Raw genomic sequence first — 113,401 nt, 5'->3', positions numbered from 1 at the left:
CGCGGCGCTGAGCTCGCCCTTCCTCAGCAGGCGCGCCGTGTGGGCCGCCGCGTCGAGGGCACCCGCCTGTTCGGAAACGAACACGGAGCTGTGCCCCCGCATGCCGTGGCGAATGGAGATCTGCCCGCTGTTCACCGCGTAGAACCAGGCGAACGACTGGTAGGCGCTGACGCGCTCGGGGCCGGTCCCCCACAGCTTCTGCATCTCCCGCTGGCCGAACTCGAAGCCACCGCACCCGCCGGCCGTGAGGACGCCCAAGCCGTACTCGTCGAGGTCCGCCGGCACCAGACCGGCGTCCGTCAACGCCCAGTCGGCGGCCGCCAGGGCGTACTGCGTCATGCGGTCGGTCTGCGGCATCAGGCGCTTGGGCAGGTGTGCGTCGGCGTCGAATGCGAGTACCTCGCCGCCGACGCGCACCGGGTAGGCAGACGCGTCGAACCGCTGGATGACACCGATGCCGCTCTTCCCCGCGAGCGTCGCCGCCCAGTACTCCTCGGTGCCGATGCCGTTGGGGGCGATGACCCCGAGACCGGTCACTACGGTGCCGGTGGCTACGGTGCCGGTCGCCACCGCTGCTGCCGCTGCTGCCGCTGCCTTCACCGCGCCGCCGCCTTTGTCGGCCTGCCGAGCACGGCGGCACTCTGGAATCCGCCGAACCCGCTGCCGACACTGAGTACGGTGTCCACCCGCTGCTCCCGCGCCACGTTGGGCACGTAGTCCAGGTCGCACTCCGGGTCGGGCTCGTCGTAGTTCGCAGTGGGCGGGATCACTCCGTACTCGATGGCCAGCGCGCAGGCGGCCAGCTCCAGTGAGCCGATCGCGCCGAGCGAGTGGCCGATCATCGATTTGATGGAGCTGACGGGCACCTCGTAGGCGCGCTCCCCCAGGCTCCGTTTGAAGGCGGCCGTCTCATGCCGGTCGTTCTGCCGGGTGCCGGAGCCATGGGCATTGATGTAGTCCAGGTCCTCACCGGTGCAGCGCGCCTGCCGCATGGCGGCCGCGATGGCCTCGGCCATCTCCCGGCCGTCGGGCTTCAGGCCGGTCATGTGGTACGCGTTCGACCTCGTCGCGAAGCCGCGGATCTCGGCGTACACGCGGGCCTGACGGCGGTACGCCGACGACAGCTCCTCCAGGACGAACACGGCCGCTCCCTCGCCCAGGACGAAACCGTCGCGGTTGCGGTCGAAGGGACGGGACGCGTGCGCCGGATCGTCGTTGTTGGCGGAGGTCGCCTTGATGGCGTCGAAGCAAGCCACCGTGATCGGCGAGATGGGAGCGTCGGTCGCACCGCAGAGGACCACGTCCGCCCGCCCGGAGCGGATGAGATCGGCGCCGTACCCCACGGCGTCGAGCCCAGAGGTGCAGCCGGTGGACACCACGGTGACCGGGCCCTCGGCCCCTGCCTCCCAGGCGACGTCACGGCCGATGGAGGCCGGTATGAAGTAGTCGAACAGCCGCTCCACGGCAACGGTGTGGTCGACCAGCCAGTGGGAACCGCCGGCGCTGACCCGCTCGTACTCCCGGTCGAGGCTGGTGGTGCAGCCGACGGCGGTGCCGATGCTGACGCCGGTCCGTGCGGGGTCCAGCCGGGCCGGGGCGAGTCCGCTGCTCGCCAGCGCCTCGCGGGTGGCGGCGATCGCCAGCTGGGTCGCTCTGTCGTACGTCGTCGCCTGCGCGGGTGACAGTCCTTCGGCCGGCGGGTCGAAGTCGACCTCCGCGGCGATGCGCGACCGGAAGGGGGCGGGGTCGATCAGCGTCATCGTCCTCGTCGCGGTGCGCCCGGCGGTCAGCAGCTGCCAGAACGCGTCCGTTCCCACTCCTTGAGGGGCTCGCACCCCGATGCCTGTGATCACCACCCGCTTCTGAGCCTGATCGTCCATGTCAGCCACCGACGCGTGGGGGCGCGGAGGCCGGGTGGGGCACGGGTTCGGTGTCGACGTGGCCCAGCTCGGGCCTGGGGGCGAGCGGGGCGATGTGGAAGACGGCCCTCGTGGTGACGGTCCCACGGTTCTCGATACGGTTGCGTTGCCCGCGAGTGATGAGCAGTGCCTCGTCCCGTTCCAGAGGCACCTCCTCGCCGTTGACGCGGACGACGGCCGAACCCTCGATGACGTACAGGTACTTGTCCGAGAAGGGGTGGTAGTGCTCCGCGACGGCTTCCCCGGGGGCCAGTTCGATGTGCCCCATGAAACCGGAGGTCGCGCCGACCGACGCGGGCGTCAACAACGCCCGGGTGCTGCCTCCTTGCCGGCGGCTCGGCGCCACACTCGACACGGCGACCCTGGCGGCCGCTGCCTCAGCCATGACTCGTCCTTTCTCTGGTGGTCGGATCCGACCTCGTGGCCACGGTCACGGCCGGTCGGCCTCCCAGGTGTAGAAGACGTCGGCCCGGGAGTCCTTCAGCTCCTTCCAGTCGGCGCAGTACGGTGTGAGGTACTGGCCCACGCGCTCGTTGACCTGCTGGAACAGCGGACTGCTGCGCGCCTGGTAGAGGCGCTCCATGATGTCGTCGTCGGCTTCGATCAGGTGCATGTAGAGGTCGTGGAACCGGAACAGGACGCGCCGTCTGACACCGATCTCGCCCGGCAGCGCGGTCTTGTCGTGCTCGGCGAAGGCCGCTGCCACGCGCGGGGCGTCCTCCGGGTTCATCCTCAGGACCATCAGGGCCCGGTATGCCATGGTCACGCTCCGTCGGGTGGGGGGCCGGAGTGGCAGGAGTGGACGACGTCGCAGGACAGCTGCTTGGGCCGGGAGACGGACCGGCAGTACGCGAAGTGCTCCTTCAGCCGCGGGTCCGCGTGCATGGCCCGGAAGTCAGCTTCCGTACGCCACTGCGCGTAGTTGACGACATGCTCGCCGTCGTGGCTCAGATGGAAGGAGGCCGAGATGAACCCGGGCAGGTGCCGGATCAGCTCTTCGGTCACCTGGGCCAGGTGGTCGCAGAGCTGTTTCTGATCACGGGGGTCGACGGCGAAGACGTTGACGAGGGTGAACAGCCCAGCGGACGGAGAGATGGTCGCCATGGGGCCTTGGCTTTCATGTCGGCGGGGAGGAACTCCCCGAGGGGAGAGGGACGACGGCGACGGCGACGGCGACGGCGACGGCGTGGATCGTGAGGAGCTCCGGGCACTGAGACCCAGACCGGCGGTACCGACTGTTGAACGGATCTTCCGCTTCCCTCTTGGTCTGTCCGCAGCGTCCGGACCGGAAACGAAGACACGGTGTGGGCCACTCAAGTGGGTGTACTTTTCGCAGAGTTGATCGATGGACGGGCCAGGGAGCGGGTCACCGGCATCGCGAGCACAGCCGGCCGAACAGGCCGCGGGCGGCGCGGTGTGGTGGCGATGCCGCCGACGTTCGCTTACACCGGGCTCGGCCGTTCACCGGCCGCGCGCTCAGCGGTGGACGCGGGCTTCTCGCCCAGAGGGCCGTGCCAGTCGAGGCACACCACCAGTGCGTCGTCGTCCAGGGGCATCTCGCCGTGGTACGTGGCGAGTTCGCGGAGTACGGCGCCTGGGACCTGAGGCGCGGGCAGCAGTCGTGTGGCGGTGAGCGAACGGGCCAGGGCGCGTTGTCCATACCGCTCCCCCGTGGAGGAAGGCACGTCATACACCCCGTCGCTGGCGAACAGCAGCCGGTCACCGGCTCGTACGGTGAAGTGCTCCGGTACGTAGACGGTGTCTTCGCACATGCCCAGGGGCAACTGCGCGTCGAAGCGGAGCGGCTGTACCGCACCCGACCGCATATGCCATCCCCGAGGTGAACCCGCGTCGACCACCTCGACCTGTCCGGTGGCAAGAGCGAACCGGAGGAGCAGCACCGACACATGGGTGCGGCCCTGGTACTGCGCGTAAACGGCTTGGTCGGCAAGGGCGGCCTGTCCGGCGAGATCGAGGCCGGCGCGTCGTGCGTTGCGAAGTGCGTTGACGGCCAGGTTGGTCAGGAGTGCGGCGTCCATTCCCTGCCCCATGCCGTTGGTGATGGTCAGGGTCAGATGGTCGGCGGAGACGGACCAGTCGTAGTTGTCTCCGAGGATGGCGTAGGCGGGCTCCAGGTGGGCGCCGAGGGAGAACTCGGTACGGGAGCAGGCGCGACCGGGCAGAAGCTGCCATTGCATCTCGGCGGCCAGGGTGAGACGGGCGGCGCGCCTGGCGAGGACGTAGAGGTCGGTGTCGCGCTCGGCAACCAGGATCTCGTGGCCGAGTGCCTCACAGATGTGCTGCATCTCGGGCAGCACGGCCTCCACGGCGCAGTCCTCCGGCAGGCTTACCGAGAGCACGCCCATCCGGTCGCCCCGGATGGTGACGGGCAGGTGGACGTCGACCTTGCCCGGCGAGCCCTCATGCACGATATATGGCTCCTGTGATCCGAAGGCGCGGCCCTGCGGACTGTCGTGAACCGGCACTGGTTCGGTAGCCCACGGCACACACTCGACGGCTTGGAGTGACCGCATACCGTAGTCAGCCAGTCGCAGCTCCACCCGCTCGGCTCCGTACAGCTCCGTCAGAGCGACTGTCACGATTTCGAGCAGGGTGTGGGGCGCGCCGGCCCGCAGGGCGAGGTCCACGGCAGCGATTCTGTCCATGGCCAACCGCTCTTCTTCAAGCTCCGGAGCGCCGTCCGGCCGCCCGGCACGCTTCACCTGGACTGGCTCTCCTTCGGTCTCAGCACCAGTTTACGAGGACGTCGTCGGACCGCCGCGGCAGCCATGGGTGCGGTGGCGACGCCATCGCACCCGCCGAGTCAGCGTCCACGAACCCGGCCGCCCCAGCCGCTGCCGATGCCGGCCACGTGCAAAGCCAGCAGCCCTAGCCCGATGAGCATGAGGTTGGTGGGTGAGAAGACATCATTGGTCACGATGTCCCCAGCGTTGATCACGAACGCAACGAAGAACAGTACTGCCGCTGCTATGGCGAGCATGGGTGTCCCTTCTGCAGTAGTGACACCCATGTGCCCCGTACCGCCGAACAGACACCCAGCGAGCTCGGCGTGTGCCGCCTCCAAGCACCGGTTGGGGGCGCGATCGTGGCAGGGGCGGGGCGTTGACCGCCGAAGTACCCGGGCGAGCGCCACCACGGTGCGGCCTGGCCCTCATGCGTTCCGGGACGTGCCAGGCCCAGAAGCACGGCGGGACCGCAGCAGTCCCCCGGAACCGCTGCCACCTTGTGTGTGGTCGGCGAGTTGGGCGGCTCGCGCTCTCGCCCAGCGCTCCCTGTGGTCACTCAGCAGGCACAGGGAGGCGATGAGGACGGCGAGGACGAGGAAGGCTGCGGCGAGAGCCAGGGTGGGCACGAAACGGGCGATGTCCATGGGGCCTCCGGGGTGGACGCACTCCTGCTGGGCTGAGTTCGCGGATACCCGGGATGCCTTCGTCGACACGGACCGGCGCCGCTGTCCGGCCTGAAGCCGGGGGTTGCGACCACGGTCCGCCCGACCGTCTCCGTGGGTTCCTGCTTCACCGCGCCGACCGGGGTCGACAGGCTCCGCACTCCGGAGCAGGCAGACGGACAGCGGTGACTCCACGTTGCGGCACATGAGTATGACTCGAAGATGCCCATATGATCGTCGGGCCGGTCACTTGCCGTCGAAGGGGGAGCAGTGTTTCGGGCCAAGACGACAGTCCAGGGTTTATGCCTGATGGGAGCGGCGGTGGCCCTGTTCGGGTGCGCATCCAAAAGCGGCGCCGGTGAGCCCGGCGACGCGACACGGGACGGCACGCCTTCACCTCGATCCGCCGGAATCCTGGGCAAGGAACAAGTGGAAGCGGTGGTCCCCGACGTGGGCGACGTGCCTCCGGGCTGGGAGAAATCGGGCACGTTGCGTCTCCTGGGGGCTGCCCCCGAGGAGGGTCTGCTGGCCCTGGGGACACAGGGTTACGCCGCGACCGACCTCGAAGGCATCGTCGGATTCGGTGTCCAGTCCTTCCAGACCCGAGCGGACGCCATCGAGAGGTACACGATGGTGAAGTCCAATATGGCGAGTGCCCGGATCGGACCCGCGCAGATCCCGGACGTCGATGCGGCGTTCACGGCCTCCACTGCTCGAGCGAGAACGACTGCAGCACCTCGATCAACGTGCGTCTGGACTCCGTTTTCGCTCGCGTGAACATCAACACGGATGGTCCGGCCGCCGCCGATGCCAAGATCCTCAACTCGGTCACCCGCATGCTCGTCCAGCCCGTCCGGCAGGCACAGAGCGGGCAGACGCCATCGGCAAAAGCGGGGTGAAGCCTGCAAGCATCTGATTCGCGCCCTTCCGGAACACCGACTGGGGGACACGGTATGGAGTGGGGAACGCTGGTCGCCACACTGGGCGGCGGTCTGATCGCGATAGCGGGCACGGTGCTGGCCGACCGCCTGCGCACACGCCAGGAACACCGCCGCGGCCTACAGGCGCGCCGCCGGGACGTCTACACGGAGTTCATCGCGGCGGCGGGCGCGGCCCACACCGAACTGCGCCGCCTCGCGCAGAACGGCGCGGAGGCGACCGACCTGGAGGAAGCAAGCCGCCTGGCGCTGACGGACGCCCGCATTTACGAGGTGCGCGAGCGCCTCTTCCTCGACGCCAGCGCCCGGATCGCGGGCACGGGCCAGATCATGTTCGAACGCCTCCGCGCCCTGCGAAAGGCGGTCGCCGCGGGCGCCGGCATCTCGACCCCTGCGTTCCACGACGTCTACCACCCCTACCTGGACGCGGTCTGGGCCTACCGCGAGGCCGTCCGCGAGGAGTTGGAGGGCCAGGCCCTCACCCCGACCGACTTCGGCTGGTCCGCGTGGGACGGCCGTGAGCGCTGCCCGCACTGCGCGGAGCGCGGGGCGGACACCGCGTCGGGGCAGCGCTGACCCCGCCCCGCCCCGAGCGGTGGTCGGCCTCCGAGGGGCTGTTTCGGTGCAGCGGTGCGCGTTCGCCGCGGAAGGCTGTCGAGGCACGCCATCAGCCCAGTGCCCGATACGCGTAGGTCCACCACAACAGGGAAGAAGAAGACGTCTGTCGGACATGCGCATCATCCGCGAGAGACGGGAGAGTGACATGACCACCGGGCCGCTCAGGGACGGCTGGAGCGCGGTTCATCCGGAAGTCGCCGAAGGTCTCACCGCACGTTTCGACGGAGACATCGGCAATGTCACCGACGCACGACTGGCGGCAGGCCTGTTCCTGGACACCCTCGCGTACGCGGATCCGCCCATGACCCCGGAAAGCCATGACGACGTCCTGCTGGTCGTCACGGAACTGGCGGCCAACACCGTCCAGTACGCTCCCGGCCCCTTCACGCTGCGGGTGCGACGCACTTTCGACGGAGTGCACGTGGCCGTTCGGGACAGCAACCCTGTCCCGCCGGCACCCCAGCCCTGCAGGCCCGGGCAGGGGGCCGGCGGGCTCGGTTGGCACATCGTTCACGCTCTCGCCCGGGAAGTCAGCGTCCTGCCGGAGCGAGGCGGGAAGGAGATCCATGCATTTCTGCCGTGGTAGATCCGGCGGACACACACTGCCTGCTGTCGCCCGCGGGTAGAGGCGGAAGACGCGTGCGGGCAGCGTGCGGGCACCCAGGCCACATGGGCCCTGGGTGACCGCCTGGTGGTGCGGGGCGCCCTGCTCCCGCGGTCAGCCGGAGATGGACCGACGCCGCTCTTCCAAGGCCTCGGTGGCAGTGGTGAGGTCGAGTCGGATGCCGAACTCTTCCCAAGCGATCCGGATGACGTCCTCGGCGCCGGCCGGCAGACCGCCGAGCGTGCCGCCATATCGGGAATGGGCGAGCTCGGCGGCGCCCCAGGCGAGGATCTTCTCGCGGCCCTCCGCCTCAGGGTCGCCGTATGCGGCCACCACCAGTTGCCACAGCATCATCGGCCCGCTTCCTGCCCGCTCTGCGAGGGCCTCTCCGAGTTTCATCCGCGGTTGGTGAACAGTGACGGTTACTGACGGCCATGCCAGTCGAGGCAGACGACCATGGCGTCGTCCTCGGCATCGATGGGACCCCGGTGTCCGGCAAGCTCTTGGAGCACCGCGCGGGGCACCTGCGAGGGAGGAAGCAGGCGGGTCGAGGTCATGGCACGGATGAGGGCCCTCTCGCTGTAGCGTTCGCCGGCCGGTGAGGCGACGTCGTAGACGCCGTCACTGACGAAGAAGAGACGGTCGCCGGGCAGAACGGTGAACGGCTGAGCCGTGTAGATGGTGTCTTCGAACATGCCGAGCGGAAGTTGCGCGTCCAGTTCGATCGGTTCGACCTTGCCCTGCCGCAGGCGCCACATCTTCGGCGATCCGGCATCCACGATCTCCACCTCTCCTGTCTCCAAATCGAAGCTCAGGAGGAGGACGGAGAGGTGGGCGGCTCCGTGGTAGTGGCCGTAGATGGCTTGGTCGGCGAGGAAGGCCTGGTCGGTGAGTGAAAGTCCGGCTCGGCGGGCGTTGCGCAGTGCGTTGACGGCGAGGTTGGTGAGGAGAGCGGCCTCGATGCCCTCGCCCATGCCATTGGTCACGGTCAGGGTGAGGTGGTCGGCGGAGGCGGACCAGTCGAAGTTGTCGCCGTAGATCGCGTAGGCGGGCTCGAGCTGTGCCCCGATCTCGTACTCGGGCCGTGCGCAGGAGCGGCCGGGCAGCAGCTGCCACTGCATTTCGGCGGCGAGAGTGAGCCGACTGGCTCGGCGGGCCTGGAGGTAGAGGTCCGTGTCGCGTTCCGCCACGACGATCTCGTGGCCGAGGATCTCCGCGATGTTCTGCAGTTCCCGCTCGGTCTGCGGCGTGTAGTGATCCTCGGGGAGGCAGACGGTGAGGACGCCGATGCGGTCCCCTCGCACGCTGACGGGGAAGTGAGCGATCACTTCGGTGGCGCGTGCGGGTCTCTCCACGTGGGGGTGCTGGGACCCGAAGGCGCGTCCCGGAGCGCTGGCATGTACGGGTACGGGCTCAGCCGTGTAAGGGAGGGCGTTGACGGGTTGCAGTATGGTCATCGCGTAATCGGCCATGAGCAGGTCGACGGAGGCGGCCGTGTAGTGGGTGGTGAGCGCGTCCCGCACCGCTTCGAAGAGGGCGTGGGGAGGGGCTCCGCGTAGCGCGCGTTCCACAGCCGAGAATCTGTCCACCGTTCGATTACCACCTGTTCAAGAAGAATGAGCGAAAGGAGCGGCTGGCCTCTTATGTCCCAGAGACTGACAAGGCCGTTGCGAAGTGTCACAGTTGAGGGCATGCATTCCGAGACTTCTCCAAGCGCCGACCGGGATGCTGCCGCATATGCCGCCCGGGAGGTCATCGAGCTGCTCGAGGTGCTCTGGAGCAAGGGCCGAGACATGACGTCGCCCGCCCCGGTGTCGTCCTCGCAGCTGCGCGTGCTGTACATCCTGGACCGCGACCAGCCGATCAATCTGCGCACTCTTGGCGAGGTGCTCGGGTCGGCACCGTCCTCGGTGAGCCGGATGTGTGACCGCCTGGCTGCGCTGGGCTTCGTCGAGCGATCTCCCAGCTCGGCCAGCAGGCGGGAGCTAGAGCTGCGCCTGTCGAGTCGCGGGGAAAGCTACCTGAGGGACCTGCGGGGCCGCCGTGAAGCCGCGCTGCTCGACGTCATCTCCGCCATGCCACCCGCAGAGCGCGCAGCGCTCGCGGCCGGCCTGAGCAGCTTCCGTCTCGCTGTCGAAGACGCCGCCTCCAAAGCCACTGGTGACGCAGCGGAGTCGGCCTGACCGTCGGGCACGGTCGGCATGTCGTCCGCTTCACGGGTTCACCTGCCTTTGTTCTCGAGCGTGCGACCGCGGGTCGGGCACGCAGACGGGCCGCACTACGTAAGGGTCTTTCCTCCGACGTACAGTTGTCAAACGACAATAGTTTCCCTGCGGTAACCGAATTGGGCGACTGGCGGGAACCGGCGCACGGACAGGTCCCGCCCGCCCACCGGCTCTAGGGGTCTGCGCGCCCGGTCACCGCCCCGCGCAGCCGCTCCCGCGCGATGTCACACGCCTCCTTGACCGCTTGTATCTGGCCTGCGGACTGCGGCAGGGCTGCGGCGATGGCGCCCGCGAAACGCGCCCGCATCTCCTCCACCGCTTCCGCGCCCGCCGGGGTCAGCGCCAGCAGCGCCCGGCGCCGGTCACCGGCGTGGGAGCGCCGGGCCAGCAGCCCCGCGCCCTCCAGGCGCCCGCACAGGCGGCTGGCTGACGCCGGCGTGATGTCCAATGCCCTCCCCAGCTCGGTGAGCCCCAGCGTCGCCGATCTCTCCACTGCCGCCAGGGCCCGCAGCGTGAGGTAGGGGACGGGGCCGGGAGCGTGCAGGTCCGCATACTCCCACAGCGCGACCAGCGCGGCTGCCGCCTTCACCGCGTCCGCGTCGGGCCGGGGTGCCGCTCCGGTCCCCTGCGCCCCTGTCCCGGGTGCCTGTGCGTCGCTGTCTCTCATTTACCGCTCGGGTGGGTTCCTGCCTGTTTGTTTCCCTGCTGGTGCCCGGCATCGACTGCGGCATACGTGCTCTCCGCGGGTTTCGGCGGCCATCGGGCTCGATGTACATTTGCCGCGCGACAACTATTGCGAAGGTGGATGGAAATGAACGCCAGTGAGCCAGAGGCTCGCATCCATGTCCTCGCAGCCTTGCGGGAACAGTCCGAGAAGGTGGCCGATCGCTGGGTGCAGCTGCAGTTGGAGCAGGCGGTCCTCGGAAACGGGATGACCGAGGCCGAGCTGCGGGAGGAGGCCGACGTACTGGTCGATGCGCTGCGTTCCGGCCTGGAGAGCGAACAGCCGGCAGAACGTGTGGTGGCCACCCAGCCGGTGTTGCACCAGGCGATCGTCGAGCTGTCCCTGCGGCGCGCACGGGGCGGGGCCACGCCTACGGCGACGTCCCTGGCCGTGCTGGCGCTGAAGGAGGCGCTGCTCGAGGCGGTGCAGTACCTCACCCGCGAGGCCGGCACTCTCTACGCGGCGGCACTGCTGGTCAACCGGCTTCTGGACGCTGCCGGCGCCCTGTGCTTCGAGACGTACGTGGAGGGGCGCGAGGAGATCATCCGGCGGCAGAGCAGGCAACTGCTCGAGGTGTCCACCCCCGTGGTGCGCCTGTGGGACAAGGTCCTGGCGGTGCCCCTCATCGGCACGCTCGACACCACCCGCACCCAGGTCGTCATGGAGAACCTCCTGGAGGCGATCCAGCGGGACGAGGCCCAGGTGGCCATCATCGACATCACCGGTGTACCGACCGTGGACACCGCGGTGGCCCACCATCTGATGCAGACGGTCAACGCGGTACGCCTCATGGGGGCGGACTGCTTGATCAGCGGCATCCGTCCGCCGATCGCCCAGATCATCGCCCAGCTGGGCATCGACCTGTCCCCCATCCTGACCCGCGCGACACTCGCCGACGCGCTGGCCGCCGCGATGACCCTGACCGAGCAGCCCGCCCAGCGGGCCGGCTCCACGGCGATCCGGTGACCGCCCCCGCCGGCGCCGGCGTACCCATCCTGCGCCTGGGCGATGTCCTGGTGACGGGCCTGCTCAACGAACTCGACGACAAGTCCGCCATAGCCTTCACCGATGAACTGACCCAGCGCATCGTCGCCGACCGCGCACGCGGCGTTCTGATCGACATCTCGCGGCTGGAACTCATCGACTCCTTCGTCGCGCGCACCCTCATGGAACTGACGACCACCGCCCGCCTCCTGGGGGCACGGGTGGTGGTGGCGGGCATGCGTCCCGCCGTGTCCATCACGCTGGTGGAACTCGGCCTGAGCCTTACCGGGGTCGAGACCGCCCTCAACGCCGAGCAAGGCATGACCGCGCTCGGCTGGTACCGAGCTCGCAGGCCTCAGGAAGGGGCTGCCGATGCTCCCCCATGGTGACCTCGACAAAACGCCGCACACCCTGCCCTCCACCTCCCCTGCCACCGGGCCGGAGCCCGGCGACACCGTCACTGCCCAGCCCCTGGCTTCCGAGGAAGACCTGCTGGCCCTACGTCACGCCGTGCGGGCCGCCACGCTGCGCGCCGGCTTCGGCCTGGTGGACCAGACACGGATCGTCACCGCCGCCAGTGAACTCGCGCGCAACGCCTACATCCACGGGCACGGGGGGGGACCTTCGAGTTCGAGACCATTCGGCGAGCCGGCCGGATCGGGCTGCAGCTGTCGGTATCCGATCGTGGGCCCGGAATCCCCGACCTCGACACGGCCTTCGTCGACGGATTCACCACCGGATCCGGTCTCGGCCACGGACTGGGCGGCGCTCGCCGTCTCATGGACGAATTCCACGTCCGGACCGCTCCGGGACAGGGAACCACCATCGTCGCGGTGCGCTGGAACTCGCGCCCATGACCCCTGCCCCGGGGATGCCGACTCTCCACATCCCCATCGACCACCACAGCGCCGTCCACGTCGCCGCGGCCCAGGCCCGGGACGTCGCACGGGCCTGCAGCCTGCCCGGCGCGCTGCCGGACCGGGCAGCGGTACTCGCCAGCGAACTCGCCAGCAACATCGACAAGCATGCGCGCAACGGAGCCATCTACCTCCAACCGGCCGCCGCCGGCAGCGGCATGGACATCATCGGCGTGGACCACGGGCCGGGCATCGCCGACATCGGCCTGAGCTTCACCGACGGATACAGCACCACCAACACCCTGGGCGCCGGCCTGGGAGCGGTACGCCGCATCGCCACCGACTTCACCATTCGCTCCGAAGCCGAGTACGGCACCCTGGCACACGCCTGGATCGCCGACCCCCGACTGACTCGGCAACCGCCCGCGGCGGTAGGCGCGTTGTGCCTGCCCGCATCCGGGCAGCGGCAGTGCGGCGACAGCTACGCCGTGGTCGGCCACGGAAGGGCATGGACCGGACTCGTCCTCGACGGGCTGGGACACGGCCCCGAAGCCGCCATGGCTGTCCAGCGGGCGGTACGGACCTTCCGCCCCCTCGCCGACCACGGCCTCGCGGAGATCCTGACCGCCATCGACAGGGCGCTGCGGCACACCCGTGGCGCCGCGGCAGCGGCTGTCCGCGTGCACGGCGATCGCGCTGAGTACTGCGGCATCGGCAACATCCGCGCCCTGGCACTCTCGCCCCAGGGTGTCCAGCAACAACTCACCGGCCAGCCGGGGACAGTCGGATACAACATGCCGACGCCACGCACCCGGACTCTGCAATGGCACGGCCGCGACTCCGTCGCACTCGTGCACACCGATGGTGTCGACCACAAGTGGACATGGGACGCGTCCCCCGCATACCTGCGTCTTCCACCATCACTGATGGTCGCCTCACTGCTCCACAGCCACCGCCGACGCCGCGATGACGCCACCGCCCTCGCATTCGGCTCCTCACAAGGGGTGACATGTCTCGCGACACCTTCCGTACCCTGACCGCTCTTCGGCGCACGGCACGGACCATCGCCCTCTCGCATCACCTCACCGCCGACAACGTGCCCGCCTCGTCCTCACCCTCAGCGAAGTGGCCGCAGCTCCACTGGGCCGCGGGCGGCTCGTCACCCTCACCACCGACTGCCGGCCGGGCGACACCGGCGCCGAGCACCTGATCATCACCCTCCGCTTCCCCCATCTGGGTATGAGAACCACGCTGGACCCGCGGCGACTGCCACTGCCCGGCCACACTGCTCCCGACGGCTCCATGGTGTGGCATCTGCCCATCCACCCGACCACCGACCGGCCTGCGCGGATCGTGCTGCCATCACCCGGCACTCCGCTGACGAGGAACGCCGCAGGCTATCCCGCCACGGCACCCTCCGCAGCAAGTGACGTCGACCACGCCCTCGTGGAAGAAGAGCTGCGCGCGGCACTTGCCCGCGGCGACGCCCTCGCCGAGGAACGCCGTCGGCTCGAACACGAACTCGCGGAGACCAACAGCGGGGTGCTGGCCCTCTACGTACAGCTCGAAGAACGCGACGAACAGCTACGCACGGCACACCGGCGGACTCTGCGCGCCCTGGAGGACGCGCTGCGGCCCCGGCCTCTCACCGTGGATGGCGTCGAGCTCGCCGTTCACTACGCCCCCGCCAGTGACGACGATCCACCGGAGCGGACCTGTACGACTGGTTCACCCTGCCCGATGGAACGGTCCACATCACCATCGTGGACGCGCTGGGGCACGGCGTCACCAGTACGGGCACCGCCCTGACCGTGACGCATGCCGTGCGGACCCTGGCGCTCGAAGGCCACCCGCTCGAAACGATATTGCGGCGTACGGACCAGGTCCTGGCGCCCTTCGACACCAGCGTGAGTGGCCACCGTCCTGCTGGCAAGGCTCGACCCCGCGAACGGCGAGCTGAGACTGGCCAACGGCAGCCACCCGCCTGCCCTCCTCATCCGCCCTGACGGAACGGGCACCTACCTCGAAGTCCGCGGCCGCGGCATCGGTTACCCCAAGCCGGGCAGCGAGCGCGTCCTCAGCACGACCCTGCAGCATGAGGACTTGCTGATCCTCTACACCGATGGCCTCACCGAGAACCGCCGTGACCCTCCTGAAGGAGATCGGCTCCTCCTTCAGTCCGCCCAGCGACACCGCCACAAGCCCACCGATCGCATCCCCGCGGACATCGCCGCGGACATACTCACCCACGTCCTGCACCCCGACGACACGCTCGCCCTGGCTGTCCGCCGCACCCGCGCGCCCAGCTCCTGAGCACCGGACCCGCAGGTGAACGGGCGCAGGTGTGGAGCCGCGGCCGGACGGGCATACGAGCGCCAGGACCCCGCCGTGCCTCCCCCGTCACGGCGGGGTCCGTCAGTGTTACGGACACTCATGCTCCCTGCTCCGGGTGACAGCTCGAATCCGTGTCCAGGTGCCGGGTCGATACGGCTGTACCAGAGGTCTCGGCGCACGGGAATGGCTGCCCCTTCCAGGGATGTCGGGATTCGGCCAGCACGCGCGCATCGTGCTCCGAGGCTCGATTGCCCATGTGATGCCGCGTGGGTTAGCCTTCAGCGTATTTGTCATACGGCAACGGTTAAGTGTCGAAAGAATTGCAGGGGGCCGCCCACTCCGGGTGTGCGTCTGCTCGGTCTTTTCGTCGTGGCATCTGAGTGGAACGAGGTCGGTCATGGCTGAGACGGCGGTCGAGGCTTCGCGTTCGGTGCCGCGGTCGCGGCCCGGCCGTGGCGCCGGGGGCGGCAAGGTGGGCGAGTCGGAGCTGCGGCAGTTGCTCGCCGGTCTCACGGCGGTACGCGACGGTGACTTCGGGACCCGGCTCCCCGACGAGGAAGACGGGCTGATCGGTGAGATCGCCACCGTCTTCAACGGCATGGTGGACCAGTTGTCGTTGTTCACCTCCGAGGTGACCCGGGTGGCACGCGAGGTCGGCACCGAGGGCACATTGGGCGGGCAGGCCGTGGTCCCCGGCGTCTCCGGCACGTGGGCGGACCTCACCGACTCGGTGAACGCCATGGCGGGCAACCTCACGACCCAGGTCCGGGACATCGCCCAGGTCGCCACGGCCGTGGCCAAGGGGGACCTGTCCCAGAAGATCGACGTGGACGCGCGCGGCGAGATCCTGGAGCTGAAGGAGACCGTCAACACGATGGTCGACCAGCTCTCCGCCTTCGCCGACGAAGTCACCCGTGTCGCCCGTGAGGTCGGCAGCGAAGGCCGGCTGGGCGGTCAGGCCCAGGTACCCGGTGTCGGCGGCGTCTGGCGGGATCTGACCGACTCGGTGAACTTCATGGCCGGCAACCTCACCGACCAGGTCCGCAACATCGCGCAAGTGACGACGGCCGTGGCCAAGGGAGACCTGTCCCAGAAGATCACCGTCAACGCGCGCGGCGAGATCCTGGAGCTGAAGAACACCATCAACACCATGGTCGGCCAGCTCTCCTCGTTCGCCGACGAAGTCACCCGTATGGCGCGCGAAGTGGGCACCGAGGGAATCCTCGGCGGCCAGGCCGACGTCAAGGGCGTCTCCGGCACCTGGCGGGATCTGACCGACTCGGTGAACTTCATGGCCGGCAACCTCACCGCCCAGGTCCGCTCCATCGCGCAGGTGGCCACAGCCGTGGCCAAGGGAGACCTGTCCCAGAAGATCACGGTCACGGCCAGGGGCGAGATTCTGGAGCTGAAGGAGACCATCAACACGATGGTCGACCAGCTCTCCGCCTTCGCCGACGAAGTCACCCGCGTCGCCCGAGAGGTCGGCACCGAGGGCCGGCTCGGCGGGCAGGCCGACGTCAAGGGTGTCTCGGGTACGTGGAAGGACCTCACCGAGTCGGTCAATGTGATGGCCGACAACCTGACGGCCCAGGTGCGTTCGATCGCCGAAGTCACCACCGCGGTCGCCCAGGGCGATCTGTCGCAGAAGATCCGGGTCGACGCCCGGGGCGAGATCCTGGAGCTGAAGGAGACCATCAACACGATGGTCGACCAGCTCTCCGGCTTCGCCGACGAGGTCACCCGCGTCGCCCGAGAGGTGGGCACCGAGGGCAATCTCGGTGGGCAAGCCACGGTCCGTGGGGTGTCGGGCACCTGGAAGGACTTGACGGACAACGTCAATGTGATGGCGTCCAACCTGACGGGTCAGGTCCGTTCGATCGCGCAGGTGGCCACGGCGGTGGCGAGGGGCGACCTGTCCCAGAAGATCACGGTTGAGGCGAAGGGTGAGGTCGCGGCGCTCGCGGGCGTGATCAACACCATGGTCGACACGCTTTCGGCGTTCGCCGACGAGGTCACGCGCGTGGCGCGCGAGGTGGGCACGGAGGGCATCCTCGGTGGCCAGGCCCGGGTCCCCAACGTGGCCGGCACCTGGAAGGACCTGACCGACAACGTCAACTCGATGGCGAACAACCTGACCGGTCAGGTACGCAACATCGCCCTCGTCACCACCGCCGTCGCCAACGGTGACCTGTCGAAGAAGATCGACGTGGACGCCCGGGGCGAGATCCTGGAGCTGAAGACCACGATCAACACGATGGTCGACCAGCTCTCCGCCTTCGCCGCCGAGGTCACCCGCGTCGCCCGCGAAGTGGGCAGCGAGGGCCGGCTGGGCGGCCAGGCCGAGGTCGAAGGCGTCTCCGGGACATGGAAGCGCCTGACGGAGAACGTCAACGAGCTCGCCGGGAACCTGACCCAGCAGGTACGTGCCATCGCCGAGGTCGCGAGCGCGGTGGCCGAGGGCGATCTGACCCGCTCCATCACGGTCGACGCCTCGGGTGAGGTCGCCGAACTCAAGGACAACATCAACTCCATGGTGGAGTCGCTGCGTGAGACGACCCGGGCCAACCAGGAGCAGGACTGGCTGAAGTCCAACCTGGCACGGATCTCCGGCCTGATGCAGGGGCACCGTGACCTCGCTGTGGTCGCGGAGTTGGTGATGGACGAACTGACTCCGCTGGTGTCGGCCCAGTACGGGGCCTTCTACCTGGCCGAAGAGGCACCCGACGGCACCGAACTCACCTTGGTCGGCTCCTACGGCCGTCCGGCGGACTTCACCGGGCACGCCCGCTTCAAGCTGGGTGAGTCCTTGGTGGGCCAGGCCGCGCGCAGCCGTCGGGCCATCAGCGCGGAGGGCGTGCCCGCGGGTTACGTCAGTATCTCGTCCGGGCTCGGCCAGTCCGCACCGGGCAGCCTGATCGTGCTGCCGATCGTGGTCGAGGACCAGGTCCTGGGCGTGATCGAGCTGGCGTCGTTCACGCCCTTCACCCCGGTGCACCGGGACTTCCTCGAGCAGTTGATGGAAACGCTGGGCGTCAACGTCAACACGATCGTCGCCAGTGCCCGCACCGACGAGCTGCTGGACGAGTCGCAGCGGCTGACGGCGGAGCTCCAGGTCCGGTCGGAGGAGCTGCAGGTGCAACAGGACGAGCTGCAGCGTTCCAACGCCGAGCTGGAGGAGAAGGCCGCGCTGCTGGCCGCGCAGAACCAGGACATCGAGACCAAGAACCTGGAGATCGAGCAGGCTCGGCAGGAGCTGGAAGCCAGGGCTCAGCAGCTGGCGCTGGCGTCCAAGTACAAGTCGGAGTTCCTGGCCAACATGAGCCATGAGCTGCGTACGCCGCTGAACAGTCTGCTCATCCTGGCGCAGTTGCTGGCACAGAACCCCACGCGCAACCTGACCCCGAAGCAGGTGGAGTACGCGGGCATCATCCATTCGGCCGGGTCGGATCTGATGCAGCTGATCAATGACATCCTGGACCTGTCCAAGGTCGAGGCCGGGAAGATGGATCTCAACCCCGAGCGGGTTCCGCTGCGCCAGCTGCTCGAGTACGTCGAGGCCACGTTCCGGCCGATGACGACACAGAAGAGCCTGGAGTTCACGATCAGCGCCGCCCCCGGCGTCCCGGCCGACCTGCTGACCGACGATTCCCGGCTGCGGCAGGTGCTGCGCAACCTGCTGTCCAACGCGGTCAAGTTCACCGAGCGCGGCAGCGTGGAGCTGCGCATCGAGGTGGCCGCGGAGCATGAGCTTCCGCCAGCCGTGAACCGGGGTGGGGCGGTGCTGGCGTTCCGCGTCAAGGACACGGGTATCGGTATCGCCGAGCAGCAGCTGGAAGCGATCTTCGGTGCCTTCCAGCAGGCGGACGGCACCACCAGCCGCAAGTACGGGGGCACCGGTCTGGGGCTGTCCATCAGCCGGGAGATCGCCCATCTGCTGGGCGGTGCGGTGACCGCCCAGAGCAGTCACGGGCAGGGCAGTACGTTCACTCTCTATCTGCCGGTCGAGCGGGCCGACTGGGAGGGGCATGCCGCCGGAGCAGCCGCACAGGCAGCCACGCGCGAAGGAGCCGCTACCGAGGGAGGCAGCCAGGCGGCGCCCCGCCAGGCGCCGGCGCCCCGGCAGAAGCGTCGACTGCTGGTCGTCGAGGAACGCACTCGCGGTCTGCTGTCCCTGGTGGCCGAGAGCGCGGTCGCCGACCTGTCCGGGAACCAGAACCTTCCCAAGCACATGGCGGACATCGAGGTCATCACCGCCGTGGGCGCCCAAGAGGCAGCCGAAAGTCTCGCCGCCGGTCCGTTCCACTGCGTCGTCCTGGAACTCGACATGCCCAAGGACGAGGCGCTGCGGTTCCTCGATGCCATGGACGGTGACGCGGCGGTGACGACCGTGCCCGTCCTCGCGCACAACAGTCGCCGCCTGGAGCCGACTCAGGAAGAGCAGCTGCAGACGCGTTCGGACAGCCGGCCGCTGGAGCTGATCTCCAGCCTTGACGAGCTGCGCGAGCGGATCGCCCTGCACCTGTCCGCCGAGGAGCCGGGGGACGTACTCCCCCTGGTGCGCCCCGAGGAGACCCGCCGGCAGCCCTCCCAGCCCCTCGACGGGACTCTGGCCGGCCACACGGTGCTGGTGGTGGACGACGACGCCCGTAACCTGTACGCCATCAGCGGCATCCTGGAGATGCACGGCACCAAGGTCCTGCATGCCGAGAACGGCCGCCGGGGCATCGAGACACTGCGGGAGCACCCCGAGATCGACCTGGTCCTGATGGACGTGATGATGCCCGAAATGGACGGCTACGCCGCCACGGCCGCGATCAGAGAGGACCCCGCCCACGCCACGCTGCCCATCATCGCGGTGACGGCCAAGGCCATGCCGGGAGACCGGGAGAAGAGCCTTGCCTCGGGAGCGAGCGACTACGTCACCAAGCCCGTGGACGCCAACGACCTCATCGCCTGCATCAGGCGCTGGCTGGCCGTCTAGGGAGTGATGCGGGCCAGTCGGCCCAGCAGCCCTCCTGCTTTCCCTCCCCTCCCCTCCGCCGAACGAGGAGTCAGCAGCACTGTGAGCACTCCTGAGCATGTTGGAGAGCCCGTCGCCGACGACGGGCTGCTGACGCCCGCTCGCTCAAGCCCGGCCCCCGCCCCCTCCCGCCAGGCTGCCGGAGAGGGCACCGGCCTGGGCAGGCTGGCAGCGACGGTGGAGCGGCTGCGCAACGAGATCCGCGCCGCGCAGGCTGCGGCTGACGGCCGCGCTCTGATCGAACTCGCGAAGGGCGTGTTGATCGAACGGCTCCAGTGCGGGCCCGCCGTGGCTGCCCAGCAGTTGGCAGCGCTGGCCGACGAGTCGGGTGTTTCACAGCTGGAGCTGGCAGCGGACATCGTCAATCAGGCAGCACATGACCACGTCACCGACGTGGCCAATCATTTCGTCCAGCGGACGAACGGTGAGGCGAGCGCTGCGGAAGACAGCGCATCCATCGGCGTGCGTCTGCGTACGGCGGAAAGCGGTGCCCTGGCGGCGGGAGACACCCAGGCGGTCGCCGAGTCGCTCCTGGAACACGCTCTGACGCCACTGGGTGCCAACGCCGTCGCCGTGTGGACGGCGGGTTCGGACGCCTCGTTGACCCTTGCGGGGCACGCCGGGTTCCCCACCGACGAGGCCGGCCGCTGGCGCTACGTGCCGCCCGGTGTGTCGACGCTGGCCCGCCAGGCGCTGGCCGAGCGGCAGGCGGTACGCGTCGCCTCCTGGTCCGCAGCAGGCCTGCCGTCCATCGGCTGGACACAGAACCCGAGCGGCGGCCGTGTAGCGCTTCCCGCTGGAACCGGCGGTCGCGTCCACGGGATTCTGGAGATCTGCTGGCCGGGCCCCCTGGAGCCTCAGTCACCGCAGATCGTGCGCCAGATCGAGGCACTGGCCGAGCTGTGCGCTCACACCCTTGAGGGCCGGCCGGGCGCGGCGGTCTCCCCCCGCGGGCAGTCCTGGACGACCAGGCCGGACCTCAGCGAGCTGGTCGAACTCGCCGAGGGGCTGTACGACCCCGCGCTGGTCCTGGTTCCGTTCCTCGAACCCGAAGGCCGGCTCGCCGACTTCCGGATTCATCACGCGAACAGTCACTTCGTCGATCCCGCGGGTCGCTCACGCAGTGCTGTGAACGGAGCACTGCTGCTCGAGGCCTACCCCATGGCCGTTGGCGGCAGCGAACTCTTCGAGAAGATAGAGCGTGTCTACGCGACCGGTGAGCCGTTCCGTGCCCAGCGGATGACTCTCACCGCTCTGGTCGACCAGGTCCCTCTTGCCTCCGTCGCCGACATCAGCGTCAGTCGCCATGGCAGCAGCGTGCTTCTCATCTGGCGCGTCGAGGACGAGACGGCCCGTCTGGCCAACCTCCTCCAGCACGCCCAACGTCTCGGCAGGATCGGCGGCTTCGAGGAGAACGTCGCCACCGGTGAGATCACCTGGAACGACCAGCTGTTCGATCTCTACGGCCGTGCCCCCAACACCAGCCCCGTGCCGCTGGAAGAGCTCACCGCCCACGCCCACCCGGACGACGCCGTCACCATCGGCCGCTTCCTGCGCGCCGTCCTGCACCACAGGCGGCCGGCGTCCGCGGCCTTTCGCCTGCAGCGCCCGGACGGAGTCACCCGGCACATCCGCGTGATCGCCGAGCCGGTCCTCGACGCCGACCACCGCATGCTGGCGGTGCGGGGCGCCTACCAGGACATCTCCGCGCAGCACTGGACCGAAGTGGCCCTGGCGGCGACCCGCGACCAGCTGGCGCACACCGAGCAGCAGGCTGCCGAACGCAACCGTATGACCCTGCAGTTGCAGCATGCCATCATGCCGCCGGCCCAGGCCCCGCTGGACAGTCCCGGTCTGCAGATCGCCGTGCGCTACCGTCCGGCCGAGTCCGAGTCCATGGTGGGCGGTGACTGGTACGACGCCGTTGTACTGCCCTCCAAGAAGATCATGCTGTGCGTGGGGGACGTGGCCGGACATGGCATTGAGGCCGCGACCAGCATGGTGGTGCTGCGAAACGCCATGCGGGGTCTGGCTGTCACCGGCGCGGGGCCGGGTCAGCTGCTGTCCTGGCTGAACACCGTGGCTCACTACCTGACCGAGCACGTGACGGCCACGGCGGTCTGTGGCCTGTACGACCCCGAGCAGCACACCCTGCGCTGGGCCCGGGCAGGGCACCTCCCTCCGGTTCTCATCCGGGGCCAGAAGGCAACCACGCTGCGAACGGTCAGCGGCATACTCCTCGGTGCTCTTTCGGAGACCACGTACGAGGAGGAGGAACTGCAGATGGAGCCCGGTGACACTCTGCTGATGTACACCGATGGGCTGGTCGAGCGCAGGGACCAGTCGGTCCAGGACTCCCTGGCCCAGTTGCTCACCAACGCCCGGATACCGACCACCACACTGGAGCAGCGGCTCGATGGGCTGCTCACGCACAGCAAGTCCGACACCGATGACGACACATGCCTCATCGGTATTCAAGTTCTGTGAAGCATGTGGCGGGTTCCGCCGCAGTACCGGGGCGCCGGCATCAGTGTCCCGTTCAGCACCGACCGAAGAGATGATCTGGCGCTATGGCCGATGACGCTTACCTGTTCCTGCTCCCCGACCGTCAGCCACGGCTGGGCGCGGCGCTTGCCGCCGTCGGCGCCCTGGAGTGTGCGGAGACGCCGGCCGTACGCGCCTGGCTGCAGGCCCACGAGGTCTCCGCTTCGTCCGACCACCTCCGGATTGTGCCTGCCGAGCTGGAGGCGTTCATCCCTGAGGAGGCCGAGCGCCTGCCCGTTCCCTTGAGCGAGGAGGAGGCGGTACGCGTACATCAGGAGTGCGCGCCCCAGTCGGTCACCGAAGTGGAGAGCGAACTCCTGGAGTTCCGGGACACCACCCATGACTGGGAAGCTCTGGTGCACCGGGCTTTGACCGCCGGCATTCCCGCGCCGCGCATCGCCCAGCTCACTGGTCTGGACCCGCAGGACATCGGCCGCCTGATCCAGCCATGACCTCATGGGCGGTGCCGTATGGGCGTCGCGCGCGTGCCGGACGAGGGGGACACCTGATGGGCAACGTATCAACGGGTCGGGTGCGCGTCGCGCTCAGCCGCGTGGACCGGTCGGTCTTCGAGAAGGTGGCCGCCCGTTCCTGGCCGGGAGCGGAGCCGGTGCTGCCCCGGCTGAGCAGAAGCGCCAACCATGGGCTGCTCTGGTTCGGTGTCGCCGCGGGCATGTGGGCCGTGGGCGGGGTGCGCGGCAGGCGTGCGGCGGTGCGCGGGGCGGTGTCCCTCGCGCTGGCCTCGGCCACCGTCAACACCCTTGGGAAAGGGGCGGTCCGGCGGGAGCGTCCCGTGCTGGACGCGGTACCCGTGATACGGCACCTGGCACGCCAGCCTGTCACGAGTTCGTTCCCCTCCGGGCATGCCGCGTCCGCGGCCGCGTTCACCGCGGGTGTGGCGCTGGAGTCACGCCGCTGGGGGGCCGCGCTCCTGCCGGTCGCGGCTTCTGTCGCGTTTTCTCGTGTCTACACCGGTGTGCACTATCCCAGTGATGTGGTGGTGGGCGCCGGCCTCGGAGTGGGCGCGGCCTACGCGGTACGGGGGCTGGCGCCGTCACGTGCCCAGTTGCCCGCCCCGGCCCGGCCGCGCGCTGATGCGCCGGCGCTGCCCGAGGGAGAGGGACTGATCCTGGTCGTCAACCCCTCATCCGGCGCTCAGCCGCAATTTCTGGACCCCGTCAGGCAGTTGCAGGACGCGCTGCCCCGCGCGAAGGTCGTCTTCCACGAGGAGGGCGCGGGTTCTCTCGCTGAAGTGATGGACCGGGCAGCGGGTGAGGCGGCCGCGCGTGGTGGGGTACTGGGCGTGTGCGGAGGGGACGGCACCGTGAACGCCGCGGTGGCGCCGGCGCTGAAGGCCGGCGTACCGCTGATGGTGGTTCCCGGTGGGACGTTCAACCACTTCGCGGCGGACCTGGGCGTGGAGACGGTGGCGGATGCCTGTGCCGCGTTGTCCGCCGGTCACGCGGTCCGCGCCGACGTCGGCCGGATCAGGCCACGTGGCCGAGCGGGCGGGGATCGCGAGACGGGCGAGGAGGTGGCGTACTTCCTCAACACCTTCAGCCTGGGCGTGTATGCCGAGCTGGTCCGGGTGAGGGAGCGTTGGTCGCCGCGTATGGGCGGTCCGGCCGCCACGCTTGCGGGCGTCGTACACGTTCTGCGTACGGCACGTCCTTTGCCGGCCGTGGTCAACGGCAAGCAGCAATCCCTGTGGCTGCTGTTCGCCGGCAATGGGGCCTACCGCAGCGTCGGGCTGGCACCGGTGCGGCGTCACGATCTGGCGGACGGGCTGCTGGACGTACGGGTCGCGCGCGGCGGGTTCTTCGCCCGGACGCGCCTCCTGGTGACGGCGATCGCGGGTGGCCTGGCCAAGACCCGTCTGTACGCGGCGGCGCGTCCCTCACGGCTGTTGGTCTCCGGGCTGCCACGGGTGGCGCACATGGCCTACGACGGCGAGGTGGTCCCCGCTCCTTCCTCCTTGTTGCTGGACAAGCTGCCAGAGGCGCTGACGGTCTACCGTCCGGTGGCTGAATGAGCGGTGACCGGCCGTGGGCATAGGCTGGGCTGGATGCTCATGTGCAATCGCCCCGGAGGAACGTCCCGAGCGCGTCACAGCTGTGAGGTTCTTGCCCAGCAGTACAAGGAGGAGTCCCTGTGTCCCAGCGACTGACAAGGCCTTTGCGAAGTGTCACAGTTGAGAGCATGCATTCCGAGACTTCTGCAAGCGCCGACCGGGATGCTGCCGCACAGGCCGCCCGGGAAGTCATCGAACTGCTCGAAGTCCTCTGGAACAAGGGCCGCGACACCACATCGGCGGCTCCGGTCTCGACCTCGCAGCTGCGGGTTCTGTACATCCTGGAGCGCGACCAGCCGATCAACCTGCGCACCCTCGGTGAGGTGCTCGGGTCCGCACCGTCCTCGGTGAGCCGGATGTGCGACCGTCTCGACGCGCTGGGTTTTGTCGAGCGTTCCCCCAGCTCGGCCAGTCGGCGGGAGCTGGAGCTGCGCCTGTCGAGCCGCGGGGAAAGCTATCTGAAGGACCTGCGCGCCCGCCGCGAGGCCGCGCTGCTCGACGTCATCTCCGCCATGCCCCCAGCGGAGCGCGCGGCGCTCGCAGCCGGCTTGAGCAGCTTCCGCCTCGCCGTCGAAGACACCGGTACGCGGGGAGGCGAAGCGGACGGCGGTACGACGTCGTCTGCCGAATCCGCCTGAGCGGCCTGAGCCGCCGCGTGGTGTCCTGCGCACGCGCGCACCGCCGCTCCCCCGCCCGGCGAGCCCGTGTCACGGCCCCGGACCGGGGTCCGGGTGAATCGGTTCGGTGATGCCCGCGCGGGCGGCTTCGAGCTGAGCGGCGAAGGCGACGCCCAGGAAGAGAGCGATGCCGGTCACGTTCGCCCACAACAGGAGGGCGACGAACGCGGTCAGCGGACCGTACACCGCTCCGAACGACGCGCTGTTGTTGACGTAGAACGCGAGAAGCCATGTCGCGGCCACCCACAGGAGCAGATGGATGCCCGAGCCGAAAATGAGCCAGGTGTAGCCCGGCTGGTCACGGCGAGGAGCCCATCGGAAGATCACAGCCGAGGCGACGGCCGCGAGGAGCACCCCGACGGGCAGGTGCACATGATGCCACCAGCTGAGCAGAGACGGTGGCCAGTGCAGCGCCTGGATCACTGCCTGCCCGATGCCCCGTCCGGCGACCATGGCAAGGAACCCTCCTCCGAGCGGAAGGCCGGCACACAGGGCGAGAAGTACGCCTCTGCCGTACTTTGCGGCGAAGGGACGGTCACGCTCGATGCCGTAGATGCGGTTGCAGCCGCGTTCGATCTGTCCCACCGCTGCCGCGAGGTTGATCACGGCGAAGCCGAGGCCCAGCCACATGGCCACGGCGCCGGCGGTGTCCGCGCCCGCGCTGCGCCGGGTGTCGGAGAGCGCCTGCCGCACAAGCTCTGTGCCGGTTCCGGGAATGACCTGGGCCAGGGCGAGTTCAATGGCCTGCCCCACGCTTTCCGTGTGCATGGTCGTGGCGATCCCCACCAGGGCGATGGTGAACGGCACGACGCCGAGGACGACTTGGTATCCCAGGGAGCGGGCGAAGCTGAACCCGTCGGCGTAGCGGAAGCGTGTGAACGCGTCGATGAACAGCGTGCGTCCACCGTAGTGCCGCAGTGCGGAGAAGGCTTCGTCTCCGGAGAGTTCCTCGCCGTCCATGTCCCGCGTCTGCGGTACGCGCACCACCGTTCCCATCGGTCCTCCCCAGGGCCACCACAGGGCCGGCGAGCCGCGGTGTCCGGCGCCGCATGAGAGCACGGACAGTCGGCTCCGTCCCGGTTGCCGGGGGCGGAGCCGCGTGTCCGAGCCGGCTGCTGCGCGGCCAGGCCTGGTCCGCGCGCCTCAGTGGGTGGTCAGCATTCCCGCACGCAGCCGCGCGAGGATGCGGGTGAGCAGGCGTGACACATGCATCTGTGACACACCGAGGCGTTCGCCGATCTGCGCCTGGGTGAGCTCTTCGACGAAGCGGAGGTGGAGGATACGGCGGTCGCGGTCCTCGAGCTCGTTGAGCAGCGGGGCCAGCGTCTGGAAGTTCTCCACGAGTTCCATGCCCGGGTCCTCGGCGCCGATGAAGTCGGCCAAGGCGGCGTCGTCGTCCTCACCACCGTGGAGCGCCGCGTCGAGGGAGGTGGAGTTGTAGCCGTTGGAGGCCATCCGGGCCTCGATGACCTCATCCTCGGAAAGGCTCATCAGGTCCGCGAGTTCGCGGACCGTGGGGGAACGGCCGAGGCGGGTGCTGAGCTCCTCGGTCGCCTTGGCGAGTTCGACGCGAGCCTCCTGCAGGCGCCGCGGCACGTGCACAGCCCACGAGGTGTCGCGGAAGAACCGCTTGATCTCGCCGACGATGTACGGCACGGCGAACGTGGGGAACTCGACTTCCCGGGAGAGCTCGAACCGGTCGATCGCCTTGATCAGCCCGATCATGCCGACTTGGACGATGTCTTCCATCTGGTCCCCGCGGCTGCGGAACCGTCCGGCGGCGTAGCGGACGAGCGACATGTTCATCTCGATGAGGGTGTTCCGGGCGTACTGGTACTCCGGTGTGCCCTCTTCCAGAACGGTCAGCCGGTCGAAGAACATCCTCGACAGGGCGCGGGCGTCCTTCGGCGCGAGCTTCTCCGGGTCCACAACCACCGGCAGCTCTGCGACACCCGCTTCTGTCACCGCTGTCATAGCCACCGAAGTCGTCATCGTCCTGTCCCCTCCCACGTCACACGGCCTCGTCGATCCCGGCGAGCCAGTGAGCCGCGCCTACCCGGTCTCAGGCGTCTCATGCCGATCTCTTCGACGCCTCCGTGCCGCCTGCCCGCAGGTGAGGCTAGGAGGATGCTGCGAGGTCCTCGGCCATCCGCTGGAACTGGCCCAGGTCGTAGTTGGCCAGGGTCTTGTCGAGATTGGTGAGGGCGCCAAGGTGTTCGACGAGCCCATCGGGCTCGTACTCGAGCTGGATGGTGAGACGGCTGGTGGTGTCACTCAGCCGGTGGAAGGTCACCACACCTGCGTGCTGAGTGCCGGCGATCACCTTCCAGGCGATCCGTTCCTCGGGGATGACCTCGGTCAGTTCAGCGGTGAAGTACTTGTCCGCGCCGGGCAGTGTCAGCCACCACGTGAACCGGCGCTCGTCGATCCGGTCGACACGTTTGACATGGGTGAGGAACTGCGGCCACCTCGTCACATCGCTCCACAACTTCCAGATCAGTGAAACGGGGGCCTTCATGTCCACTGTTTCGACCAGCGAAGACGACATGGGAAGACTTCCTTCCTGATGGAGTGACGACGCCGTGCGGCAGCGTCCGCCGAGAGTGTTCCCCGTCTACCCCCAAGGGCCCCGGCCAATGCCCGCGAGGCGGCGCCGGCCGGGCCGCCGGTACCCGGGGCGTCCGGGCCGGGCAGGCCCTTGCCGGACCCGGTTCACAGGAAGCGCCGGATGGGGCCGACCGCTGATTCCAGGGCACGCCGGAAACGAGGACGGCGCTTCCACCGGGAGAGCGTGATGGGCCGGCTGTGGATCAGGTCTTCGTCGAAGTGGCGGTCGAGTGTGGCGGTGAACGCCTCGTCCAGTACGGCGAGCATCAGTTCTTCGTCGTGGTCCATGGAGCGGCGGTTGAAGTTGGTGGACCCGATCAGGGACGCGACCTCGTCGACGGTGATGATCTTGGCGTGCATCATGGTGGGCTGGTACTGGCGGATGTCGACGCCTGCTGCGAGGAGGTCGCCGTAATGGCGTTGGCCCGCCAGTTGACTCGCTCGTTGGTCGGTGTACCTGCCGGGCAGCAGTATTTCCACGGTGACACCGCGGCGGGCGGTGGCGCAGAGGAGGTCGATGAAGTACGTGTCGGGAGCGAAGTAGGCGGTGGCCAGGCGGAAGCGTCGCTGTGCGGAGGTGAGCATGATGCGGATCAGTGTCTGCATGTCCTGCCAGCCGACGCCGGCGGAGCCTCGCACCACCTGGACGATGGCGTCGCCGTGCTGGGTGTACTCGGTGAACCGGTCACGGTCGTCGAAGAGTTCGGCGTGGCATTCCGCCCAGTTCTGTGCGAACGCCGCAGCGATTCCGTCGACGGCTGGGCCACGGACCCGGACATGGGTGTCGCGCCACTCGCCCGGGTTACGGGCGTCACCGCACCATTCCTGGGCTATCCCGACTCCGCCGGTGAACGCGGTGTGCTCGTCGATGATCAGGGCCTTGCGATGGCAGCGGTGGTTCTGTTTGAAGGGTGAGAGCCACAGGGGCTTGCGGAACCAGGCGATCTGCACGCCTGCCGAGTCCATGTCGTCGAGCAGGTTCCTCTCTATCTGCCGGGCGCCGAAGCCGTCGAGCAGCAGCCGCACCCTCACCCCGCCCCGCGCACGGGCGGCGAGGGCGGTGGCGAACTCTCGGGCGATCTCTCCACGCCAGTAGACGAAGGTCATCATGTCGATGGTGTGCTCGGCGTCGCGGATGGATTCCAGCATCGCGGGGAAGATCTCGTCGCCGTTGCGCAGAAGACGGAGCTCGTTGCCTTCGGTGGCGGCGACTCCGATCAGGCGCTCCAGCCGGCGCCGGAGTCGCTGCTTGCGTTCCTGATCGGGCGGGATCGCCATCGCGGTACGCTCCACGCCATCAGGTCTGAGGGGATCGATGACGCTCATGCTGACTCTCCGGAGTGGCTTGCGGTCCCGGGCTGCTGCGCAGCACGGCCTTGGACACGCGTTCGGGTGCTGACGAAACCCACGTTCCCCGGCCGACGGGGTTCCACGCCGCCGAGGACGCCCCGAGTGCCGAAAGGCGCCAGAGCCCTCTACGCCTGCCGGGCCGTCATGCTTCCAGGCCGGTGTCCGGACCGGGCTCGCAGGACCTGGCCATCACTGTGCCGGAGGCGTCCCACCGCGGAGCCTAAGCCTCGAGGGCATCACTGACGCTGTTGTACAGCGGGATGGCCTGGTCGAGACCGACGAGTTCGATGACCTTGAGCACCGGCGGCTGGGGGCCGGCGATCCGCATCCATCCGCCTGTGACGTGTGCGTCGCGGCGGGCTTTGAGCAAGGCGTTGACTCCGGAGGAGTCCATGAACGTCAGGCCGGACAGGTCAAGCAGCAGGCAGTGGCTGCCCAGAGCCCTGACGGATCTGACCGCGTCTTCGAGGGCTGCCACCCCGTCGTAATCCAGCTCGCCGCTGACTCGTACCACTCCGATGCCCGCCGACTGCACTTCGCCCTGCACCTGAAACCGCCCGCGTTCCATACCTGCTGTCTCCTCGGAAAACTCTTCGGCGCCCTGACGCACCGGTATTGACGGACTGCGTGCTGACCGCTCCCGCAACTCGGTGGCCCACGAAAGGGCACTGTCTCCCTGGTCGGCTGCCGTCGGCGCGGCGCCTCACCGCAGGGCGAGACGTGCCCGGACACGCTTGCCCAACGGCAGCGGCTCGATCTCGACGCCCTCACACAGAGCCAGCACGATCTCCAGCCCGTGCTGCCCGACCCGCCGGGGGTCAGGTGCGTGGGCGACGGGGGCCACTTGGTGAGTGTCGGACACGGCGATACACAGCGCTTCGCCCGCCAGTTTCAGGTCGACCTGGCAGGGACCTGAGGCGTGCCTGACGACGTTGGTGACGAGCTCACTGATCACCAGCCGGGCATCCCCGACCGTGGAGGGCCCGATCGCCACCCCGTCGGCCGCCTTTGCCAGCAGAAACGCCCCGACGAAGTCCCTCGCCGAAGCGATCGCACCATCAAGATCGGTGTAGGTTGTGGAGGCGGTCCCGCCGGCCGTCGGCCCGGTCGGCACGGGAGCCCCGTGCCCTGGCTTCTGCTCGACAGGCCGGAACGGTTTGGTGGCCTCAATGGGGGCCACGCTGTCACCACGCATCAGAGCTACCCCCATCGCACTCCCCTTCCTTTCGCCACGGCTCCCTTATACCCCTATCCCCGATCCGGCCGACGACACCGCCTTTCTTGCCGATGCCCCATCAGGCCGTGATCACGGTCGGCTCGCACCCCGCTGCAGAAATGCCGTCGGCGGGCCAGGGAGCAGGCCGGGAGGCACTTTACCGCCGGTGGCCGTCCGCGGCTTCGGGTACGGCGCCCTTGGAAAGCGGCCCGCGCGCGTCGGCCGGGCAGAGGATGAGCCGGTCGAGGACTGCGGGTGCAGGCGGGGGCTGCTGGCCGAGCTCCCGTACTCCGGCACCAAAGCGTATGCAGCGCGGGCGGTAGTTGTTCGAACTCTTCGGAATGCTCGCCGACGAGCCGGAAGAACGGGGGACTCCACGGGGCCAACGCGACCGGGTCGACCAGAGCGAGCGAGCGGTAGCGAGCTCCGTGCAGCAGATGCACCCGCAAGGAGACGGCACCGCCGAAGTCGTGGGCGGCCACCAACGGTTCTTCAAGGTCCCAGTGCGCCAGGAGCTCGGTGAAGACACTGCCCTGGGCGGCGAGGGAGACATCCGGCCCCGGCGGACTTCTGCCTGGGCAGCGGCGCGAGCATGGCCGCCGTTCTGGGGGTTTGTTCGGTGGTGGCACTGCCCCGAACGGGTGGCATGGAGTGCGGTGACTGGTGAGCCTGTTCACTGGCTCGTGGACGGGGCAGGCCATATATGTGCAATGCGTGTCGCAGGTCTGTCAGCCCCTTGTTGAGGTGAGGAGAGTACGTGACTACCTATGTCATCACGATTCCGGGCACGTTCCTGCGTGAGCTGACCGATGACGCGCGGTCTGTTCTCGTGCGACACCTGCGCCCCGCCGATCCACGGCAGACGTCGCTGGGGCGGGCGGAGGACTTGGACGTCCTCACGGTCAATGACAACGGCACGTTCAGCGTTCGTCTGGAGGTGGAGGCCGATAACAGCCGCAGCGCGGAGGAGGTCGCCAGGCGGACGGCAACTGCCGCTTTGCGGGAGGCCGGTTACACCGAAAATGAGGCGCCCACAGGGCCTGCGGCGGTGACCGGTATTGACGCGCAGGCGTGATGGCCACGGTTGTCTGCGTACGGTGTGCGGCATTGTTCGGGTTCGCGTTCGTGTGCGTCGGGCGCTTGCCAGGGCCGTTGATCGGCCATTGATGACGACAGAATGGGTGCAACAAATCAGGGCGCGGCAAAGTTGATACGGGTCACTCAACGTCGGAAAAGCTCCCTCCGGCTGTACCACGTAGGGCGAGGAAAGGTGAGACGATGAGCCACCTGGACACGATCACCACCACCACTGCCGCTTCCCTGGTGACCTCTCTGGATGGGACCTCGGAGTGTGTGCCAAGGGCACGGCAGACCGCCCGTGAGTTCCTGCGCACCGTAGCGCCGCGCGTCACAGACGAGACCGCTGATGCGGTGAACATCATCGTCTCCGAACTGGTGACCAACGCCGTACGTCACGCGGGTGGGTCGTCCACACTGCGTCTCACCCCCTGCGGGGACAGTATCGAGGTGGCCGTGACGGACAGCAGTACGGCCCTCCCGCGGATGCGTCGGGCCGACTACAAACACGGCAATGGCGGCTTTGGCCTGCCGCTGGTGAAGCAGTTGTCGCGTTCGCTGACGGTGAGGCCGCACCCGCATGGCGGCAAGACCGTCACCGCCGTTGTCGACTGTCCGGCCACGACTGAACAGTCGGCGGGGCACCGCGAGAACCGGCGTATGGGCCTGGCATGGGGCTGACCGGCATGACGTCGGGTGCCGCGGGCGGCATGTGTGCGCTTGGCGGCCTGTTGCTCGCTGCGGATGACGACACCCGGCTGCGCCCGCCTCGGACCCGATCGGTCCTGATCAGAGCGGTTCCGGAAGATCCCCACCCTTCGCCGCCGGCCACTGCGCGAGCGTGAAGGCCGCGCGGCGGCCGCCGATGTGGCGGCACCAGAAGGGCAGCCGTTGATCACAGGAGCGGACTTCGCCGGGATCAAGGCACTTCTTGTCCGGGGACAAGAGGAAGCGTGGTGGCACTACGAAATCGGCTGTGGCACCGACGCATGGTGGAACGCCTGATCTCCGGTTCGGCGGGAGCGGATTGGCCCCGTACACCCCCTTTGAGTAATCATTCGGTTTCGGACAGCTATCCCGGGTAGCAGGTCGTTCACCGGCTGCGTACGCAGACAAAGACCGGCGCGGCCCTCGACAAGCTCATACCCAGGGAGCGGCTCATGGACAGGTCTTTGGACGCGGTGCTTGATCGGGTCCAGGAACACGGAGGTTACGCCGTCCGGCAGGAGGCAGGTGGGGCTCTGCAGCGAGTGCTTGAGGTGCTGGGAGCACATCTCGTCGGCAACGACCGGACCGACCTCGCTCGTCTGCTGCCGCCGGAGTGCGCTCCGCTACTCATCGGTGTGCCGCCGGCCAGTGAACCGCTGACACCGGATGGCTTCGTCGCAGTGGTGGACGAGTGTGATCAGGGCGGATCGCTGTACGCCCGCCGGGCCGTCACCGCCGTACTGGCCACCATCGCGGAAGCGGCTGACGATGCCCTACTGCGCCGCATTCTTACGCAGTTGCCGCCGGGGCACGCCGGCCTGTTCGGGCGGACGGAACCTGTATGAGGAGGGTCCGCAGTGTGCCGGTCTCTGGAGGTAACGGGACACTCTCTCTTTCGCGCCGTGGCCGCGTAGTCGCCATGCTTGTGGCCTTCGCGGGAATGGTGGCTTTCGCGGTGCTGCTGGCCCGGCTGACGTTGGAACCCTCGACGGCCTCTGAGCCGTTGACGCACAGCAATCTACGCCCGGGAGACTCCATCCGTGCCTACCTGGCGCAACCCGCGTTCCGTGACACGGTCAAGCAGCTTGGTGGCAACGTCCTTCTGGGCGTTCCGTTTGGGCTGCTGCTGCCGGTACTGGCACCGCGTTCCCGGGGACTGTTGCGTGTGACAGAGTCACGGCGGCGGTGATGATACTTGTCGAATTGGTGCAGGGCGCGCTCGTGACGGGACGAGCCTTCGACGTCGACGATGTGATCCTCAACAGTGCTGGAGCGTTCCTGGGCTATCTGCTCCTGGGCCGCAAGTTGGGCCGTGCCGTCCATCCCAGGCGGCGTCACTGGTGGCATCGCTACACCGAGCGGCCCGGAGCCGGCTGACCGGACCTGCCCGAGGGGACCAGCAGCTCTCAGCCAGCTCTCAGCAGGTCGACAACGGGCGTACTCAGGCTGCGCTTTCCGTGCTGTCCGTATCCACGACCACCACCAGGAAGGCATCCATCCGCAGGTCCATGACGACCTGAACGGGCTCGCCTTCCTCGCGGCGGCGTGCCGCGAATTCCTCGGCGGGCCAGCTTCCGCGCGGCCCCCCGGCTGGGAACCGCTCAAGAACCTTTGCACCTGTCACGGGAGGCACCTCCTGTCTCACCGACTCCACGCACGGGAGCGGTATGCAACGGGGTACCGTTCAGATGCCCCCGACTGCCGGGAACATACCTCCGCCGTCCAGGGCCGGAGTCACGGCCACGCCAGGCGGCACGGTGCAGTGGAAGGGCCGGTCACCGCGCGTCCACCAGTCGGCGCAGATGTTCCGGGTTGCCGCAGTCGGCGGCCAGTTGCTTGGCCCGGGCAGCCTCGAACGCCATGCCGAGCTCGGCGCGGCGCTCGAGGGTGATGCTCTCCCGTGCGTCGTTGAGCAGTGTCCGTTCTTCCTCGTCGGTGTGGTGGTTGACCGCTGTGACCAGCTCTTCGAGCTTCTCGTCCCACTCCTTTGAGGTGGTGTCCCGCACTTCGAGCAGGGCGAGGAGAGCCTCGTGGCCCTCGGTGTGTTCGTGCACGCTGTGCTCGACGTCCTCGTTGTCCACGTTCCTGTCACGCCTCATCGCGGGGTAGACCTCGCTCTCTTCCGCCGTGGCATGGGCCACGAGGAGAGCTGCGAATTCCTGTAGTGCGCCCGCCCGGTCGGCCTGGACATTGCGCAGCGCCCGGAACAGCTCCTCCATCCTCCGGTGATCCCGCAGGATGAGCTCGACGACATCCGTGGCCTCGGCTGCGGTGTGCATGGTGACTCCTTCGAACATCGCGGGTGACTTTCCGATCCGCCGGATACCCCCGTTCCCGCCGGTCAGACCTGAAGGCGACGGTGGTGTGTGCTCCGTATGAGGCGGCATGGGCAGGCCGGGATCGCCCTGCGGGCTGCGGGGCCTGGCTGGACCCAGCGGGAGTGTTCACGTGCAGCCCGGGCATCAGTGGCATGTGGAGACCCTTGACGAAACTCCCCGGCGCTCCCCCATCCCCCGCCGTCCGCCGGGGTGGTTGATCGCTGTCACGGCGGTACTGCTCTCGCTCCTGCTCCTGTTCGTTCTGGCCGGTCGGTTCAGCTTGATATCGGGCCTCGACGATCTCTTCGGTCAAGAGACGAAGGACCGCTCGGGGCCCGCCCTGCTGAAGTCGATCCAGGACATGAGCCGTTACGAGGGTGCGGTAGGCACCTTCCAGATCGTCGTCGACCTGGAGAAGGATGCGAAGTACCTGCCGGACGCCCTTCGGGGCACCCGAACGCTGTACGTCGGCGCCGGGACCGTAGGTGCCTATGTCGACCTGGGCCGAGCCGGCCCTCAGAGCGTCACCGTGAACGAGGAGCGTACCGCCGTCACACTGCGCCTGCCCCACGCCAGGCTCGGCGCTCCGGCTCTGGACCCCGAGCGTTCGTACGCCGTGTCGAAACAGCGTGGGCTTCTGGACCGCCTCGGCGACCTGTTCTCCGACAACCCGGCCGACGAACGCGCCGTGAACCGCCTCGCCTCCCAGCGGATCGCCGAGGCAGCCAAGGAGAGCGGCCTGATCACGCGGGCGGAGAAGAACACGACCTCCATGCTCGAGGGCCTGCTGCGCTCGCTGGGCTTCCGGACGGTGAGGGTGGTCTACCTCTGATCTCGCGTCGGACTACGCGCGTTGGGGCGGCCCCGCCACCCCCCGGGGGGAGAGGGGGCGGCGGGGCCGCAAAGCGCTCGGCGTGGGGCTGGGGGATGGCCCACCGAGCGGGTCAAGAGTCTGCTGCCCCGCATCCGGCACGACATGCCCTCAACCGGCAAACTCGTGACGCCCGCTCCTCGCCCCGGACACATCGGCCCCTCGCCGGACCGTCGTCGGCGCAACAGCGCGACCCAGGGACCGTCCCCGGAGGAACCCGACCGTGCGTGATGGGCAAACCGACCTCGCCCTTCCACGTGCCTGCCATCTTTCACACGAGGCTGCTGGAGGCCCGGTCAAGGACGCGTCGCCGCCTCCAAGGTGGCCCGGACGTCGAGAACGGTGTCCACCGCCGTGAGCTGGAACAGCCGCATGAGCTGGTGCGTAGGGGCCGCGATCCGCAAACACGTCGCCTCATGGACGCGCAGGAGCAGGTTGAGGAACGTCGAGTCGGCGAAGGTCACGCTGGAGGCGTCCAGGACCACGGTCGGGTGAGAGGCGGCCGCCCGGTTCAGGGCGTCGGCGAGCGGAGCGATCGTGGTCATGTCCACTTCTCCGCGGACGACAACGACCCACGCATCACCAGCCGCGTACTGCACGCAGGCTCGGCTGTCGGCGTCCTGTCCGGGGCCGGGAGAGTACTGAGGCTGGTTTTCACTACTCACGTCCATAGCCAGAGTCTGCCCGATGGATCGGGCGGCAGGGGAGGCCGTTGCCCAGCGGGATTCCTCCGGTGCACGAGGCGCCTGCGCGCGGATGCCGTCTCACCAGCGTCCTCCGCTGCCGATCCCGTCACGGATTGCCCCCGTACAACAGGCGCATTCAGGGCTGCAGTGTGTTGCACATGCGGCGTGGCAGTCGTGGTGGTCAGGGGAGCACCTGGCCATCGCCTTCCAGCTGCTCAGCAGTCGAGTGCACGCCTTGCTGCAGCGTTCGCACACTTTTGGCCACGGGGACGTCTCGGCTGAACAGGTCCTTGAGTTTCTGATCCAGCTCTCGTACGCAGCCGGGATCCGGGCGGTCACCGATCGGCAGGAGATCCAGGTCGAGCGGATAGACGTCCTTCACGTCCGGGGGCGATGACACAATTACCGTGCCCACGCTTTGGTATTCGGATCCATTGTGCAGAAACACTTCGAGTTCGTAGACGCCTTCCGCCTCCATGCGCGACCCGAGCGTGATCTCCATACCCTCCGCCGCTCGGGAAGGCAGTTGGTAGAGGATGGGTTCAACGGTGTGCTCGCCCGGGCCGGGGAGGGAAACGTCGTATCCGTCGGTGATCCGGACCGGCCCACCGGTGCCCCGGATGCACTCGGTGACCTCGATGTAGAGCTTGGTCACGACCTTGATCTTCTGGAAGACCTTGAGGTCGTCCGTGTTGTTGCTCAAGTACAGGTGCAGGACCGTGGCTTGTTCCTTCGAGGTGTGGCGCCTGCCCGAAGTCTCGTCGCGTTTCTGTAGCTCGATCGAGCGCGAGTGCTCTGCCGACAGTCGTAGCACGCTGAACTCGTCCTTGTCGCCCGCGTCGCTGTTCGCCTGCAGGAGGCTCCACACGCCGAAGACCAGTCCGGACAGCAGGCCGGCGACGGCCACCCAGGCTTGTACGCGTTTGCTGCTGGGCCCGTCCTGGCGGAGCCGCGTCCTCCAGGGGCGGGTTCGGGCCCACCAGTTCCCGAGGCGGCGGAGGATCCGCTGCGGGAGGGTGCGCTCCACAGGACCGGCCTCTGGCTCGTTTTCAGGGTGACTCATTGAGCTCTCCCTCGCGCTTTTTCATCACCTCGATACAGGCGGGTGCGTAGGGCAACTCTGGGATGAGTTGCTTCCACTCCTCTCGGGTGAGGATCAACGGCGTTGCCGAGCACAGCTGGAGGAGCGCGTCCTTGGCTGCTTTCGTCCCTGGGGACAGCGGCGGGCTATTCGACAGGTCCCACAGGGTGACGGATCCGTCGGACAGCGCGAGGGCTGCCGGCAGCGGTGCGGGTGGTGCACCGACACCTGACAGGGTGCTGTTCGGCTGGCGCGGGACAACCAGCGCGGTAACTCGATGGCCTGGAGAGCCGACCGACGCCGAGTACAGATGATTGATTTTCGTGTCGCCCGCCTGATGGATCCCGGTGACGCTCCACAGCTCTGCCCTTGTGCGTGCCGGGTCGGGAGCGACGATCGTGCCGTACACGATCGAGGCAGGGGAGGTACTTCGCGCCACAAGCCTGGGCTCCTGGCCCATTCCCCCTTCGTGAATCAGTGACCGCAACCACATCGCCCACGTGTCGTGCCCGGTGGAGACCACAGAGGGATCATCCGGTCCGGACCTCAGGTGATATGGACCGGTGGTGTGTGCCCGGTGTCCGGGGACGCGGGTGGTGGCGAGGCGTCGTCCGTCAGCGGGGTCCCAGACATCGATGATGCCTCGGGGGGAGACAGTGGCGAACACCGAAGACTCCTGGCCGAAGAACGAGGTGATGGCTGCACTGCCTCCGGCCGGACGCACAGTCGACCGGCGACTCCACGGCTCCACACCCCAGACCTGGACTGTGCCGTCGGGTCCGCCGAACGCCAGAGCCTTCACGTCATTGATGAAGATGAGCCCGACAGCTCGTCCCGGGGCGTCGGCAAAGGTCCGCACGATCCGCCCCCGCCGCAGATCCCAGACCTGAACTCCACCCTGGCTGCTGCGGGCCGCCGCATACTTGCCGCCATAGCTCAACGCGACCTCGGTGACCGCGCCCCCGGCCCGTGCCGAAAGCCTCTCACCGCCGGTGTAGGTGTCCCAGACCCGCACCCGCCCCTCGGTATCACCGCCGATGAGGAAGCGCCCGTCGTCGCTGTAGTCCAGGGCGCTCACCTCGGCGGGTCCGAGCGCGAGACGTGTGAAGGGGTGCGGACTACGCAGTCTGTTCAGGGCGACGGTGACCTTGGGACCCTGCGCCAGTCCAGCGGCCTCCAACGCCAGAGCTACGGACCGGCGCGGGTCTCTGTCACCCAGCCGCAGTGATTCCCCGGCAAGCCGCTCGCCGAGTATGCGCCGATCGGCAGGTGCCTTAGAGGAGTTCGTATCTGGCGCATCGGTGTCGCCGCCTGTACAGGACGCGATCCCCGCCATGAGAGCGAGGGACAGACCCACGGACAACAGGGGCCGCTGGAGCATCGTATGGCGCGATAAGACACTCATGCGTCGCATGGTAGCGCCTGCTGCATGTACACGGAGTGAGTTGGTTTCGCGCACCGGCCTGGGCGCCCGAGATCGCCGAGGACAGCAGCCCGTACGCGTCCCGGAGGTGCGTGTGGATCTGCCGCGCGTCGGTGAAGGGAACGAACACGTCCGCCGCGCAGCTCCCGCCAGCCGACTCCCTCCCAGTCGAGTGGCCGGTGCCGCCAGGACGACCGCTCCAGGCCCGCGTGCAGCAGGTCGAGAAATGCTCGCGCCGAGTACCTGCCGACGGTGAGCTGGTTCATGAAACCGCGTGTCTCCTGCCCGGAGATGCCGGAGAAGAAGGCGAAGCGCACCCGGTGCGCCGTCTTCACGCTGAGTTCCACCCCGTAGCGCAGCAGGAATTCCCTGGTCACCTCGCCGCTGTCAGCAAGAAGAAGGATGGTCCAACCGAAGCCGTCACCCAGGGAGCGGTCCCGGTCGTCCAGCCGGAAGGCGTAGCGGTACATCTCTTCCGCCGAGCGCGCCGAAAGCCCATGGTTGCACTCTAAGTTGCGGCTTGACGACGGCCCAGCTTTCGCCCTTTCCTCCACTCTGGCGCCGCCACCACGGTACGGGAGCTGGCGAGCGCGTACGTCGGTGAAGGCCGGCCGCGTCGGTGTCGCGCGGGAGGCTGTCAACTGCGGTGCGCTTCGCCGTTCCGTCCATGCGGGTGGCGTGATCTTCAGGCCCTCGGCACGGCACTCTCGGCCGGCCGAAGGGCCGGAACTGCCGGCCGGGCCGCGCCCCTGGCAGGTCCGGCCCCGAGGTTCAGCAGGCGTCGACCCTGGCAACCGGTGTCCAGTCGCCGTTGCGGTCTTCCGAGTAGGCGCCCGGCGTCGTGTAGATCAGTCGGCCGGAGCCGTTGTACATGCGCGCCCTGGTACCACTGGACTGATTGTTGCTCCAGGAACCCGGACCGTTCCAGACGATCGAGATGGGCTCGCTGCACAGTCGCTGCCGCTTGACCGTTCCGGTGAAGTTGGTGCCGGAGTACGCGCAGAAGGTGTACGAGCCGCAGGAGGAAGGAGCCCGCTGGTCCCGCACCCGCGCAGGAGCGTCGAGGTCGCGTGCGTGAGCCTCGCCCGGCAGTGGCAGGAGCAGCTCACTGCCATCCGGCAGGCGGATCTCGTTTGCTGCCGTCTGGGTGCCGCCGAAGCGATCCAGCTCGGCGTCCACCCGTGCCTGTAACACTTCCGCCTGGGCACTGCTGAGCCCGGCCTTACGGACTTGCGCGTCAAAACCGGGCTGGTCGAGTGCGGTTGCCGTGTGGGCACCGAACGTCGTGCCGGCGAGCAGGACGGTACTGCTCGCCATGGCCACGGCGAGGCGCATCGATCGACGGTCCTTCCTCGTGCGCATGTCGCTCCTCCATTTCTCGGTCGGCCCCCTGGCACGGGGAAAGGCCAGTCTTATCCGGGCTGATCGGAAGGATCCACCGGCCGCGTCCAGCTATGGCGCATTCGTGCAAGCCATGACCGTGGAAGGAAATCGGCTTCCGCACATGTGCCGTCGTCTTGACCCCCGCGATGGGCATGGCCATGGAGCTGTCAAAGCCAACCCGTACTTTGGCGGGTAGGGGTACATATACGCTTGACCGTCACTTCACGCTGACGCCCGCTTCCTGCCCTCCCGAAGGCTGCGAGTACCAAAGGTGGGCGAGAGCACATCCCGGGGCCCGCGTTACTGGCCCACCCTTCCGTCGATGCACTCGCGCAACAGGTCGGCGTGCCCGCAGTGACGGGCGTACTCGTCGATCCTGTGCACCATCAGCTCCCGAACCGCGATCTTGTCCTTCCCCACGCGCTCGCCCAGATCCGGGTACTCGGCCAGCGCGGCGTCGGTCGCGGCCTGCTCGCGCTCCAGATCGGAGAACGCGACGTCGACCACGGGCTGCTCGGCGACAGCCCCGTGGAAGTCCGCGTCCTTCTCGCCGTAAAGCTTCGGCAGCGGGTCACCGTCGGTGATCCAGTTGCGCCAGTCCCGTTCCACCTCGGCCAGGTGCCGAACCAGGCCGAGCAGCGACATCGTCGACGGCGGAACCGACCGACGGGCCAGTTGCTCCGCGTCCAGGCCCGCACACTTCATCCGCAAGGTCAGACGGTAGTCCCTAAGACAGTCCTGCAGCGTCGCACGCTCACCCTCCGGACTGGGCCCGTCATTGTTGTTGCGCGGGTCATCGTCCGGATCGGCCCACATATCGGGATAGACGGTTGCCAGGCTCCATCGTGCGTGTTGGTCACTCATGCGTCGCATGCTCGCCTGTGACGGCCCGGCGTCGCTACCGAGTTTTCACGTTTGGGGAACAGCGTGGTCGCATGAGAGCAGTAGCGGGACGTAGCCGTCAGGTTGGTCGCGATACCTGAGCCTCGCCGGTTCGGGGCCGGAGGCACCTGGAGCCGACACGCCCCTGGAAGACCACTGGCGGTCACGAAGCCGGCGCCGTCTCCTCCCCGTCGGCAATTCCGTCATGGAGCACCGTAGGCATCCCCTCCACCAGCACCACCACCCCGGCCACATCCCCGTCCGCGGAGCGCCCCACCCACACGGGGTAGGTGCCGTCGCCGGTCGTCGCGAAGGCGACCAGCTCGCCGCCGGATGCCTCGTCCCGAGTACGCAGGAAGTACATGGAATCGGGTATGTCCTGCCCGACACCCGACTCCCCCCGGACAAGGTGCCGCTCGAAGAGCCGGTGGAGCGAATCCCAAGCCCCGGCATCGGCGAAGCATCCGGTCGCACCGTCGGTGTCGAAGCCGAAGATCTCGTTCTCCCCGAGCAGCCTGGGGTCGTCATCCGGCCCAAGGGACATTTCCCACGTCAAGGCGGGGGTCTCGCTGATGCGCAACCGGACCGCCGTGGTGTCCGTACGGGTCACCCAGCCCTGGCTCCACTCACAGTGGTAGCCGAAGCGGACCTGTGCTTCTTCCAGTACGTACTCCCCCGGCGGGACAGGGACCGTGATGGCGGGCCCTTGGCCGGAGAGGTTGCCCGGCCCGGAGACGGCAAGCAGTCCGCTCGGCACGTGCAGAGTCCCGGTCTGGCGCGGCTCCACGACGGTCATCTCGGGGTGGTACCCGTCGGTCACACGCGTCCCGGGCCGGAACAGCGCGTCGAGTGGCCCGGGCTGCGCGGGGCGGGGTGGTCGCCAGCAGGTGGCGGGCGCCTCGGACACGTCGCCGGACGTCTCCGGCACGCCTGAGTCGAGCGCCGCCGCCTGGAGCACCACCGGCCCCGGCAGCCCCCGCCGGCGGGCGGCGGCCACCGGCCAGTCTTCGAACCCGGGGCGGACCTCCCAACGCCGTATATCAGGGCCGGGCACCGTGACGAGTTTTCGCCCGCGCTCGCCTTGGGGCTCCTGCGTGATCGATCCCCTGCCGTCCGGGAACAGCTCCAGCGCGGAGCGGGGGCACTCGTCGTCGAACTCCGCCATCTCCGGCCCGGTGTACTGCCACATGCGGGTACGTCGCCTGAGCAGCCGACTCCGATCGTCCAGCAGCCGCAGGTCCAGCTCGTCGGTGCGGCGGCCCTGGTCGTCGTAGGCCCACAGGCCGACGTAATGGTCCCGCCAGGAAACGAGCCGGACCTCCAGCGGAAACTCCCGCCCCGGGATCCGGTACATCACGACGTACGGCAGCCCCGCGACATCCCGCTCCCGCGCCGCCTCGGCGGTCAGGGGCCGCCACAGCGCGCGGGCCTCCAGATCCCACGCCAGCGCGTACGCCACCTCGACGACCGTCCCCGGTCCCTGATCCCCACCCATACGGCCACCACCGCCCGCTCTGCCTGAAACCTGATGAACACAGTAGACACCGCCACTGACAAGGGCCGCTGGGGGCTTGCTCCCGGCCATCAGCCACCGTCCGCCGCGGTCGTCGTGGAGGCTCTGAGCCACCACCGGGTCACCACGGCCGAGCCGGCCTCCGAGGCCCGAGGCCCGAGCAGGCCCGGTGCCCATATGGCTGTGCGAGCGACAGTCGCGGGCGAGTGCGTGTCACTTCCGCCAGAACAGGTGGTGTGTCACGCCGCTCGGGCTGGGCACGACCTCGAGGTGGAACCGGTCGCGCAGCTCGTCGGGTGACTCCCAGAGTCGTACCCCGGAACCGAGCCGTACCGGCGAGACCGCCACGTGCATGGTGTCGACGAGATCGGCGTCGAGGAACTGCCGGATGGTGGTGACCCCTCCGCCGAGCCGGACGTCCATGCCCCGCGCCGCCTCGCGCGCCTGATCGAGGACCGAGGCGGGGTCGCCGTCGACGAAGTGGAACGTGGTGTCGGAGAGCGTGAACGAAGGACGCTGGTGGTGAGTCATGACGAACACCGGCGTGCGGAACGGGGGCTCGTCTCCCCACCAGCCGCGCCAGTCATGGTCGTGCCAGGGCCCGCGCTGGGGCCCGAACTTGTTGCGGCCCATGATCTCGGCCCCGATGTTGCGCGCGAAATCCCGTGTGAAGTAGTCGTCGAGGCCTCGGCTCCCCCCGAGGTCGGTACGCATGGGCCAGCTCGCCGTGGCGCCGGCCCAGGCGAAAAGCCCTCCGGGATCAACGTGGCCGAATGGGCGCTCAAGGCTCTGGTCCTCACCGGCGCCGATGCCGTCACTCGAGACGCTGAAGTTTTGGACTCTCAGAAGCTGAGACATGTGTTCCTCCTGTGTGGTCGACAACGGTGGTAAGACTCTCCGGGCCGCGGAAACTCATCGCTGCGTCCGTGACCGGGCGGGCTCCGGCGCTGGACGGTCTGGCGGACGGAGCCGGGGAAGCGTCCGGGCGGCGACGGCGCCCGGAAGGCGGGGCCGTGACGGACGGTGCGCCCAGAGCGCCGGGCACGGATGTAGCGCTGGTGGTGTTTCAGGAGAGGCGTGTGCTACGTGAGAGGCTGTGCCCCGCGAGGGTCGAGCAGGAGCGATCGCCACATGGACGCCTGTTCCGCGCGCCGCGCTCGACGTGGGAGTGCAGTCCGGCGACCGGGCGTTGAACCCTCGAAGGGCGCGTTCCGCGTACGCGCACCGTACAGCCCATGCGACGAGGAGGACCCCATGGACGCCGCCGAAGACGGACGGCAGCAGCTGGACGAGGTCAGCGTCATCAACGCGAAGAGGACGCTGCTGCAACTCCTCGCCCGGGCGGGGGTCTTCTCCGGTGACGCGGAAGAGTTGATCGGGCTGGTCGAGGCCGGCGCCCTCGCCCTCGCGCACAAGGAGGTCAGCACGGTGGGGCGGAGCGCGCCCGGGGTGAAGGGCGAACTCTACGAGTCCGGCTGGCTCGACGGGACGCAGGCCGTCACGGACCGGCTCGGGGACCTCGCCGAACGAGCGCTGCAGGACGCCGTGGCCGCGGATCCGTCGGCCCCCGCGCCGGAGGCCCGCCCTTCCGTCAGGAGGATGCAGGTGGAGCGGGCGAAGGTGGCGGTCATGCCTCTGTACCTCTCGTTCACCACCGTTTCCGACCTGGATCCCGAGGTGTCCGAGCAGGTGCTCACCGCCGTCCTGGGCACCATGAGTTCCCGGCAGAGGGCCGGGTACGCGGGGCGGCTGGCGCAGTTCGTCTCAGCCAACCGGGCACGCCTGGAGCGGCTGTACGCGGAGTACGGGCCCGGCAGCACGATCGCGATCCACGGCCGCTACTCCCTCATCCACTCCCCCACCAGCCTCGCCGTACTGGAACGGCTCGTCACGGCGCCATCGGAGCTGCGGGAGGAGTGGGACGCCGCCGAACTGCCGCCCGCGTGGCTGGAGGGGCTCACCACGGCCTGGGGTTCGCCCGTCTGACCGCGAACCGCCCGCGCAGGCCGGGCAAGCGCGGGCGGTAAGCGGTTCGGTCGGCGACGCGGGACCGGTTCAGGCCTGCCCCCGACGACGTGTCGTCACGGGCGGAGCAGGCTCCGCAGCGGACGCTCCGGGTCCTGCGCGGCTTCGTGCAGGAGCTCGGTGAAGGCCTTGCCCCATGCCTCGACGGTCGGATGGGTGAAGAGGTCCGTGGAGTACTCGAAGGTGACGGTGATGGTGTCCTGTCCGGGCACCAGGACGGCGTACAGCTCGTTGCGTGCCACCCCCGAGGTGGGCAGCGCCCGTACGGAGGCCGACACCGACCGCATGTCCAAGGTGGGCGGCGGTGTGGTGACCACGGTGAACAGTACGGTGGGGAACAGTGACTCCGCGGTCCCGGGCGAGACCAGCTCGACCACCTCGGTCAGCGGCAGCTCCTGGTGGTCGAGCACGGTGAAGAGTGTCGACCCGAGCCGCGTCACGAGGTCGGCGAAGGTCGCGGCCTCACCGAGCCGGGCCCGTAGCAGGACCGCGTCGCCCAGCAGTCCTACCACCTCCGACCGCTCACGCCGCGTGCGGTTCGCGCTGGAGGCGGCCAGCACCACGTCGGCGGGGCCGCCGCACAGTCCGCCCAGCCAGGTGGCGAACGCCGCGGCCAGCACGGTGTACGGCGTCGTGCCCAGGCGGGTGGCGGTGTCGGCGACCACCCGGGGGGTTGCTCCGTCGATGACCCAGGTGTGCAGGGCGCCCTGGCCGGACAGCTCCTCGGGTCGCGGCCGGTCGTACGGCAGTGCCGGACGCAGGGGTACGCCGTCGAGCTCGGCGCGCCAGAACCGCTCGAGCTTCGCCCTGCGTTCACCGCCCAGCTCGTGTTCCGCACGCGCGCAGTCGGTGAACTGCACGGCGGGCGGGGCCGGCGGGCTCGCGGAGCCGTGGCGCCGGGCGTTGTAGAGTTCCTGCAGTTCGCGCCAGATCACCCCCATGGACCAGCCGTCGCAGACGGCGTGGTGGAACACGGTCAGCAGGACCCAGCGGTCCGCTGCGAGCCGTGCCAGCCGGAAGCGGAACAGCGGCGCGCGGTCCATGGCCAGCGCGCGGGAGGCGTGGTCCAGGCACCACCGATCGACGGCCTCCGCGTCCTCGGCGTGCCCGGTGAGGACATCGACCGGCAGTTCCACGGGCACGTCGGCCAGTACCTCGACGAGATACCGCCCCTCGCGCCGTACGGCCCTGCTGCGCAGCGCGTGATGGCGCCCCACCAGGTCCTCCAGGGCGCCCGCCAGACTCCGGGGGTCGAGGTCGCCGCGCAGGTCGATGCGGTGCGCGACGTTGTAGACCCCGGCGTCGGCGCGTTCGTGGTGCCGGTGCCACAGCCTGCGAAGGGTGGACGTCATCGGCACGGTCTCCACCACCCGGGCGGCGGGCTCGGGATGTTCGCCGCGTCCGGCGATGCCCCGGATGGTGGGGTCGAGGAAGAACTCGGCCATGGACAGCTCGATGTCCAGCTGGTCCGCCATGCGGTTCAGCAGCCGTATCGCGCTCAGGGAGTGGCCGCCGAGTTCGAAGAAGGACCGGTTCACCGGCACCTGGGGCGCCCCCAGTTCGTCGCACCACAGCTCGTGCAGGGACTTCTCCAGCCGGGTGGCGGGCTGCGCGTCCGCGGTCCGGGACTCCTCGTCGAGGCCGGGAGTGAGCTCGGACTCGGGCCCGGTCCCCGGCTCGGGCAGCCGGTCCCGGTCCACTTTGCCCGAGGTGTTCAGCGGGAGCCGTTCCAGGCGTACCCAACGGCGCGGCACCAGGTGGTCGGGAAGTCGCGCGGCGAGCGCGGCACGCAGCTCGCGAAGGCCGCGAAGATCGCGAAGGTCGTCCGTGGGCGGGTCGGGAACCACGTAGGCGACGAGTTCCCTGTCTCCGTGCCGGTCGCGACGGGAGACGACCGCCGCGTCACGTACTCCCGGGAGGGCACTGAGCGCCGCATGGACCTCGGCGGGCTCGACCCGGTGGCCCCGGATCTTGACCTGGTCGTCCACACGGCCGCAGTACTGGAGCGAGCCGTCCGTACGCCAGCGCCCGAGGTCTCCGGTCCGGTACAGCAGGGAGTCCGCGTCGCCGAGGAACGCCCCGGCCGTCTCCGCGGGCCGCGCGTGGTAGCCGTACGCGACCGGCACACCGCCCACGTGGATCTCGCCGACCGCTCCCGGGGGCACGTGTCGTCCGGCGTCGTCCAGCAGCAGGATGCGGGCTCCCGGTATCGGCGTGCCGATCGGGGGGAGCTCCTCGCCGTCGGGGTCGACACGGTGCGAGGTGACGATGACGGAGGTCTCCGTGGGCCCGTACTGGTTGTACAGCGCGCACCCCGGGTGCGCGGCGAGGAAGCGGCGGAAGGCATCGGTCAGCCGCAGCGCCTCTCCGGCCGAGAACAGCTCGCGCAGGTCGGGCAGTCGGGGGCCGGTCTCGACCAGGTACCTCAAGGGGGTGCTGGGCATGAACATCCGCTGCACTCCATGGCGGCGCGCTGCTTCCGTGACGGCCGTCGGGTCGTGCCGGACCTCGTCGTCGATCAGGACGAGCGCCGCTCCGGAGCCCAGCGTGGTGAAGATCTCCTGCACGCTGACGTCGAAAGCGGGCGAGGTCCACTGCAGGGTGCGCAGCGGGGGGTGCCGGTCCATATGGGCGCGAACGAGGTTGACCGGCCCCCGGTGCGGCACGACGACGCCCTTGGGACGGCCGGTGGAGCCGGAGGTGTAGATGCAGTACGCGGGGTCCTCGGGCCCTGCCCCGTCGGCCGGGGGAGCTTCCGCGACGGTGGCGTCGACGTCGTCCACGAGCTGCAGGGGCAGCCCTGCCGCGAGCTGCGGATGCCGCGCGAGAGCGGCCTTCGAGGTCAGCAGCAGCACGGGCGCGCCGTCGTCGAGGAGCGCGGCGAGCCGCGGCGTGGGCGCGGAGGGGTCGAGGGGCAGATACGCGGCGCCGCTCTTGAGCACGCCCAGCAGGGCGGTGATCAGCTCCGGGCCGCGCGGCAGCAGCAGTGCCACTCGCTCACCGCGCGCGGCGCCCCGCTCCCGCAGCCGCCGGGCGAGCGCGTTCGCGCGCACATCCAGCTCCCGGTACGCCACGCTCTCCCCGTCGCCGACAAGGGCAACGGCGTCCGGCGTACGCCGCGCCTGCTGCTCGAACAGCCCGTGCAGGGTGTCCGCGACGGCGGGTGACGGCTCGTCCAGGCGCCCCAGCCCGGCCAGGGCCGCCCGGTCGGGGTCGGTCACGGCGGTCAGTTCGCGCAGCGGCGCGCCGGGGGCGTCGAGCGCGCGGTGCAGCACCTGCTCCATGTAGTGGACGAAGCGGCGTACGAATGGCTCGTCGAAGAGGGCCGTGTCGTACTCGACCATGCATCGCACTCCGTCGCGGTGGTGCGTCAGGTAGATGCTGAGGTCGAAGGGGGCGCGTGCGCTCGGCACGTCGAGCAGCGTGGCCGTCAGCCGGGGCGGGTCGAACGTCACCTCGCTCTCGTTCTCGTACTCGACCATCACCTGGAAGAGCGGGTTCCGCCCCGGGTCCCGACGCGGGTTGAGCGCCCCGACCAGCTCGTCGAAGGGGACGTCACGGTGTTCGTACGCCGCTGTGCTGCCGGCCCGCATCCGGTGCAGCAGCGTCGGGAAGTCCGGGTCGCCCGTGAGGTCCAGGCGCAGCGGCACGGTGTCGAGGAACAGGCCGATGTGGTGTTCGGCGCCGGTGGGCCGGGCGGCGACCGCGGTGCCGACGACCACGTCGTGCTGTCCGCTGAACCGGCTGAGCACCGCTGCGACGGCGCTGGTCAGCGCCATGAAGGGAGTGGCCCGGTGGGTAGCGGCGAACGCTTTCACCCTGCGTACGAGTTCGGCGTCGAGTTCGTGTGTGAGGGCGGCTCCCGTTCCGGATCTGACCGCCGGGCGGGGCCGGTCGGTGGGCAGGGAGAGGTCCGGGGCCCCGGCGAGCGTACGCCGCCAGAAGTCGAGGGACCCGGCGGGGTCCGGCATACGGGTGGGAAGCACCTCGGGCTCGGCGGCCAGGGGCGGCAACGCGGGGTCGCCGTCCGGGAAGGAGCGGTAGAAGGCCGCGAGGTCGCGGACCAGCACCGCCGTGGAGGAGGAGTCGAAGACGATGTGGTGGGCCAGCAGGAACAGCAGGTGCCGCTCCTCCGACAGGCGCAGCAGCCGGGCCGTGACCAGCGGACCGTCGCGGAGGTCGAGGTTCCGGTTCCCCTCCGTCTCAAGGGCGGCGCGCAGCGCTTCTTCCTCCGTGGCCCCGGTGTGGTCGTCGACCGGGCACTCGATCCGTATCCGGTCGAGCGTCTGCCGGTAGGGGGTCCCGTCGGTGTCGCGGAACACGGTGCGCAGCGCCGGATGCCGGTCGGCGGCCCGCTGCAGTGCCCAGCGCAGCGCCGGAACGTCCAGCGGGCCGTCCAGGCGGATCGCCTTGGGCTCGTGGTACATGGCGGTCCCCGGATGAAGCTGCTCCAGGAACCAGATGCGGCGCTGCGCGGGCGACAACGGCAACCGCCTCGGTACGAGCGTCGGCTGTTCCGGTGGTGCTGTGGAGTGCTCCGGCGCCGTGGGGGACGGCTCCGGTGCTGTGGACCGGTTCCGTGCCGCGGACTGCTCCGGTGCTCCTGACGGGTCCATGCGGCGGAGCCGGTCGAGGACCGGGAGCCCGGCGAGAACCTGCTCCATCGGTACGCCGAAGTCCACGAAGCAGGCGATCTCGTTCGCTCCGGCGTCCACCAGTCGGCGCACCGTCTCGGCCGCCGTGTGCTCGTCGCCGATCAGGGCGCGGGAGGCGCAGTAACGCTCGTAAGCGCGTCCGAGCAGGAACTCCACGTCCTCCTCGGGCGTGTTGTCGAGGTCGGCTTCGAAACCGAGGCTGTTGGTGACCTGGTCGAAGAGGGACAGCGAGGAACGCAGGTACGACACGAAGGGCCGGTACGCCTCGGCCCGGGCGCGCTCCGCGTCCTCACCGAGGTACGTGTGCACCAGCACCACCACCCGGCCCGCGGCGGGGTCCAGTCCGTGCTCGGCGCGGGTGCGCCGGTACAGTGCGATGTTCTCCGCCAGTTGCTCGACGGTTTGCGTCATCAGGTTGGTGACCACCCCCAGGCCCTCGGCGGCGGCCCGGCGGTAACTGTCCGGGTTGCCGACCACGGCCACGTACAGGGGGAGTTGCCGCTGCACCGGGCGTGGGTGCAGCCGTATCTCCACGGGCTCACCGTCGCCCGCGGTCGCCGTCAAAGGCCGGCCCGACCACAGCTGCCGCACGGTCGCCAGCTGCTCGTACATCACCTCGCGGTGCCGGCCGAAGTGCTGCGGGGCGAGCGCGAAGTCGGTGGCGTGCCAGCCGCTGGCGACGCACAGGCCTGCCCGGCCCCCGGAGATGTTGTCGACGACCGACCATTCCTCGGCGACCCGGACCGGGTTGTGCAGTGGCAGGACGACGGAGCCCGCGTGGAGCCGGATGCGGCTGGTACTGGCCGCGAGCGCGGCGGCGAGCACCGAGGGGTTGGGGAAGAGCGCCCCGAAGGAGTTGAAGTGGCGTTCCGGGAGCCACAGGGCGTGGAAGCCGTGCTGGTCCGCGAACTTCGCGGCCTCCATGATCAGCGCGTACTTGTCGCGGTCGGTGTCCTCGGGGTAGTCGCCGAAGAAATACAGGCTGAAGTCACACCGAGTGGCGCACTCCGGCTCCGGCACCGGCTCCGGCTCCGGCTCCGGCACGAACGGTGGCCGCGTCGCCTCCGGCGTACGGGCCGGTGTGGGGGCCGGGGCCGGGGTCGGCGTGGGCACGGGGAGCAGCGCCGGGGCGGTCGCGGACGACGCGAGCACGTCGAGTTGGCGGGAGATCACACCGGTCACCTGGTCGATGAGACGCTCCGCCAGTTTCAGCTGCTGACCGAACACCTCGTGGAGCCCCGGGGACGCTTCGGGTACGGGTGCCGGTGCTGCCGGTACCGGTGTTGCGGATGCGGGTGTTGCGGATGCGGGTGTTGCGGGTCCGGGTGCGGGTGCTGCCGGTGCCGGTGCTGCCGGTGCCGGGCGCGGCCGCTGCTGGTCCCCTCGCAGCTGCGCCAGGCGTTCGGCCAGCCGGCGTGGGGTGTCGGCGGACGAGAACAGCTCCCGGACGGGGACGCGTACGCCGTACTGCTGCTCCAGATCCGCCGTCAGTCCCATCAGGGACAGCGAGTCCGCACCCAGCTCGAAGAAAGAGCTGTCCGGCGCGACGTCCGCCGCCTCGCTGCCGAGCTTGTGCGCCGTCAGCTGCCGCACGTCGGCGAGCAGTTCCTCCGGTGCGACGGACAGCTCCTCCGGGGCGGCCGCCCCGCGCGCGGGACGCTCCGGGGCGTGCGCCGGCGCCGCGCCCCGGTACGCCACCCGGCGCCGCCGCAGCGGATGCCCCGGCAGTGGCACCCTGCCCCCGCCGCCGTTGACCGCCCGCCATTCCAGCTCGGCCCCCCTGCGGTACAGCGAGCCCAGCGCCGTCAGGAGCCCACCCACCTGGTCCACTGCGCTGCCGCCTGTACCCTGGGCGCTCAGCCAGCGGCTCCCCGGTACGCAATGCCGGCCGATGCCCGTGAGGGTGTGTCCGGCGCCGATCTCCAGGAAGTCCTCGCACCCCTCCCCCGCCGCGGTGAGCATGGCCAGGTCGAAGCGGACCGGCTGCCGCGCCTGGCGGCAGAGGTGGTCGGCGTCGAGCGTCCAGCCCGCCGGGCGGAGCCGGCCGTCGGCCGCGGTGACCAGGGGTGTGTGCAGCGGGCCGTACGTCACCCGCTCGGCGTGGGAGCGGAAGTCGCGCAGCGCCGGTTCGACCGAGGCCGAGTGGAACGCCCTGTCGACGGACAACGCCCGCCACCGCAGGCCTTCCTGGTCGAGCAGGCGCACCGCCTCCTCGAGGGCCTGCGGCGTACCGGAGATCACCTGGGCGCGCGGGCCGTTGACCGCGGCCAGTTCGGCGCCGGCGGCCTGCGCGACGCGCAGCGCGTGAGCCTGGTCGGCGACGACCGCGAGCATCCCGCCCGGCGGGCATGCGCTGTGCATCAGCCGGCCGCGCCACGCCGTGAGCCGCAACCCGTCGTCGAGTGCGAAGGCGCCGCCCGCGTACAGGGCCGCGTACTCGCCCACGCTGTGGCCGAGCAGCAGCGCGGGGCGGACGCCCGTGGCGCGCCACACCTCGACGAGCGCCGACTGGTGGGCGAACAGGGCGGCCTGGGCCGTCTCGGTCGGCCAGACGTCGTCCTCGGCACCGGACTCGTCCAGCAGGAGGGGGAGCAGAGTGCCGCCGAACTCGTCGGCGTAGATCTCCTCGCACCGGTCGAGTGTCCGGCGGGCCGCCGGATAGGCGGCGTAGATGCCGCTCGCCATGCCCCGGCGCGCGCTTCCCTGTCCGGAGAAGGCGAAGGCGAGCGGGCCGAGGCCGAGGTCGAGGTCCGGTGTCTGCTGCTGCCCGTTCAGCGCGTCGGCGAGTTCCCCGGCCGTCCGGCCGACGGCCGTGGTGCGTGCCGCGCGGTGCGGTCTGCCGAGTGCCATGGTGGCCGCCACGTCCGCGGCCGCTGGTTCCGGTTGCTGCCGCAGCCGGTCGCGGAGCCTGTCGGTGAGTTCACCCAGGGCCTGGGAGTCGCGGGCCGACACCGGCACCAGGACGGGAAGCCCGGTCGCGGCCGCCGGGATCGCGGCCGGTACGGGGGCCTCCTCCAGCACCACGTGGGCGTTGGTGCCGCCGACGCCGAGCGCGCTGACTCCCGCCCGGCGCGGCACACCGTCCTGAGCCGGCCACGGCCGCAGCTCGGTACCCAGCACCAACGGGCCGCCGTCGAGGCGGAGTTCCGGGTTCGGACGGGTCAGGTGCAGCGTCGGGACCAGCGTGCGGTTCCGCAGCATGAGGACCGTCTTGATCAGGCCGGCCATTCCGGCGCAGCTGTCGAGGTGTCCGATGTTCGGCTTCACCGATCCCACCGTGCAGAACGCCGTGCGCCGCGTGCCCTCCCCGAGAGCCCTGCCGAGCGCCTCCAGTTCCACCGGATCGCCGAGTCGGGTGCCCGTCCCGTGCGCCTCCACGTAGGTGATCGTGTCCGGGGGGACGTCCGCCCTGCGGAGCGCCTGGCGTACGACCTCGACCTGGCCCGCGACACCCGGCGCGCTGAATCCGACCTTGCCCGCGCCGTCGTTGTTGACCGCGGAGCCCAGGATCACCGCGTGCACGGTGTCGCCGTCGGCCAGGGCGCGGTCGAGCCTCTTGAGCAGGACGACGGCGACACCGTTGCCGCCCACGGTGCCGTCGGCCTCCGCGTCGAAGGCCCGGCAGCGTCCGGTGGGCGACAGGATGGAACCGGTGTGGCTGCGGTAGCCGCTCTCCTGGGGGAGGTGCACGGCCGCGGCTCCCGCCAGCGCCAGGTCCGCATCGCCGCTCAGCAGCGCCTGGACGGCGAGGTGTACGGCGACCAGCGAGGTGGAGCAGGCCGTCTGGACGCCGATGGCGGGGCCGGTGAGCCCGAGCCGGTAGGCGACTCGGGAGGCGAGGAAGTCCGGCTGCTGTCCGACCGTGGCCTGCATTCCGGTGGCCGGGTCGGTGTCGTCGCCCGGCGCGCCGGTCGCAGGCCGGTGCTGATGGTCGTAGAGGTTCATGCCCGCACCTGCGAACACGCCCACTCTTGTACCCGGTTCGGTCGCCCCGTAGCCGCCCTGCTCGAGCGCCTCGTGGCAGCACTCCAGGAACAGCCGGTGTGCGGGATGCGTGAGCTGGACCTCCTTGGGGCTCATGGTGAAGAAGTCCGCATCGAACGCGTCGACATCGTCGAGAACGCCGGCGACAGGCACCAGGTCGGGGGCGCGCCGCTGCCGCGGAGACAGGCCCGCTGCCGCGAGCTGTGTCTCGTCGAAGACGCGGATGCTGTCCACGCCGTCACGCAGGTTGGCCCAGAAACGGTCCGCCGAGTCCGCTCCCGGGAAGCGCAGCGACAGTCCGACGACCGCGATGCGCTGGTCGGCGGTGCCGGCGGGGGCGACGGGGGCGACGGGGGCGACGGGGGCGACGGTACCTGCCGGGGCGGTGCCTGCCGGGGCGGTGCCCGCCTGGTCCGTGCGCGCCTGGTCCGTGCGCGCCTGGTCCGTGTCGGTGTCCCCCGGTTCGGCCTTCTCCCGGGGCGCGGCAGCCAGATGCGCGGCGAGCGCGGCGGCCGTGGGGTGTTCGAAGAACGCCGTCTGCGCGACCGCCCTGGCAAGCCGCTGCTCCAGGCGGGACCGGAGGCGTATGAGGAGCAGGGAGGTCAGGCCGAGTTCGTAGAACGGCATGTGCGCGTCCACCGGGCGCCCCAGGACGGCGGCGATCTCCTCCTGGACCACCCGTGCCGTCTCGGCACTGCCCACATCGTCGCCGGGGGCCGGGACGGTCCGGAAACGTCCGCCGATCAGACGGTCGCGCAGCTCGGCGCGGCGCACCTTCCCGGCGGGGGTCCTCGGAAACTCGCCGCGCGGGACGGGAAGGACATGGGCAGCGGTGAGGCGCAGCCGCGCGAACAGCGCTTCCTTCACCTCCCGTGCGATACGTACGTCCTCGTCGGCGCCGTGGCTCACGAAGAACACCGCCAGCTCTTCCGTGCCGCTGTCCGCGTGGGGGATGCCGCAGGCCGCCACCTCCCCCTGCCGTACGCCGGCGACGGCGGTGACGGTTTCCTCCACCTCGTGGCAGTAGACGTTGTGCCCGTTGAGGATGATCATGTCCTTGCGCCGGCCGGTGATCACGACCTGCCCGCCGTCGAGGAAGGCCAGGTCGCCGGTGTCCAGCCACTCCCGTCCGGCGGGGAAGGCCGCGGCGTCCGCCTCCGGGTTGTTGACGTAGCCGGGGGTGAGACGGGCCGGCGCGTGCACCTGGAGCCGGCCGACCCGGCCCGGGGACGCGGGCTCGCCACGGTCGTCCACGACACGCAGGGTGACTCCGTGCGCGGGCGAGCCGGCCGCGACGAAGGTGACACAGTCGTCCTCCGCTGTCCGCTCGTCGGCCCGGACCAGGTCGCCGCCCAGGCTGTTCTTGAGCAGGCGGTGTACGGTGCCGGGCCGGTCGAGCCGCCCGAAGGTGACGGCGGTGACCGTCTCCGCCATCCCCCACGCCGGCACGATGTGCCGGTCCCGGATCCCGGACGCGGCGGTGGCGTCGAGGAAGCGTCGCAGCACCGGCAGCACGATCTGTTCGCCCCCGCACAACAGCGACTTGAGGCCACTGAGGTCGCGGCGGCTCTCGGGACGCTCGGCGAGCGCGTCCGCGACGAGTCCGTAGGCGAATGTCGGCGCCCAGCTGTGCTGCGCCCCGTGCTGCTCCAGGAGGTCCAGCCAGCGCAGTGGCTCGGCCAGGACCATGTCGGTGGGTGCGTGGACGTTGGTGCAGCCGACGAAGACCGCGAGCATGTGGTACAGCAGGAACGCGCCGCTGTGATCGACCGGAAGCCAGTTCACCGTGGTGTCGTCCGGGCGTACGTCCAGCATCCGCCTGGTGCTCGCGGCGAACGCCGCCAGACCGGCGTGGGTGAGCTGCGCGGCCTTCGGGACGCCGGTGCTGCCGGAGGACAGCATCAGCAACGCGACGTCGGACCCGGCCGGTTCGATGTCGTCGGCGTACGCGGGTGACGCACCCATGCAGTCCTGCGCGACCGCCACCCGCAGCACGGGGGCGGCGTGCGCCAGGTCCTCCGCTCCGGCCGCGTCACTGAGCACCAGCGGCCGGTCCAGTAGCGCACAGGCGTGCAGCAGGCGTTCGAGCGCCGGGGACCCCGGCGTGGCCGGCTCCGCGATGGCCACCGGCCGGGCGCCGCCGAGCACACAGGCCCAGAAGGCGGGGAAGAACTCCGCCAGCGGCAGCCCGCACAGCACCACCGCGTCACCGGCGCGCAGCCCGTGCTCCCGCAGCCCGGTGAGCATCCGGGAGGCCTGGGAGAGCAGTTCGCGATAGGTCCGGGTGGTCGTGGCACCGTCCGGAGCGACGGTGACGACGGCCGCGCCGGTGGTCGACTCCGCGGCTCGCCGCAGCGCCTCCACCGCGTTTCGCGGGTCACCTTCGGTGTAGTCCGGCTCAGGCCCCCGGCAGAGAGCCTGCCCCCGTACGCGTTCCATGCGTGTCCCCTTCTTCTCCACTCGTGGACGACAGCCGGGCCCTACCGGGACGACCGGCGGCGAACAGCAGCAGAACCAGCGCCCCGCACACCGCCGCACCGTGGAAGGCGGCGACGACCATCAGGGCCGGCAGCAGGTCGAGAGCCACCGCGGTGAGCACCGCGCCCAGCGCGAATCCGGCTGTCTCCGCCGTGGCGGACAGCCCGAACAGCCGGCTGCGCTGCCGGTCGGGGGCCGCCTGCAGGCGTGAGGTGTACACGATTTCGGTCCAGCCGTCCGCGAACCCCGCCGACGCGGCGGCCAGCATCAATGCCGGCGCGGCCGGCCCCGTGAACGCCGCGACGAACGAGAGCGACATCGCGATCGTACCCACGGCGAAAGCCCGCTCGCCCCACGCCGAACCGCGCTTTCTCCGCTTGAGCACCAGGTGGGCGGTGATGGTGCCCACGGCCCACGCGGCCCAGAACCTGGTCATGAAGAGTGCCGGATCAAAGGGAGCAGTGGAGTGCGCGACCACGGGCAGAGCGACGTTGTGGGACGAGGAGGCCAAGGCATCGAGGCCTCTGAGCAGGATCATGGCCAGCAAGAGGGCAGGGACACCGGCCATCCCTTGCCATGGGCGGGCGCCGGGGGCCGTTTGCGGCTGGGTCGTCACGCCCTCCTCGTCGTGCTCGCCGTCCGTACGCGGCCGCAGCACCAGCAGAGCGACTGCCGACACCAGGAAACTCGCGGCATTGACGGCGAACGCGGTGGCGAAGCCACCGAATCCGATGACCGGCGCCGCCGAGGCGAAGCCCAGCACCGTGGCCATCGACCGCGCCGTGACCAGCAGCCCGTTCGCCCGGGCGCGGCACTCCTGACCCACCATCACGGGAACCGCACTGCGCAGCGCGACGGTGAAGAACGTGTTCCCCGCGCCCAGGACGACGACCGCACAGCCGAGCAGCCACATCGGCATGCGGGACGTGCACAGCGCCAGCACGCCCATGGCGACGGCCTGGGCCACATCGGTGCGGATCATCACCAGCCGGCGGGAGGTCCTGGCCAACAACGCCGCGGCGGCGAGCCCTGCCAGGAAACCGGAGAACAGGCGTAAGGCCAATAACATGCCAACGCCGAAAGCGGTGCCGGTGACCTCGTAGGAGAACAGGCTCAGGGCGATGAGGTTGAGGTAGTTCCCGTAGCCGGACACCGCGTAGGCACAGACGAGGGCACGGAACCGCCGGTCCACACCCGCCACTACGCCCCCCTGACGCATGCGAAATCGATCATCAGTTCCTAGCCGATGACCATACCAAGCGCCCTGGGGCTTGTCCGGCGGATCATGCCGCCGACGGGCTGCTGACACATCGGCTCACGCGGGAGGGGCCGCCGTGGACGCGGGACCGCGAAGCGGACTTCGAGACGGTCTCGGTGCCCCAACGCTATGGCGACCAGCTTCGCGACCTGCTGCGTTCTGAGGTGCTCGGGGCCAGGGCCTCGGAGCGAACGGCCGTAGGTGCCGCGGACGCACGGTGGCCGGTCGTCCAGCTCGGTGGCGCCATGCGCGCGCCCCGCTGTCGACCGGGCGCACCAGGCATCCCGGCCGTGTTTTGCGCGTGCGACGGGATGCCCCGAACACGTGGGGGCAGGGTGTCAGTGCCGCTGGCTACCGTGGTGACCATGATCGATGCCGATGACGTTCGCCGTATCGCCCTGTCCTTTCCCGAGACGGTGGAGAAGGAGGCATGGAGTATCCCGACCTTCCGCGTGGCCGGGAAGATGTACGTCACGATCCCCGACGACCAGACATCGTTCGCCGTACGCTGCCCGAAACACGAGCGCTCGGAACTGATCGCCGCCGAGCCGGAGAAGTTCTGGGTACCGCCGCACGAGGCGGCTTCGGCATGGGTACGGGTGCGGTTGGCCGCGCTGGAGGACGTGGACGAACTACGCGACATCCTCGTCGACTCCTGGAGACAAGCGGCACCGGATCGGCTCACCGAGCAGCACCCCTGCCTGCGGCCGGGGGCGGCGACGAGCGAGTGACGTCGCCCTCGGACCGCTGGAGCAATGCGGCTGATCCGCCGGACGGACCCGCGGGCTGACGTATGCCGACCAGGGCTGCCGGTCCCGTTGTCAGTGGCGGATGTGAAGCTGATCGGTATGGACGACAGGATCCTCCGGCGTCGCGTCTATGGCGCCGACCACGACGACCCCGACCCCGGACCACGCCCCGGCCGGGTCTACGGCGAACTGGTGGGCGGGCCTCTCGACGGGCTGCTCCTCGACATCACCGGCTGGAGCGTGCCCGAGCTCGCCGAAGAAGCCCGGCTGCCCACGGAGATAGGGCGGTACGGCGCCGGTGGGCGTACCCATTACCGGCGCCGTACGACCGATCCCCGCCACTGGGACTGGGCCGGCGACAGCCCGTGAGCGGGCGGGTGCCGAGGTCGCGCGGGAGGCTTCGGTGAGCCGGACATCGCCGACCCGGTCCGCCCACTTTCGCGGATGGCGCTCGGTCCGGACGGATCCACGTCTCGGGCGAATGCGGGTCCGGTCCGGGGCAGGAGGAGCTCGAAGGCGTCGGCGCAGTGGTACCGCCGGGCCCCAGAGGCACGCCGGGGCGATCGGGTCGGTCCCCGGGAGCGGGGCGGGAGTTCCCGTCGGTTCAGGCTGTGGCACGTTCCGACGCAGGGTCCTGGTCGGCCTCGGCAATCGGCGCCGGCGGGGCGAGTCGGCCCGTGCGGTCGAGGCCGTACAGCGCGGCGGCACAGGCGAGCCCCAGGAGGGCGAGAGCGGTCCAGGGCAGTGCGGACAGGCCGGCCGCGCGGGCGGCGTCGAGAGCGGCGCCGGTCAGCAGGTTGCCGAGGGTGATGCCGATGCCGCAGATGGTGTTGTAGAGGCCGTAGTGCGTGGCGACGAGGCGGTCTCCGGAGAGACGGACAATGGTGTCCATCTCGAACGGGTAGGCGATCATCGTGCCAAGGGCCAGGAGCACGGCCGACAGCGCGGGCGGCACGGCGGCGAGGAGCCACAGCCCGGCCCCGCCGTCGGGTACGGGCATGGCCGCAGCGGACAGGAGGGGCACGAAGGCCACCCCCATCACCAGCAGGCCCCAGGTGATCGCACGGCCCGGGGCCATGCGGGCCTTGCACCAGGCGGTCACCCTGGTCTGGCCGAAGATGGTGCTCAGACCGGACACGGCGAACAGCACCGCCACCGCCGCCGTGGCGAAGTCACCCTCGCCGCCGAGGCGTCGTACCTCCAGCGGCAGCGCGAGGTAGACCTGGAACGACATCACGTACGAGCCGGTCATGGCGAGCGAGAACAGCAGGAAGGGCCGGTTGGCCAGGACGCTCCGCCACTGCGACAGGACACTTCCCTGCCGTCCCCCGCCCCGGCGCGCGGGGAGCGCCCGGATCTGCACGACGCTCAGCACCGCGAATATCCCCGCGGCGGTCAGGCATGTGACGCGGAAGCCGACGCCGGTCAGCACCATGCCGACCAGTGGGCCGAGGAGGATTCCGGCCTGGTAGAAGACGTTGAAGAGGGCGAAGGCCTCCACCCGGCGCTCCCCCGCGTCAGCGGCGAGGTAGGCGCGGCTCGCCGGGTTGAACAGGGCTCCGGCCAGGCCCGTCGCGGCCGAGGCGGCGATCAGCGCGGGCACGGAGTCGACAAGTCCGAGGGTCGCGAAGCCCACGGTGCGCAACACCAGCCCGGCGATGATCATCGGCTTGTAGCCGAGCCGGTCGGCGAGTGTACCGCCGACCAGGAACATGCCCTGCTGGCTGAAGTTGCGTACTCCGAGGATCAGTCCGACCAGCCATCCGGCGAGGCCGAGCGGACCGGCGAGGTGCGTGGCGAGGTACGGCATCAGCATGTAGAAGCCGAGGTTGATGGTGAACTGATTGACCATCAGCAGCTGGACGCCGCGCTCGTAGCCGCGGAGTTGTGCGAGGGTGCGCTGCTTCACCGGTCGTCCTCCCGGGCGTCCTCCCGGGCGTCCTCCCGTGCGTCCTCCCGTGCGTTCCGGGTGAGGGTGAGCGGGTCGACCACCCGCTCGCACCGGGACCAGCGGGTGACTTCCTTCTCGTCCAGGCGGCCGATCACCTCCGGTTCGGACGCGGGCGGGCGGTCGAGCAGGCCGTGGGCGGCGCAGTAGTCGTCGTCGTACACCGTGCCGAGATAGCGTTGTGGCCCGTCGGGGAAGATCGCCGCGATCCGCGTGTCCTCGGGCAGCGTACGGGCGAGCCAGCCGGCGACCAGAGCGACCGCGCCGACGCTCCATCCGCCGGTGGCGTAGTGCGAGGCGGCGAGCCGACGGCAGGCCCACACCGCTTCGGCGGGGGCCACCCAGTGGACTTCGGAGAAGCTGTCGTAGGCGACGTTACGGGGGTAGATGCTGGACCCGAGTCCGCGCATCAGCCGCGGCCGGGCGGGCTGGCCGAAGATGGTGGAGCCGACGGTGTCCACGCCCACGAGGGTCAGGCCGGGGTAGAGCTGCTTCAGGACGCGGGACACACCGGCCGAGTGCCCGCCGGTGCCGACGCTGCACACCAGCACGTCGATGTGGCCGAGTTCGGTGGCGAGTTCCAGGGCGAGCGGGGTGTACGCGGTGGTGTTGTCGGGGTTGTTGTACTGGTCCGGGCACCATGAGCCGGGGTGTTGCCGCATCAGCTGGGTGACGCGGTCCCGGCGGGCCTGCTGCCAGCCGCCGGTGGGGTGCGGTTCGGAGACGGTGTTGACCTGGGCGCCGTACGCGGTGAGCAGCCGGGTCATCGACGTCTCCAGGCCCGGGTCGGTGACCAGGGTGACCGGGTGGCCGTACACCATGCCGGCCAGGGCCAGGCCGAGGCCGAGAGTGCCGCTGGTGGACTCGACGATCCGGGCCCCGGGCGCCAGATCGCCACGTGCGCGGGCGCGTTCGACCATGTACAGGCCGGGGCGGTCCTTGATGCCGCCGGGGTTGAAGCCCTCCAGCTTCGCCCAGAAGCCGCGCCCTTCCGGGGCGAAGGGCTCGCCGACGTACAGGACCGGGGTGTTGCCGACGAGGACGGACAGAGCGGTGTGGCCGGGCTTCGTGTGGGAGGTGGTGTTCGCAGAGTGCATCTGATTCGCTCTCGTGGTGGGTGAATGGCGCGTTCGTGTGCTGATCTCTCGCGCGCCGCCCGTGGGCGGCAGCCGCCGCGTACCGCGGTTCTACGGGCTCGGCCTACGTCCGTGGAGGAGCAGGTCGAGCAGCCGGTACAGCGCAGGCGAGCGGGAGCACCGTTGCTCCGCGGGCGGCCGTCGTGCGCCGCAGGGCGTGGCACAACGGCGGGCGGGGCGGGCAGTGTCAGGCAACGCCGCGGGAAGGGCGGCCGCCGAGGCGCGTGGATGCGCGCTCGGGCAGGCTGGCGCGGCGACGGCCGGTCGCATCGCGCCCACAGCCGCTGGGGCTGTCTTGGAGTCGTGAGGGCGTCGACGGCCGGCGAGGCGTCGCCGGATCCTAGATCTGCAGAACTGTGGCTCTCATCGACCTGCTCGGCAGGTGCTTGGCCGACGCCACGTCACCGTAGGAGACGAGAGCGGTGCGCGGCGCTGCGGGAGCACCCGCGCCCGAGACGGCACAGGCACCCGGCGCGTCCAGGGCAGGTGTCTGCTGGGGCTGTCCGGGCACGCACTCCTGGGCCGCATGGGACGGGCCGTGATCGCCCTGGTGGTGATCGGCCGGTGGTTCCTCGTCCGTGTGGTCATGAAGGGACGCCGCTGCAGTCACGGTCGCCGTCAGGTCGAGGTGGGCGGCGGTGCCTTCGGCGCTCGCGCCGTGCGCGTAGACGAAGGCGAACAGCGTGAGCGCCACCCACAGCATGCGCGCCGAAGAGCGGGCGCGCGGCATGCGGGAGGACGACCGGGCCGTGACCATGCCGTGATCCTAACGGCTCGTCCGGTCGGTCCCGCCGCCGGGCGCCAACATGGCGTGAATGTCTCACTGTCCCACAGGCGGCGGTCGCGAGGCCCCTGGTCGACCCGGTCGCCGTGGCACACGTCCCGGGCCGGCTTGTGGCGGGACTCCTGCACGGTGAGCTGCCGGTTCATCTGCCGCCGGTAGGTGTCTGCGGACCACGAAGTACATCGACGCCGCCGTCGCCCAGCTGCACGCCGAAGGCCACGAGATCCGAGACGAGGACATCGCCCGCCTGTCGCCGCCCAAGCACCGCAACCTGAACCTGCTCGGCCGCTACAGCTTCACCGCCTCCACCCCGGCCGCCGGCGCCCAGAACTGGACGCAGACGACGACGGCGGGCAGGAGTGAGTATCACGAGCCGATCGAATCAATCCGTGACGGGCAGGCACTCGGCGAGCAGGGCGACGATGTCACGCCAGGCTCGCTGTGCGTGCCGTGGGTGGTAGCCGACGCCGGGAGGCACGGTGTGGTCGACCGGTGGGTGGTGGAAGGCGTGAAGGGCTCCTCCGTAGACCACGAGGCGCCAGTCGACGCCCGCGGCCTGCATCTCCGCGGCGAACGCCTCCCGTTGCGCGGGCGGCATGATCGGGTCTTCCGACCCGACCCCGGCCCATACCGGGCAGCGAATGCGTGCCGCCTCGCCCGGTCGGCCCGTGGTCAGTGCGTTGACTGTCCCAATCGCGCGCAGGTCGACGCCATCGCGACCGAGTTCCAGTGCGACTGCGCCCCCGGTGCCGTAGCCGACGGCGGCGATCCGGTCGGGGTCGACCCGTGATTCGGCACGCAGCACGCCGAGCGCGGCGTGACCGATTCCTCGCATGCGGTCGGGATCGGCGAGCAGCGGCATGCAACGGGCCAGCATTTCCTCCGGGTCTTCCAAATAGCGTCCGCCGTGGAGGTCGAAGGCCAGCGCCACGTACCCCAGCTCGGCCAGAGCCTCGGCCCGCCGGCGCTCGACATCGCTGAGCCCCATCCCCTCGGGTCCGATCAGGACTGCGGGTCGGCGCCCGGCACCGGCCGGGAGCGCGAGGTATCCGATCATCATCAGGTTGTCGGCCGGGTATTCGACCGTACGGGTTGTGACCGTCGTCATGCGACTGGACGGTAATGACCGCTGCGCCCGCTCGGGGTGGTGTTCACCGATGGCAGACAGCAGTCTGTCCTGGCTACATCACCCGGACACGTCGGCCTCCTGTCGTCGAACGATCGAATGACGACAGATTCCAGGGGCCTGACGGCGACTCGGATCCAATGAGATCCGATGACGGCTGACGACAGGGTCGGATGACACCGAAGGTCCGATGCGTCGGCAGAAGCGGGGGGAGAGCGTGGCCGATCTCGTCCACAAGCGAGTGTCGACCGACCAGCAGTCGACCGCCCGGCAGGATCTCGTCCTCGCCGAGGCCGAGACGGCGCGGGCCAGTGCTACACCCTGCGCGTCAGCGCCGTCCCCGTCGTGCACCGCCGGTCCTCGCCCACTACCAGCCGCTCGACGGCGGCCACGGCGTCCCGGCAGTCCCAGCTCAGCGCAAGGCCTGCCGTGAGTACGAGAACCGGGTCAGCGGCCTCCGCCCTGACCATGAGCGTTCTCAGCGCCAACCGCTGTACCGATGTCCGGAGTGAGTGTCCTGCGCCAGGAATTCACCGGAACGTCCCGTGGCACCAACTGTTCCGATGTCCGGGACCGTACCGGCGACAGCTCGGTCCTGCCTACGGCGAAGTTGTCGTGCGACGCAAGCGGTGATGCGTTACGACGGCCGTGCACACCACGATGGGCACGGAGACGGCGGGCACGCTCCACCACGGGATGCCGATCCACACCGCCGACAGGCCCACCGCGAAACAGACCGCGACGATGGTGATGAGCAGCCGCCGGCCGTACGGTTTCCAGGCAAAGGGCTCATGATCACGTGGCCGGACCAGGCGTACCGCGCCGAATACGAAGAGTTGCGCCGCGACGAGAGCGGCGATCATGCCGACAGCGGCGTTCATCTGGACCTCGTCACGGGGCGCCTCGGAGGTGTTCTGCGATACGCCGTCCTGGCGGAGCACCACGATGTCACGCCGCCAGATGGTGGCCGTGACCTGGTCGCCGGACTTGAGCCGCTCCAGGAGTGGCCCCGGGTCGCCGAAGGACACCGTTCCCCGCCAGGAGTCCCGGTCCGTCAGGGTCGCCTCGTAGGAGGAGGCCTTCCCGCCGGTCTTGTTCACCGTCTTCTCCACGGTGAGGCTCCAGGTGCTCAGGCAGTCCGTCTGCTCCTTCTCGGTAGCTCGGGCGGAGCACGGCTCGGCCGCCCGGTAGTCCTGGTAGCGGCTCTGATCGGAGGGCAGCCACCAGCTGAACACCGCGTAGGAGGCTGCCGCCGATGTCAGGGACAGCAGGATCAGCAGCACACCCATGAACCGCGCTCGGCCCAGCGACCGCCGTCCGGCACCGTTCCCGTCCGGCACCTCGCGCGTGTTGCGTGCCGTCACCCATGCATGTGCTGTCATCGCCCACCTCCTGCGCCCCATCATTCATCGGCCCAAAAGCGGCATACAACGAGGTCGGACGGCAGCGGACGAGAGGCGCCGGCTGCCGTATCCCGGCAAATCCAGCCGCAATGAGGCGCAGTCGAAGGGCGGTACACGGGCTCTGCGGGCTTACCAGTCCCGAGACCGGAGGGCGTTGCGAGCGGCCCCGCACCGGCGGCAGGCCTCGGCGAGGACGCGGCAGCGTTCGCGCATGCCGGCGTGGCGCTCGCACTCCTCGGCGCCCGCCGTGCGGGCCGTCGCGCACGCGGTGAGCTCGCCGGGGGATGTTGGCGGCGTATCCGGTGTGGCGGGACGGGGCGGCGGCGGTGGCGTCGCAGATGTCCGCGCAGTCGGCGTCGATGCGGACGCACTTCGTGAGTTCGACAGCCGCAGGCCGCCGGGGCCTCGGCGTCGCCGAGACGGGTAACACACGACTGACCGGCACAAACGACGAGGCCACGCGTCCTACCGCGGGGCGATCTCCGCGATCAGGCCCTCGACGAGCTTCTTGATCTCGTCGCGGATGGGGCGTACGGCCTCCACACCCTGGCCCGCCGGGTCCTCCAGCTCCCAGTCCAGGTACCGCTTGCCGGGGAAGATCGGGCACGTGTCGCCGCAGCCCATGGTGATGCAGACGTCCGACGCCTTGACCGCGTCCACGGTGAGGATCTTCGGGGTCTCGGCGGACATGTCGATGCCGACCTCCCGCATCGCCTCGACCGCCGCCGGGTTCACCTGGTCGGCCGGTGCGGAGCCCGCCGAACGGACCTCGACGCGGTCCCCGGCCAGGTGGGTCAGCCACGCGGCGGCCATCTGCGAGCGGCCGGCGTTGTGGACGCAGACGAACAGGACGGAGGGCTTCTGGGACATCAGAGGTCTCTCTTGTCTCACGACGAAACAGGCGCATCAGGATTCACTGACGTCAGCACCTGATGGTGTCATCCACCAGTGATGTGACAGTATCAGCCCATGATGACGTCAGTCGACACTGAACTGATCCGAGTCCTGGCCGACCCACTCAGGCTCCGGATCGTCACCCTGCTCGCCCGCGAGACGCTCTGCACCACCCACCTGGTGGAGGAGACCGGCGCCCGCCAGACGAACCTCTCCAACCACCTGAAGGTGCTGCGTGAGGCCGGGGTGGTGGAGACCGAGCCATGCGGCCGCTTCACGTACTACAAGCTGCGGCCCGACGTCATCGCCCAGCTCGCCGGCCAGTTCGCCGAACTGGCCGCCACCGCTCGTACCGCCGCCGACAACAAGAGGGCCTGCCCGTGACCCGCACCGAAGCACCCGCGACCGTCGAGGAATCGTCGGTCGTCGCGAAGCTTTCGACGCTCGACCGCTTCCTCGCCGTATGGATCCTGCTCGCCATGGCCCTCGGGCTCGGCCTCGGACGGCTGGTCCCCGGCCTGAACGACGCGCTGGCGAAGGTCGAGATCGGCGGCATCTCCCTGCCGATCGCCGTCGGCCTGCTGATCATGATGTACCCGGTCCTGGCGAAGGTCCGGTACGACAAGCTCGACGCCGTTACCGGCGACCGCAAGCTCATGGTCTCGTCGCTCGTCGTCAACTGGGTCCTGGGCCCGGCCCTGATGTTCGCGCTCGCCTGGATCTTCCTGCCCGACCTGCCCGAGTACCGTACCGGCCTGATCATCGTCGGGCTCGCCCGCTGCATCGCCATGGTCATCATCTGGAACGACCTGGCCTGCGGCGACCGCGAGGCGGCGGCCGTGCTGGTGGCGCTCAACAGCGTGTTCCAGGTCCTGGCCTTCGGCGTGCTCGGCTGGTTCTACCTCGATCTGCTGCCCGGCTGGCTCGGTCTCGGCGACGGAGAATCCCTCGACATCTCCATGTGGAAGATCGCACTCAACGTGGTCATCTTCCTGGGCGTGCCCCTGCTCGCCGGCTTCCTCACACGCCGGATCGGCGAGAAGAAGCTCGGCCGCGAGTCCTATGAGGGCGGCTTCCTGCCGAAGATCGGCCCGTGGGCCCTCTACGGCCTGCTCTTCACGATCGTGATCCTCTTCGCCCTCCAGGGGAGGACGATCACCTCCCAGCCGCTCGACGTGGCGCGGATCGCGATCCCGCTGCTGGCGTACTTCGCGGTGATGTGGTTCGGCACCTTCCTGCTCGGCAAGGTCATCGGTCTGACCTACGACCGTACGGCGACGCTGGCCTTCACCGCCGCCGGCAACAACTTCGAGCTGGCCATCGCCGTCGCCATCGCCACCTTCGGCGTGACGTCCGGCCAGGCCCTGTCCGGCGTCGTCGGCCCGCTGATCGAGGTACCGGTGCTGGTGGCGCTCGTGTACGTCTCGCTCGCCTGGCGCAGGAGGTTCACGGTCCCGGCAGCACGGTGACGCCGCCCACCGAGGCGGTGGCGCCGGCCCCGGCCCGTCGGGGCCGGGGCCGCCGAGACGGAGCCCGCCGGCGCTGGGCTCCGCACGGTCCCACTCCGCGGGGCGCTCAGGCCGGCGCCCCGTGAGCCGCCCTGCCCGCGTCCCAGGGGCCCGGTCCCGCGCGTCCCGGGGGCGCGTCCCGGGGCCCGGGCCCCCGCGGCCTGGGTTCCGGGTCAGGCGTCGCGGCCCGGCTCAGGACAGGCGGCTGACGACCTGCCGTACCCGCGCGGCGACCTCGTCGGGCAGTGGGGCGTAGTGGATACGGGAGAGGTCCTTCTGCCCCTCCTCACTCGCGGTGTACGTCAGGAAGGACTTCAGGGCGGGCAGGACCTCGGCCTGGTTTCCGCTGTCGCACACGATCTCGTAGGTGATGAGGACGATCGGGTACGCCCCGCTCGCCCTGGTCCTGTAGTCGAACGTCAGCGTCATGTCATGGCCGGTGCCGTCCACGTGCGCCGTCGCGATACCGGCGGAGGCCGTCTCGGCGGAGACGGCGACAGGTTCCGGCGCGCCCGTGTCGAGGCTGACGGTGGGGATCCCTTTCGCCTTGGCGAACGACAGCTCGAAGTAGCCGATCGCGCCGTCCAGGCCCTGCACCTGGGCTGCCACCCCACTGGAGCCCGCGGCGGACTGACCGCCCCCGGCCTGCTAGGCCTTGGCCTCCGGGTACGGCCACTCCTCGGGTGCTGCTCCGGCGAGGTAGGCGTTCAGGTTCTGCGTCGTACCCGATTCGTCGGAACGGTGCACCGCGCTGATGGCGGTGGCGGGGAGCTTGGTGCCGGGGTTGAGACGCTGGATCTCGGGCGCGTTCCACACGGTGATCTCCGAGTCGAAGATCTTCGCGAGGGTGGGGGCGTCGAGGACGAGTTCCCGTACGCCGGAGACGTTGTAGCCGATGGCGATGGGCCCGCCGACCATGGGCAGGTCTATGGCTCTGCCTCCCCGGCAAACATCACGCGAACGTTCGATCTCCTCGGCCTTCAGCGGACTGTCCGTTCCGCCTATCACCGTCGCCCCGCGCATGAACTGGGCAACGCCCCCGCCGGATCCGATGGGCACATAACGGATCTCGACCCCTGGGCACGCCTCTTGGTACGCACGCATCCAGTGCTTCATCGCGTTCTGCTGCGCGGAGGAACCGGAGGCCGCCAACTGGCCCCGCTCGGCGCACACGATGCTGCTCGTACGCGTGGGGGACACGGCATCGCCGCTGACGGCCGCGGTGCCGCATGCCGAGAGGAGCAGGGCGCCTCCCGCCACTGCCACGCTCGTTCCCACCGGACGTCCGCGATGTGCCCGTCGACGCTGCACCTGTCGTTCCTTTCCTCGGGCGAGGACATAGATGCTTGCCTATATGGGCGCGCTCATGGTGACGCGCCGACGAACATTCGCGGTCACTTACGCGATCGGCGGGACGCGCCCAAGTCACCTCTCGGGCCGCCGCCTTGGCCGGGGCCGGCACCTCGCCCAGGCCCTGGGGGCTGCGCCGCAGGCATGAACGCGTCCGGTCCGGGTACCCGGCCACCGCCATATGTGCGGGATCCCATGTGAGCGACCCGGCGGGAGCAGCCATGAGCAACGCCGTACCGACGCAGCGCAGCACCATCATCGTCGGCGTCGACCAAGCCGTCGGCCAGGACTACCTGGTGCGATTCGCGGCGCGCGAGGCCGCCCTTCGACGAAGCCCCCTGCACGTGGCCCATGTGATCCAGCCGCCCCTGGACGAGGGGCAGGGGGACTCCGCCGCGAAGGCGGGGTCGGACCTCGTGCGGCGGTACGAGGATCTCGTACGCTCCGACTTTCCCCAGGTCACCGTCGCGGGGGAGCTTCCGTTCGGGCATGCGGCGTCCGCCCTGATCGAACGCTCCCGGGACGCCGGGCTGATCGTGATCGGTCATCGCGGCAGCGGTGGCTTCCCACGGCTGCCTCTGGGATCGGTCAGCTGGCAGGTCGCCACACACGCCGAATGCCCCGTGATCGTGGTCCGCCCGGGAGTGACCGGGGAGTCGCGGGACAATCGCGTCGTGGTCGGCGTGGACACGGATGACGCGTCCCTGGACGCGCTGGACCTCGCATATGCGGAAGCGGAGCTGCGCGGCGCTCGCCTGGAGCTGGTCCATGGCGCCTTCCACCCGGGCATGCTCCCCACCGGCCCGGTCGGTATGGTGCCGCCGGATTTCAAGGTCATGGAGCAAGGGGCCAGGGAATTCCTGGAGAGGGAGATCAGCCGGCGGCAGGGCCCGTACCCGGCGGTGCGGGCCGGCCTGCGCATCGAGCACACCCGTGCCGCGACACTCCTCGCCGAGGCCTCGCGCAGTGCCTCCCTGCTGGTAGTGGGCTCGCGCGGCAGGACCGGGTTGCGCCGGCTGCTCCTGGGGTCGGTGAGCGCGGAGGTCCTGCACACTGCCGAGTGCCCGGTCGCGGTGGTCCCGGCTCCGGAGCATGACTGACTGGGCGGTTCGCCCCGCGCGCCCCGCACGCCCTGCACGCCCCGCGTCGGCCTGACGGGATCCGGCCTGACTCCGCGTCAGGCCCGTCCGCCGGGACGGGGGCCGACGACCCACCATACCGATCCGCCCCAAGGGGACTGTCCGACCGGCCTGTTATCTTTACGTGACATCGCGAGTGTCACTCTCGGTCAGGCTCAGGGGGGCGCTTTTGTGATGGCTTCATCGCGCCGGTAACTCGGATGTGGGTCCGGAGAGCCGCGACCGCCGCGGACCTCCGGGCCGACAAGGCATGGCTGGACGGGGATGACCAAGCACATCAACTACAGAAGAGTCGTGGACACGCTGCGTACCGCGGCACGGCCCCTGACCAGGGCCCGGGGAACGGCGAGGAAGTCCCGCTCCCCTCGCGGCCTCCGCCGGCCCGACTACCCGCGATCCGGCAGGAGCGGCTGGCGCAGGTGGGTGCCCTCGTGGCGCCAGGCCCTGGCCTCGTTCCTGATGGCCGCGGCAGGCCTCGTGGGAATCGTGGCCGTCGCCTACGTACGTACCGAGATACCGGAGAACCTGAACGGTTTCGCCACCCAGCAGGACAACGTCTACTACTGGGCCGACGGCTCGCCGATGGCCCGCACGGGCTGGGTGCGGCGCCAGGAGATGCCCCTGGACAAGATCCCGGAGCACGTCCGCTGGGCCGTACTCGCCGCCGAGAACGCCGGTTTCTACTCCGACCCCGGCGTCTCGGCGAGCGGCGTGACCCGGGCCCTGTGGCGGACGGTCAGCGACGGCGACACCCAGGGCGGGTCCACCATCACCCAGCAGTACGTCAAAAACGTCTACCTCAGCCAGGACCGGTCGTTCTCCCGCAAGTTCACCGAGCTCCTGCTCGCCGTCAAACTGGACCGGCACCACAGCAAGGACCAGATCCTGGAGGACTACCTCAACACCAGCTGGTTCGGACGCGGTACGTACGGGCTGCAGCGCGCCTCCCAGGCCTACTACGGCAAGGACGTCACCCAGCTCGACGCCAGTGAGGGAGCCTTCCTCGCCGCCCTCCTCAAAGGCGCCTCGCTCTACGACCCCGCCCTCTCCCCCGCCAACCGCGAACGTGCCGTCGAACGGTGGGCGTGGACGCTGGACCGCATGGTCGAGATCGGCCGGCTCTCCCGCGAGGAACGGGCTCGCTACACCACCTTCCCGGAGCCCAGGGTTCCGACCAAGCCCAGCACCGCGGGCGGGCAGAGCGGCTACCTGGTCGAGCTGGCCGAGACGTACGCCAAGCGCGCAGGACGCATTCCCGAGGCACGGTTCGACCTCGGCGGCTACCAGATCTACACGACCTTCGAGAAGCCTCGTACGACGGCCCTCACCAGGGCAGTCAACGACGCGCGCGCCACCCTGGACCCCGAGAACCGCGAGGCGGACCGGTACGCCCGGTTCGGCGCCGCCTCGGTCGCCCCCGACGGCCGCATACTGGCCGTCCACGGCGGACCGGACTACCAGAAGCAGGCCTTCAACGAGTCCAACGCCGCAACCGTCCCGGCCGGCACGGTCTTCACGCCCTTCGTCTACGCCGCCGCTCTCGAACACGGCGTACAGCGCGAGCGCGGCGGCCCCCGGACCCCCGTCACGCCCTCGACCGTCTACGACGGGAACGACGGCGTACCCCTGATGACCCCGGAAGGCCCCTATTGGGACCGCGCCGGCAAGATGGTCAAGGGCGTCAACCTCGACGGCCGCTCCCACGGCCGCATCAGCCTCAGCCGCGCCATGGCCGAGTCGGCCGACGCACCCTTCCTCCAACTCGGCATGGACGTCGGTCTGGAACAGGTGCGCCGCACCGCGCGGTCGGCCGGACTGCTCGATTCCAGCTTCGGCCCCCCGGTGCCCGACTTCGCCCTCGGCAACTCCACGCCGAGCGCCATCCGCATAGCGAGCGCGTACAGCATGTTCGCGGCCCACGGCACGCACACCGAGCCGTACTCGGTGCTCCGCGTCACCCACCGGGGCGAGCCCGTCCCCTTGGCCGCACCGCGCAAGAAGCGCGCCGTGAGCGCCACGGTGGCCGACCAGGTCACCGATGCCCTCTCCCGCGCGACCGGCAGCGGCGAGGGCGGCAGCGGCGAGGGCGGCAAGGCCATGGGCCGGGCCGCGGGCAAGGCCGGAGGTACGCGGGACGACACGGCACGCTGGTACGCCGGTTACACGCCCACCGAGGCCACGGCCGTCGTCGTGTACCGCATGGACCTCACCAAGAGCCTCGCGCCACTGCCGCTCACGGGCCTCGGCGGCGACTCCACGACCGGGGCCGACCGCCCGGCCGGAATCTGGAACCAGTACACGAACGCGGTGGAGGGCACATCGGGCCGGGCCGCGAACGATCGGGGGAAGACACAATGATCCGGAACATCCCGGCGCTGCGCCGCCTGCGGGAACGCACCACCACCCGCGGGATCGCCCTCGGTGTCGCCGGGGCCGTCATCGCGACCGGCGCGAGCCTGCTCCCGCTGGTGACGGGCGGCACCGCACCCGACGGCGGCCCGGCGGCGTCCGCCGACCGGACATCCGCACCCGCACCGCGGCCCTCGGCCGGACAGAAGAGCGGCGGCACGGACAAGCGGAACGCCGACGACGAGAACTGGGACGGCCGGGTCAGGATCCTGGGGGACGGGTCCACCTCCTACACCGGCCCGCAACCCGGGCAGTTGAAGGCCGAGCGGCTGAAACCGGGGCAGCGGCCACCCCAGTTCGTCGTCTTCTCCTGGGACGGCGCCCTTGAGGGCGACGACCGGCTCTTCTCCCGCTTCCGCCGCGTCGCGAAGGAGAGCGGCGCGCACATGACGTTCTTCCTCACCGGCATCTACCTGCTGCCGAAGGAGAAGAGCAACCTCTACCGGCCGCCCCAGCACGGTGCCGGAGCGGCGGCGATCTCCTATCCCACCCGCGAGCACATCCGCACGACCCTGGACCAGCTCGGCGGGGCGTGGAAGGAGGGCCACGAGATCGGATCGCACTTCAACGGCCACTTCTGCGGGGCCAGGGGTGGCGGGGACTGGAGCGCCGCGGAGTGGACCAGCGAGATCGACCAGTTCTACTCCTTCGTACAGAACTGGAAGACGAACACCGGTTTCACCGACCTCGCCCCCCTCCCCTTCGATCCCACCCGCGAGGTCGTCGGCGGACGCGCGCCCTGCCTGGAAGGGCAGAAGACTCTCATACCGGCGTCCAAGCCCTTCGGATGGCGCTACGACGCCAGCTCCGCGGGCGACTTCCAGGTCTGGCCCTCGAAGAAGGACGGGGTGTGGGACCTGCCCCTGCAGATGCTGCCCTTCCCGGGCAAGGACTTCCAAGTGCTGTCCATGGACTTCAACTTCCTCTACAACCAGTCCAAGGGCCTCACGGACGGCGATCCGGCGATGTACGCCACCTGGCGCAAGCAGGCCCGCGACTCCTACCTCGCCGGATTCGAACGGGTCTTCCACGGCAGCCGTGCGCCCCTGTTCATCGGCAACCACTTCGAGAAGTGGAACGGCGGAATCTACATGGACGCGGTGGAGGACGTGATGAGGGACGTCTGCCGGCGCAAGGAGGTCCGCTGCGTCTCCTTCCGTGAACTGACCGACTGGCTCGACGCCCAGGACCCCAAGGTCCTGGCCCAATGGCGCACCCTCGATCCCGCCCAGCCGGCCGGGTGGTCGTCGCTGGGCAGGTGATCCGCCCGCCCGTCCCCTGCACCGGCGGGGGGACCGGGTTCACCCGGGCCTCCTACGATGTCCGCGGACGAGGGGAGGGCTCATGGGGGTCGGGGCCGGGGTCGGCTGGCACGCGAGCGAGCGGGCCCACCGGAAGCAGCGGTGGTCGGCCAGGGCGTCCCTGGCCGCGGTGACGCTCGCCGCGCTGCTGCCACTGGTGTACGGAGGGGTCGGCGGCGTACTGCTGCTCCTGGCCGGCGTGGCGGGCATGGCCGTCACGGCGGCCGGCCTGTGGTGGGCGCTGACCCGTCGCGGGGTGGCCCGTGTGGCCGCCGCGGCACTGGCCGTGGCCGCACCGGTCGCCGTGGTGGGGATGTTCGCGGCCGCCAACCTGCTGTGGGTGGTCACGCTCTCGCTCGCGCTGTGGGCCGTCGCGGTCTGGACGGGGCGGTACGCGCTGCGCAGCACCGGGCTGCGTCCCGTTCGGGTGAAGGAGCACCGGACGCCGCCACCACGGCGGCCGTTCCTCGTGATGAACCCGCGCTCGGGCGGCGCCAAGGTGGAGCGGTTCGGCCTGAAGGAGAAGGCGGAGCGGCTCGGGGCGCGCGTGGTGCTGCTCGACCCGGAGCGGCCCGAGGACGTCACGGAGCTCGCCAGGCGGGCGGTGGCGGACGGCGCCGACCTGCTGGGCGTCGCGGGGGGTGATGGTACGCAGGCGCTCGTGGCCGCGGTCGCCGCCGAGCACGGGCTGCCGTTCCTGGTCGTCTCCGCGGGCACCCGTAACCACTTCGCCATGGACCTGGGGCTCGACCGCGACGACCCTGCCGCCTGCCTGGACGCGCTCACCGACGGCGTCGAACTCCACGTGGACCTGGGCTTCGCAGGCGGGCGTCCCTTCGTCAACAACGTCTCGTTCGGTGTGTACGGAACGGTCGTGCAGAGCCCCGCCTACCGGAACGACAAGGTCGGCACGGCGCTGGACCTGCTGCCCGACCTGCTCACCCGGCAGAGCGGGCCCCGGCTGACCGCCCACGCCGAGGGAACGACGCTCACCGACCCGCAGGCGCTGCTGGTGAGCAACAACCCCTACCGCAGGGACGATCCGGCCGGCCTGGGCCGACGCGAGCGTCTGGACTCGGGTGTGCTCGGCGTCCTGGGCATCCGGGTGGACAGCGCAGCGGAGGCCGCCGGCCTGCTCCTGGACCCGGAGGCGGGCGGGCTGACGGTGCTGACCGCCCGTGACGTGGTCGTCGAGGCCGACCGCCCCTCCATCGAGGTCGGCATCGACGGTGAGGCCTTCGTCCTGCCCGCCCCCGTCCACTGCCGCATCGCGCCCCGGGCACTGCGCGTCCGCGTACCCCGGTTTCGGCCGGGAGTCCCGCAGCCCCAGCCGCCACTCGACTGGCGCCGCCTGCGCAAGCTCGCCGCGGCGGTGGGCCGCACGGCGGTCACCGGGCGCCCCCGGAGTCGGCATGCGGTGTCGGAACCACCCTTCATGGGGCCTACTGCATGACCTGCAGGTGGGGGTGGTCGAAGGATTCGGGGCACAGGTACACCTGCATGGTGTAGCCGCGGCCGATCGAAATCCTCGTGGGTTCATGGGATTCGGGGTACAGCGGTCGTTCCGCCGGGGGCGGCTCCTCCAGCGGGCACCAACTGCCGGTCCCTCCGTCCCATTCGGAACTGTCCAGGGTCAGGAACGGACGCATGGTGCTGCCGCATTCCTCGCAGAGCATCGGCCAGGGGTCGCAGAAGCTCCAGTTGCCCCACCCGCCCAGCTTCCAGCCGGGGGCGACGGCGAGGTCCCACTGGTAATCGTACGGACGGCCCTCCTCCCAGGAGTGGATCCGCTCGCGGAGGCCCTCCTCCAGCTCGTGCGGTGCCGGGTACTCGACGACCGGTTCGGGGTGGAGGAGGCACGGTTCGGGCAGCGCCCCGCCCTCACTCACCACGGGCGGCGGCACGGCGTCCCGCACCGCGCCCACGGTGCCGGCCGCGCGCCAGCGCAGCCGCACCCCGGGCATGCAGTCCTCACCGTGCTCGAAGGAGCACCAGAGCACCTGAAGGAGGTCGGTGCCGGGCGGACGGGGAAGGGACGGTACGTCACGGGCGTAGAGCTGCAGAACGGGCAGCAGGGGTACGGGACCGTCGGCGGGCAGAGGCTTGCCCGTGTATCCGAGACGGTCCAGGAAGGCGCGCTCGTCGGGGGTGAGGAAATCGGTCCCGGGTATCCGGGGGCGGGCCCAGCCCTCGGTGAGTATGCGTCTCTCCTCACGCAGGTCGTCCAGGGTGTAGCCGGTCAGCCAGGGGCCCGTGTGCTCGGGACACGTGGGCCACGGTTCGTCCACCGGCCACAGCAGCGGCCCGCCGGCGGAACTGTCCGCCGCGGTCGGTGCACCCGGCCGCGGATGCAGGCGAACGGCGGTACGCGCCAGCGGCGCCAACTCCGGGAAGACGGCGGCGATGTCGACGGGACGAGGTGGTGTAGTACGCGACATGAAGCGAGGCTAGCGTCCGGATCCGACAATCCCCCGAACCGGCCGCCCCCGCCGCCCAACCGCCCGCCCGGCGCGGCCGGGCTCGGCCGTATCGGCCCCCGCGACGGCGGCACTGCGGGTAGCGTCGGCGGCGTGCGGAAGCGGGAAGGGGCGGCGATGCTCACGGTAGTGGGATTTCGGCTGGGGGACGGCGGTCGGCACCTCACGGCGGTGGTGACGGAGTCGGGGCGGCTCCACCGCGCCCACGGTGCGTACGGTGCCGTGGGGCGGGCCTCCCGGCCGGACGGGCCGGTCGGCCAGAACCCCGTGCACCGGCACGTGGCCCGCTTGCGGAGCCTTCACGCCCGGTACCAGGGCAAGGGCTACTCGGTGGAGTTGGTGCCGGGCGCGTGCGTACGGCTGGACCTGCGGGAACCCGCGCCGGTGCGGGTACCGGGACGGCTTCACGACATCGAGCAGCCCTGGCCCGACCTGTTCCGGGCGTTCGCCGATGCCGCGCCCGCCGCACCGCGCGGGAGCCTCGAAGAGGCGATCCACGACTTCTACACCACGATCGGCGCGCCCGCACGCCCCCGGCACCTCGACCGCCTGGCCCGCGCCACCCCGGCGGCCGTCCTGCCACGACGCGTAGCGGCGCTGCGGCGCGTCCTGGCCGGCGGCTCGGCCATCCGTTCCTCACCGCGCCTGGCCGTCGGCTACACGGTCACGGCCGACGACGTACGCCTCCATGTGGGCCGGGCCGGGGAGAGCCTGCCGCGCGAGGACGTCGTCGAACTGCACGCGGCACTCAGCGCCTGGCTGCACCTGAACGCCCCGGAGTGACACGGGCGGACCGTCCCTCACCGGCAGTCCGGCGAAACCCTCCCCAGGACAGGCCTTCCACGGCGCATCCGGGACATGGATGGGACGCCGGTCTCACGCGCCTGGTCCACCGCGCCGCCCATGCTGGGGTCCGTCGTGGTCCGAGGGAGAGTGATCACATTCCTTCCCGCCAGCTGCGGACGTGTTCGGGCGGCTTACCGGATCAGCCCCGTGCGACCACCTGTGCCCCCTGTGCCACCTGTGTGGTGACCGCTCCAATGTCCCGCTCCGGACGTCCCAGGAACATGAGGCCGCCATCCCATACCGGCCCCGGTTCCCTTGCCCCAGGCGACCGGGAACGCGAACGGACGGGCCTCATGAAAGGGAATTCCACTATCGTTGGCCGGAATTACGACTTGCCCCCGGCTGAGGGGCGCGGGATACAAGCCCCATGACGGAGTCGTCCCGCCTGAGCCGCCGCAGCGTGCTCGCCGGTCTGAGCAGCGTCCCTTTCATGGCGGGCGCTCCCCCGTCCGGCCACGGATCGCAACCCAACGACAGACCCGGACACTCACCCCCCACCTTGCTCCGAGGGGCGGAGCTGGTCCTCACCATGGACCCCGATGTGGGTGACGGGCCCCTGGGCACGCTGCGTCACGCCGATGTGCTGATGCGGTACGGCAGGATCGCCGCCGTGGGCCGGCGGCTGCCCGCGCCGCAGGGGACGCGGGTGCTGGACATGAGCGGACGGATGGTGCTGCCGGGGTTCGTCGACATTCACAACCACCTGTGGCAGTCCAGCATCCGGGGCGGATGCAGCAGTCAGGACCTGTACGGCTGGCTGGCTGCCTGCAACAGCACGACGCTCGCCAGGATCGACGCCCAGGACATGTACCGCTTCGTCCGCCTCGCCGCGCTCGACGCACTCCAGGCGGGTGTCACGACCGTCGTGGACTGGGTGCACCCCATCCCGTACGACACCACCGAGCGCTACATCGGGGCACTGGACGACTCCGGGCTGCGGTTCGTGTACGCGATGATGCAGACCGTTCCGAACGCCGACCTCGTACCCCGGGTGAAGAAGGAACTGCTCGACCCGCTGCCCCTGGCATCGGCCCAGGTCTCCGTCCACGCCGGCATGGCGGGTGTGGACCGGCTGCGCCGGTTCGGCGAGATCGCCCGGGACCTCGGGGTGATGGTCAACTCCCATGTCCTGGAACACCACACCGACCGCCGGGACGACCCGGTCCGTGCGCTGCGGCTGGCGGGGGTCTTCGGGCCGGATCTGCTGATGAACCACGCGATCCATCTGACCGATGACGAGATCGCGTCGGCCGCCGGGCACGATGTCCGCGTGGCCCACTGCCCGCTCAGCAACATGCGGCTGGCCTCGGGGATCATCAGGCTCCCCGAACTGCGGGCCCACGGTGTGAAGACGGGGCTCGGTCATGACGGGGGAACCAATGACACCTCCGACATGTTCACCGTCATGAAGGCGGCCGTGGGACTCCAGCGGGCGCTGCACCAGGACCCCGAGGTGCATCCCACGATTCCGTCCGTACTGCGCATGGCGACCCTCGGCGGAGCCGAGTGCGTCGGCATGGCGGACCGCGTCGGCTCTCTCACCCCCGGCAAGTGTGCCGACGTGGTGGTCATCGACCCGGGTACGCTCAATTTCGCGCCACGGTTCGACTGGATCAGTCAGATCGTGCTCAACGGCCAGCCGCCCAACGTCAGTCACGTCTTCGTGGACGGCCGGATGCGCAAGGCGCACGGCGAACTGCTGGACGTGGACACGGCCACGGTCATCCGCGAAGCCGAACTGGCGGCCGCCCACGTCCGCGACCGGGCCTGAACCGCGCGCCGTTCAGCGGGCCCGGCGGGGCCGAATGCGCCCCTGAGATGCGCCGGGCGCACTTCCGTTTGCCTCGGACGGGGCATCGCGGGCCCGTCTTCACTGGGGCAGGATCACGAGCGGTGATCTTGCTGAGAGGCAGGCCCTGGCTGTCCATGATGGACAGGAGCCGGTCCCGCGGCGGGATCGTACGCCGCCGACGCGTGGGGGCAGGGGCTCGGCGGCCGTTCAGTTCTGATCGACGGAGAACGGAGTTCTGCTGTGCCGCTGACAACCGCCAATGCCGTGGCCGAGATGGAGGCCGCCAGTAAGGTCGGGGACCCGGCCGCCGACGCGCTGGTGTCGGACCTCATCGACAACCGGGAGGTCGACGGGGTCAACCACCTGTTCCGCACCATCAACAAGCTGGGTCCCGGCCAGGACCTGTCGCAGCTGCCGGAGCGGCTCGCCCAGTTCCTGCGGGACGCGGAAGCCCCGCCCCCGGACTGGAGCGACGCGGATGTGAAGGCGGCGGAGGGCTTCTTCGACCACCACCACGGGGAGGCGTCGATGCTCCAGGGCACCGTGGGCCTCATCGGCACGTACCTCTCTCCCACCGGGGCGTTCACGCTGCGCTCCACGGGCCGGCTGGGCGGCGTGGAGGGCCCGGGACGAAGGCTGTCGCAGTCCTCGCGGCTGTTCATCGACATGGGCAAGCGGAACGCGATGCGGGACGGCAGCCTGGCCGCGACCGTCACGAAGGTGCGCCTGGTCCACGCCTCCGTGCGGCAGCTGCACAAGAAGAGCGGTGAGTGGGACTACGCCAAGTGGGGCGAGCCGGTCTCGCAGAAGTACACCACCGGCGCCGCCTGCGTCTTCAGCACCCAGATCCTCCAGGGCATGAAGAACCTCGGCCTGCACGTGTCGAAGGACGACGCGCACGGCTTCATGTGCGCCTGGCACTACGTCAACCACTACCTCGGCACCCCGGAGAAGTGGCTGCTGCCCAAGAACGCCGACGAGGTCGAGGCGGTCTGGAACGCCCAGCGCGACAAGGAGTGGAAGAAGACCGACGACGGTGTGTTCATGACCGCGCAGGCCATCGCGTTCTACCGGGACCTCGTCGGGCCGGGGGCCAGTGACGCGTACATCGCTCTGACCCGCGTGGCGCTCACCGACAAGTACGCCGACATGGCGGGCGTCCCGAAGAGCCCCCTCGACCTCGCGGGCAAGCCCCTGGCCGTCGGCCACGGCCTCGTCAGCAACACCGCCGGCGGTCTCTTCGGCGGCGCCGCCAAGAAGACCGTCGGTGTCAACCCCTACAAGGAGATCCTCGGCGTCGCCTCCAAGGCGTTCAACGAGGTCGAGAAGTACGCGCTGACCCACGACCAGGACGACCAGCCCCAGATGCACCAGGAGCTGCACGACAACCGCTGACCCAGGCGCTGCCTCCCGGGCCGCGTGGCGCCCGGTCGCCGCGGGCGGTGCCAGGCCGACCCCACGAGGACGTACGGCCCCGGGCGGCGACCGGCCCACGGCTGCCGGCCGCGTCGGCCGCGTCGGCGGTGCGGATGCCCGGCGAGCGGCACGAGCACGTACGCCACGCGGCCGCCGGCCACCTCCGGTTGCCCGGGACGCCGCTGGTCCGGTTGTCGCGTGACACCCGCACGGCCCGTCTCCCCGTCAGGCCATGACGGCCATGGACAGAGCCCCGAGGACGTCGACGACACAGCACCATTCCGACCATGCCCGGGGCACGACCTTTCCGGTCCGATGGTGGGCGAAGTCCCAGATCCCGTGGGCCAGCCAGCCGGCGGCCACGACGTAGAGGCCGAGAGTGCCGTCGACGGCCAGAGCGGCCAGTGCCACGGCCGTGAAGCCGAGGAGCCCCGCGATCTGGACGACGAGGACGCCGGGGCGGCGCAGTTCGCCGCGCAGTGACCCGAACAGCAGGTAGCACAGCGGCATGACGACGAGGAGGGCGGCCAGGAGCCCCACGGGCGGCACGCCGTCGACGAAGGTGACGACCACCAGGGCGAGTGCCAGCACGGTGGGCCACCGGTGGCCGAGGGCGCCCAGCACGCGCCCGGCGCCGGAGGGCGAGCTCTCCCGGTGGGGACGGGCGGCGGCCGGGCGGGTGCCGTCGTCGCGGTGGTGGTGGTTGTCGTCGCGCGTGGTGCGGGTCATGGCGTCCCCCGGGTGATGATGGCTGGAGCGTTGTGGCGAGCGGGCCTTCCCTGCTCCACTGTCCGGCTCCACTGTCCGGCTCGGCCGGCCACGGCCGTGCGCGTCCGCGGGATCGATGTCCGTAACCTTGGGGTACCGGTCCTTCCGGCATAGGGTCGCCGCATGGCGGAACGGCTCATGGTGGTGGTCGGCTACGAAGCGGCCGAGCTGCTGGACATCGCGTGTGTGACCACGAGCCTGGCCCTGGCCAACGAGATCGGTGACCCGACCGTGCCGTACCGGGTGTGCGTGGCCGGGCCGGGCGGCGGCCCGATCGTCTGCGGCTCGGGGCTGGTCCTGCAGAGCCAGCAGCCCCTCGAACGGCTCGTCGGCCCGCTCGACACGCTGATCGTCTCGGGCGGCCTGGGATTCGAGCGGGCGGCCGCCGACCCCCGGATCGTCGGTCACGTCCGGCGTCTGGCCAAGGAGAGCCGGCGGATCGCCTCGGTGTGCACGGGGGCGGGGGTCCTGGCAGCCACCGGGCTGCTGGACGGGCGCCGCGCCACCACACACTGGCGGTTCGCGCCGCAGTTCGCCGCCCGCCACCCGGAGGTCCTGGTGGACCCCGCGCCCATCTACATCCGTGACGGGAACGTGTACACGGCGGCCGGGATCACCAGCGCGATGGACCTGACCCTCGCGTTCATCGAGGAGGACCACGGACCCGAACTGGCCCGCAAGGTGGCCCGGGCCCTCGTCGTCTACCTGCAACGGCCCGGCAACCAGACGCAGATGAGCCTGTTCACCGCCGCCCCGCCGCCCCGCAACGAACTGGTCCGCGAGCTCGTCGAGCACATCACCGCCCACCCCGACCACGACCTCGGCACCGCGGCGCTCGCCGCACACGCGGGAGTGACGCCACGTCACCTCACCCGGCTGTTCACCGAGCACCTCGGGCAGGCGCCGGGCAGGTTCGTCCGGCTGGCGCGTACCGAGGCCGCCGCGCATCTCCTCGCGTCGACGACGCTGCCCATGGCGAGTGTGGCCGCCCGCTGCGGATTCGGCTCCGCGGAGTCACTGCGCCAGGCGTTCACCGGCCGGTACGGGATCTCACCGTCCCGCTACCGGGCCGCGCAGCACCGGCAACAGCCCCGGTGACGACGCCGTACCACCAAAGGGGGCGTACGGCGCCGACCGCACGCCCTTTTGCGCTCCACTGAAGGAAACGTAGTATCACCTGGTCATCACCGCGACGGGAGACAGGAAGCCGGTGCGAATCCGGCACGGTCCCGCCACTGTGACCGGGGAGTGGAACCTTCGAGGACGCCACCGCGTACGTACGTACAGCGCGGGAAGGCAAGGGGGAACGTCGATCCGGGAGTCAGGACACTGGCCTGTCGCGGGCCCATTCCGAGGAGCGCGGACTCCCCAGGAGGCTTCACGTGTACGACGGCACCCACCGTCCCTTTTCCCTCCCCTCAACACGCCATGCCCTGCGGCGACGGGCACTCGCCACGGCTCTGTCCGCCGCGCTGTCCGCCGCCCTGCTGACCGGCTGCGGCGCGAAGGGCGAAACCCGTGACCGAGGCGGCGCGGCCACGTCCGTGACGGGGTTCCCGGTCACCATCGACAACTGCGGCATCCGCACCACGTACGACGAACCCCCCTCCCGGGTGGTCACCATCCACCAGCACCCCGCCGAGCTGATGCTCGCGCTGGGCCTGAAGGACAGGATGGTCGGCACCGCCTTCCCCGACTCGGCCGTTCTGCCCGCGTACCAGAAGGACTTCGCGGCCGTCCCGGAGCTGGCGGAGAAGGAGCCGTCCTTCGAGACCGTCCTGGAGGCCGAGCCCGACTTCGTCTACGGCGGCTACGGAAGCGCGTTCGCCCAGAACGAGGGGCGGTCACGCAAGGCGTTCGCCGACGCGGGCATCGACACCTACCTCAACCGCGAGTACTGCGGCAAGAAGCAGGTGTCCATGACGGACACGTACGACGAGATCCGTACCATCGGCAGCATCTTCGGCGTGCCGGAGCGGGCCGACAGGCTGGTGGCCGGTCTCCAGGACCGCATCCGGAAGGCCGGGGAAGCGGTCAGGGGCGCACCACCGGTATCGGTGTTCGTGTACGACAGCGGCGACAAGTCCGCGTTCACCGCGGGCGGCAGGAGCCTGGGTACGGAGATCATCCGGCTGGCCGGAGGGCGCAACGTCTTCTCGGACCTGGACGACGTCTTCGGCGACGTGTCGTGGGAGCAGGTGGTCGCCCGCAGGCCCGAGGTGATCGCGATCTACGACTACCGCGGCGCCGGGAGCGTGGAGCAGAAGAAGAAGTTCCTGCTCTCCCAGCCGGCCCTCGCCGACGTGCCCGCCATCAGGAACAAGCGGTTCGTCGTGCTGCCGCTCACCGCGACACTGGTCGGCGTACGGCCTCCGTACGCGGTGGAGGACCTCGCTCGCGGGCTGCACCCCGAGCGCTTCCGGTGACGGCCCGCACGCCCGCACGTACGCCGGCAGGCCCGAGCGACACGATGTCCGCGCCCTCCCCCGGGCCCGGGTCGTCCCTCGCCGGCCCCCGGGCGAACCCGCCGCGGGAACGGGCGTACGTCCTGACGCTGGGGGTCCTCGGCGTGCTCCTCCTCGTCTCCGTCACGGCCGGGCTGGCCATCGGCTCGGTGCACGTACCGCCCGGCGAGGTGTGGAGCATCGTGGCGCACGGCCTGGGGGCCGACTGGTCGGAGCCGGCCTGGTCACGCGCACGCGAGACGATCATCCTCGACGTTCGGGCGCCACGCGTCCTGCTCGGAGCGGTGATCGGAGCGGGGCTGGCCGTCGTGGGTACGGCCATGCAGGCCCTGGTACGCAATCCCCTCGCGGAGCCGTACCTGCTCGGCGTCTCATCGGGCGCGTCCCTGGGCGCCGTCATCGTGATCGTCTCGGGCGTCAGTCTCTTCGGAGCGGTGTCGCTGTCGGTGTCCGCGTTCGCCGGAGCGCTGCTGACGCTCCTGCTCGTCTACACCACGGCGCGGGCCGGCGGGCGCATCACCTCGGTCCGGCTGGTGTTGTCAGGGGTGGCGGTGGCCGCGGTACTCAGCGCGGTGACGCACCTGCTGCTGCTGACCGCCGACCGGGGCAACCAGACGCGCGAGGTCCTCGCCTGGACCATGGGCGGCCTCGGCGGCGTCCAGTGGGCCACGTTGTGGCTGCCCGCGGCCACGCTGCTGGTGGGCATCGGTGTGCTGCTGGTGCAGGCCCGGTCGTTGAACCTGCTGCTGGCGGGCGAGGAGGCCGCCACCACGATGGGGCTCGACGTGGGGCGCTTCCGGGCCCGGATGTTCGTGTTGCTGTCCCTGGTCACCGGCGTCCTGGTCGCGGCGGCCGGACCGATCGGTTTCGTCGGGCTGATGCTCCCGCACATCGTGCGCTTCTTCGTGGGAGGCGACCACCGCCGGGTGCTTCCCACGGCGGCCCTGGCCGGAGCGGTCTTCCTCATCTGGGCCGACATCGCGGCCCGTACGGTCGCCGCCCCCATGGAGATCCCCGTCGGCGTCCTGACGGCGCTGTGCGGCGGGCCGTTCTTCCTGTGGCTGATGCGGCGGGACGCCCGGCGCAACACCGACCGAGGAGTGGCATGACCGGGAACCACCTCGCCGTCGAGGGCCTCACCGTGAGCGCGGGGGCCCGCCGTCTCGTACGGAACGTGTCCCTGACCGCCGAGCCCGGTGAGGTGATCGGTCTGGTCGGCCCCAACGGAAGCGGCAAGTCGAGCCTGTTGCGCGCCGTGTACCGCGTCCTGCGCCCCGACGCCGGGCACATACGCGTCGACGGAACAGACGTCCGGTCACTGCCCGTGCGCCGGCTCGCCCGGACCATGGCCGTCGTGGTGCAGGAACCGGGTGCCGCCTTCGACCTCACGGTGCGGGACGTGGTGGCCATGGGCCGCACACCGCACAAGGGGCTGCTCGACGGCGACACCGCCGAGGACGCCCGACTGGTCGAGTCGTCCCTGGCGTCGGTCGACGCGGTGGAGCTCGCGGACCGTTCCTTCGACCGGCTCTCCGGCGGTGAGCGGCAACGGGTGCTGATCGCGCGGGCGCTCACCCAGCAGCCGTCGCTGCTCGTACTGGACGAGCCGACCAACCACCTCGACGTACGCCACCAGCTGGAGGTGCTGGGCGTGTTGCGTCGCCTGCCCGCCACGGTGCTGGTCGCGTTGCACGACCTGAACCTGGCCGCCTACTACTGCGACCGCCTGTACGTCCTCCGGGACGGCGAGGTCGCGGCCGTGGGCCCGCCGCGCGAGGTGCTCACCCCGCGCCTGCTCGCGGAGGTGTACGGCGTGGCGGGGGAGGTCGTCGTGCACCCCCGGACCGGGGCGCCTCACGTCACCTTCCTCCCGGGTGACGTATCGCCGGAGGCGGACCGCGTCCGCTGAGCCCGGGCGCCGGGCCGGTGTATGGGAGAAGCCCCGGGCTTTGGCCGCCCGGGGCTTCTCCGTGCACCCATCGCCGAGTTCAACGACCGAGACCCGGGTGGGTCACGGGCAGCATGGCCTCCGCTGCGTGGGGCCGCCGGCGCTGGGTGGCCGCTCTGCTCTCCGCACCGCGTTGCTGAATTGCTTTGCCATGCGAATGAGTTGGCATCGCTCGCATGCCTTTCGGCTTCGCACAACAGTTGCTTTGCCCGGTCGCCTTGTTTGCTTGTCGCAACGCCACAGCCTTACCCTGCAACGCAGTCCCCATCCCTCACATACTTCACGAACCCGCAGGAGGGCACATGCCGAACTCGGCGACCGCAGCAGGAAGCATCGAAACAACCACCGCGCTGCTGAGGGAAGAACTCCCCCAACTCGAACAGCACCAGCAGGCGCTGGAGAAGGACCTCGCAGCCGTCACCGAGCGGCTCGAATCGGTCCGCAGTGCTCTCACCGCGCTGCAGGCCCTGTCCACCGTGGCGATTCCGGCACCGCGCTCCGAAGTACGCGCGGACGCCGGGGAAGCGGTGCAGTCCGCTGTCGCAACACCCGAGGCCGAGCCCGTGTCCGAAGCGGTGCCGGAGGCCGAGGTGGCCCCGGAGGCGGAGCTGGAGACGGTGCCGGAGACGGAGCTGGAGAAGGCGCCGGAGACGGAGACGGCCACCGCACAGGACGCTCCGGCACCGCGCACGCGCCGTGCCACTGCCTCCGGGCGGAAGAGCACGGCCAAGAAGACCACCAAGAGGACCACCAAGCCGGCGGCCAAGCCGCGCCAGGCGAAGAAGACCGACACGGCGAAGAAGACCACTGCGGTGAAGGCCCCGAAGGCCAGGAAGACGGCCGCCAAGGACTCCTCCCCCGCTCCCGACAACACCGGCGGCCTGACCGATCAGGTCGCCGCCGTGCTCGCCCGCAGCGGCGACACGCCTCTGCGTGCCAGGGACGTCGCCAAGGAGCTCGGCCGCGACGACACCACCGGCGCCATCAACACCGTACGCAGCACCCTCGACCGTCTCGTCGCGACCTCCCGCGCCCGCCGCGCAGGCCGCGGCCTGTACCAGGCTCCCGCCAACTGACTCCCGACTACCTGAGCATGCAGCCCCGTCCCGGCAGCCCTGGGGCCGCCGGGGGGCCTGCACGCAGTCAGGGGCTGCCCTCCGCACTCTCCCTCGCAACCCGACGACGCCCCGGACGTGGCCGCGCTCCCCGCGGAATCGAAGCCGTCCCGGGCCCTGGACGACTCCGCCCCTTCGTGCGGCCCTCCCGCCTCGCTCGTCGGACGCACCCCCATCTCCTCCTGGACGCACCGCTCCCCACGTCGCCGGCCGCCGGACGCACCACGGCTGCGTTGTCAGTGGTCGCAAGTATGTTCAGTCGTGTTCCGCCGGAGTGGCGCGGATGCCCCCTCACGCATGGGAGATGGTGCGTTGTCAGACTGGGAGTTGTCAGACTGGGAAAGGTCGAGCACGGCGCGGGTGACAGCGCCCGCACGGCCACGCAAGCTCGCCAAGGTGCCGTTCGTCGAGCTGGCCGACGGGCGCTTGCAGGGTGTGGTGTCCAGTGGCTCGGACATCGAGAGGGTCTATGTCTCGTCGGTCGCGGCCGGCACCTACGCGTTCGCCTGCAGCACCAACAACAACCGGCCCTGCGGCGGTGCGCGCGGCTCGTTCTGCAATCACATCCGCGCCCTGATCAACGAGGCGGTGCTCCAGTACGGCGCCGAGCGCGTCGCCCGCTATCTCAAGGCCGAGGCCGTGGACGGGGCGCCGAGCGCGCAGACCATCACCGCCGACATGAGCAACGCGCGTCCACCGCGCGGGGACACCAATGCCGCCGGGCCCGTGTTCAGCCGGTTCCTGCGCCATCTGGCTTACCTGGAACTCGCCCCGAGCACGGGGCCGTTGCCAGAGATGCAGTGGTTCCCGCCGACCAGGGCGGTGGCGATGGGGGTGCCCCCGCGCGCGCTCGGTTCGAGCGCGGGGGAGCGCGTCGACCTGCTCTCCGAGCCCATCGCCGGGCTCGACGAAGCCCTGGAGGCCGTCGACGCATTCGACCAGGCTCTCGTCGTCGGCCTGCTCCGTCCCCAACCCGCCCAGGCCGCCGGCCTGGCCCGGCTCGCCCACGCCGTGGCGGGGTCCCCGTTGGCGTCCAGGGTCGCCGAGGCGGCCGAAAAGACGGCGGACGGAGCGGCGAGCGAGGACCATTTCGTCGCCCTCGCCGCCGCCCGCGCCGCGCTGCTCGGCTCGGTCCATGACGCGCTGATGGTCCGCGTCGGGGAGGCGACCGGCCGGCCCCGCGGCGAGGCGTCCCTCCCGGCCTCCGGTGGGCAGCAGGCGGCGAACGTGCTCGCCGCCGCCCGTTCGTGGCTGGCCGATGTGGCACGCGCCGGGTGGCAGGGAATCGACCACGACGTGGTTTCCGGGGCGGCGCACGTGGTCTCCGCGATGCTTCCGGACCCCTTCCTGCGCCGCCTGGCCACGCTCCTCGACGGCTTCGCCGCCGAACTGGCCGCTTCCTGCCCCGGTGCGAGCCTGGAGCGCGTTCCGGTACGCCGCTGGGCCGACCTGTGGTCGCGTGCCATGCTGCTGACGGTGCCCGGCGCCGCCGGCGTGCCCACGGCGGACACGGCGACCGGCCGCCTGTTGCCCCTCGGGGTCGACGTCCATGAGCACGCCACCGCCGTACAGGCCCAGGTCCACGCGGTGTTCGAGCCCGCGGACGGCTCCACGCCCCGCCTGGTACGTGCGGCCGTGTCGGCGCCGAAGCCGGACACGGTCGTCGGAGCCGGGCTCTGGCAGCTGCTCCGCCCGCACATGTCGCTCCTGGCAGCCGTCGGCGAAGGCCGCTCGATGGACCTGGCCGGCATGCCGGTCACCGCCGAGGGCGATCTGCTCTGGACCGACGAGCACGCCCGCCCGGGTGAGCCCACCGACGCGTTCGCCACCGCTCGCGTCGCCCTTCCGGCCGCGACCGATCCGGTGACCGCGCCGCTGGACCGGCACCCGGCCCGCATCGCCGTACCCGTGTTCCTGGAGGGCTACACCGCTCACAGTGACGACGACGGCCTGACGTTCAGCACCGCCGGTTACGCCCTGGCCGTCGACACCGACCGCGTGCCGGCCGCCGGACCGCTCACCCCCGAGGCCGTCGCGGCGTCCGGAGCGTGCATCGGGCTGCTCCGCTGGGACGCCGGCTCGTATCGGGTCCAGCCCCTGGCCGTCGAGACCACCGTACGGAAGAAGGCCGTCACACTCCACGCCGGCGGATGGGCCGGGGGCACGACCGACAAGGCCGGTATCAAGGCCGAGAAGGCCGCCACCGACGCCGTGGCAGTGCTGCGGGAGCGGGCCGGAAGGTTGCTGCGGAAATGACCGAGCACACGAGCGGGCCAACGGCCGCAGCCGGGCAGCCGGCCGGGGGGCCGACCTCGCGGACGCCCGGGGCGGACCCCCACGACAACCGCCGTCAGGTGCTGTACTGGCGGCTCCTCGCCCGCCTCTTCGACCACGAGGAGCAGCCCACGCTGGAGTCGGCGAGCCTCGCCGTCGTCGAGGACATCGGCCTGCCGTCCGCGTTGCTGGACCCCCAGGCCTCCGTCGACTCGATCGTGCAGCGCCACCCGGAGCTGGCCGCCGAGTTCGACGGTCTGATGGCGCCCGAGCCCACCGAAGACGAGGGCGGCCGGGATCGCGCCGGCGAAGTGCGGCGCGCGGCACTGGTGTCGAAGGTGCTGCTCAACGTCTTCGCCTCCGGCTCCGGCACGGTCACGGCCGGACAGCTGGCCCGCTGGCAGTCCGACGCGGGGTGGCTGGAGCGCGCACTGGGCTGCAAGCCCGGCGAACTGCGTGGCGGCCGCGCCGGCGGAGGAGCGGGGGCAGGGGCGGGTGCGGGAGCCGGGGGAGGCTCGGCCGGTGGGGGCGTGAGCCCGACCGGCACCGGCGGCCGCGGCACGACGCCCGATCTCGGTCGGCTGATCCCGGCGATCGGACCGGAACTCGGCGCCATCGAGGCCGACCTCGTCAGGCGGATGCAGCTGCGTGAGGTACTGGCCGACCCCAGGCTCGCCGCGCAGCTCACCCCGAGCATGTCGCTGATCGAGCAGTTGCTGCGGGACAAGAACAACCTCTCGGGCGTGGCCCTGGCCAATGCCAAGGCCCTGATCCGCCGCTTCGTCGACGAGGTCGCCGAAGTGCTGCGCACCCAGGTGGAGAAGGCCACGGCAGGCGCCCTGGACCGCTCCGTCCCGCCCAAGCGGGTGTTCCGCAACCTCGACCTCGACCGCACGATCTGGAAAAACCTGACCAACTGGAGCCCGGAGGAGGAGCGGTTGTACGTCGACCGCCTCTACTACCGGCACACCGCCCGCAAGACGACGCCCCAGCGGCTCATCGTCGTCGTGGACCAGTCGGGCTCCATGGTCGACTCGATGGTGAACTGCACCATCCTGGCGTCGATCTTCGCCGGGCTGCCGAAGGTGGACGTCCACCTGATCGCGTACGACACGCAGGCACTCGACCTCACGCCCTGGGTGCATGACCCCTTCGAGACGCTGCTGCGCACCAATCTCGGCGGCGGCACCGACGGCACGGTCGCCATGGCACTGGCCCAACCCAAGATCGCCGAGCCCCGCAACACCGTGGTGGTGTGGATCTCCGACTTCTACGAATGGCGGACCGAGCCGCTGTTCGAAAGCATGGCGGCCATTCACCGCTCAGGAGCCAAGTTCATCCCGGTCGGCTCGGTGACCAGCTCGGGGCGCGGCAGCGTGAACCCGTGGTTCCGGGAGCGGTTCAAGGACCTCGGTACGCCGGTGCTCTCCGGCCACATCCGCAAGCTCGTCCACGAACTCAAGACGTTCCTCGCCTAGACATCCCTCTGGACATCCCTCAAGACTCGCCGAGAAAGGCCCTGTTATGTCCGACCTGTTGCGCGCGCCCGCCGAGATCAAGTACGCCGAGGAGCTGGACTGGCTGGAGTCCGTCGACGACGGCCCCAAGCCCTTCTCCTGGCGCCTGTCCCCGAAGATGGTCCGCCTGTTCATCCTTGGCTCCGAGCGCTCCGACGGCCTGGAGCGGGAGATCTCGCAGAAGTGGTTCGGCGACCGCAGCTTCGTCGAGCGGTCCATCGTCACACTGGCCTCCGACCGCGGTCTGCTGCTCATAGGCGACCCCGGCACGGGAAAGAGCTGGCTGGCCGAGCTGTTGTCCGCCGCGATCTGCCGCAACTCCACACTGGTGGTGCAGGGCACGGCGGGCACCACCGAGGACCACATCAAGTACTCCTGGAACGTTTCCATGGTCATCGCCAAGGGCCAGTCCCGGGAGTCGATGATCCCCTCGCCGATCATGACCGCGATGGAATCCGGGTCCATCGGCCGTTTCGAGGAGCTCACCCGCTCCACCAGCGACGTCCAGGACGCGCTGATCTCGATCCTGTCCGAGAAGTACATCTCGGTCCCGGAACTGGACAGTGACAACATCGTCTTCGCCAAGCCCGGGTTCTCGGTCATCGCCACCGCCAACAGCCGCGACCGGGGCGTCAACGACCTGTCCTCCGCGCTCAAGCGCCGCTTCAACTTCGTACGCATCCCGGTGGTGACGAACAAGAAGAGCGAGGCGGAGATCGTGCGCTTCCGCACCGAGGAGCTGCTGCGACGCCACCGGATCGAGCTTGACGTGCCGCCGACACTGCTGGACGTGCTGCTGCGGAGCTTCGCCGATCTGCGTGCCTCGGCGGCCGCGGCCGGCAGCGACGACGAGAAGCTGGAGTCCGCGCTGTCCACGGCGGAACAGATCGGCGTGCTCGAGGACGCGATCCTGCACAGCAACTTCTTCGGCGAGCGCGCGCTGACCGCCCACACACTGGCCTCCTCGCTCGTCGGGTCGCTGACCCGCCGCGAGCCCGAGGACCTCGCCATCCTCAACAAGTACCTGCACGGCGTCGTCGAGCCGCGCAGCAAGGACGAGGGCGGCTCGTGGCCGGAGTTCCTGGAGGGCGGCCGCGACGCGATCGCCACCCTGTCATGAGCGGTACGCACGAGGGGACCTTCGAGGCACTGCGCGGGCAGCTGCAGGAGGCCGCCGCGACGTTCGCCGACGGGCCGGACGCGCTGGAGGGCATCCTCCTCGGCATCGTCGACGACGTGGACCGCGCGGTGCGCGAGCCACTGGAGATCTTCCCCGTCTGCCACCACTCGCCCGCCTCGGCGATCGCCATGGCACGCCGCCTGCGGGAGAAGCAGCCGAAGGTCGTGTACTTGGAACTGTGCGAGGACATGGCGCCACTGCTGACCGAACTGCGCAACTGCACGCTGCCGGTGGCGGTCCAGGCATTCGCCACCGCGGTCGAAGGATTCCCGGCCGAGTGGTCCCCGCTGTCGGTGGTCGCACCGATCACCGAGGCCTCGGCCGAGTACCAGGCGATCGCCTACGCCCTGGACACGCCGGGTGTCGAACTGGTCCTCGTCGACCGCTCCTCCGACCACGTCTTCCAGTGGGACGCCCGCGGGTCGCACTCCACCGGGCCGGCCGACCCGGACGCGCCGCCCGCCGAGGAGGAGGCCGCGCTGCACGGCGACGCGATCGGTGTGGAGATCGGTGACCTGCGGCCGCGCTTCGCCGATCTGGAGGAGCACCTGCTGCGCCACGGCAAGGTGCGGCACTGGTCGGAGTGGTGGCACCAGTACGTCGAGCTGCCGCTCGGCGACTGCGACCACGACACCTACCGCCAGGTCATGCTCCTGATCGGCAGCCTCTTCAGGCGCCTGGCGCCCGGCGATCGCCATCGGGTGCGCGTGGACGAGGACCGCGAGCGCTACATGTGGACCAGGATGCGCGAGCACCTGGCCGCCACCGGCACGGATCCCGCCAACTGTCTGTACGTCTGCGGCGCCTTCCACGCGGCCAGCCGCGTCCCGGAGTTCGGGGTCCACGGCACGGACACCTTCGAGATCGGTCCGCGCACTGCCACCACGTGGCAGCACGGCCTGATCCCTTCCAGCCACGCGGCGATCGAGGCGCAGTTCGGCCTCGCCGCCGGTTCGGTGTCCATCGCCGCGACGGTCTGGGCGAAGAACCTCAGGCGCACCCGCGTGGAGCCATTCCGCCTGGCGGGACAGGCGGGGACGAGCAAGTCGAAGGCCAAGAGGGCCGTGGCCGCGCCGGCTCCCGTACCGGCGGTCGCTCCCTCGGACAAGCTGACCGGCTTCCTGCGACAGCCGTCCGTCCTGGACCAGCTGGACGAGGCCGAACTGCTCGGCTGGTCGGTGGAGATCGTGCGCGCCGCGCGCCGCAACGGCTATCTCGCCTCCACCGCCGACGCCATCGCGGTGTTCGAGACGTCGATCCTGCTGGCCGGAATGCGCGACCGGGCCCGGCCGACGCCGTACGACTTCCAGGACGCGGCCGTCACCTGCATCGAGAAGGACTCCGTGCCGGGCCGGCGCGATGTGCGCCGGCTCGTGGAGATCATGATGGGCGGCGACCGGGTCGGCCAGGTCGGCTACGACGCGCTGCCGCCCCTGGCACGTGACGTACACGACCGGCTCGCGCCCTTGCGGTTGAAACTTCAGCAGCGCGGCGTGCAGCGGGCGTTGCTGGACATCGCCTCCCAGCCCGGACTGGAGCGGTGCTCCGACGTGCTGTGGATGCTGCGCTACCTGATGCCGCAGGGCGCCGCACGGCCCATCATGGGCGAGCGGCGCCTCGGCGAGCGGCCGATCCAGGAGTCGTGGGATCTGGCGCTGGGCACCCACCAGCGTGCGCTCATCGAACTCGGCTACGAGGGCGTCAGCATCGAACAGGTCCTCGAGCAGCGCCTGCGCCGCACGGCATACGGCCCGCACGCCACCGCGGCGACCGTCCTGGAAGCCGTCGAGGACGCGACGCTGTACCTGCGCAGCCGCCGTCTCACCGACGAGCTGGGCACCCGCGCCCTGGAGGTGCTGTCGGCCGAACGCAGTGTCGACGGCGCACCGGAGGTGCTGCGCCGCGTGCGGCGGCTGCTGGCGCACTACCGCACCAGCGAGCCGGTGCTGCCACCGTGGATCGAGTCCTTCGTCAAGACCGGATACGCGCACTACTGCACCCTGCTGCCGACGGCGTTCACCGACGACGACGCCACGGTCCGCCAGGTGGCGGCGATGCTGGGCTTCCTGTTCAGCATGGAGGGCCTGGCGTTGTCACTGGGCTGCGACCGGACCCAGCTGGAGCTGGCGGTCGCCCAGTCGCATCCGCAGGACCCGTCGAAGACGGCGCTGCTGTGGGCGGCCCAGACGCAGCTCGGGCTCCTTACCCGCGCGGACCTCCGGGCGAGGTGCGACGAGCTGCTCGCCAACCCCTTGGTGGTGCCCGCCTATCCGCGCTACCTGAGCGGCCTCGTACACGCGCTGGAGCCCGTCCCGGGCCTCACCGACTTCGTCGTGGAGGCGGTGTCGAACGCGTTCGGACGGCTGCCGGACCCGGTGCTGCTGCCGTGGCTGCCGACCCTGATCACCACCCTGCGGTCGGGCGGCGCCGAGTTGGCCCCGCTCCTGATCCGTGAGGCCGGACGCGTCTTCCCCGGCCGGCTCGCCGCGCTGGACGCGTGGGTGCCGCCCTGGGTGGCGCAGCCCGAACCGGAAGCGGTGCATCGGCCGGGACGGGCGGCGCTGCTCGCCGCCCACCCCGCGACGTGCGACGCGGTGGCGAGCCTGCTGGGCTGCGACGGAGCATGGGGCGCAACGGATCCCGGTCCGTCAGGCGCGGCACTGGCCGGTCGCCATCCGGAGACGGCCGTGGCACTGGAGGTGCTGCTGGCCGGCGCATGACCTCCCCCACCGGAAGGCCCCGCCTTGCGGCCGCTCGCCGATCAGTACGTCGTACACATGGCGCGACGCGGCCGGCGGCGGATGCGCTGGAGGCGGAGCGCTGAGCGTCAGTGCGGCGGCATGGCGAGTTGCCGCCTTGCGGCTCTGCCGACTTCCTCCGAAGGGCATGGAACCGGCAGACCCCGTGAGAGGAAGAGAGGCACCCATGCGTCCCTTCAAGACCCGCCACGTCACCGTCGCTGCCCTGTGCGCCGTCACAGTGGGGGCGGTTCTCGCTGCCGCCCCCACTGTGGGAGCAGCCCAAGGCGAGGCGCCCGCAGTGAAGGCCACCCAGGTGAACACGCATCGGGCGCATCTCGAGTTCGGCGCAGACGGCTCCTTCGAGGGGACCGCCAGGTGTCCGGACAGGCGCGCCCACGCCGTCGGAGGTGGGTTCGACCTGTCCGAGGGCGGACAGGCATCCGCATCCCGCCCCGAAGGAGACCGAGGCTGGTACGTCAGGGCCACGGCTCCGGGGGTCGTCTACGTCCGCTGCCTCCTGGTCACCTGAGAAGTGCACCACGTAGACCGTTCACCGGTGTACGTGCTGCAGCGGTGGAGCGCGGCGCTCACGCCGGACGACGCGTTTCGGCGCGAGGTACCGAGCCGGATGCTCAACGCCCCTTTCGGGTGGTGGAGTCGCCCGGGCGTGACGCCGAGCCGGCGTCGCCGCGGCGATGGCGGGACGAGGGCCCACCGCCGTGCGGTGGCTGCCCGCCCCGGGCGGCCAGGGCGAGACGCGGCTCGCCGGGCGGTTCGCGGCGGAGGCGGCGGGCGCCGGCGGACAGGCCGTCACCGCCGCCAGGCCGACTACCCGGCACAGCCCCGGGCCGGGTAGCCGGCACACTCCTCACGGGGGGGCGCCGGCACGCCTAGTGCGCCCCGCCTGCTCCCGCACCGGCTCGTGCACGCCCAACACCCCGACGACCGATCCGTCCGGCGCCATGAACACGACATCCCGGGGGATCGTTCCGCAGCGGCCGGCCGAGCCTGCCGTGACTCCCGAGGCGGAGGCCAATCTCGCGATCGCCTCAGACATCACTCTCAGCGCCCCATCCACCGGCTCTAGCGGTCGGCGGCCCGGGGGACGAGGCCGTCGGCGACCAGGCCGGCGAGAACCGCCTCCCCCAGCGCGTGCACGGCGGACTGGGGCCGGACCATCACGGTGAACTCCTTGATCCGGCCCGTCTCGTCGAAGTGGAGCAGATCGATGCCATGGATCTGCTTGCCCCGTACGGTGGCCCGGAAGGGCAGGATCGCCGACGGGGCTTCGTGGCCATCGCCGCTGGTCTCGGCCGCACCTTCGAAGTGTCCGATGTAGCGGAGGTCCTCGAAGGTGCGCACCAGGACTCCGAAGAGTCCCAGCACCATGGGCCTGCCTTCGAAGGGCGTGAACTTCACCGGGCTGTAGAGGCGGATGTCCTCGGTGAAAAGGTCGTCCAGTGCGGCGAGATCGCGCTCCTCCACTGCGGCGCGGAAACGTTCGGCGGTCTTCTCCATAGCCCCTCCCCGTACTCAACAATATGACTAATCACTTTTTTGAGTATGATGCCAGAGGCACACGAGGACAGGGAAGGGGCGCTTTGGATGGCCTTGCGGCATGCCGTGCTGGCGGCGCTGCTGGACGGTGAGTACAGCGGGTACCAGTTGGCGAAGGCGTTCGACATCGGCGTCGCCAACTTCTGGCACGCCCTGCCCCAGCAGCTCTACGCCGAGCTGACCCGGCTGGAGAAGGACGGGCTCGTCGAGGGCCGGCAGGTGGTCCAGGAGGCCCGGCCCAACAAACGGCTGTTCCGGGTCACCGAGGCCGGTCGTGCCGAGCTGGAGAGGTTCGCCGAAGCCGCGTCGAAACCGTCGTTCATCCGCGACGATCTGCTCGTCAAGGTCCAGGCCGCCGACCGTATCGGCACCGCCCCCGTCATCGAGCAGCTCGAAGAGCGTGCATCCGTGGCCGAGGCCAAGGTGGAGCTCCTGAGCAAGCTGCTGCGGCAGATGCGCGGCGACGCGGACGAAGAGGAGTTCCTGCGCCGGGGCGACCGGATCGGGCCGTACCTGACGTGCCTGCGCGGCCTCACCTTCGAGCAGGAGCACCGCGACTGGTGCCTGCGGATCGCGGCCGTTCTACGGGAGAGGCAGAAGACGTCCCATGCCGAGCGGTGAATACCTGCGTTACGTCGCCCTGGGCGACAGCATGACCGAAGGGCTCGGCGACGGTGACGACACCGTCGGCATACGGGGCTGGGCCGACCGGCTCGCCGAGCACCTCGCGGCCGTCAACCCCGGTGTACGGTACGCCAATCTCGCCGTACGAGGACGTGTCGCCGGCCAGGTCCACGCCGAGCAGCTGGCGCCCGCCCTGGCCCTGCGCCCCGACCTGGCCACCGTCGCCGCCGGGGTCAACGACCTGCTCCGGCCCCGTTTCGACGCCGCGGAGGTGGCCGGGCACCTGGAGGAGATGTTCGCCGCGCTCTCGGCCACCGGGGCCCATGTCGTGACCCTGACCTTCCCCGACGTGGGGCGGATCGCACCGCTTGCCCGGCCGCTCAGGTCCCGTGTGTCCGGCCTCAACGCCCGTATCCGCGCCGCGGCCGCCCGCCACGGCGTCACGGTCGCCGACACCGGCCGGCACGCCGTTTCCACCGACCCGAGGCTGTGGACCGAGGACCGGCTCCACGCCGGCCCCCTGGGCCACGAGCGGATCGCCGCGGCCGTCGCCCACGCCCTCCACCTGCCCGGCAGCGACGACGCCTGGACGCTCCCCCTGCCTCCGAGGGCGGCCCCCACAGCACGCCAAGCCGCAGCGGCCGAACTGCGCTGGGCGTACGCGTTCCTCGGCCCCTGGCTCGGACGCCGCCTGCGCGGCCGGTCCTCCGGCGAGGGCCGCACCGCGAAACGCCCCCAGCTCCTGCCCCTGAACGCAGCGGCCGGCTCGTGATACCCCCGGCCCAGGCAACGATGAGCACGCGCGGCGGGTGGTTCCGCTGAGGTTCGGGGCGCGGCGACGCCGTCCCGGCGCGTGAGCGCGGGTGGCCTGATCGCGTAGGCTCGGCGGATGGCGAAGTATTTCGACGTACACCCCGAGAACCCCCAGCGGCGCACCATCAGCAGTGTCGTCGACATCATCCGCTCCGGCGCGCTGGTCGCGTATCCGACGGACTCCTGTTTCGCCCTGGGATGCCAGCTCGGCAACCGTGACGGCATCGGCCGGATCAGGTCGATCCGGAACCTCGACGACCGTCACCACTTCACCCTGGTGTGCGAGAACTTCGCGCAGCTGGGTCAGTTCGTGCACGTCGACAACGATGTGTTCCGTGCGATCAAGGCGGCGACCCCAGGCAGCTACACCTTCATCCTCCCCGCGACCAGGGAGGTGCCGCGTCAGCTGATGCACCCGAAGAAGAAGACGGTCGGGGTCCGGATCCCCGACCACGTGGTAACCCAGGCCCTGCTGGCCGAACTCGGGGAGCCGCTGCTGTCCAGCACACTGCTCCTGCCGGACGAGGAAGAGCCGTTGACGCAAGGCTGGGAGATCAAGGAGCGGCTCGACCACGCCGTGGACGCCGTGGTCGACTCGGGTGACTGCGGCACCGAACCGACCACGGTCATCGACTTCTCCGGCGGCGAAGCCGAGATCGTACGCCGGGGCGCGGGCGACACGACGCGGTTCGAGTAACCGCGCGGCGCGCAAGGCGATGACCGCCGACGCGGGCGCGGGCCGGGAGCCGGCCATGCGACCGACGCGGTCACGCACGGGTGTTCCGGTGACCGGCCGCGCCACCGGGACACCCGACCGCAGTGGTAGCGACGGCCGCCGCACGTGCCCGGTCGCGAGATCGATCGCCATCCTTGACCTCGACTTCGGTTCAGGTTCTAGCGTGATGTTTCGCGTAGCACCAGTGGCCGCCCATGGACGGGCTGCCCCACTGCAACCGGAGAGCGAGCGACTTTGATGAGCACTGTCTCAGAACGAAACAGCCCCCAGCCGGCCGTGACGGTGATCGGTCTGGGTGAGATGGGCTTCACCCTCGCCGGAGCCTTCCTGGACGGCGGGCACCCGACCACGGTGTGGAACCGTACACCGCGGAAGGCCGACGCCCTGGTCGCCAGGGGGGCCGAGCGGTCCGCGACTGTCCGCGACGCCGTTGCCGCCAGTCCGCTCGTGGTCGTCAGTGTGAAGGGCAATGCGACGGCCCGCGCGATCCTGGAATCGTCGGGTGACGCACTGTCCGGCCGGTCGGTTCTCAACCTCACCGATGGGACATCCGCGGAGGCCAGGGCGGTGGCCGAGTGGGTCACGGACCGGGGCGCGCAGTATCTGCATGGGCAGATCATGACGATCGCTCCGGGCATAGGGGGAGCGGAGACGGTGATTTTCTACGGCGGTTCCGACGCCGTGTTCGACCGGTTCGAGTCGACGCTCCGGCTCATCGGTGGCCGTGGGACGCTGATTTCGGCCGACGCCGGTGTACCGGCCCTGTACGGAATGGCCGTGCACGGCACCATGTGGGGCGCGCTCAACGGATTCCTGCACTCGGCCGCTCTGCTCTCCAGCGAGGGCATCGAGGTGAAGCGGTTCCTCGACGACGCCGGTCCGTCCGTTGCCGCGCTGGTGGCGTCCTTCCCGATGATCGCCGACGAGGTCGACCGTGGTGAGTACGCGACGCGGTACGGAGCGCTCCAGCACCACCGGCCCTCGGTCGAGGACCTGGTCCGCGAGAGCGAGGCGCGGAACATCGACGCCGGATTCCCCGGCTACACCCTCGGCCTCGTGACCAAGGCCCTCGAAGACGGCCATGCCGATGACAGCTACTCGCGTGTGATCGAGTACTTCAGGAAGCAGTGAGCACCGAGGTGGTACGGGCGTCCCCGGCTCGTCCTCCATCCACGCGGATGGTCGCCGGGTGCACGGAAGCAGCTCGGCCGACCTGCGGAACCCGCAGTTCCCGCTGAACAGTGGCGGGCCCGCGGCCAGCCGTGCGGGTCAGGCGCTCGGTCATCACCTGGTCGACGACAGTGGAGGTGGATCTCGGAGTGCTGGGCCGGCGTTCGTGGTGGCGGACGTTGCGGCGTGTGTTCACCACCCGGCCCGGCGACCGCCTCAGCACCACCGCCGCCGGGCCCGCACTGGCTCGAAAGACAGGCCTAGCTGTTTTGCCTTGTGAGGTTGGGGACGCGGCTGGCGGGTGGTTGCCCTTTCAGGGCGGTGTGTCCGCGGTGGTGATTGTAGGAGTGCAGCCACTGTGGGAACGCTTTGCGGCGTTCGGTCTCTGACCGATAGGGCCGTGCGTAGGCCCACTCGTCCAGCAGGGTGCGGTTGAAGCGTTCGACCTTGCCGTTGGTCTGGGGCCGGTAGGGCCGGGTTCGCTTGTGGGTGATCCCGGCTGCTGCCAGGGCATCGCGCCAGCCGCGTGAGCGGTAGCAGGAGCCGTTGTCGGTCAGCACTCGTTCCACGGTGATCCCGCACTCGGTGAAGTAGGCGTGTGCCCGTTTCCAGAAGGCGGTGGCGGTTTCCTTCTTCTCGTCGGTGTGTATCTCGCTGTAGGCCAGGCGGGAGTGGTCGTCGACGGCGGTGTGCAGGTAGCTGTAGCCGGCGTTCGTCCGGTTCTTGCGCCCCGCAGCCCGGCCGAGGACTTTGTGGCCGCCGCCGTCGGGGATGTTGCCGAGCTTCTTGATGTCGACGTGGACTAGTTCGCCGGGCCGGTCTCGTTCGTAGCGGCGGATGGCACGGCCCGTCGCCCGGTCCAGATGGGCAAGGCGGGCCAGTCCGTAACGGGTCAGGACGCGGTGCACGGTGGAGGGCACCAGCCGTAGCAGGTGCGCGATGCGGGCCGGTCCCCACCGGCGCAGGACCCGGACCTTGATGATGCGGCGCTCGGTGTGGGTTGGGGTGCGGCGCGGGCTGTGGTGGGGGCGGCTGGAGCGGTCGGTCATCCCTGCCTCGCCGAGCTGGCGGTAGCGATCGGCCCACCGCTGGGCGGTGGTCGGTGAGACCTGGAAGCGTTCGGCGGCCCGGCGCAGCGGCCAGCCGTCCTCGACGACGCAGCGGGCCAGACGCAGGCGACCGGTCTCGGTCAGGGGTGCATTACGGTGGACCACGAGGGCCTTTCTGTTGGTGTAGACGTCGCAATCCACACCGAACCGGAAGGCTCTCACCCGTTCAAGATCCCTCAGCCGAGACCTGACTCACCCGTCCACAACCTCCCCGGACAGAACACCTAGCCCAGCGGCAGCAGCCCCAGCACCGGCGCCACCGGTTGGATGAGCTGTCGCGCCTCGCCCAGGCGCTGCAGCCCGTCCAGGCCGCCGAGCTGCTCGGTCACCGTGGGCACCTGGGAACGGTGCTCGGGAGCGACAGCGATCGACACGAGGTTGTCGACCCGGTTGAGGACGGACGGTCCCTGGGGCCCCGGAGCGGGCACGATGGCCGCTCCCGCAGTGGGGGCCGCCAGTGCGGAAGCGCCGGCGGCAAAGACGAGGACGGCCAGAACACGCTGAGTCTTGGTCATAACCCACCAACGCCCCAAACGATCAGCAGTCACGGCTCACGCCCGAGCCGGTGGGGGATCGAACGGGCGATAGCGTGTCGGTCCATGGACGAACTCGACGGAGTGCGGATCATCGCCTTCGCGGACGCCGAGGCGTTCGAGAGGTGGCTGGCCGGTCACTGCACACGCCACGAGGGTGTGTGGATCAAGATGGCCAAGGCGAAGTCCGGCATCCCGTCAGTGACGAGCGACGAGGCCGTCGACGTCGGGCTGTGCTACGGCTGGATCTCCGGGCAGCGGCGGTCTCTCGACGAGGACCACTACCTGCAGAAGTACGTGCCGCGCCGGCCCAACAGCCTCTGGTCGCAGGTCAACGTCGAAAAGGTCGCGATGCTGACCGCCGCGGGCCGGATGCGCGAGCCCGGGCTGGCCGAGGTACGCAGGGCGCAGGAGGACGGGCGATGGGCGCGGGCCTACGAGTCGCAGAAGACGGCGACGGTGCCGCCCGATCTGGCCGCGGCCCTTGATGCGGACCCGGGGGCCAAGGAGGCTTTTGACGCGCTCGACAGGACGGGACGTTATCTGATCATCCTGCCACTGCTTCAGGCGCCCACACCGGAGACCAGGCGGGCCCGGCTCGACAAAGCGCTGCGCACGCTGCTGACGGAAGGTCGGGAGTGAAGAGCCCTCCCCGTGCCGATGGCTTCACCTCGGCCTGCCACGTGACCGAACCGTCCCACCTGGCCGCCGTCAGGCAGTCGTACGACACCGTCGCCGCCGACTACGTCAGGCTCGTCAAGCCACCGACCGAGATGGGGCCGACGGCCCTGGCGATGCTGGCCGCGTTCGCCGAACTCGTGCGCCGCACCGACCCCGCACGGCCGGTCGCGGACCTGGGGTGCGGGCCTGGCCTGGTGACGGCACACCTGGCCGGGCTGGGCCTGCGCATGCTGGGCATCGACTTGTCGCCGAACATGGTCGGGCTGGCCCAGCAGGCCTTCCCCGGCCTGCCGTTCGCCGTGGGCTCCATGACCGCGGTGGGACTGGGGAGCGGCACGCTCGGCGGCATCCTGGCCTGGTACTCCACCCATCACACACCGCCGGAGTGGCTGCCGGTGGTGTTCGCCGAGTTCCATCGCACGCTCGCTCCCGGCGGTCACCTGCTGCTGGGCGGGTACGTCGGCGACGAACGCCGGCGCCCGTCACAGGCGTATGGCCACCCGGTGTCGTACGAGTCCTACTTCCTGCCCGTGGACCGTCTCACCGAACTGCTGGGGCAGGCCGGCCTCGTCGTCACCGCGCGGTCGGAGCAGGCGCCCGACGAACCGGGGAGGCGGCCGCACGTCTGCGTCCTCGCCCACAGACCGGCTGCGGAGCCGGCGGGACGGACCGGCTCCGGCGAGCCCAGGGGCGGTGCCCCGCCTGGGCGATCGCTTTCCCGGTCCGCGCACTGGTAAATCCGGCGCGGATCGCCCATGATCTTGGGCATGCCGGACGATGTCAGCGCACACCGTGAGCAGCAGGCTGCCCGGCGCTTCGGGTGGTCGAACATGTTCGTCGCACCCGACGAGGACGCGCGGACCGATGGGGGGTTCGCGGGCGAACGGGCCGTCCTCGCCGGGTATTTGCGCGACCAGCGGCTGACGCTCGAGCTGAAGTGCTCCGGTCTTGATGCCGCGGCGCTGGCTCGTCGTTCGGTGGAGCCGTCGAATCTGTCGCTGCTGGGACTCGTACGCCACATGGCACGGGTGGAACAGAAGTGGTTCCGGCGGGTGATGGCGGGACAGGACCTGCCGCTGCACTACCGCTCCGGTGCCGACCCCGACGAGGACTTCAACGGCGCGGTGCCCGACCCCGGGGTCGTCGCGGAGGCCTGGGCCACATGGCGGGCGGAGGGCGCGTTCGCGGAACGGTTCGTGGCCGAGGCGTCCGATCTCGGCCTCACCGGCACGAACGGCGAAAAGCCGGTGCAGCTTCGTGAGGTGCTGGTGCACATGATCGAGGAGTACGCCCGGCACAACGGCCACGCCGACTTCCTTCGTGAGCGGATCGACGGCCGCGTGGGGCAGTAGACCCGGGGCGCCGGTGCGTCACGGAGACGGTTCCCGGTCGCGGACGCGCGCGACGAGGAGGGCGACGTCGTCGTGGTTGCCGCCGTACCGCAGCTCGCGCAGGAGGCGGTCGCAGGTGTCCTCCAGGGTGGGGTCCGGGGTGCGGAGGAGCTGGAGCAGCTGTTCGAGACGGGTGTCGATGTCCTGGTCGCGGGTTTCGACCAGGCCGTCGGTGTAGAGCACCAGCCGGTCGCCCGGGGCCAGTTCGGCCGTGACGTCGTGGAAGGGGACGCCGCCGACGCCCAGGGGGGCGCCGGTGGGGAGGTCGAGGAGTCGGGGGCCGTCACCGGCGCGGATGAGTACGGGCGGGGGGTGGCCGGCGGTGCAGAGGCAGCACTGGCCGCGGCGGGAGTCGTACACGGCGTACACGCATGTGGCGAGTGAGGGTTCCAGGCCGGCGGTGATCTCGTCGAGGTGCCGGAGGACCTCCGCCGGTTCGAGGGCGAGCCGGGACAGGGTCTGGGTGGCGGTGCGCAGCCGGCCCATGGTGGTGGCCGCGTTGATGCCACTGCCCATGACGTCGCCCACCACGAGGGCGGTCCGCCCGTCGTCCATGGGGATGATGTCGAACCAGTCGCCCCCCACCTCGCTGCCCACCCCGGCCGGCTGGTAGCGGGAGGCGACGTCCAGCCCGACGAGATGGCGGGGCGTCTCCGGGAGCAGGCTGCGCTGGAGGGTCAGCGCAGTCTCGCGCTGCTGGCGGAAGAGGCGGGCGTTGTCGATGCACACCGCCGCGCGGGCGGCCAGGTCGCTCGCGAGCAGGGCGTCGTCGTCGGTGAACGGCAGGGGGTTGCGGGCGCGTTTGAGGTCGAGGGCGCCGAGGACCTCGCCGCGGGCGATCAACGGCACGGCCAGGTACGAGTGGACGCCGGCCCGCGCCAGGAGCCGCGCCGCGTGATCGTCCCGGGCGATGCACGACAGGGCGTCCTCGTCGACCTCGGGCACCATGACCGGCCGGGCGGTGCGTACGCAGCGGGTGACGAGCCGGTCGGCGCTGTAGTGGGCGGGTTCGCCCGGGGGGTCGGCGGCCTGGACCGCGGCGGTCGGATAGGCGGCGGCGACGGCCAGGGCGCGGATGACTGCCGGGCCGTCGGCCGGTACGCGGCCGGGGCGGCCTTCCAGCACGGTGTCCAGGAGGTCGACGGCGGCGACGTCGGCCAGCTCCGGCACGGCGATGTCGGCCAGCTCCCGGGCGGTCTGCTCCAGGTCGAGCGTGGTGCCGACGCGTACCGACGCGTCCGCGACCAGAGCCAGGCGGTCGCGTGCACGCTCGGCCTCCGTCGCCGCGCGGTAGCGGTCGGTCACGTCGATCACCGAGATGGCCAGCCCCAGCACCCGGCCGCCCACGTCCTCCAGCCGGTACAGCGACACCGACCAGGCGTGATCGGTGTCCGGGTCGGCGGGGGTACGGCCCACCATCTGGCGGTCGAGCAGCGGTACGCCGCTGTCCAGGACCCTGCGCATCGACTCCTCGGCCGACGCGGCGTTGACGAACGGGAGGAGCTCGGCGACCCGCCGGCCGTTGTGCTCTTCGGCGCTCAGGCCGTCGATGCGTTCCAGGGCGGCGTTGACCCCCACGTACCGCAGGTCCGTGTCCACCACCGCCAGCCCGATCGGGGACTGGTCCACCAGCCGCACCGAGAGCGCCAGGTCCCGCTCCACCTTGCGCAGCGTCGCCTGGTCGGTGGCGAGACCCAGGGCGTAGTAGTCGCCCCGGTCGTCCAGGAGCCGCATGTTGCGGAACTCCAGCACCCGCGCGGTGCCGTCCTTGTGCCGTACGGGGAACTCCCCCGACCACGCGTCCCCGCTGCTCATCACCCGGTCGAACAGGTGGAGCACCTGCTGGAAGTGCTCTTCCGCGACCATGAGCTGCGCGGCGTACCGGCCCAGCGCCTCCTCGGCCGTGTAGCCCAGCAGTTTCTCGGCCTGCGGGCTCCACAGCACGATGCGCCCCTCCGCGTCCAGCACCACAGCGGCCACGCCCAGGACGTCCAGCAGGCCTTCGGCCGACGACGGCTCGGCCGCCCCGGCTCCCGCCCCCGCCCCCGCTCTGGCTCGCGGCCTCGCAGCCGGCCCGCCGCCCACCGCGCCACGGTCGGCCGGGATGCCCTCTGCGCCGCCCATGACCGCTCCTCTCCGATGCTGCCACCGTGCCTCCATTCCGGCGCGCACGCACACGCACGCACGCCGGTGGCCGAAACGGCTGCCAGACCGAGTACCACCGGCTCCCGCGCCCGAACTCCACCGCCGCGGCGAGCGGGCGGGCAGCCGCCGCGGCGGCGGCGCTCGCGATGGTGCTGGTGGGGTGCCCGTCCGAGATGCTGTGCCAGCGGAAGCCGGCCGCCACGATCATGAACCGCGACCGGGTCGACGGCGTGGCGTACAGCGGGCCCGCCCTGGCGAAGGACACCCGCGACGGTTACGTCGCCATGGCGAAGAAGCGGGGCATGACGCCGGTCGCCATCGACATGTGGGTCGGCAAGGACGACCTCGTGCTGAAGTCCCAGGAGACCGGGAAGGGCGCGGAGGGCGCGAAGGTCCCGGCGACCACGCGGGTGCCGCCAAGCCTTGGCGGTGGCGAAGGTGCCGTACGTACCTGCTTTTTTTGTAGGGCAATGAGCTTTCTGTCCCGGGCGGGTGGGACCACCATGGAGGAGTGGGGAGCGCGGTACCGGCGGGACCGGGCCGGCTTCCTGTCGGCGGCCGCGAGCGTTCTCCACTGCCGGGGGGCATCGGAGTTCCACCATGACCATGCACAGAGTCGGCCGCGACATCACTGTCCTCGCGGACTGTCTGGAGGTGCCCGGCATCGGTTTCCTGCCGGTCAACGCCTTTGTCCTGCACGCCGAGGCGCCGGTTGTCGTGGACACCGGTCTCGGTCTGCCCGACCGGGACTTCCTGGAGGTGCTCGGCTCGGCGATCGACCCCGCCGACGTGCGGTGGATATGGCTGACCCACCCCGACCGGGACCACACGGGCGGGCTGTTCGCGCTGCTGGAGGCGGCTCCGCAGGCGCGGATCGTCACCACGTACATCGGTGCCGGGATCATGTCCACCGAACGGCCACTGCCCCTGGAGCGGGTGTTCCTGCTGAACCCGGGCCAGTTTCTGGACGTCGGTGACCGTACGCTCGCCGCGTTCCGGCCGCCGCTCTTCGACAATCCCGCGACGGTGGGTTTCTACGACGCCAGGTCGCGCGCCTGCTTCAGTTCGGACTGCTTCGGGGCGCCCATGCCGAGCGCGGACCTCGCCGAGGGCGATGACGCGGGGGCGCTGGTTCCGGAGCAGTTGCGGGCCGCGCAGCTGCTGTGGGCCACCGTCGACAGCCCGTGGGTGCACACCGTGGACGTCGACAAGTACCTCGCCACCGTGCGGCCTCTGCGGGAGATGGACCCCGAGATCGTGCTGGGCACGCACCTGCCGCCGGCCACCGGCCTCACACCCCGGATGGTCGACGCGATCAGCGCCGCGCCCGGTGCCGACCCCTTCCTCGGCCCCGACCAGCGGGAACTGGAGCGGATGCTGGCCGGCTTCGAACCCGGCGGTCCGGCGCCCGGTCCCGCGCCCGGGCCGGCGCCCGGCCCCGTGAAGGTGCCCGAGGAGATGCCCGCCGAGGCGCCCGCGCCGGGTGCGCCCACCTGAGCGACGGGTGGACCATGACGGGATGAGTTCACGAGGGGCACACCCTGCGTAAGGCAGTCGGTCACCGAATCACCCGAGACTCGACACCGGCTTGCCATGCTCCCGACAGCAAGGGGTTCCCTCTCGTGTTCAGGCACCGTCCCGTCCGGTCGGCCGCGCTCGTCCTCGGTACGGCACTGGCGGCGCTCACCGCCACCCTTCCCGCCGGCGCCCACGCCCCCGGCACGCTCAGGCCACTGCCCGGCGTCGCGCCCCGCGCGGAGACCGCCACGCTGTACGACGACGAGGCGGGCGGCAGCGCCGACGCCGACGACCCGGCGATCTGGCGCAACGCCGCCCAGCCCGACCGCAGCCTGGTCATCGCCACCGCCAAGGAAGGCGGCCTGCGGGTGTACGACCTCGACGCCCGCGAGGTGCAGTCGGTCCCCGCTCCCCCGGCCGCCGGTCCGGACGACGCGCCCGGCCGCTTCAACAACGTCGACCTCGTCCACGGTCTGCGGCTGCCGTCCGGCCGCGCGGACGTCGCGGTGACGACCGACCGCGGCCACGACCGGCTCCGTATCCACCGCATCGCACCCGGCCGCGCCGCCGGCCCGCTCACCGACATCACCGACCCCGCCGCCCCGCCGGTCTTCTCCGCGGACCAGGAGGAGATCAACGACCAGCACACCGCCTACGGCCTCGCCACCTGGACGGACCCCGCGACCGGCCGCTCCTACGCCCTCGTCAGCCGCCGCGACCGCACCACCATCGCCCTGCTGGAGCTCACCCCCACCCCCGCCGGGACGGTCACCTACCGCAAGGTCCGCAGCCTGGACCTGCCGTCCTCGTTCCGGCTGCCCGACGGCACGTCGTGGACGCCCTGCGGCGAGCCGGGCGAGCTGCCCCAGGTCGAGGGCATGGTCGTCGACCCGGCCAACGGCATGCTGTACGCCGGACAGGAGGACGTCGGCATCTGGCGCATGCGCGCGGACCTGACGGGCGCCGCGCCGCAGCTCGTCGACCGCGTCCGCGAGTACGGCGTACCGGCCGTGTACGACGAGGAGAGCGAGGAGTGCGCCCCCGGTGCCGACCCGGGCTTCGGCGGCACCCGCCTGGCGGCCGACGTCGAGGGCCTGGCCCTGCTCACCGAGGCCGACGGTGACGGCTACGTCCTCGCCTCCAGCCAGGGCGACGACACCTTCGCCCTGTACGACCGGGAACTGGAGGACGCGAACGAGTACGAGGGCGGCTTCCGGGTCACCGCCACGGCCGACGGCGCCCTCGACGGGTCGGAGGAGTGCGACGGCGCCGCCGTCCTCAACGCCCCGCTCGGTACGAAGTACCCGCACGGCCTGCTGGTCGTCCAGGACGGCCACGACACGCCGGTGGACGGCGGCCGTGCGGCCACGAACTTCGCGTTCGTCGACCTCGGCGACGTCCTGGACCGCGTCGACGACTGAAGCGACGTCGGCTGAGGCATCGGCGGCTGAAGCCTCGTCGGCTGACGTGGCCGGCCGGCGTCCGGACTCCGTCCGGGTGGCGTGACTGCCCCGGACAGCGCAGACCCCCGTGGCGGAGCGGTTCCCCGCCCGCCGCGGGGTCAACAGCTGTAGCGACGGAGAGGGTGACCGGCGTGAGGAGCTTGCCGTGCGGACTGCAGCAGGACGACGCGCATCGCGTGCCGCCACGGCGGTCGCCGCCGCGACCGGGCTGGTGGCACTGGCGTCGGTGGCTCCGCACGCCACCGCCGGGCCGGCACGGCCCGCCGCCCCGGCGTCGGGCGCGGTGGTCAGCGAGTGGATGGGCACCGTCACCGCAGCGGTCGACCTGGCGGGCGGGCTGACCGTCCAGGAGGAGATGGTCTGGCACGCGTTCGTCGCCACGGCCATGTACAACGCGGTGGTCGGCATCGAAGGGCGGTACGAGCCGTACCGCCGTACCGAGCGGGGCCCCCGTACGGCGTCCTCCGAGGCGGCAGCGGCCGCAGCGGCGTACCGGCTGCTGCGGGTCTCCTTCCCGGCGGCCGCGCCACGGCTGCGGAAGGTGTACGCCGCGAGCCTGGCCCGCGTACCGGACGGCCGGGCCGAGGACGAGGGCGTCGCCTTCGGCGAGCGCGCCGCCGACCACATCCTCGCGCTGCGCGCCGGGGACGGCCGCGGCGCGCCGGTTGCGTTCCCCGCGCGCCCCGCCCCGGGGGTGTGGCGGCCCACGCCACCGGGGCACCGGCCGTTCGCCGACGCCTGGCTGGGCCGGCTGCGCCCGATGCTGATCGGGTCCCCCGACCGGTTCCGGCCGCCTCCCCCGCCGCGGCTCACCTCCGTCCGGTACGCCAGGGACCTGGCGGAGGTGCGGGCGTTCGGCGCCAAGAAGGGATCGCTCCGGACGCCCTGGCAGACGGAGACCGCGCGGTACTTCACCGACCTGGACATCCAGAAGGCGCTGGGCGACCACGCCGACCGGCACCGCTTCGACATCGTCGACACGGCCCGTCTGTACGCGGCCGCCAACACCACCCAGCTGGACGCGGTCGTCACCGCCTGGGACGCCAAGCTCCACTACGGCACGTGGCGGCCCGTCACCGCGATCCGGGAGGCCGACCGGGACGGCAACCCGGCCACCCGGGCCGATCCGCAGTGGGAACCCCTGCTCACCACGCCCCCGCACCCCGACTACCTCAGCGGTCACGCGACGTCCGGCGGCGCCCTGATGCGCACCCTCACCGGGCTGTTCGGCACCTCCCGCGTCGACCTCTTCATCCCGGCCACGGGCACCGGGGTCACCCGGCACTACCGCCACGCCGACGACTACAACCGGGACGTGGTGAACGCCCGCGTCTGGGGAGGCATCCACACCCGGTTCGCCGACACCGCCGGGAACGCCGTCGGTCAACGGCTGTCGGCGTGGGCCCTGGAGCGGTACTTCCGGCCGGTACGCAGGTGATCGTGTGTCCGTCCGGCCCGGCAAACGGGTGAATGCGGCATACGTCTGTCGTCGCGTGACCGTTACGCAGTCCGGACTCCCGGTCACTTCGACGGTAAGGAACGAACCCATGATCAAGAAGGTGCTGGCCACCGCCGGTGTCGCCGCGGCCGTTCTCGGTGTCTCCGCCCCCGTGGCCGCCGCGGTGGGCGACCGAGGGGTGCACACCCAGAACGGCAACTTCTCGACGCAGTCGTACGGCAACACCGGCAGCGCCGAGCCGCAGAGTGCCGGGCGCGCCCTGAACGACACCGACCTCCGGCCCCTGGACGGCTTGCGGCGCTGAGGGGCGGTCCGGCCGTGGGCCGCCGGTGATCGTGAGGCGTTAAGCTGAGCGCTGCGTCCCTGCCCGCGAGCGATGCTCCGCGCCCGTCTGCGCGGGGGCCTGTGCGTAGGAGACGGACGTTCATGACAGCCCCCCGCCGCCCGGTCGGCCCCGGCCCCGCCCGCCCGGCCGGCGCGTCGTCCGTGCCCCGGCGCCCGCGGCTGCCCAGGAGGCACCGGCGGCCGTGGCGGGCGCAGGCACCGGTGGTGGCGGTGGTGGCGCTGGGCGGAGCCATGGGTGCCTCGGCCCGCTACGGCGCCTCGCTGATGTGGCCGACCGCTGAGGGCGGATTCCCGTGGACCACGCTGTGCGTCAACGCGGCCGGCTGCGCGCTGATCGGCGTGCTCATGGTGCTGATCAGCGACGTCCGCCCGGCCCACCGGCTGGTGCGGCCCTTCCTCGGTACGGGGGTGCTCGGGGGGTTCACCACGTTCTCGACGTACGCGGTGGACGTCCAGCAGCTGGTGGAGGGCGGCCGGGCCCGGGTCGCCCTGGTGTATCTCGTGCTCACGCCGGTGGCGGCGCTGGCGGCGGTGGGGACGGCGGCGTGGCTGACGCGCCGCGTACTGGCGTGGAGGCAGGCATGACGGAACCGGACGGCGGCACGCGGGCGCTGCGCGCGACGATCTTCGTGGGGGAGAACGACGTCTGGCGTCACCGGCCCGTGTACAGCGAGATCGTCCACCGGGCGCACGAAGCGGGACTGGCCGGGGCCTCCGTCTTCCGGGGGATCGAAGGCTTCGGCGCGTCGTCCCTGATCCACACCGCACGGCTGTTGTCGCTGAGCGAGGACCTGCCCGTCGCGGTCGTCCTCGTGGACGACGAGGAGCGCGTACGGGATTTCCTGCCGCGGCTGGACGGGCTGGTCGGGGACGGGCTGGTCGTGCTCGACGCGTGCGAGGTGGTGCGGTACGCGGGTGGGGAGCGGGCGCGGTGAACTGGCTGTGGGTGATCGCGGGCGCGGCGGTCGGCGCGCCGCTTCGGTACCTGACCGACCGGGCCGTCCAGTCGCGGCACGACTCCGTCTTCCCGTGGGGCACGTTCACGGTCAACGTCGTGGGCTGTCTCGTGCTCGGTGTGGTGACGGGGGCGGTCGCGGCGGGGGCGGCGTCCTCGGGGCTGCGGTTGCTGCTCGGTACGGGGCTGTGCGGGGCGCTCACCACCTACTCGACGTTCTCCTACGAGACGCTGCGCCTGGTGGAGGGCGGGGCGCGGTCGTACGCGGCCCTGAACGTGGCCGGCAGCGTGGCCGCCGGCCTGGGCGCCGTCTTCGCCGGGGTGTGGGTGGCGGAGGCGCTCTGGGCGTGAGCCGCTCTGGGCATGAGCCGCTCTGGGCATGAGGCGCGGCAGCCGTCGTACGTACGCTGGGTCTACGGCGTCCCGTACCGGCCAGGGAGGCGCGTCATGGCCCTTGGTCACCGTTTCCACGTCGATCAGGACGGGCACTCGATCACCGTCCAGTTCCTGGGCGGCTCGGGCGACTTCGAGGTGCTGGTGGACGGCAAGGTCGTCGCGTACGGGCCCGGCCCGCACAGAGGGGGCACGGTGAGGGCGGAGCTGCCCGGGGACCCGCCGCGGCCTGTCGGCATCACGGTCAGTGATCCCCGCGAAATGGGCGGGGTGCCCTTCTGCGTCCTGGAGAGCGGTGGCATGCGCTACCTGATGCCGCAGGTGCCGCTGGTGCCGCCGGGCGCTGCCGGCAAGGGGCCGGCGCGTCGAGGGCCGTACCGGCCGGTGCGGCGGCTTCGGCGGTTCGTACGCCGGTCCCTGCGGCGGCTCATGCGGCGGCGGTAGGGGGCGGGGGCGCGGTCGTCGACGACGCCCCCGGGCCGCACGACTCCTCCCCAGGCTCTAGGGGGTGTTTCCCCGGGCGGCGATCTTCGACAGCAGTTGTTTGTCCAGGAGGAGCAGGGCGGTCAGGGCGTGCCGGGACGCGGCCGCCAGGAGATCGGGGTCGGGCGCGCGGCCGTGCCGGTGGGATGAGGAGTCGCGGAGGGACTCCTCGAGCTCGGTCAGCGGCCGGTCGAAGCCACCGCACATGACGGCTGCCGTCCGCAGCGCCTGGACCAGGTCCGCGTCGAGGTCCTGGCCGCCGCTGGTCTCCAGCAGCGCGGGTATGAGGTGGCTGATGTGGAGCAGGCTGTGCAGTCTGCGCACCAGTTGTGGCCAGTGGTCGTCGGGGGTTTCGGGCGCGCCCCAGGCGGCCCTCGCCGCCTGGATGTCCTGGTGGAGTTCGTTCGCTATGCGCACTTCGGCCCGGCGCGGTGGCTGTCCCTTCAGGGCCCAGGAGATGCCGGCGTCCGCGGCCGCGTCGTAGGCGGCCAGCCGGAGTCGCACGAACTGGTCGGGCGGCGCGCATGTGTCGATGCCCTTGGTCAACTCGCAGTCGTCCATGGGCGGACCGTATAGGCACCGATCGGGCCCGCGCACCAGTCGGCGCGAAACCCGTTACGTGCGGTGGCGCATACCCGCCGTTCCCGTCGCGTTCGGTGTCCGGCCAGGTACGGAGCCGTACGGAGGGCTCGCTCCGGGCGTCGGTGGCGGGGCGGTGCCAGACTGGAGTGGGAGGTTCGCGTCCGGACGAAGGAGGCCACCATGCATCCCGCCACAGTCGCCGGTGCGGTCGTCGGCCGGCTGGCCCACCACACCGTCTCCGGGGTCGTCGGGGGCCTGGTCCTCCGGGGGGCCGTCAAGGCCGCGCCGACGGCGAGGCCCGCCGTCCGCAAGGCGCTGGTGAACGGTATGGCGGGCGGCATCGTGGCGGGGCGCTGGCTGGGCTCCGCCGCCGAGGAGGCGCGGCTGAAGGCCGGTGACCTGTTGGCGGAGGCCCGGCAGCAGCTGGGCGAGGAGGCCGCGCCGCCGTCGGCGGTGGGCGTCGAGGGCCACGACCACGACCACGAGCACTGATCCGGCCGGGACGGGCCCGGGATGGGTCACGGGGCCGCCGTGTGCACGACCTCCCCGCCGACCACGACGGTTTCGGCGACCGTGCCGGGGATGTCGTGCGGCTCGGCGTCGAGGATGTCGCGGGACAGGACGACGAAGTCGGCGAGCTTCCCGGCGGTCAGTGAACCCAGCTCGTGCTCCAGGAAGTTGGCGTACGCGGAACCCATGGTGTAGCCGTGCACGGCGGTCTCCATGTCGACGGTCTCCTCGGGGCGCCACGGCTCTCCCCCGGCGAGGGGGCGACGGGTGATGGCGGTGTAGAGGCCGATCATGGGGTCCATCTCCGCGACGTTCCAGTCGCTGGAGAAGGCGAGGGCCGCGCCCGCGCGGTGGAGGCTGCGCATGGGCCACGCCTTGTGCCAGCGGCCGGCGCCGATGTTCTCCGCCCAGTCCTGGCCGGGGCCTGCGATCTCGGGCGCGCAGTGCCGCGGCTGCATGCAGGCCACCACGCCCAGCTCGGCGAAGCGCGGTACGTCGTCGGGGTCCAGGCACTCGACGTGCACGATCTGGTGGCGGGCGTCGCGCGGGCCGTTGACGTCCCGGGCGTGGGCGACGGCGTCGAGGACGGTGCGGATGCCGCGGTCGCCGGTGGCGTGCACGAAGCACTGGAAGCCCCGGGCGTCGAGCCGGGCGAGGAGGCCGGCGAACTCCTCGGGCGGGTAGTAGGTGTCGCCGCGGTGGTGGCGGCAGCCTGCGTACGGTTCGAGGAGGGCGGCGGTGCGCGGTTCGACGACGTCGTCGATGTACAGCTTGAGGGGCCCGACGCGCATCCGGTCGTCGTCGAAGCGGCGGGCGGCTTCCTCGAACGCGTCGAGGTCGGCGTCGGTGGTGCCGCGCGGGTGGAACAGGGCGGCGACGAGGCGGGACCTGAGGCGGCCTTCGGCGCGGGCGCGGGTGAACAGGGCCAGGTCGTCGAGGGAGTTCTGCGGTTCGACGACGGTGGTGATGCCGAAGCGGACGGCGTCGTCGAGGCTTCGCACGAGCCGCCCGTACTGCCGGTCCGGGGACGCCCAGGGCACACCGAGTTCCTTCAGGGCGCGGTGGCCGTCGCGGGAGAGGCCCTTGACGGCGAAGTTGCGGATGAAACCGGTGGGTTCTCCGGTGGCGGGGTCGGTGTCGGCGTCGCCGAAGGGGAGGCCGGTGCGGTGCCGGTCGATGCCGAGCCGGTGCAGGGCCGCGGTGTTGAGCCACGCGGTGTGGACGTCGTAGCTGAGGACGAGGGCGGGCCGGTCGCCGGTGACGGGGTCGAGGTCCCGGGCGTGCGGCATCCGGCCGCCGGGCATGGCGGAGTAGTCGAAGCCCTCGGCCTCGACCCAGTCCGCCTCGGGGTGGTCCGCGAGCCAGGCGGTGACGCGCTGGTGGATCGCGGTGAGCGTGGTGGCGCCCGCGAGCTGGACGCAGGCGTCGTCGGAGCCGAGGCGTACGTGGTTGTGCGCGTCGATGAAGCCCGGCAGGACGAGCTTTCCGCCCGCCTCGATCACCCGGGTGTCCGGGCCGGTCAACCGGTCGGCGCCGGCGTCCGTACCCACGTGGACGATGCGCCCGTCTCGTACGGCGAGGGCCTGGGCCTCGGGGAGGCGGGGGTCCACGGTGTGGATGCGGGCGCCGCGCAGGACGAGGTCGGCGGGGGCGGTGGTGGGCATGTTCGCGGTACTCCTGAAGGGGTGGCTGGAAGGTCAGTGCGCGGTGGACAGACGGGTGGTGCGGTGGGTCAGGGCCCAGTACGCGAGGCCGGAGACGACCGCGCCGAGGGGGGTCAGGTCGGCACCGCCGAGGGGTGCGACGAGCGGCCCCGTCCACAGCTCCGAGTCGCAGGTGAGGGCCGCGAACACCAGTCCGGTGAGAAGGGCGGTCATTCCGGCGGGGTGGTAGCCGGAGCGGTACCAGTACGCGCCTGTGCGGCCGGCTCCCAGGGCGTCGGTGTCGTACGAGCAGCGGCGCAGCAGCATGTCGGCGAGGAAGACGCCGCTCCAGGGGGCGAACACGATGATCAGGAGCGACAGGAAGCCGAGCAGGGACGCGGTGAAGTCGGCGAGGAAGAGGGCGCCCAGTGAGCCGGCGGCGGTGACGGCCGCACTGATGAGGAGGGCCTTGGCGCGGTGCCACGGGATGCCGAGGACCTGGAGGTTGAGGCCGGAGGAGTAGAGCGTGATGATCGAGTTGGTGACGGAGCCGCCGAGGACCAGGA

Annotated in this window: 100 protein-coding genes, 6 pseudogenes and 1 riboswitch (1 of these 107 running past the window's edge); of the genes and pseudogenes, 61 read left to right on the top strand and 45 right to left on the bottom strand. The window is 70.5% G+C overall.

Annotation, left to right across the window (positions count from 1 at the left end; genetic code table 11):
* The 7 genes from AMK26_RS21155 to AMK26_RS37360 form a co-directional block, all read right to left on the bottom strand.
* On the bottom strand, window positions 1-600 hold the start of the coding sequence (locus tag AMK26_RS21155; RefSeq protein WP_073756219.1) for a ketosynthase chain-length factor. Its footprint begins 669 nt before the window's first position; only the first 600 of its 1,269 coding nucleotides appear in the window; the start codon lies at window positions 598-600; the stop codon falls past the left edge of the window.
* Complete coding sequence (locus AMK26_RS21150) at window positions 597-1,880, bottom strand: beta-ketoacyl-[acyl-carrier-protein] synthase family protein (protein ID WP_143608579.1); 1,284 nt, start codon at window positions 1,878-1,880, stop codon at window positions 597-599. Before AMK26_RS21150 ends, AMK26_RS21155 begins: the two co-directional genes overlap by 4 nt.
* Before the next feature lies 1 nt (window position 1,881).
* A complete protein-coding gene (locus tag AMK26_RS21145; RefSeq protein ID WP_073756218.1) occupies window positions 1,882-2,304 on the bottom strand; it encodes a cupin domain-containing protein in 423 nt (140 codons plus the stop codon).
* 45 nt (window positions 2,305-2,349) lie between these two features.
* Window positions 2,350-2,679, bottom strand: a complete 330-nt coding sequence (locus tag AMK26_RS21140; protein ID WP_073756217.1) for a TcmI family type II polyketide cyclase — start codon at window positions 2,677-2,679, stop codon at window positions 2,350-2,352.
* A gap of 2 nt (window positions 2,680-2,681) precedes the next feature.
* A complete protein-coding gene (locus AMK26_RS21135) occupies window positions 2,682-3,023 on the bottom strand; it encodes an antibiotic biosynthesis monooxygenase family protein (RefSeq protein WP_073756216.1) in 342 nt (113 codons plus the stop codon).
* A 338-nt stretch (window positions 3,024-3,361) separates the two neighbouring features.
* Window positions 3,362-4,585, bottom strand: coding sequence for a PP2C family protein-serine/threonine phosphatase (locus tag AMK26_RS21130; protein ID WP_073756215.1), 1,224 nt, complete (start codon window positions 4,583-4,585; stop codon window positions 3,362-3,364).
* A gap of 158 nt (window positions 4,586-4,743) precedes the next feature.
* Window positions 4,744-4,920 carry a hypothetical protein gene (locus tag AMK26_RS37360; RefSeq protein WP_198944124.1) on the bottom strand — a complete coding sequence of 59 codons (177 nt, stop codon included), beginning with the start codon at window positions 4,918-4,920 and terminating at the stop codon, window positions 4,744-4,746.
* Window positions 4,921-5,649: 729 nt separating this feature from the next.
* On the opposite strand from AMK26_RS37360, the gene AMK26_RS21125 reads away from it, so the two are divergent.
* The 4 genes from AMK26_RS21125 (at window position 5,650) to AMK26_RS21115 (ending at window position 7,470) form a co-directional block, all read left to right on the top strand.
* Window positions 5,650-6,105 carry a hypothetical protein gene (locus AMK26_RS21125; RefSeq protein ID WP_143608577.1) on the top strand — a complete coding sequence of 152 codons (456 nt, stop codon included), beginning with the start codon at window positions 5,650-5,652 and terminating at the stop codon, window positions 6,103-6,105.
* On the top strand, window positions 6,102-6,227 hold the full coding sequence (locus AMK26_RS38400; RefSeq protein WP_274536122.1) for a hypothetical protein: 126 nt from the start codon (window positions 6,102-6,104) through the stop codon (window positions 6,225-6,227). The genes AMK26_RS21125 and AMK26_RS38400 overlap by 4 nt, the downstream gene beginning before the upstream one ends.
* Before the next feature lie 54 nt (window positions 6,228-6,281).
* Window positions 6,282-6,842: a CchlQ gene (locus AMK26_RS21120; RefSeq protein ID WP_073756213.1), complete on the top strand. Its 561-nt coding sequence runs from the start codon at window positions 6,282-6,284 to the stop codon at window positions 6,840-6,842.
* A gap of 187 nt (window positions 6,843-7,029) precedes the next feature.
* A complete protein-coding gene (locus AMK26_RS21115) occupies window positions 7,030-7,470 on the top strand; it encodes an ATP-binding protein (RefSeq protein WP_079277739.1) in 441 nt (146 codons plus the stop codon).
* 132 nt (window positions 7,471-7,602) lie between these two features.
* Here the strand turns inward: AMK26_RS21115 and AMK26_RS21110 are convergent, their stop codons facing one another.
* Both AMK26_RS21110 and AMK26_RS21105 read right to left on the bottom strand, forming a co-directional pair.
* Window positions 7,603-7,887, bottom strand: a complete 285-nt coding sequence (locus AMK26_RS21110) for a hypothetical protein (protein ID WP_143608575.1) — start codon at window positions 7,885-7,887, stop codon at window positions 7,603-7,605.
* Between the two features lie 23 nt (window positions 7,888-7,910).
* On the bottom strand, window positions 7,911-9,077 hold the full coding sequence (locus AMK26_RS21105; protein WP_073756211.1) for a PP2C family protein-serine/threonine phosphatase: 1,167 nt from the start codon (window positions 9,075-9,077) through the stop codon (window positions 7,911-7,913).
* Window positions 9,078-9,179: 102 nt separating this feature from the next.
* On the opposite strand from AMK26_RS21105, the gene AMK26_RS21100 reads away from it, so the two are divergent.
* A complete protein-coding gene (locus tag AMK26_RS21100) occupies window positions 9,180-9,671 on the top strand; it encodes a MarR family winged helix-turn-helix transcriptional regulator (RefSeq protein WP_073756333.1) in 492 nt (163 codons plus the stop codon).
* A 214-nt stretch (window positions 9,672-9,885) separates the two neighbouring features.
* Here AMK26_RS21100 and AMK26_RS21095 read toward each other — a convergent pair whose 3' ends face one another.
* A complete protein-coding gene (locus AMK26_RS21095; protein WP_079277716.1) occupies window positions 9,886-10,380 on the bottom strand; it encodes a MarR family transcriptional regulator in 495 nt (164 codons plus the stop codon).
* Window positions 10,381-10,524: 144 nt separating this feature from the next.
* On the opposite strand from AMK26_RS21095, the gene AMK26_RS21090 reads away from it, so the two are divergent.
* The 12 genes and pseudogenes from AMK26_RS21090 to AMK26_RS21045 all read left to right on the top strand — a co-directional run bounded on the left by AMK26_RS21090 (window position 10,525) and on the right by AMK26_RS21045 (window position 24,885).
* On the top strand, window positions 10,525-11,403 hold the full coding sequence (locus AMK26_RS21090; protein WP_073756209.1) for an STAS domain-containing protein: 879 nt from the start codon (window positions 10,525-10,527) through the stop codon (window positions 11,401-11,403).
* A complete protein-coding gene (locus AMK26_RS21085; protein WP_073756208.1) occupies window positions 11,400-11,810 on the top strand; it encodes an STAS domain-containing protein in 411 nt (136 codons plus the stop codon). Before AMK26_RS21090 ends, AMK26_RS21085 begins: the two co-directional genes overlap by 4 nt.
* Window positions 11,794-12,278 (top strand): annotated as a pseudogene (locus AMK26_RS21080) (anti-sigma regulatory factor). The gene AMK26_RS21085 and the pseudogene AMK26_RS21080 overlap by 17 nt, the downstream one beginning before the upstream one ends.
* Entirely contained in the window at window positions 12,275-13,315 is a 1,041-nt protein-coding gene (locus tag AMK26_RS21075) for a SpoIIE family protein phosphatase (protein ID WP_073756207.1), read from the top strand. The pseudogene AMK26_RS21080 and the gene AMK26_RS21075 overlap by 4 nt, the downstream one beginning before the upstream one ends.
* 88 nt (window positions 13,316-13,403) lie before the next feature.
* Window positions 13,404-14,087: a hypothetical protein gene (locus tag AMK26_RS38580; protein WP_338015587.1), complete on the top strand. Its 684-nt coding sequence runs from the start codon at window positions 13,404-13,406 to the stop codon at window positions 14,085-14,087.
* The gene (locus AMK26_RS38575; protein WP_338015586.1) at window positions 14,042-14,284 is read left to right on the top strand and encodes a SpoIIE family protein phosphatase; all 243 of its coding nucleotides are present in this window, start codon (window positions 14,042-14,044) and stop codon (window positions 14,282-14,284) included. The genes AMK26_RS38580 and AMK26_RS38575 overlap by 46 nt, the downstream gene beginning before the upstream one ends.
* A complete protein-coding gene (locus AMK26_RS38570) occupies window positions 14,190-14,591 on the top strand; it encodes a PP2C family protein-serine/threonine phosphatase (protein ID WP_338015585.1) in 402 nt (133 codons plus the stop codon). Before AMK26_RS38575 ends, AMK26_RS38570 begins: the two co-directional genes overlap by 95 nt.
* A 418-nt stretch (window positions 14,592-15,009) precedes the next feature.
* On the top strand, window positions 15,010-19,593 hold the full coding sequence (locus AMK26_RS21065) for a HAMP domain-containing protein (RefSeq protein WP_107420995.1): 4,584 nt from the start codon (window positions 15,010-15,012) through the stop codon (window positions 19,591-19,593).
* Window positions 19,594-19,599: 6 nt separating this feature from the next.
* Window positions 19,600-22,119 carry a GAF domain-containing SpoIIE family protein phosphatase gene (locus AMK26_RS21060; protein WP_079277715.1) on the top strand — a complete coding sequence of 840 codons (2,520 nt, stop codon included), beginning with the start codon at window positions 19,600-19,602 and terminating at the stop codon, window positions 22,117-22,119.
* Between the two features lie 83 nt (window positions 22,120-22,202).
* Entirely contained in the window at window positions 22,203-22,628 is a 426-nt protein-coding gene (locus AMK26_RS21055) for a DUF6003 family protein (RefSeq protein WP_073756206.1), read from the top strand.
* Between the two features lie 56 nt (window positions 22,629-22,684).
* Complete coding sequence (locus AMK26_RS21050) at window positions 22,685-24,208, top strand: bifunctional phosphatase PAP2/diacylglycerol kinase family protein (RefSeq protein ID WP_073756205.1); 1,524 nt, start codon at window positions 22,685-22,687, stop codon at window positions 24,206-24,208.
* A gap of 167 nt (window positions 24,209-24,375) precedes the next feature.
* A complete protein-coding gene (locus AMK26_RS21045) occupies window positions 24,376-24,885 on the top strand; it encodes a MarR family winged helix-turn-helix transcriptional regulator (RefSeq protein WP_073756204.1) in 510 nt (169 codons plus the stop codon).
* Window positions 24,886-24,954: 69 nt separating this feature from the next.
* Here the strand turns inward: AMK26_RS21045 and AMK26_RS21040 are convergent, their stop codons facing one another.
* The 7 genes and pseudogenes from AMK26_RS21040 to AMK26_RS37925 form a co-directional block, all read right to left on the bottom strand.
* Entirely contained in the window at window positions 24,955-25,920 is a 966-nt protein-coding gene (locus AMK26_RS21040) for a YihY/virulence factor BrkB family protein (protein WP_073756203.1), read from the bottom strand.
* Window positions 25,921-26,067: 147 nt separating this feature from the next.
* Complete coding sequence (locus tag AMK26_RS21035) at window positions 26,068-26,898, bottom strand: RNA polymerase sigma factor SigF (protein ID WP_073756202.1); 831 nt, start codon at window positions 26,896-26,898, stop codon at window positions 26,068-26,070.
* Window positions 26,899-27,043: 145 nt separating this feature from the next.
* Window positions 27,044-27,472: an SRPBCC family protein gene (locus AMK26_RS21030; protein ID WP_073756201.1), complete on the bottom strand. Its 429-nt coding sequence runs from the start codon at window positions 27,470-27,472 to the stop codon at window positions 27,044-27,046.
* Window positions 27,473-27,636: 164 nt separating this feature from the next.
* Window positions 27,637-28,857: a phospholipase D-like domain-containing protein gene (locus AMK26_RS21025; protein WP_073756200.1), complete on the bottom strand. Its 1,221-nt coding sequence runs from the start codon at window positions 28,855-28,857 to the stop codon at window positions 27,637-27,639.
* 244 nt (window positions 28,858-29,101) lie between these two features.
* On the bottom strand, window positions 29,102-29,449 hold the full coding sequence (locus tag AMK26_RS21020) for an STAS domain-containing protein (protein WP_073756199.1): 348 nt from the start codon (window positions 29,447-29,449) through the stop codon (window positions 29,102-29,104).
* Between the two features lie 135 nt (window positions 29,450-29,584).
* Window positions 29,585-30,076 carry an ATP-binding protein gene (locus AMK26_RS21015; protein ID WP_079277738.1) on the bottom strand — a complete coding sequence of 164 codons (492 nt, stop codon included), beginning with the start codon at window positions 30,074-30,076 and terminating at the stop codon, window positions 29,585-29,587.
* A gap of 253 nt (window positions 30,077-30,329) precedes the next feature.
* Window positions 30,330-30,657: pseudogene (locus AMK26_RS37925) on the bottom strand (alpha/beta fold hydrolase); the annotation flags it as partial.
* Between the two features lie 197 nt (window positions 30,658-30,854).
* On the opposite strand from AMK26_RS37925, the gene AMK26_RS21005 reads away from it, so the two are divergent.
* The 4 genes and pseudogenes from AMK26_RS21005 (at window position 30,855) to AMK26_RS20985 (ending at window position 33,259) form a co-directional block, all read left to right on the top strand.
* Complete coding sequence (locus tag AMK26_RS21005) at window positions 30,855-31,172, top strand: hypothetical protein (RefSeq protein WP_073756198.1); 318 nt, start codon at window positions 30,855-30,857, stop codon at window positions 31,170-31,172.
* Between the two features lie 203 nt (window positions 31,173-31,375).
* Entirely contained in the window at window positions 31,376-31,855 is a 480-nt protein-coding gene (locus AMK26_RS21000; RefSeq protein ID WP_073756197.1) for an ATP-binding protein, read from the top strand.
* A 479-nt stretch (window positions 31,856-32,334) separates the two neighbouring features.
* On the top strand, window positions 32,335-32,727 hold the full coding sequence (locus AMK26_RS20990; RefSeq protein ID WP_073756195.1) for a DUF2267 domain-containing protein: 393 nt from the start codon (window positions 32,335-32,337) through the stop codon (window positions 32,725-32,727).
* A pseudogene (locus tag AMK26_RS20985) lies at window positions 32,724-33,259 on the top strand (VanZ family protein). The gene AMK26_RS20990 and the pseudogene AMK26_RS20985 overlap by 4 nt, the downstream one beginning before the upstream one ends.
* Window positions 33,260-33,323: 64 nt before the next feature.
* On the opposite strand, the gene AMK26_RS20980 reads toward AMK26_RS20985, so the two are convergent.
* Window positions 33,324-33,506: a hypothetical protein gene (locus AMK26_RS20980; RefSeq protein WP_198944123.1), complete on the bottom strand. Its 183-nt coding sequence runs from the start codon at window positions 33,504-33,506 to the stop codon at window positions 33,324-33,326.
* A 151-nt stretch (window positions 33,507-33,657) separates the two neighbouring features.
* Window positions 33,658-34,161 carry a hemerythrin domain-containing protein gene (locus AMK26_RS20975; RefSeq protein ID WP_073756194.1) on the bottom strand — a complete coding sequence of 168 codons (504 nt, stop codon included), beginning with the start codon at window positions 34,159-34,161 and terminating at the stop codon, window positions 33,658-33,660.
* Between the two features lie 193 nt (window positions 34,162-34,354).
* Between AMK26_RS20975 and AMK26_RS20970 the strand changes: the two genes are divergently transcribed.
* Window positions 34,355-35,032, top strand: coding sequence for a DUF4230 domain-containing protein (locus AMK26_RS20970; protein WP_073756193.1), 678 nt, complete (start codon window positions 34,355-34,357; stop codon window positions 35,030-35,032).
* 335 nt (window positions 35,033-35,367) lie between these two features.
* On the opposite strand, the gene AMK26_RS20965 is transcribed toward AMK26_RS20970, so the two are convergent.
* The 8 genes from AMK26_RS20965 to AMK26_RS20930 form a co-directional block, all read right to left on the bottom strand.
* Window positions 35,368-35,742 carry an STAS domain-containing protein gene (locus AMK26_RS20965; RefSeq protein ID WP_073756192.1) on the bottom strand — a complete coding sequence of 125 codons (375 nt, stop codon included), beginning with the start codon at window positions 35,740-35,742 and terminating at the stop codon, window positions 35,368-35,370.
* Window positions 35,743-35,938: 196 nt separating this feature from the next.
* On the bottom strand, window positions 35,939-36,820 hold the full coding sequence (locus tag AMK26_RS20960; protein WP_143608573.1) for a hypothetical protein: 882 nt from the start codon (window positions 36,818-36,820) through the stop codon (window positions 35,939-35,941).
* Window positions 36,807-38,243, bottom strand: coding sequence for a WD40 repeat domain-containing protein (locus AMK26_RS20955; protein WP_158071138.1), 1,437 nt, complete (start codon window positions 38,241-38,243; stop codon window positions 36,807-36,809). The genes AMK26_RS20960 and AMK26_RS20955 overlap by 14 nt, the downstream gene beginning before the upstream one ends.
* The gene (locus AMK26_RS20950; protein WP_073756189.1) at window positions 38,240-38,731 is read right to left on the bottom strand and encodes a hypothetical protein; all 492 of its coding nucleotides are present in this window, start codon (window positions 38,729-38,731) and stop codon (window positions 38,240-38,242) included. The genes AMK26_RS20955 and AMK26_RS20950 overlap by 4 nt, the downstream gene beginning before the upstream one ends.
* A 301-nt stretch (window positions 38,732-39,032) precedes the next feature.
* Window positions 39,033-39,623: a peptidase inhibitor family I36 protein gene (locus AMK26_RS20945; RefSeq protein ID WP_079277713.1), complete on the bottom strand. Its 591-nt coding sequence runs from the start codon at window positions 39,621-39,623 to the stop codon at window positions 39,033-39,035.
* A 321-nt stretch (window positions 39,624-39,944) separates the two neighbouring features.
* Complete coding sequence (locus AMK26_RS20940) at window positions 39,945-40,517, bottom strand: DinB family protein (protein ID WP_073756187.1); 573 nt, start codon at window positions 40,515-40,517, stop codon at window positions 39,945-39,947.
* Between the two features lie 172 nt (window positions 40,518-40,689).
* Window positions 40,690-42,021: a DUF4241 domain-containing protein gene (locus tag AMK26_RS20935; protein ID WP_073756186.1), complete on the bottom strand. Its 1,332-nt coding sequence runs from the start codon at window positions 42,019-42,021 to the stop codon at window positions 40,690-40,692.
* A gap of 231 nt (window positions 42,022-42,252) precedes the next feature.
* Entirely contained in the window at window positions 42,253-42,897 is a 645-nt protein-coding gene (locus AMK26_RS20930) for a dihydrofolate reductase family protein (protein ID WP_073756185.1), read from the bottom strand.
* A gap of 396 nt (window positions 42,898-43,293) precedes the next feature.
* On the opposite strand from AMK26_RS20930, the gene AMK26_RS20920 reads away from it, so the two are divergent.
* Window positions 43,294-44,025, top strand: a complete 732-nt coding sequence (locus AMK26_RS20920) for a hypothetical protein (RefSeq protein ID WP_073756184.1) — start codon at window positions 43,294-43,296, stop codon at window positions 44,023-44,025.
* Window positions 44,026-44,120: 95 nt separating this feature from the next.
* Here the strand turns inward: AMK26_RS20920 and AMK26_RS20915 are convergent, their stop codons facing one another.
* Together AMK26_RS20915 and AMK26_RS20910 are read right to left on the bottom strand one after the other, a co-directional pair.
* The gene (locus AMK26_RS20915) at window positions 44,121-55,142 is read right to left on the bottom strand and encodes a hybrid non-ribosomal peptide synthetase/type I polyketide synthase (RefSeq protein WP_073756183.1); all 11,022 of its coding nucleotides are present in this window, start codon (window positions 55,140-55,142) and stop codon (window positions 44,121-44,123) included.
* The gene (locus tag AMK26_RS20910) at window positions 55,102-56,334 is read right to left on the bottom strand and encodes an MFS transporter (protein ID WP_443333179.1); all 1,233 of its coding nucleotides are present in this window, start codon (window positions 56,332-56,334) and stop codon (window positions 55,102-55,104) included. The genes AMK26_RS20915 and AMK26_RS20910 overlap by 41 nt, the downstream gene beginning before the upstream one ends.
* Window positions 56,335-56,804: 470 nt before the next feature.
* Here AMK26_RS20910 and AMK26_RS20905 point away from each other — a divergent pair, with 470 nt between their 5' ends.
* Both AMK26_RS20905 and AMK26_RS20900 read left to right on the top strand, forming a co-directional pair.
* Entirely contained in the window at window positions 56,805-57,170 is a 366-nt protein-coding gene (locus tag AMK26_RS20905; RefSeq protein ID WP_073756327.1) for an MmcQ/YjbR family DNA-binding protein, read from the top strand.
* Window positions 57,171-57,287: 117 nt separating this feature from the next.
* Entirely contained in the window at window positions 57,288-57,557 is a 270-nt protein-coding gene (locus tag AMK26_RS20900; protein ID WP_073756326.1) for a hypothetical protein, read from the top strand.
* Window positions 57,558-57,792: 235 nt separating this feature from the next.
* Here the strand turns inward: AMK26_RS20900 and AMK26_RS20895 are convergent, their stop codons facing one another.
* The 3 genes from AMK26_RS20895 to AMK26_RS20885 all read right to left on the bottom strand — a co-directional run bounded on the left by AMK26_RS20895 (window position 57,793) and on the right by AMK26_RS20885 (window position 61,029).
* A complete protein-coding gene (locus AMK26_RS20895) occupies window positions 57,793-59,040 on the bottom strand; it encodes an MFS transporter (protein ID WP_073756325.1) in 1,248 nt (415 codons plus the stop codon).
* Window positions 59,041-59,093: 53 nt separating this feature from the next.
* Entirely contained in the window at window positions 59,094-60,233 is a 1,140-nt protein-coding gene (locus AMK26_RS20890) for a PLP-dependent cysteine synthase family protein (protein WP_073756182.1), read from the bottom strand.
* Between the two features lie 379 nt (window positions 60,234-60,612).
* Window positions 60,613-61,029 carry a hypothetical protein gene (locus AMK26_RS20885; protein ID WP_073756181.1) on the bottom strand — a complete coding sequence of 139 codons (417 nt, stop codon included), beginning with the start codon at window positions 61,027-61,029 and terminating at the stop codon, window positions 60,613-60,615.
* Between the two features lie 190 nt (window positions 61,030-61,219).
* On the opposite strand from AMK26_RS20885, the pseudogene AMK26_RS38395 reads away from it, so the two are divergent.
* A pseudogene (locus AMK26_RS38395) lies at window positions 61,220-61,381 on the top strand (Tn3 family transposase); the annotation flags it as partial.
* A 57-nt stretch (window positions 61,382-61,438) separates the two neighbouring features.
* Here AMK26_RS38395 and AMK26_RS20875 read toward each other — a convergent pair.
* The 3 genes from AMK26_RS20875 to AMK26_RS20865 form a co-directional block, all read right to left on the bottom strand.
* Window positions 61,439-62,164, bottom strand: coding sequence for a dienelactone hydrolase family protein (locus AMK26_RS20875; RefSeq protein WP_073756180.1), 726 nt, complete (start codon window positions 62,162-62,164; stop codon window positions 61,439-61,441).
* 617 nt (window positions 62,165-62,781) lie between these two features.
* Complete coding sequence (locus AMK26_RS20870; RefSeq protein ID WP_079277711.1) at window positions 62,782-63,564, bottom strand: hypothetical protein; 783 nt, start codon at window positions 63,562-63,564, stop codon at window positions 62,782-62,784.
* A gap of 486 nt (window positions 63,565-64,050) precedes the next feature.
* The gene (locus tag AMK26_RS20865) at window positions 64,051-64,455 is read right to left on the bottom strand and encodes an arsenate reductase ArsC (protein WP_073756179.1); all 405 of its coding nucleotides are present in this window, start codon (window positions 64,453-64,455) and stop codon (window positions 64,051-64,053) included.
* Window positions 64,456-64,554: 99 nt separating this feature from the next.
* Here AMK26_RS20865 and AMK26_RS20860 point away from each other — a divergent pair, with 99 nt between their 5' ends.
* Window positions 64,555-64,863, top strand: a complete 309-nt coding sequence (locus AMK26_RS20860; protein ID WP_073756178.1) for an ArsR/SmtB family transcription factor — start codon at window positions 64,555-64,557, stop codon at window positions 64,861-64,863.
* Complete coding sequence (gene arsB / locus AMK26_RS20855; RefSeq protein ID WP_073756177.1) at window positions 64,860-65,948, top strand: ACR3 family arsenite efflux transporter; 1,089 nt, start codon at window positions 64,860-64,862, stop codon at window positions 65,946-65,948. The genes AMK26_RS20860 and arsB overlap by 4 nt, the downstream gene beginning before the upstream one ends.
* Window positions 65,949-66,179: 231 nt before the next feature.
* Here the strand turns inward: arsB and pstS are convergent.
* Window positions 66,180-67,298 (bottom strand): annotated as a pseudogene (gene pstS / locus AMK26_RS20850) (phosphate ABC transporter substrate-binding protein PstS).
* A 260-nt stretch (window positions 67,299-67,558) separates the two neighbouring features.
* Between pstS and AMK26_RS20845 the strand changes: the two are divergent.
* The 4 genes from AMK26_RS20845 (at window position 67,559) to AMK26_RS20830 (ending at window position 73,639) form a co-directional block, all read left to right on the top strand.
* Window positions 67,559-68,437 (top strand): universal stress protein, encoded by an 879-nt coding sequence (locus AMK26_RS20845; protein WP_073756176.1) that lies wholly within the window; start codon window positions 67,559-67,561, stop codon window positions 68,435-68,437.
* 303 nt (window positions 68,438-68,740) lie between these two features.
* Window positions 68,741-70,834 carry a transglycosylase domain-containing protein gene (locus tag AMK26_RS20840; RefSeq protein WP_079277710.1) on the top strand — a complete coding sequence of 698 codons (2,094 nt, stop codon included), beginning with the start codon at window positions 68,741-68,743 and terminating at the stop codon, window positions 70,832-70,834.
* Window positions 70,831-72,147 carry a hypothetical protein gene (locus AMK26_RS20835; RefSeq protein WP_073756174.1) on the top strand — a complete coding sequence of 439 codons (1,317 nt, stop codon included), beginning with the start codon at window positions 70,831-70,833 and terminating at the stop codon, window positions 72,145-72,147. Before AMK26_RS20840 ends, AMK26_RS20835 begins: the two co-directional genes overlap by 4 nt.
* Window positions 72,148-72,229: 82 nt before the next feature.
* Window positions 72,230-73,639 (top strand): diacylglycerol/lipid kinase family protein, encoded by a 1,410-nt coding sequence (locus AMK26_RS20830; RefSeq protein WP_073756173.1) that lies wholly within the window; start codon window positions 72,230-72,232, stop codon window positions 73,637-73,639.
* On the opposite strand, the gene AMK26_RS20825 is transcribed toward AMK26_RS20830, so the two are convergent.
* A complete protein-coding gene (locus tag AMK26_RS20825; RefSeq protein WP_073756172.1) occupies window positions 73,629-74,624 on the bottom strand; it encodes a hypothetical protein in 996 nt (331 codons plus the stop codon). The genes AMK26_RS20830 and AMK26_RS20825 overlap by 11 nt on opposite strands.
* 156 nt (window positions 74,625-74,780) lie before the next feature.
* Here AMK26_RS20825 and AMK26_RS20820 point away from each other — a divergent pair, with 156 nt between their 5' ends.
* From AMK26_RS20820 to AMK26_RS20810, 3 genes are all read left to right on the top strand, one after another.
* Window positions 74,781-75,446, top strand: coding sequence for a hypothetical protein (locus AMK26_RS20820; protein WP_073756171.1), 666 nt, complete (start codon window positions 74,781-74,783; stop codon window positions 75,444-75,446).
* 592 nt (window positions 75,447-76,038) lie between these two features.
* A complete protein-coding gene (locus AMK26_RS20815; protein ID WP_241837987.1) occupies window positions 76,039-77,280 on the top strand; it encodes an amidohydrolase family protein in 1,242 nt (413 codons plus the stop codon).
* A 261-nt stretch (window positions 77,281-77,541) separates the two neighbouring features.
* Complete coding sequence (locus AMK26_RS20810; protein ID WP_241837986.1) at window positions 77,542-78,696, top strand: oxygenase MpaB family protein; 1,155 nt, start codon at window positions 77,542-77,544, stop codon at window positions 78,694-78,696.
* A 246-nt stretch (window positions 78,697-78,942) separates the two neighbouring features.
* Here AMK26_RS20810 and AMK26_RS20805 read toward each other — a convergent pair whose 3' ends face one another.
* Complete coding sequence (locus AMK26_RS20805; RefSeq protein WP_241837985.1) at window positions 78,943-79,446, bottom strand: hypothetical protein; 504 nt, start codon at window positions 79,444-79,446, stop codon at window positions 78,943-78,945.
* Window positions 79,447-79,608: 162 nt separating this feature from the next.
* Here AMK26_RS20805 and AMK26_RS20800 point away from each other — a divergent pair, with 162 nt between their 5' ends.
* From AMK26_RS20800 to AMK26_RS20760, 10 genes and pseudogenes are all read left to right on the top strand, one after another.
* The gene (locus AMK26_RS20800; protein WP_073756170.1) at window positions 79,609-80,583 is read left to right on the top strand and encodes a GlxA family transcriptional regulator; all 975 of its coding nucleotides are present in this window, start codon (window positions 79,609-79,611) and stop codon (window positions 80,581-80,583) included.
* A 63-nt stretch (window positions 80,584-80,646) separates the two neighbouring features.
* Window positions 80,647-80,837: riboswitch (cobalamin riboswitch) on the top strand.
* 30 nt (window positions 80,838-80,867) lie between these two features.
* The gene (locus AMK26_RS20795; RefSeq protein WP_073756169.1) at window positions 80,868-81,911 is read left to right on the top strand and encodes an ABC transporter substrate-binding protein; all 1,044 of its coding nucleotides are present in this window, start codon (window positions 80,868-80,870) and stop codon (window positions 81,909-81,911) included.
* A gap of 44 nt (window positions 81,912-81,955) precedes the next feature.
* A complete protein-coding gene (locus AMK26_RS20790) occupies window positions 81,956-83,059 on the top strand; it encodes a FecCD family ABC transporter permease (protein ID WP_073756168.1) in 1,104 nt (367 codons plus the stop codon).
* Window positions 83,056-83,859 (top strand): ABC transporter ATP-binding protein, encoded by an 804-nt coding sequence (locus AMK26_RS20785; RefSeq protein ID WP_073756167.1) that lies wholly within the window; start codon window positions 83,056-83,058, stop codon window positions 83,857-83,859. Before AMK26_RS20790 ends, AMK26_RS20785 begins: the two co-directional genes overlap by 4 nt.
* A gap of 341 nt (window positions 83,860-84,200) precedes the next feature.
* Window positions 84,201-84,974 (top strand): hypothetical protein, encoded by a 774-nt coding sequence (locus AMK26_RS37050; protein ID WP_073756166.1) that lies wholly within the window; start codon window positions 84,201-84,203, stop codon window positions 84,972-84,974.
* A gap of 336 nt (window positions 84,975-85,310) precedes the next feature.
* Window positions 85,311-85,841 (top strand): annotated as a pseudogene (locus AMK26_RS36270) (hypothetical protein); the annotation flags it as partial.
* Complete coding sequence (locus tag AMK26_RS20775) at window positions 85,842-87,269, top strand: hypothetical protein (RefSeq protein WP_073756320.1); 1,428 nt, start codon at window positions 85,842-85,844, stop codon at window positions 87,267-87,269.
* Window positions 87,266-88,765: a vWA domain-containing protein gene (locus tag AMK26_RS20770; RefSeq protein WP_073756165.1), complete on the top strand. Its 1,500-nt coding sequence runs from the start codon at window positions 87,266-87,268 to the stop codon at window positions 88,763-88,765. The genes AMK26_RS20775 and AMK26_RS20770 overlap by 4 nt, the downstream gene beginning before the upstream one ends.
* 46 nt (window positions 88,766-88,811) lie before the next feature.
* Entirely contained in the window at window positions 88,812-89,924 is a 1,113-nt protein-coding gene (locus AMK26_RS20765; protein ID WP_073756164.1) for an ATP-binding protein, read from the top strand.
* A complete protein-coding gene (locus AMK26_RS20760) occupies window positions 89,921-92,704 on the top strand; it encodes a DUF5682 family protein (protein WP_073756163.1) in 2,784 nt (927 codons plus the stop codon). The genes AMK26_RS20765 and AMK26_RS20760 overlap by 4 nt, the downstream gene beginning before the upstream one ends.
* Before the next feature lie 1,104 nt (window positions 92,705-93,808).
* Here the strand turns inward: AMK26_RS20760 and AMK26_RS20745 are convergent.
* Window positions 93,809-94,243: a nuclear transport factor 2 family protein gene (locus AMK26_RS20745; protein WP_073756160.1), complete on the bottom strand. Its 435-nt coding sequence runs from the start codon at window positions 94,241-94,243 to the stop codon at window positions 93,809-93,811.
* A gap of 87 nt (window positions 94,244-94,330) precedes the next feature.
* Here AMK26_RS20745 and AMK26_RS20740 point away from each other — a divergent pair, with 87 nt between their 5' ends.
* The 4 genes from AMK26_RS20740 to AMK26_RS20725 all read left to right on the top strand — a co-directional run bounded on the left by AMK26_RS20740 (window position 94,331) and on the right by AMK26_RS20725 (window position 97,586).
* Entirely contained in the window at window positions 94,331-94,903 is a 573-nt protein-coding gene (locus tag AMK26_RS20740) for a PadR family transcriptional regulator (RefSeq protein WP_073756159.1), read from the top strand.
* On the top strand, window positions 94,890-95,678 hold the full coding sequence (locus tag AMK26_RS20735) for an SGNH/GDSL hydrolase family protein (RefSeq protein WP_073756158.1): 789 nt from the start codon (window positions 94,890-94,892) through the stop codon (window positions 95,676-95,678). Before AMK26_RS20740 ends, AMK26_RS20735 begins: the two co-directional genes overlap by 14 nt.
* Before the next feature lie 117 nt (window positions 95,679-95,795).
* Complete coding sequence (locus AMK26_RS20730) at window positions 95,796-96,416, top strand: L-threonylcarbamoyladenylate synthase (protein WP_073756157.1); 621 nt, start codon at window positions 95,796-95,798, stop codon at window positions 96,414-96,416.
* 276 nt (window positions 96,417-96,692) lie between these two features.
* Window positions 96,693-97,586, top strand: a complete 894-nt coding sequence (locus tag AMK26_RS20725; protein WP_073756156.1) for an NAD(P)-dependent oxidoreductase — start codon at window positions 96,693-96,695, stop codon at window positions 97,584-97,586.
* Between the two features lie 299 nt (window positions 97,587-97,885).
* Here the strand turns inward: AMK26_RS20725 and AMK26_RS20720 are convergent, their stop codons facing one another.
* Together AMK26_RS20720 and AMK26_RS20715 are read right to left on the bottom strand one after the other, a co-directional pair.
* Window positions 97,886-98,839, bottom strand: a complete 954-nt coding sequence (locus AMK26_RS20720) for an IS481 family transposase (protein ID WP_073756319.1) — start codon at window positions 98,837-98,839, stop codon at window positions 97,886-97,888.
* Window positions 98,840-98,958: 119 nt separating this feature from the next.
* On the bottom strand, window positions 98,959-99,249 hold the full coding sequence (locus AMK26_RS20715) for a hypothetical protein (protein WP_073756155.1): 291 nt from the start codon (window positions 99,247-99,249) through the stop codon (window positions 98,959-98,961).
* An 84-nt stretch (window positions 99,250-99,333) separates the two neighbouring features.
* On the opposite strand from AMK26_RS20715, the gene AMK26_RS20710 reads away from it, so the two are divergent.
* The 3 genes from AMK26_RS20710 to AMK26_RS20700 all read left to right on the top strand — a co-directional run bounded on the left by AMK26_RS20710 (window position 99,334) and on the right by AMK26_RS20700 (window position 101,300).
* Window positions 99,334-99,909: a YdeI/OmpD-associated family protein gene (locus tag AMK26_RS20710; protein ID WP_073756154.1), complete on the top strand. Its 576-nt coding sequence runs from the start codon at window positions 99,334-99,336 to the stop codon at window positions 99,907-99,909.
* A gap of 41 nt (window positions 99,910-99,950) precedes the next feature.
* On the top strand, window positions 99,951-100,685 hold the full coding sequence (locus AMK26_RS20705; protein WP_079277737.1) for a class I SAM-dependent DNA methyltransferase: 735 nt from the start codon (window positions 99,951-99,953) through the stop codon (window positions 100,683-100,685).
* 93 nt (window positions 100,686-100,778) lie between these two features.
* Entirely contained in the window at window positions 100,779-101,300 is a 522-nt protein-coding gene (locus tag AMK26_RS20700) for a DinB family protein (protein WP_079277736.1), read from the top strand.
* 18 nt (window positions 101,301-101,318) lie between these two features.
* On the opposite strand, the gene AMK26_RS20695 is transcribed toward AMK26_RS20700, so the two are convergent.
* Window positions 101,319-103,463, bottom strand: coding sequence for a SpoIIE family protein phosphatase (locus tag AMK26_RS20695; protein ID WP_073756151.1), 2,145 nt, complete (start codon window positions 103,461-103,463; stop codon window positions 101,319-101,321).
* A gap of 621 nt (window positions 103,464-104,084) precedes the next feature.
* On the opposite strand from AMK26_RS20695, the gene AMK26_RS20690 reads away from it, so the two are divergent.
* The 8 genes from AMK26_RS20690 (at window position 104,085) to AMK26_RS36710 (ending at window position 110,061) form a co-directional block, all read left to right on the top strand.
* Window positions 104,085-104,981, top strand: a complete 897-nt coding sequence (locus tag AMK26_RS20690; protein ID WP_073756150.1) for an MBL fold metallo-hydrolase — start codon at window positions 104,085-104,087, stop codon at window positions 104,979-104,981.
* Window positions 104,982-105,106: 125 nt separating this feature from the next.
* On the top strand, window positions 105,107-106,423 hold the full coding sequence (locus AMK26_RS20685; RefSeq protein ID WP_073756149.1) for a phytase: 1,317 nt from the start codon (window positions 105,107-105,109) through the stop codon (window positions 106,421-106,423).
* 187 nt (window positions 106,424-106,610) lie between these two features.
* Window positions 106,611-107,903: a vanadium-dependent haloperoxidase gene (locus AMK26_RS20680; protein ID WP_241837984.1), complete on the top strand. Its 1,293-nt coding sequence runs from the start codon at window positions 106,611-106,613 to the stop codon at window positions 107,901-107,903.
* Window positions 107,904-108,012: 109 nt separating this feature from the next.
* On the top strand, window positions 108,013-108,228 hold the full coding sequence (locus tag AMK26_RS20675; protein ID WP_073756148.1) for a hypothetical protein: 216 nt from the start codon (window positions 108,013-108,015) through the stop codon (window positions 108,226-108,228).
* Between the two features lie 122 nt (window positions 108,229-108,350).
* Window positions 108,351-108,854 carry a fluoride efflux transporter CrcB gene (gene crcB / locus AMK26_RS20670; RefSeq protein ID WP_079277708.1) on the top strand — a complete coding sequence of 168 codons (504 nt, stop codon included), beginning with the start codon at window positions 108,351-108,353 and terminating at the stop codon, window positions 108,852-108,854.
* The gene (locus AMK26_RS20665; RefSeq protein WP_073756147.1) at window positions 108,851-109,204 is read left to right on the top strand and encodes a DUF190 domain-containing protein; all 354 of its coding nucleotides are present in this window, start codon (window positions 108,851-108,853) and stop codon (window positions 109,202-109,204) included. The genes crcB (AMK26_RS20670) and AMK26_RS20665 overlap by 4 nt, the downstream gene beginning before the upstream one ends.
* On the top strand, window positions 109,201-109,575 hold the full coding sequence (crcB, locus tag AMK26_RS20660; RefSeq protein ID WP_073756146.1) for a fluoride efflux transporter CrcB: 375 nt from the start codon (window positions 109,201-109,203) through the stop codon (window positions 109,573-109,575). The genes AMK26_RS20665 and crcB (AMK26_RS20660) overlap by 4 nt, the downstream gene beginning before the upstream one ends.
* Window positions 109,576-109,671: 96 nt before the next feature.
* Entirely contained in the window at window positions 109,672-110,061 is a 390-nt protein-coding gene (locus tag AMK26_RS36710; protein ID WP_073756145.1) for a hypothetical protein, read from the top strand.
* 57 nt (window positions 110,062-110,118) lie between these two features.
* Here AMK26_RS36710 and AMK26_RS36260 read toward each other — a convergent pair whose 3' ends face one another.
* A complete protein-coding gene (locus AMK26_RS36260; protein ID WP_073756144.1) occupies window positions 110,119-110,661 on the bottom strand; it encodes a hypothetical protein in 543 nt (180 codons plus the stop codon).
* A 201-nt stretch (window positions 110,662-110,862) separates the two neighbouring features.
* Between AMK26_RS36260 and AMK26_RS20645 the strand changes: the two genes are divergently transcribed.
* Complete coding sequence (locus tag AMK26_RS20645) at window positions 110,863-111,174, top strand: DUF1490 family protein (protein ID WP_073756143.1); 312 nt, start codon at window positions 110,863-110,865, stop codon at window positions 111,172-111,174.
* 26 nt (window positions 111,175-111,200) lie between these two features.
* Here AMK26_RS20645 and AMK26_RS20640 read toward each other — a convergent pair whose 3' ends face one another.
* Entirely contained in the window at window positions 111,201-112,856 is a 1,656-nt protein-coding gene (locus AMK26_RS20640) for an amidohydrolase (RefSeq protein WP_073756142.1), read from the bottom strand.
* A 33-nt stretch (window positions 112,857-112,889) separates the two neighbouring features.
* Window positions 112,890-113,401: cytosine permease (locus AMK26_RS37915; protein WP_241837983.1), on the bottom strand; the 512-nt coding region annotated here is incomplete at its 5' end.

This window comes from Streptomyces sp. CB03234 (assembly GCF_001905885.1).
In the GTDB taxonomy this organism is placed as follows: domain Bacteria; phylum Actinomycetota; class Actinomycetes; order Streptomycetales; family Streptomycetaceae; genus Streptomyces.
The sequence above is the reverse complement of the archived record's forward strand: the minus strand, read 5'-3'. Positions and strand labels throughout refer to the sequence as shown.

Coding starts and splice junctions, on each gene's coding strand:
- AMK26_RS21150 (WP_143608579.1), bottom strand. CDS start 1,880: ATGGACGATCAGGCTCAGAAGCGGGTGGTGATCACAGGCATCGGGGTG.
- AMK26_RS20860 (WP_073756178.1), top strand. CDS start 64,555: ATGATGACGTCAGTCGACACTGAACTGATCCGAGTCCTGGCCGACCCA.
- AMK26_RS20935 (WP_073756186.1), bottom strand. CDS start 42,021: ATGGGTGGGGATCAGGGACCGGGGACGGTCGTCGAGGTGGCGTACGCG.
- AMK26_RS20695 (WP_073756151.1), bottom strand. CDS start 103,463: ATGGGCGGCGCAGAGGGCATCCCGGCCGACCGTGGCGCGGTGGGCGGC.
- AMK26_RS20905 (WP_073756327.1), top strand. CDS start 56,805: ATGATCGATGCCGATGACGTTCGCCGTATCGCCCTGTCCTTTCCCGAG.
- AMK26_RS21040 (WP_073756203.1), bottom strand. CDS start 25,920: ATGGGAACGGTGGTGCGCGTACCGCAGACGCGGGACATGGACGGCGAG.
- AMK26_RS20675 (WP_073756148.1), top strand. CDS start 108,013: ATGATCAAGAAGGTGCTGGCCACCGCCGGTGTCGCCGCGGCCGTTCTC.
- AMK26_RS20700 (WP_079277736.1), top strand. CDS start 100,779: ATGTTCGTCGCACCCGACGAGGACGCGCGGACCGATGGGGGGTTCGCG.
- AMK26_RS21050 (WP_073756205.1), top strand. CDS start 22,685: ATGGGCAACGTATCAACGGGTCGGGTGCGCGTCGCGCTCAGCCGCGTG.
- AMK26_RS20885 (WP_073756181.1), bottom strand. CDS start 61,029: ATGGTCACGGCCCGGTCGTCCTCCCGCATGCCGCGCGCCCGCTCTTCG.
- AMK26_RS20975 (WP_073756194.1), bottom strand. CDS start 34,161: ATGCACACCGCAGCCGAGGCCACGGATGTCGTCGAGCTCATCCTGCGG.
- AMK26_RS20815 (WP_241837987.1), top strand. CDS start 76,039: ATGGACCCCGATGTGGGTGACGGGCCCCTGGGCACGCTGCGTCACGCC.
- AMK26_RS20940 (WP_073756187.1), bottom strand. CDS start 40,517: ATGCGACGCATGAGTGACCAACACGCACGATGGAGCCTGGCAACCGTC.
- AMK26_RS20830 (WP_073756173.1), top strand. CDS start 72,230: ATGGGGGTCGGGGCCGGGGTCGGCTGGCACGCGAGCGAGCGGGCCCAC.
- AMK26_RS20775 (WP_073756320.1), top strand. CDS start 85,842: ATGGGGGTGCCCCCGCGCGCGCTCGGTTCGAGCGCGGGGGAGCGCGTC.
- AMK26_RS20735 (WP_073756158.1), top strand. CDS start 94,890: ATGCCGAGCGGTGAATACCTGCGTTACGTCGCCCTGGGCGACAGCATG.
- AMK26_RS21140 (WP_073756217.1), bottom strand. CDS start 2,679: ATGGCATACCGGGCCCTGATGGTCCTGAGGATGAACCCGGAGGACGCC.
- AMK26_RS20745 (WP_073756160.1), bottom strand. CDS start 94,243: ATGGAGAAGACCGCCGAACGTTTCCGCGCCGCAGTGGAGGAGCGCGAT.
- AMK26_RS20900 (WP_073756326.1), top strand. CDS start 57,288: ATGGACGACAGGATCCTCCGGCGTCGCGTCTATGGCGCCGACCACGAC.
- AMK26_RS20845 (WP_073756176.1), top strand. CDS start 67,559: ATGAGCAACGCCGTACCGACGCAGCGCAGCACCATCATCGTCGGCGTC.
- AMK26_RS21135 (WP_073756216.1), bottom strand. CDS start 3,023: ATGGCGACCATCTCTCCGTCCGCTGGGCTGTTCACCCTCGTCAACGTC.
- AMK26_RS20770 (WP_073756165.1), top strand. CDS start 87,266: ATGACCGAGCACACGAGCGGGCCAACGGCCGCAGCCGGGCAGCCGGCC.
- AMK26_RS20875 (WP_073756180.1), bottom strand. CDS start 62,164: ATGACGACGGTCACAACCCGTACGGTCGAATACCCGGCCGACAACCTG.
- AMK26_RS20725 (WP_073756156.1), top strand. CDS start 96,693: ATGAGCACTGTCTCAGAACGAAACAGCCCCCAGCCGGCCGTGACGGTG.
- AMK26_RS20890 (WP_073756182.1), bottom strand. CDS start 60,233: ATGCACTCTGCGAACACCACCTCCCACACGAAGCCCGGCCACACCGCT.
- AMK26_RS21035 (WP_073756202.1), bottom strand. CDS start 26,898: ATGACAGCGGTGACAGAAGCGGGTGTCGCAGAGCTGCCGGTGGTTGTG.
- AMK26_RS20945 (WP_079277713.1), bottom strand. CDS start 39,623: ATGCGCACGAGGAAGGACCGTCGATCGATGCGCCTCGCCGTGGCCATG.
- AMK26_RS20960 (WP_143608573.1), bottom strand. CDS start 36,820: ATGAGTCACCCTGAAAACGAGCCAGAGGCCGGTCCTGTGGAGCGCACC.
- AMK26_RS20950 (WP_073756189.1), bottom strand. CDS start 38,731: ATGTACCGCTACGCCTTCCGGCTGGACGACCGGGACCGCTCCCTGGGT.
- AMK26_RS20800 (WP_073756170.1), top strand. CDS start 79,609: ATGGCGGAACGGCTCATGGTGGTGGTCGGCTACGAAGCGGCCGAGCTG.
- AMK26_RS36710 (WP_073756145.1), top strand. CDS start 109,672: ATGGCCCTTGGTCACCGTTTCCACGTCGATCAGGACGGGCACTCGATC.
- AMK26_RS20865 (WP_073756179.1), bottom strand. CDS start 64,455: ATGTCCCAGAAGCCCTCCGTCCTGTTCGTCTGCGTCCACAACGCCGGC.
- AMK26_RS20640 (WP_073756142.1), bottom strand. CDS start 112,856: ATGCCCACCACCGCCCCCGCCGACCTCGTCCTGCGCGGCGCCCGCATC.
- AMK26_RS21145 (WP_073756218.1), bottom strand. CDS start 2,304: ATGGCTGAGGCAGCGGCCGCCAGGGTCGCCGTGTCGAGTGTGGCGCCG.
- AMK26_RS20645 (WP_073756143.1), top strand. CDS start 110,863: ATGCATCCCGCCACAGTCGCCGGTGCGGTCGTCGGCCGGCTGGCCCAC.
- AMK26_RS21025 (WP_073756200.1), bottom strand. CDS start 28,857: ATGAGCGTCATCGATCCCCTCAGACCTGATGGCGTGGAGCGTACCGCG.
- AMK26_RS21120 (WP_073756213.1), top strand. CDS start 6,282: ATGGAGTGGGGAACGCTGGTCGCCACACTGGGCGGCGGTCTGATCGCG.
- AMK26_RS20870 (WP_079277711.1), bottom strand. CDS start 63,564: ATGACAGCACATGCATGGGTGACGGCACGCAACACGCGCGAGGTGCCG.
- AMK26_RS37360 (WP_198944124.1), bottom strand. CDS start 4,920: ATGCTCGCCATAGCAGCGGCAGTACTGTTCTTCGTTGCGTTCGTGATC.
- AMK26_RS20760 (WP_073756163.1), top strand. CDS start 89,921: ATGAGCGGTACGCACGAGGGGACCTTCGAGGCACTGCGCGGGCAGCTG.
- AMK26_RS20805 (WP_241837985.1), bottom strand. CDS start 79,446: ATGACCCGCACCACGCGCGACGACAACCACCACCACCGCGACGACGGC.
- AMK26_RS20915 (WP_073756183.1), bottom strand. CDS start 55,142: ATGGAACGCGTACGGGGGCAGGCTCTCTGCCGGGGGCCTGAGCCGGAC.
- AMK26_RS21000 (WP_073756197.1), top strand. CDS start 31,376: ATGAGCCACCTGGACACGATCACCACCACCACTGCCGCTTCCCTGGTG.
- crcB (WP_079277708.1), top strand. CDS start 108,351: ATGACAGCCCCCCGCCGCCCGGTCGGCCCCGGCCCCGCCCGCCCGGCC.
- AMK26_RS20785 (WP_073756167.1), top strand. CDS start 83,056: ATGACCGGGAACCACCTCGCCGTCGAGGGCCTCACCGTGAGCGCGGGG.
- AMK26_RS20895 (WP_073756325.1), bottom strand. CDS start 59,040: ATGGTCAATCAGTTCACCATCAACCTCGGCTTCTACATGCTGATGCCG.
- AMK26_RS20990 (WP_073756195.1), top strand. CDS start 32,335: ATGGACAGGTCTTTGGACGCGGTGCTTGATCGGGTCCAGGAACACGGA.
- AMK26_RS36260 (WP_073756144.1), bottom strand. CDS start 110,661: ATGGACGACTGCGAGTTGACCAAGGGCATCGACACATGCGCGCCGCCC.
- AMK26_RS20710 (WP_073756154.1), top strand. CDS start 99,334: ATGGACGAACTCGACGGAGTGCGGATCATCGCCTTCGCGGACGCCGAG.
- AMK26_RS21115 (WP_079277739.1), top strand. CDS start 7,030: ATGACCACCGGGCCGCTCAGGGACGGCTGGAGCGCGGTTCATCCGGAA.
- AMK26_RS21100 (WP_073756333.1), top strand. CDS start 9,180: ATGCATTCCGAGACTTCTCCAAGCGCCGACCGGGATGCTGCCGCATAT.
- AMK26_RS20765 (WP_073756164.1), top strand. CDS start 88,812: ATGTCCGACCTGTTGCGCGCGCCCGCCGAGATCAAGTACGCCGAGGAG.
- AMK26_RS21090 (WP_073756209.1), top strand. CDS start 10,525: ATGAACGCCAGTGAGCCAGAGGCTCGCATCCATGTCCTCGCAGCCTTG.
- AMK26_RS21130 (WP_073756215.1), bottom strand. CDS start 4,585: ATGGACAGAATCGCTGCCGTGGACCTCGCCCTGCGGGCCGGCGCGCCC.
- AMK26_RS21110 (WP_143608575.1), bottom strand. CDS start 7,887: ATGAAACTCGGAGAGGCCCTCGCAGAGCGGGCAGGAAGCGGGCCGATG.
- AMK26_RS20840 (WP_079277710.1), top strand. CDS start 68,741: ATGACCAAGCACATCAACTACAGAAGAGTCGTGGACACGCTGCGTACC.
- AMK26_RS20930 (WP_073756185.1), bottom strand. CDS start 42,897: ATGTCTCAGCTTCTGAGAGTCCAAAACTTCAGCGTCTCGAGTGACGGC.
- AMK26_RS21095 (WP_079277716.1), bottom strand. CDS start 10,380: ATGAGAGACAGCGACGCACAGGCACCCGGGACAGGGGCGCAGGGGACC.
- AMK26_RS21055 (WP_073756206.1), top strand. CDS start 22,203: ATGGCCGATGACGCTTACCTGTTCCTGCTCCCCGACCGTCAGCCACGG.
- AMK26_RS20965 (WP_073756192.1), bottom strand. CDS start 35,742: ATGGACGTGAGTAGTGAAAACCAGCCTCAGTACTCTCCCGGCCCCGGA.
- AMK26_RS21020 (WP_073756199.1), bottom strand. CDS start 29,449: ATGGAACGCGGGCGGTTTCAGGTGCAGGGCGAAGTGCAGTCGGCGGGC.
- AMK26_RS20790 (WP_073756168.1), top strand. CDS start 81,956: ATGTCCGCGCCCTCCCCCGGGCCCGGGTCGTCCCTCGCCGGCCCCCGG.
- AMK26_RS21065 (WP_107420995.1), top strand. CDS start 15,010: ATGGCTGAGACGGCGGTCGAGGCTTCGCGTTCGGTGCCGCGGTCGCGG.
- AMK26_RS20820 (WP_073756171.1), top strand. CDS start 74,781: ATGCTCACGGTAGTGGGATTTCGGCTGGGGGACGGCGGTCGGCACCTC.
- AMK26_RS37050 (WP_073756166.1), top strand. CDS start 84,201: ATGCCGAACTCGGCGACCGCAGCAGGAAGCATCGAAACAACCACCGCG.
- AMK26_RS20920 (WP_073756184.1), top strand. CDS start 43,294: ATGGACGCCGCCGAAGACGGACGGCAGCAGCTGGACGAGGTCAGCGTC.
- AMK26_RS21045 (WP_073756204.1), top strand. CDS start 24,376: ATGCATTCCGAGACTTCTGCAAGCGCCGACCGGGATGCTGCCGCACAG.
- AMK26_RS21075 (WP_073756207.1), top strand. CDS start 12,275: ATGACCCCTGCCCCGGGGATGCCGACTCTCCACATCCCCATCGACCAC.
- AMK26_RS20715 (WP_073756155.1), bottom strand. CDS start 99,249: ATGACCAAGACTCAGCGTGTTCTGGCCGTCCTCGTCTTTGCCGCCGGC.
- AMK26_RS20730 (WP_073756157.1), top strand. CDS start 95,796: ATGGCGAAGTATTTCGACGTACACCCCGAGAACCCCCAGCGGCGCACC.
- AMK26_RS20665 (WP_073756147.1), top strand. CDS start 108,851: ATGACGGAACCGGACGGCGGCACGCGGGCGCTGCGCGCGACGATCTTC.
- AMK26_RS20955 (WP_158071138.1), bottom strand. CDS start 38,243: ATGAGTGTCTTATCGCGCCATACGATGCTCCAGCGGCCCCTGTTGTCC.
- AMK26_RS21060 (WP_079277715.1), top strand. CDS start 19,600: ATGCGGGCCAGTCGGCCCAGCAGCCCTCCTGCTTTCCCTCCCCTCCCC.
- AMK26_RS21030 (WP_073756201.1), bottom strand. CDS start 27,472: ATGTCGTCTTCGCTGGTCGAAACAGTGGACATGAAGGCCCCCGTTTCA.
- AMK26_RS21015 (WP_079277738.1), bottom strand. CDS start 30,076: ATGCGTGGTGACAGCGTGGCCCCCATTGAGGCCACCAAACCGTTCCGG.
- AMK26_RS20690 (WP_073756150.1), top strand. CDS start 104,085: ATGACCATGCACAGAGTCGGCCGCGACATCACTGTCCTCGCGGACTGT.
- AMK26_RS20825 (WP_073756172.1), bottom strand. CDS start 74,624: ATGTCGCGTACTACACCACCTCGTCCCGTCGACATCGCCGCCGTCTTC.
- AMK26_RS20740 (WP_073756159.1), top strand. CDS start 94,331: ATGGCCTTGCGGCATGCCGTGCTGGCGGCGCTGCTGGACGGTGAGTAC.
- AMK26_RS20835 (WP_073756174.1), top strand. CDS start 70,831: ATGATCCGGAACATCCCGGCGCTGCGCCGCCTGCGGGAACGCACCACC.